The organism is Caproicibacter fermentans (assembly GCF_009746625.1).
GTDB lineage: Bacteria > Bacillota > Clostridia > Oscillospirales > Acutalibacteraceae > Caproicibacter > Caproicibacter fermentans.
The window spans coordinates 1-112,991 of sequence record NZ_VWXL01000095.1; the positions used below are offsets into that span (position 1 = coordinate 1).

At 49.3% G+C, this 112,991-nt stretch carries 104 protein-coding genes, 2 tRNA genes, 2 pseudogenes and 1 riboswitch; of the genes and pseudogenes, 58 read left to right on the plus strand and 50 right to left on the minus strand.

The annotated features are described in order from the left end of the window. Positions 1–267: 267 nt before the first annotated feature. From CAFE_RS15815 to CAFE_RS15825, 3 genes are read right to left on the minus strand one after another with little or no spacing between them, the layout of a single operon-like run. Positions 268–936 (minus strand): P-II family nitrogen regulator, encoded by a 669-nt coding sequence (locus CAFE_RS15815; RefSeq protein ID WP_156991165.1) that lies wholly within the window; start codon positions 934–936, stop codon positions 268–270. A 5-nt stretch (positions 937–941) separates the two neighbouring features. Continuing rightward, complete coding sequence (locus CAFE_RS15820) at positions 942–2,423, minus strand: DUF1538 domain-containing protein (RefSeq protein WP_156991208.1); 1,482 nt, start codon at positions 2,421–2,423, stop codon at positions 942–944. A 44-nt stretch (positions 2,424–2,467) separates the two neighbouring features. Beyond that, the gene (locus CAFE_RS15825) at positions 2,468–3,421 is read right to left on the minus strand and encodes a DUF6076 domain-containing protein (protein ID WP_156991166.1); all 954 of its coding nucleotides are present in this window, start codon (positions 3,419–3,421) and stop codon (positions 2,468–2,470) included. 410 nt (positions 3,422–3,831) lie between these two features. Here CAFE_RS15825 and CAFE_RS15830 point away from each other — a divergent pair, with 410 nt between their 5' ends. From CAFE_RS15830 to CAFE_RS15875, 10 genes are all read left to right on the plus strand, one after another. Beyond that, the gene (locus CAFE_RS15830) at positions 3,832–4,140 is read left to right on the plus strand and encodes a plasmid mobilization protein (protein WP_156991167.1); all 309 of its coding nucleotides are present in this window, start codon (positions 3,832–3,834) and stop codon (positions 4,138–4,140) included. A gap of 4 nt (positions 4,141–4,144) precedes the next feature. Beyond that, complete coding sequence (locus CAFE_RS15835) at positions 4,145–5,524, plus strand: relaxase/mobilization nuclease domain-containing protein (protein WP_156991168.1); 1,380 nt, start codon at positions 4,145–4,147, stop codon at positions 5,522–5,524. Positions 5,525–5,537: 13 nt separating this feature from the next. Beyond that, the gene (locus tag CAFE_RS15840; protein ID WP_156991169.1) at positions 5,538–5,804 is read left to right on the plus strand and encodes a hypothetical protein; all 267 of its coding nucleotides are present in this window, start codon (positions 5,538–5,540) and stop codon (positions 5,802–5,804) included. 93 nt (positions 5,805–5,897) lie between these two features. Beyond that, positions 5,898–7,520 carry a recombinase family protein gene (locus CAFE_RS15845; RefSeq protein ID WP_156991170.1) on the plus strand — a complete coding sequence of 541 codons (1,623 nt, stop codon included), beginning with the start codon at positions 5,898–5,900 and terminating at the stop codon, positions 7,518–7,520. A gap of 8 nt (positions 7,521–7,528) precedes the next feature. Then, positions 7,529–7,620: riboswitch (cyclic di-GMP riboswitch) on the plus strand. A gap of 387 nt (positions 7,621–8,007) precedes the next feature. Then, positions 8,008–8,487, plus strand: a complete 480-nt coding sequence (locus CAFE_RS15850; protein ID WP_066645196.1) for a hypothetical protein — start codon at positions 8,008–8,010, stop codon at positions 8,485–8,487. A gap of 558 nt (positions 8,488–9,045) precedes the next feature. Then, entirely contained in the window at positions 9,046–9,720 is a 675-nt protein-coding gene (locus tag CAFE_RS15855) for a hypothetical protein (protein WP_066645141.1), read from the plus strand. Positions 9,721–9,723: 3 nt separating this feature from the next. Then, positions 9,724–10,218: a hypothetical protein gene (locus CAFE_RS15860; protein ID WP_066645143.1), complete on the plus strand. Its 495-nt coding sequence runs from the start codon at positions 9,724–9,726 to the stop codon at positions 10,216–10,218. Next, complete coding sequence (locus tag CAFE_RS15865) at positions 10,202–10,579, plus strand: type II toxin-antitoxin system PemK/MazF family toxin (RefSeq protein ID WP_066645197.1); 378 nt, start codon at positions 10,202–10,204, stop codon at positions 10,577–10,579. Before CAFE_RS15860 ends, CAFE_RS15865 begins: the two co-directional genes overlap by 17 nt. A gap of 11 nt (positions 10,580–10,590) precedes the next feature. Next, the gene (locus CAFE_RS15870) at positions 10,591–10,848 is read left to right on the plus strand and encodes a helix-turn-helix domain-containing protein (RefSeq protein WP_083210056.1); all 258 of its coding nucleotides are present in this window, start codon (positions 10,591–10,593) and stop codon (positions 10,846–10,848) included. A gap of 78 nt (positions 10,849–10,926) precedes the next feature. Further along, positions 10,927–12,180 carry a tyrosine-type recombinase/integrase gene (locus CAFE_RS15875; protein WP_066645145.1) on the plus strand — a complete coding sequence of 418 codons (1,254 nt, stop codon included), beginning with the start codon at positions 10,927–10,929 and terminating at the stop codon, positions 12,178–12,180. A gap of 26 nt (positions 12,181–12,206) precedes the next feature. Here CAFE_RS15875 and CAFE_RS15880 read toward each other — a convergent pair. From CAFE_RS15880 to CAFE_RS15890, 3 genes are all read right to left on the minus strand, one after another. Continuing rightward, a tRNA-Leu gene (locus tag CAFE_RS15880) sits at positions 12,207–12,293 on the minus strand. 439 nt (positions 12,294–12,732) lie between these two features. Continuing rightward, on the minus strand, positions 12,733–13,728 hold the full coding sequence (locus CAFE_RS15885) for a M23 family metallopeptidase (RefSeq protein WP_066645147.1): 996 nt from the start codon (positions 13,726–13,728) through the stop codon (positions 12,733–12,735). Positions 13,729–13,781: 53 nt separating this feature from the next. Further along, positions 13,782–14,456 carry a sugar transferase gene (locus CAFE_RS15890; RefSeq protein ID WP_066645149.1) on the minus strand — a complete coding sequence of 225 codons (675 nt, stop codon included), beginning with the start codon at positions 14,454–14,456 and terminating at the stop codon, positions 13,782–13,784. Positions 14,457–14,617: 161 nt separating this feature from the next. Between CAFE_RS15890 and CAFE_RS15895 the strand changes: the two genes are divergently transcribed. The 10 genes from CAFE_RS15895 (at position 14,618) to CAFE_RS20720 (ending at position 21,076) form a co-directional block, all read left to right on the plus strand. Then, positions 14,618–15,562, plus strand: coding sequence for an ROK family protein (locus CAFE_RS15895; protein WP_156991171.1), 945 nt, complete (start codon positions 14,618–14,620; stop codon positions 15,560–15,562). A 35-nt stretch (positions 15,563–15,597) separates the two neighbouring features. Further along, positions 15,598–16,647, plus strand: a complete 1,050-nt coding sequence (locus tag CAFE_RS15900; RefSeq protein ID WP_083210057.1) for an aldose epimerase family protein — start codon at positions 15,598–15,600, stop codon at positions 16,645–16,647. 231 nt (positions 16,648–16,878) lie between these two features. Then, the gene (locus CAFE_RS15905) at positions 16,879–17,019 is read left to right on the plus strand and encodes a hypothetical protein (protein ID WP_156991172.1); all 141 of its coding nucleotides are present in this window, start codon (positions 16,879–16,881) and stop codon (positions 17,017–17,019) included. A 5-nt stretch (positions 17,020–17,024) separates the two neighbouring features. Next, positions 17,025–17,384, plus strand: coding sequence for a demethoxyubiquinone hydroxylase family protein (locus CAFE_RS15910; RefSeq protein WP_066645155.1), 360 nt, complete (start codon positions 17,025–17,027; stop codon positions 17,382–17,384). Between the two features lie 24 nt (positions 17,385–17,408). Continuing rightward, positions 17,409–18,224: a family 1 encapsulin nanocompartment shell protein gene (locus CAFE_RS15915; protein ID WP_156991173.1), complete on the plus strand. Its 816-nt coding sequence runs from the start codon at positions 17,409–17,411 to the stop codon at positions 18,222–18,224. A 27-nt stretch (positions 18,225–18,251) separates the two neighbouring features. Beyond that, positions 18,252–18,629 carry a desulfoferrodoxin family protein gene (locus tag CAFE_RS15920; protein WP_407926883.1) on the plus strand — a complete coding sequence of 126 codons (378 nt, stop codon included), beginning with the start codon at positions 18,252–18,254 and terminating at the stop codon, positions 18,627–18,629. Between the two features lie 83 nt (positions 18,630–18,712). Then, positions 18,713–19,267 carry a rubrerythrin family protein gene (locus CAFE_RS15925; protein ID WP_066645161.1) on the plus strand — a complete coding sequence of 185 codons (555 nt, stop codon included), beginning with the start codon at positions 18,713–18,715 and terminating at the stop codon, positions 19,265–19,267. Between the two features lie 484 nt (positions 19,268–19,751). Further along, positions 19,752–20,273 (plus strand): DUF4358 domain-containing protein, encoded by a 522-nt coding sequence (locus CAFE_RS15930; RefSeq protein WP_066645163.1) that lies wholly within the window; start codon positions 19,752–19,754, stop codon positions 20,271–20,273. 34 nt (positions 20,274–20,307) lie between these two features. Further along, positions 20,308–20,382, plus strand: a tRNA-Gly gene (locus tag CAFE_RS15935). A 517-nt stretch (positions 20,383–20,899) separates the two neighbouring features. Continuing rightward, positions 20,900–21,076, plus strand: coding sequence for an IS66 family transposase (locus CAFE_RS20720; protein ID WP_083210059.1), 177 nt, complete (start codon positions 20,900–20,902; stop codon positions 21,074–21,076). 355 nt (positions 21,077–21,431) lie between these two features. On the opposite strand, the gene CAFE_RS15945 is transcribed toward CAFE_RS20720, so the two are convergent. From CAFE_RS15945 to CAFE_RS15965, 5 genes are all read right to left on the minus strand, one after another. Next, positions 21,432–23,243, minus strand: a complete 1,812-nt coding sequence (locus CAFE_RS15945) for an ABC transporter permease (protein WP_156991174.1) — start codon at positions 23,241–23,243, stop codon at positions 21,432–21,434. Continuing rightward, positions 23,240–23,923: an ABC transporter ATP-binding protein gene (locus CAFE_RS15950; protein ID WP_330594059.1), complete on the minus strand. Its 684-nt coding sequence runs from the start codon at positions 23,921–23,923 to the stop codon at positions 23,240–23,242. Before CAFE_RS15950 ends, CAFE_RS15945 begins: the two co-directional genes overlap by 4 nt. Positions 23,924–23,995: 72 nt before the next feature. Further along, a complete protein-coding gene (locus CAFE_RS15955) occupies positions 23,996–25,033 on the minus strand; it encodes a sensor histidine kinase (RefSeq protein ID WP_156991175.1) in 1,038 nt (345 codons plus the stop codon). 8 nt (positions 25,034–25,041) lie between these two features. Beyond that, complete coding sequence (locus tag CAFE_RS15960) at positions 25,042–25,728, minus strand: response regulator transcription factor (RefSeq protein WP_156991176.1); 687 nt, start codon at positions 25,726–25,728, stop codon at positions 25,042–25,044. Positions 25,729–26,138: 410 nt separating this feature from the next. Beyond that, complete coding sequence (locus tag CAFE_RS15965; protein WP_066645167.1) at positions 26,139–26,693, minus strand: TetR/AcrR family transcriptional regulator; 555 nt, start codon at positions 26,691–26,693, stop codon at positions 26,139–26,141. A gap of 136 nt (positions 26,694–26,829) precedes the next feature. On the opposite strand from CAFE_RS15965, the gene CAFE_RS15970 reads away from it, so the two are divergent. After that, a complete protein-coding gene (locus CAFE_RS15970; protein WP_156991177.1) occupies positions 26,830–27,627 on the plus strand; it encodes an EFR1 family ferrodoxin in 798 nt (265 codons plus the stop codon). 379 nt (positions 27,628–28,006) lie between these two features. Next, on the plus strand, positions 28,007–29,491 hold the full coding sequence (locus tag CAFE_RS15975; RefSeq protein ID WP_156991178.1) for a C69 family dipeptidase: 1,485 nt from the start codon (positions 28,007–28,009) through the stop codon (positions 29,489–29,491). A gap of 304 nt (positions 29,492–29,795) precedes the next feature. Here the strand turns inward: CAFE_RS15975 and CAFE_RS15980 are convergent, their stop codons facing one another. From CAFE_RS15980 to CAFE_RS16025, 10 genes are all read right to left on the minus strand, one after another. Then, a complete protein-coding gene (locus CAFE_RS15980) occupies positions 29,796–30,611 on the minus strand; it encodes an alpha/beta fold hydrolase (RefSeq protein ID WP_156991179.1) in 816 nt (271 codons plus the stop codon). A gap of 202 nt (positions 30,612–30,813) precedes the next feature. Then, the gene (locus CAFE_RS15985) at positions 30,814–31,905 is read right to left on the minus strand and encodes a glycerol dehydrogenase (RefSeq protein WP_156991180.1); all 1,092 of its coding nucleotides are present in this window, start codon (positions 31,903–31,905) and stop codon (positions 30,814–30,816) included. A 241-nt stretch (positions 31,906–32,146) separates the two neighbouring features. After that, positions 32,147–32,302 (minus strand): hypothetical protein, encoded by a 156-nt coding sequence (locus CAFE_RS15990; protein WP_156991181.1) that lies wholly within the window; start codon positions 32,300–32,302, stop codon positions 32,147–32,149. Positions 32,303–32,493: 191 nt separating this feature from the next. Next, on the minus strand, positions 32,494–33,132 hold the full coding sequence (gene pgmB / locus CAFE_RS15995) for a beta-phosphoglucomutase (protein ID WP_066645180.1): 639 nt from the start codon (positions 33,130–33,132) through the stop codon (positions 32,494–32,496). After that, a complete protein-coding gene (locus CAFE_RS16000; RefSeq protein WP_066645181.1) occupies positions 33,129–34,022 on the minus strand; it encodes an alpha/beta hydrolase in 894 nt (297 codons plus the stop codon). The genes pgmB and CAFE_RS16000 overlap by 4 nt, the downstream gene beginning before the upstream one ends. Positions 34,023–34,034: 12 nt before the next feature. Continuing rightward, positions 34,035–35,738, minus strand: a complete 1,704-nt coding sequence (locus CAFE_RS16005) for a glycoside hydrolase family 3 protein (RefSeq protein ID WP_156991182.1) — start codon at positions 35,736–35,738, stop codon at positions 34,035–34,037. A gap of 15 nt (positions 35,739–35,753) precedes the next feature. Further along, positions 35,754–36,734, minus strand: a complete 981-nt coding sequence (locus CAFE_RS16010) for an ABC transporter permease (protein ID WP_166525164.1) — start codon at positions 36,732–36,734, stop codon at positions 35,754–35,756. A gap of 100 nt (positions 36,735–36,834) precedes the next feature. Beyond that, positions 36,835–37,980 (minus strand): sugar ABC transporter substrate-binding protein, encoded by a 1,146-nt coding sequence (locus tag CAFE_RS16015; protein WP_156991183.1) that lies wholly within the window; start codon positions 37,978–37,980, stop codon positions 36,835–36,837. A 66-nt stretch (positions 37,981–38,046) separates the two neighbouring features. Further along, positions 38,047–39,048, minus strand: coding sequence for an ABC transporter permease (locus CAFE_RS16020; protein WP_066645186.1), 1,002 nt, complete (start codon positions 39,046–39,048; stop codon positions 38,047–38,049). Positions 39,049–39,059: 11 nt separating this feature from the next. Further along, a complete protein-coding gene (locus tag CAFE_RS16025; protein ID WP_066645187.1) occupies positions 39,060–40,583 on the minus strand; it encodes a sugar ABC transporter ATP-binding protein in 1,524 nt (507 codons plus the stop codon). 447 nt (positions 40,584–41,030) lie between these two features. Here CAFE_RS16025 and CAFE_RS16030 point away from each other — a divergent pair, with 447 nt between their 5' ends. Then, positions 41,031–42,062, plus strand: a complete 1,032-nt coding sequence (locus CAFE_RS16030) for a LacI family DNA-binding transcriptional regulator (RefSeq protein WP_156991184.1) — start codon at positions 41,031–41,033, stop codon at positions 42,060–42,062. A gap of 345 nt (positions 42,063–42,407) precedes the next feature. Here the strand turns inward: CAFE_RS16030 and CAFE_RS16035 are convergent, their stop codons facing one another. Together CAFE_RS16035 and CAFE_RS16040 are read right to left on the minus strand one after the other, a co-directional pair. Continuing rightward, positions 42,408–45,533 carry a CBM35 domain-containing protein gene (locus CAFE_RS16035; protein ID WP_156991185.1) on the minus strand — a complete coding sequence of 1,042 codons (3,126 nt, stop codon included), beginning with the start codon at positions 45,531–45,533 and terminating at the stop codon, positions 42,408–42,410. A 50-nt stretch (positions 45,534–45,583) separates the two neighbouring features. Then, the gene (locus CAFE_RS16040) at positions 45,584–48,343 is read right to left on the minus strand and encodes a glycoside hydrolase family 66 protein (protein ID WP_156991186.1); all 2,760 of its coding nucleotides are present in this window, start codon (positions 48,341–48,343) and stop codon (positions 45,584–45,586) included. Between the two features lie 475 nt (positions 48,344–48,818). Here CAFE_RS16040 and CAFE_RS16045 point away from each other — a divergent pair, with 475 nt between their 5' ends. The 6 genes from CAFE_RS16045 to CAFE_RS16070 all read left to right on the plus strand — a co-directional run bounded on the left by CAFE_RS16045 (position 48,819) and on the right by CAFE_RS16070 (position 53,497). Beyond that, on the plus strand, positions 48,819–49,115 hold the full coding sequence (locus CAFE_RS16045) for an alpha/beta fold hydrolase (protein ID WP_156991187.1): 297 nt from the start codon (positions 48,819–48,821) through the stop codon (positions 49,113–49,115). An 83-nt stretch (positions 49,116–49,198) separates the two neighbouring features. Then, a complete protein-coding gene (locus CAFE_RS16050) occupies positions 49,199–50,065 on the plus strand; it encodes an NAD-dependent epimerase/dehydratase family protein (protein WP_156991188.1) in 867 nt (288 codons plus the stop codon). Between the two features lie 127 nt (positions 50,066–50,192). Next, a complete protein-coding gene (locus CAFE_RS16055; RefSeq protein ID WP_156991189.1) occupies positions 50,193–50,798 on the plus strand; it encodes a helix-turn-helix domain-containing protein in 606 nt (201 codons plus the stop codon). A gap of 115 nt (positions 50,799–50,913) precedes the next feature. Further along, complete coding sequence (locus tag CAFE_RS16060) at positions 50,914–51,696, plus strand: phosphatase PAP2 family protein (protein WP_156991190.1); 783 nt, start codon at positions 50,914–50,916, stop codon at positions 51,694–51,696. A gap of 224 nt (positions 51,697–51,920) precedes the next feature. After that, positions 51,921–52,367 carry a GNAT family N-acetyltransferase gene (locus tag CAFE_RS16065; RefSeq protein ID WP_156991191.1) on the plus strand — a complete coding sequence of 149 codons (447 nt, stop codon included), beginning with the start codon at positions 51,921–51,923 and terminating at the stop codon, positions 52,365–52,367. A 152-nt stretch (positions 52,368–52,519) separates the two neighbouring features. Further along, positions 52,520–53,497: a serine hydrolase domain-containing protein gene (locus CAFE_RS16070; RefSeq protein WP_156991192.1), complete on the plus strand. Its 978-nt coding sequence runs from the start codon at positions 52,520–52,522 to the stop codon at positions 53,495–53,497. Positions 53,498–53,622: 125 nt separating this feature from the next. Here CAFE_RS16070 and CAFE_RS16075 read toward each other — a convergent pair whose 3' ends face one another. After that, positions 53,623–54,267 (minus strand): flavin reductase family protein, encoded by a 645-nt coding sequence (locus CAFE_RS16075; protein ID WP_156991193.1) that lies wholly within the window; start codon positions 54,265–54,267, stop codon positions 53,623–53,625. Positions 54,268–54,543: 276 nt separating this feature from the next. Beyond that, complete coding sequence (locus tag CAFE_RS16080; RefSeq protein WP_066649225.1) at positions 54,544–55,455, minus strand: helix-turn-helix transcriptional regulator; 912 nt, start codon at positions 55,453–55,455, stop codon at positions 54,544–54,546. Between the two features lie 252 nt (positions 55,456–55,707). Between CAFE_RS16080 and CAFE_RS16085 the strand changes: the two genes are divergently transcribed. From CAFE_RS16085 to CAFE_RS16090, 3 genes are read left to right on the plus strand one after another with little or no spacing between them, the layout of a single operon-like run. After that, the gene (locus CAFE_RS16085) at positions 55,708–55,938 is read left to right on the plus strand and encodes a helix-turn-helix transcriptional regulator (RefSeq protein ID WP_066646015.1); all 231 of its coding nucleotides are present in this window, start codon (positions 55,708–55,710) and stop codon (positions 55,936–55,938) included. A gap of 14 nt (positions 55,939–55,952) precedes the next feature. Further along, complete coding sequence (locus CAFE_RS20725) at positions 55,953–56,111, plus strand: hypothetical protein (protein WP_407926821.1); 159 nt, start codon at positions 55,953–55,955, stop codon at positions 56,109–56,111. A gap of 41 nt (positions 56,112–56,152) precedes the next feature. Continuing rightward, positions 56,153–56,659 carry a hypothetical protein gene (locus CAFE_RS16090; RefSeq protein WP_066646016.1) on the plus strand — a complete coding sequence of 169 codons (507 nt, stop codon included), beginning with the start codon at positions 56,153–56,155 and terminating at the stop codon, positions 56,657–56,659. Positions 56,660–56,819: 160 nt separating this feature from the next. Here the strand turns inward: CAFE_RS16090 and CAFE_RS16095 are convergent, their stop codons facing one another. From CAFE_RS16095 to CAFE_RS16105, 3 genes are all read right to left on the minus strand, one after another. After that, positions 56,820–57,644, minus strand: coding sequence for a carbohydrate ABC transporter permease (locus tag CAFE_RS16095; RefSeq protein ID WP_139104085.1), 825 nt, complete (start codon positions 57,642–57,644; stop codon positions 56,820–56,822). A gap of 5 nt (positions 57,645–57,649) precedes the next feature. Further along, positions 57,650–58,516, minus strand: a complete 867-nt coding sequence (locus tag CAFE_RS16100) for a carbohydrate ABC transporter permease (protein ID WP_228725018.1) — start codon at positions 58,514–58,516, stop codon at positions 57,650–57,652. 71 nt (positions 58,517–58,587) lie between these two features. After that, positions 58,588–59,925, minus strand: a complete 1,338-nt coding sequence (locus tag CAFE_RS16105; RefSeq protein WP_156991194.1) for an ABC transporter substrate-binding protein — start codon at positions 59,923–59,925, stop codon at positions 58,588–58,590. A gap of 174 nt (positions 59,926–60,099) precedes the next feature. Between CAFE_RS16105 and CAFE_RS16110 the strand changes: the two genes are divergently transcribed. Continuing rightward, positions 60,100–61,956: a cache domain-containing sensor histidine kinase gene (locus tag CAFE_RS16110; RefSeq protein ID WP_066646018.1), complete on the plus strand. Its 1,857-nt coding sequence runs from the start codon at positions 60,100–60,102 to the stop codon at positions 61,954–61,956. Next, positions 61,934–63,529 (plus strand): response regulator transcription factor, encoded by a 1,596-nt coding sequence (locus CAFE_RS16115; RefSeq protein ID WP_066646020.1) that lies wholly within the window; start codon positions 61,934–61,936, stop codon positions 63,527–63,529. Before CAFE_RS16110 ends, CAFE_RS16115 begins: the two co-directional genes overlap by 23 nt. Before the next feature lie 148 nt (positions 63,530–63,677). Here the strand turns inward: CAFE_RS16115 and CAFE_RS16120 are convergent, their stop codons facing one another. From CAFE_RS16120 to CAFE_RS16150, 7 genes are all read right to left on the minus strand, one after another. Next, positions 63,678–65,360: a glycoside hydrolase family 13 protein gene (locus CAFE_RS16120; protein ID WP_066646026.1), complete on the minus strand. Its 1,683-nt coding sequence runs from the start codon at positions 65,358–65,360 to the stop codon at positions 63,678–63,680. A gap of 53 nt (positions 65,361–65,413) precedes the next feature. Then, complete coding sequence (locus CAFE_RS16125) at positions 65,414–67,084, minus strand: glycoside hydrolase family 66 protein (protein ID WP_139104086.1); 1,671 nt, start codon at positions 67,082–67,084, stop codon at positions 65,414–65,416. Positions 67,085–67,112: 28 nt separating this feature from the next. After that, entirely contained in the window at positions 67,113–67,943 is an 831-nt protein-coding gene (locus CAFE_RS16130) for a carbohydrate ABC transporter permease (protein WP_066646028.1), read from the minus strand. A 9-nt stretch (positions 67,944–67,952) separates the two neighbouring features. Continuing rightward, positions 67,953–68,876, minus strand: coding sequence for a carbohydrate ABC transporter permease (locus CAFE_RS16135; protein WP_156991195.1), 924 nt, complete (start codon positions 68,874–68,876; stop codon positions 67,953–67,955). 48 nt (positions 68,877–68,924) lie between these two features. After that, complete coding sequence (locus CAFE_RS16140; protein ID WP_156991196.1) at positions 68,925–70,742, minus strand: glycoside hydrolase family 66 protein; 1,818 nt, start codon at positions 70,740–70,742, stop codon at positions 68,925–68,927. A 117-nt stretch (positions 70,743–70,859) separates the two neighbouring features. Next, a complete protein-coding gene (locus tag CAFE_RS16145) occupies positions 70,860–72,182 on the minus strand; it encodes an extracellular solute-binding protein (RefSeq protein WP_066646031.1) in 1,323 nt (440 codons plus the stop codon). Between the two features lie 94 nt (positions 72,183–72,276). Beyond that, positions 72,277–73,284 carry a LacI family DNA-binding transcriptional regulator gene (locus CAFE_RS16150; protein WP_066646038.1) on the minus strand — a complete coding sequence of 336 codons (1,008 nt, stop codon included), beginning with the start codon at positions 73,282–73,284 and terminating at the stop codon, positions 72,277–72,279. Positions 73,285–73,643: 359 nt separating this feature from the next. Here CAFE_RS16150 and CAFE_RS16155 point away from each other — a divergent pair, with 359 nt between their 5' ends. The 16 genes and pseudogenes from CAFE_RS16155 to CAFE_RS16230 form a co-directional block, all read left to right on the plus strand. Further along, positions 73,644–74,417 (plus strand): creatininase family protein, encoded by a 774-nt coding sequence (locus CAFE_RS16155; protein ID WP_066646040.1) that lies wholly within the window; start codon positions 73,644–73,646, stop codon positions 74,415–74,417. Between the two features lie 49 nt (positions 74,418–74,466). Then, positions 74,467–75,549 (plus strand): M42 family metallopeptidase, encoded by a 1,083-nt coding sequence (locus tag CAFE_RS16160; protein WP_156991197.1) that lies wholly within the window; start codon positions 74,467–74,469, stop codon positions 75,547–75,549. Between the two features lie 18 nt (positions 75,550–75,567). Beyond that, a complete protein-coding gene (locus tag CAFE_RS16165) occupies positions 75,568–77,148 on the plus strand; it encodes an ABC transporter substrate-binding protein (protein WP_156991198.1) in 1,581 nt (526 codons plus the stop codon). 118 nt (positions 77,149–77,266) lie between these two features. Continuing rightward, positions 77,267–78,205 (plus strand): ABC transporter permease, encoded by a 939-nt coding sequence (locus CAFE_RS16170; protein WP_066646046.1) that lies wholly within the window; start codon positions 77,267–77,269, stop codon positions 78,203–78,205. Positions 78,206–78,220: 15 nt separating this feature from the next. Next, on the plus strand, positions 78,221–79,075 hold the full coding sequence (locus CAFE_RS16175) for an ABC transporter permease (protein WP_066646047.1): 855 nt from the start codon (positions 78,221–78,223) through the stop codon (positions 79,073–79,075). Between the two features lie 5 nt (positions 79,076–79,080). Continuing rightward, the gene (locus tag CAFE_RS16180) at positions 79,081–80,097 is read left to right on the plus strand and encodes an ABC transporter ATP-binding protein (protein WP_066646048.1); all 1,017 of its coding nucleotides are present in this window, start codon (positions 79,081–79,083) and stop codon (positions 80,095–80,097) included. Between the two features lies 1 nt (position 80,098). Further along, on the plus strand, positions 80,099–81,154 hold the full coding sequence (locus CAFE_RS16185; RefSeq protein ID WP_066646049.1) for an ABC transporter ATP-binding protein: 1,056 nt from the start codon (positions 80,099–80,101) through the stop codon (positions 81,152–81,154). Further along, positions 81,141–82,553: an aminopeptidase gene (locus tag CAFE_RS16190; RefSeq protein ID WP_156991199.1), complete on the plus strand. Its 1,413-nt coding sequence runs from the start codon at positions 81,141–81,143 to the stop codon at positions 82,551–82,553. Before CAFE_RS16185 ends, CAFE_RS16190 begins: the two co-directional genes overlap by 14 nt. A 101-nt stretch (positions 82,554–82,654) precedes the next feature. After that, positions 82,655–82,834 (plus strand): annotated as a pseudogene (locus CAFE_RS16195) (IS110 family transposase); the annotation flags it as partial. A 581-nt stretch (positions 82,835–83,415) separates the two neighbouring features. Further along, positions 83,416–85,317, plus strand: a complete 1,902-nt coding sequence (locus CAFE_RS16200) for a sigma 54-interacting transcriptional regulator (protein ID WP_066646055.1) — start codon at positions 83,416–83,418, stop codon at positions 85,315–85,317. Positions 85,318–85,493: 176 nt separating this feature from the next. Beyond that, positions 85,494–86,483: a 2-keto-3-deoxygluconate permease gene (locus CAFE_RS16205; protein ID WP_407926822.1), complete on the plus strand. Its 990-nt coding sequence runs from the start codon at positions 85,494–85,496 to the stop codon at positions 86,481–86,483. After that, positions 86,480–87,706, plus strand: coding sequence for a four-carbon acid sugar kinase family protein (locus CAFE_RS16210; RefSeq protein WP_066646059.1), 1,227 nt, complete (start codon positions 86,480–86,482; stop codon positions 87,704–87,706). Before CAFE_RS16205 ends, CAFE_RS16210 begins: the two co-directional genes overlap by 4 nt. Beyond that, entirely contained in the window at positions 87,703–88,674 is a 972-nt protein-coding gene (gene pdxA, locus CAFE_RS16215; protein WP_066646061.1) for a 4-hydroxythreonine-4-phosphate dehydrogenase PdxA, read from the plus strand. The genes CAFE_RS16210 and pdxA overlap by 4 nt, the downstream gene beginning before the upstream one ends. Before the next feature lie 16 nt (positions 88,675–88,690). Then, complete coding sequence (locus tag CAFE_RS16220; protein WP_066646063.1) at positions 88,691–88,975, plus strand: UxaA family hydrolase; 285 nt, start codon at positions 88,691–88,693, stop codon at positions 88,973–88,975. A 13-nt stretch (positions 88,976–88,988) separates the two neighbouring features. Then, complete coding sequence (locus CAFE_RS16225) at positions 88,989–90,155, plus strand: UxaA family hydrolase (protein ID WP_066646065.1); 1,167 nt, start codon at positions 88,989–88,991, stop codon at positions 90,153–90,155. A gap of 220 nt (positions 90,156–90,375) precedes the next feature. Further along, positions 90,376–90,976, plus strand: a pseudogene (locus tag CAFE_RS16230) (transposase); the annotation flags it as partial. A gap of 143 nt (positions 90,977–91,119) precedes the next feature. Here the strand turns inward: CAFE_RS16230 and CAFE_RS16235 are convergent. Beyond that, the gene (locus tag CAFE_RS16235; RefSeq protein WP_066643241.1) at positions 91,120–91,989 is read right to left on the minus strand and encodes a MurR/RpiR family transcriptional regulator; all 870 of its coding nucleotides are present in this window, start codon (positions 91,987–91,989) and stop codon (positions 91,120–91,122) included. Between the two features lie 278 nt (positions 91,990–92,267). Between CAFE_RS16235 and CAFE_RS16240 the strand changes: the two genes are divergently transcribed. Continuing rightward, the gene (locus CAFE_RS16240; protein ID WP_066643228.1) at positions 92,268–93,338 is read left to right on the plus strand and encodes an HD-GYP domain-containing protein; all 1,071 of its coding nucleotides are present in this window, start codon (positions 92,268–92,270) and stop codon (positions 93,336–93,338) included. 356 nt (positions 93,339–93,694) lie between these two features. Here the strand turns inward: CAFE_RS16240 and CAFE_RS16245 are convergent, their stop codons facing one another. Genes CAFE_RS16245 through CAFE_RS16255 form a run of 3 tightly spaced genes read right to left on the minus strand, consistent with a single transcriptional unit; the run spans position 93,695 to position 97,330 of the window. Beyond that, a complete protein-coding gene (locus tag CAFE_RS16245) occupies positions 93,695–94,165 on the minus strand; it encodes a (2Fe-2S)-binding protein (protein ID WP_156991200.1) in 471 nt (156 codons plus the stop codon). Position 94,166: 1 nt separating this feature from the next. Further along, positions 94,167–95,000, minus strand: coding sequence for an FAD binding domain-containing protein (locus tag CAFE_RS16250; RefSeq protein ID WP_156991201.1), 834 nt, complete (start codon positions 94,998–95,000; stop codon positions 94,167–94,169). Continuing rightward, positions 94,997–97,330: a xanthine dehydrogenase family protein molybdopterin-binding subunit gene (locus CAFE_RS16255; RefSeq protein ID WP_156991202.1), complete on the minus strand. Its 2,334-nt coding sequence runs from the start codon at positions 97,328–97,330 to the stop codon at positions 94,997–94,999. The genes CAFE_RS16250 and CAFE_RS16255 overlap by 4 nt, the downstream gene beginning before the upstream one ends. 78 nt (positions 97,331–97,408) lie before the next feature. Here CAFE_RS16255 and CAFE_RS16260 point away from each other — a divergent pair, with 78 nt between their 5' ends. Together CAFE_RS16260 and CAFE_RS16265 are read left to right on the plus strand one after the other, a co-directional pair. Beyond that, the gene (locus CAFE_RS16260) at positions 97,409–98,308 is read left to right on the plus strand and encodes a YIEGIA domain-containing protein (RefSeq protein WP_066643218.1); all 900 of its coding nucleotides are present in this window, start codon (positions 97,409–97,411) and stop codon (positions 98,306–98,308) included. A 2-nt stretch (positions 98,309–98,310) separates the two neighbouring features. Beyond that, complete coding sequence (locus tag CAFE_RS16265; RefSeq protein WP_066643215.1) at positions 98,311–98,499, plus strand: capping complex subunit for YIEGIA; 189 nt, start codon at positions 98,311–98,313, stop codon at positions 98,497–98,499. A 50-nt stretch (positions 98,500–98,549) separates the two neighbouring features. On the opposite strand, the gene CAFE_RS16270 is transcribed toward CAFE_RS16265, so the two are convergent. The 6 genes from CAFE_RS16270 to CAFE_RS16295 form a co-directional block, all read right to left on the minus strand. Further along, a complete protein-coding gene (locus CAFE_RS16270) occupies positions 98,550–99,260 on the minus strand; it encodes a manganese catalase family protein (RefSeq protein ID WP_066643213.1) in 711 nt (236 codons plus the stop codon). 176 nt (positions 99,261–99,436) lie between these two features. Beyond that, positions 99,437–99,808: a NifB/NifX family molybdenum-iron cluster-binding protein gene (locus CAFE_RS16275; protein WP_066643207.1), complete on the minus strand. Its 372-nt coding sequence runs from the start codon at positions 99,806–99,808 to the stop codon at positions 99,437–99,439. Positions 99,809–99,810: 2 nt separating this feature from the next. After that, positions 99,811–100,707 carry an ATP-binding protein gene (locus CAFE_RS16280; protein WP_066643204.1) on the minus strand — a complete coding sequence of 299 codons (897 nt, stop codon included), beginning with the start codon at positions 100,705–100,707 and terminating at the stop codon, positions 99,811–99,813. Beyond that, positions 100,704–101,579, minus strand: coding sequence for a nucleotide-binding protein (locus CAFE_RS16285; RefSeq protein WP_233452842.1), 876 nt, complete (start codon positions 101,577–101,579; stop codon positions 100,704–100,706). Before CAFE_RS16285 ends, CAFE_RS16280 begins: the two co-directional genes overlap by 4 nt. Then, the gene (locus tag CAFE_RS16290) at positions 101,554–101,916 is read right to left on the minus strand and encodes a NifB/NifX family molybdenum-iron cluster-binding protein (RefSeq protein WP_066643202.1); all 363 of its coding nucleotides are present in this window, start codon (positions 101,914–101,916) and stop codon (positions 101,554–101,556) included. The genes CAFE_RS16285 and CAFE_RS16290 overlap by 26 nt, the downstream gene beginning before the upstream one ends. After that, entirely contained in the window at positions 101,913–102,401 is a 489-nt protein-coding gene (locus CAFE_RS16295) for a C-GCAxxG-C-C family protein (protein WP_156991203.1), read from the minus strand. The genes CAFE_RS16290 and CAFE_RS16295 overlap by 4 nt, the downstream gene beginning before the upstream one ends. 250 nt (positions 102,402–102,651) lie before the next feature. Here CAFE_RS16295 and CAFE_RS16300 point away from each other — a divergent pair, with 250 nt between their 5' ends. Next, entirely contained in the window at positions 102,652–103,467 is an 816-nt protein-coding gene (locus CAFE_RS16300) for an undecaprenyl-diphosphate phosphatase (RefSeq protein WP_156991204.1), read from the plus strand. Between the two features lie 154 nt (positions 103,468–103,621). On the opposite strand, the gene feoB is transcribed toward CAFE_RS16300, so the two are convergent. The 5 genes from feoB to CAFE_RS16325 all read right to left on the minus strand — a co-directional run bounded on the left by feoB (position 103,622) and on the right by CAFE_RS16325 (position 108,999). Then, positions 103,622–105,781, minus strand: a complete 2,160-nt coding sequence (gene feoB / locus CAFE_RS16305) for a ferrous iron transport protein B (RefSeq protein ID WP_066643196.1) — start codon at positions 105,779–105,781, stop codon at positions 103,622–103,624. 122 nt (positions 105,782–105,903) lie between these two features. Continuing rightward, on the minus strand, positions 105,904–106,140 hold the full coding sequence (locus CAFE_RS16310) for a FeoA family protein (protein WP_066643194.1): 237 nt from the start codon (positions 106,138–106,140) through the stop codon (positions 105,904–105,906). A 217-nt stretch (positions 106,141–106,357) separates the two neighbouring features. Next, positions 106,358–106,537, minus strand: a complete 180-nt coding sequence (locus tag CAFE_RS16315) for a hypothetical protein (RefSeq protein ID WP_066643191.1) — start codon at positions 106,535–106,537, stop codon at positions 106,358–106,360. 148 nt (positions 106,538–106,685) lie between these two features. Then, positions 106,686–107,453 carry a sulfite exporter TauE/SafE family protein gene (locus CAFE_RS16320; protein ID WP_156991205.1) on the minus strand — a complete coding sequence of 256 codons (768 nt, stop codon included), beginning with the start codon at positions 107,451–107,453 and terminating at the stop codon, positions 106,686–106,688. A gap of 625 nt (positions 107,454–108,078) precedes the next feature. Continuing rightward, entirely contained in the window at positions 108,079–108,999 is a 921-nt protein-coding gene (locus CAFE_RS16325; RefSeq protein WP_139103999.1) for a LacI family DNA-binding transcriptional regulator, read from the minus strand. Between the two features lie 177 nt (positions 109,000–109,176). Between CAFE_RS16325 and CAFE_RS16330 the strand changes: the two genes are divergently transcribed. From CAFE_RS16330 to CAFE_RS16345, 4 genes are all read left to right on the plus strand, one after another. After that, a complete protein-coding gene (locus CAFE_RS16330; RefSeq protein WP_156991206.1) occupies positions 109,177–110,508 on the plus strand; it encodes a carbohydrate ABC transporter permease in 1,332 nt (443 codons plus the stop codon). A 4-nt stretch (positions 110,509–110,512) separates the two neighbouring features. Continuing rightward, positions 110,513–111,340 carry a sugar ABC transporter permease gene (locus CAFE_RS16335; RefSeq protein ID WP_066643169.1) on the plus strand — a complete coding sequence of 276 codons (828 nt, stop codon included), beginning with the start codon at positions 110,513–110,515 and terminating at the stop codon, positions 111,338–111,340. A 126-nt stretch (positions 111,341–111,466) separates the two neighbouring features. Then, positions 111,467–112,759 carry a sugar ABC transporter substrate-binding protein gene (locus tag CAFE_RS16340; RefSeq protein WP_156991207.1) on the plus strand — a complete coding sequence of 431 codons (1,293 nt, stop codon included), beginning with the start codon at positions 111,467–111,469 and terminating at the stop codon, positions 112,757–112,759. A gap of 93 nt (positions 112,760–112,852) precedes the next feature. Next, on the plus strand, positions 112,853–112,991 hold a 139-nt coding region (locus tag CAFE_RS16345), incomplete at its 3' end, for an alpha amylase N-terminal ig-like domain-containing protein (RefSeq protein WP_156990756.1).

Below are 112,991 nucleotides of genomic sequence, written 5' to 3' on the forward strand. Positions count from 1 at the left end.
TCATGTTCTTTTAGAATCCTGATGATCTGTTCCTCGCTGAACCGTTTCTTCATGTTAATCACTCCATCTGCATTTTATCATATTGTGACTAACTTTTCTATTGGCTCAGTTTTCGGGGCTCAGGTCACCCGTCGAACGAAATATTTTCATAAAGAATGGTAGAACATTTACGGCAAGCCAGGGCAGTATTATTGAATAAAAATAACCGACAGCCATCACTCAGTTGCTGTCGGTTATTTTGTGAATCAAAAAGTTCACTACGCTAATCTATTTATATATTCCATAGACCTTATTGACATTCTGAATGTAAATAATTCCCTTCCCGGGATCGTCTATTTTCAACTGTGTGCGTATAGACGACACAATGGCATCTGTCATATCTGTTTCCGATAAGATAAGAACGATTTCCTTTTCAGGTTCGATATCCATAGAGAACAGCTTGCTGGTTTCATGAATACCGGAACCCCTGCCCCCCATAATGGTTCCTCCTTTTGAACCTGCTTTGGTTGCAGCATCAATAACATCTTCGGCTTTACCCCTTTCCACAATGGTTGTTATCATATGATACATGGTGTTCTCCACTCCTTTTTCATAATCTGAGCTTTCACATGGAAAACTTTTCGCCCCCAAAATCTTAAAAACTGAAGTTGTAAAAGCAATGCCATGATTTGGCTTGTTGAAATCAAACTCTTTATTAAGTCCTTCAAGAGAATGGCACGCTGTTGCCGTATCCGTCAACATAAAGCAAATTTCTTTTCTAATATCAGAGAGTCCAATAAAATTTAGGATTCGACTGCTAACAGTTCCTTTTCCTATAGTCACCGTACCGCCTTTTATCCCATATTGTTTTGCTCGTTTTAGCACCTTACTCCCAAATCCAAAATCAACGATAACACATATCAATTCTATTTCAGTTAACTTAGATTCGTTATTCATAGGATTTACACCTCCCTATACTCCTTTTTTGTCTTAACTTTATAAAACAAACCCAACAATTGCAAGGCGATTAAAGGGGTCATTGCAACCATTGAGATAATTCCAAACCCATCGACTAAAACACTGGCCCCCTCTGTAGCTTCGGCAGCCCCTTGTGCATATGCCAATATAAAAGTAGCTGTCATCGGACCGGAGGCTACTCCGCCTGAGTCAAAAGCAATTCCTACAAAGAGCTTGGGAACGAAATACATCAATGCAATAGAAATAACATATCCCGGAAGCAGATACTGCCATAATTGTAATTCTGGAATCAGTATCCTGACAATAGATAATGCCACTGCGACACCGACCCCGATAGTAAGCGTAATCATAACAGCTTTTCTGCTCACATAGCCGCTTGTGACATTTTCAATCTGATGCGTTAGTACATAGACTGCCGGTTCTGCAAGTATAGTAACAACACCGAGTATAAAACCTATTATAATGACATAAGCCTTGTTATCTAATGAGGCTATATTATAACCAATCGTACTTCCTACGTCCATGAAGCCGGCATTAACCCCGACTAAAAACATAACAAGTCCTAAAAACGTAAACAAAATGCCAAATAGGATTTTACGAACAGCTCTATTAGATAATTTGAATGAAGCCTTTTGAAATATTATAAATATTAATATAATGGGAAACAATGCCAAGCTTACTTCTACAGCCACATTTGAAAATTCGTGAAGAAATGAATAAAGTATTGAGGTTGTCATCGTCTCTTGAGAAAGATTACCTGTTACATTATCTGCCTTTGATAAGATACTCATAACCATTATCGAAATTATAGCACCTGTTGAAGCGATTGACACCAATCCAAAGCTATCTTTTTCAGATGATTTACTATCCTTTTTCAATTTTGAAACGCCTATAGCAAGCGATAAAATAAACGGTACAGTTAAAGCGCCGGTTGTCGCTCCCGAAGCGTCAAAGGATATTGCTAAAAATTCCGGAGTAGTAAATATCGAAAGGGCCAAAATAATACCATAAAAAATGGTTAATAATTTATATAACGGGAAGTTGTAAACGATTTTCATAAGTCCTACTGAAAGCATTATAGAAATACCGGCTGATACAATACCAACAATACTCCACTTTGAAATCAATCCTGATGTGACGGAACTAACCTGTTCCGCCAAAATATGAAGGTCGGGTTCTGCAACGGATATAAAAAAACCAAGAATAATTCCGAAAATAATGACGATCCATATTTTATTGGTTTTTGCGATCGTTGACCCAAGGAGATTTCCAATCGGAGTAATTCCAATGTCTACTCCAATTAGAAAAACTGTTAAGCCAAAAATAATAAGTACCGCACCAATGAGAAACCTTATAAGTAATGCTGTATCAATTGGAGATATAGTAAAATGCAAGATCAATACTATCACAGTAATCGGCAGAACCGAATACAGTACTTCTTTTAGTTTCGAAATAATCACATTCAAATATTCCACTTCCTTTCTTCCTGCTTATGATAATATTTAATTTACTATGAATTTGTGAGCCACCTCACAAATTCCTGCAAGCTGATCTCCCCGGCATTACATTTTGCCTTCTGCTCCCTTGCCTTTTCACTCCAAGCGTAGAATTCCTCCTGCTCAATCTTCCCAGCCCTAATCCAGCCAAAGCGCTTCTTGTATTCCCGGCGATAGACCTTGAAAACATCATCATCCTTGCGCTTTTCTGTCCAAGCCTTGATCGACCCTACACCCCTGCAAGTGCGCCCCTTATCGTCAATGGGACGGCTGCAGTATTCCGCATCCGAACGCCCGGAGAGGGCAAAATACTTCCCGCAATTTTTGCAGATGCGCACAGACTGTTCCCGCTTCACGAACTCCCGCACGAAGTAGTCAATCATATCGTAGATGTTTTTCGGATACAGCACCTCGGTAAAGGTTTTGCGGTCAATGACCTCGAAGCTCATGGGCTGTGGCTGAAACTGAAAGGTGTTTAACTGATCATCTCCACGGTAGTTATAGTAGCGCACCATCTTTTTCTGCACCGGCTCCTTGGGGCTGGTGTCCAAGTCCAGCACATGAGAAAAGAGCGTTTTAATCTGCTCCTGCATGGTGTGGAGATTGGATGAAATATGGGTCAGCTCCTTGCGGGGCAGCAGGCCGGCAATGCTCTCATAGTTCTGCCGTTTGGCCTGTTCCAGCCTGTCCCGCCATTCCAGACGAAGCAGCTCAAAATAAATGTGCTGGGGGACTATCGTGTCCAGTGCTGCCAAAACCTCATCCGCATATCGCTGTTCCTTAGAGGAATACAGTTCCATAATAGCCTTGCCCATACCGTCAAACAAATCGCCATATGCCCAAACATCCAAATAGAGCAGCTCCATCAGACTTGTCCCGAAGGGCAGGTCTTTTTTCTTTTTCTGTTCATTTCCATATTCAAAATACTCTTTGCCATCTGCGACCCAAACCTTGTAAGTGTAACGCATCCTTTGTCACCCCATCCAGCCGACTTAATATTAAAGTTATTATACATTAGTCTTGACAAGATTGCAAGGCTTTGCTAATATATGATAATAGACTAATAATTATATATTTTAATATTTAGTCTATAAAAGGAGGTGATGCCTATGTCTGCCGAATAGCAAAAACCGCCACTCCACGGCAATGGAATGACGGCTCGTGAAACCGAAGCGGTTTCAAAAATTAGTTGCTCTCATTGTAACCCAAGGGGAGCGGAAAAGCAAGGGAGCATTTGCGGGGTTGGGGTACGCTCACTACCCTTCAGGGTAGGCCAGCATATTGTTTGTATTGACAGCGGGATTTCGCCCGCCGCCAATACAAACAGCTGGTCGGGGGCGCTGCCCCCAAGCCCCCGGGACGAAAGGAGCGTGATTACTTGAAAAAAGATAAGATGTTCGCCATGCGAATGAGTACAGCGGATTATGACCGCATTCAAAATAAGGCACAGCTGTCGGGAATGACCATGACGGATTTCCTCACCCTATCAGCACTTGGCAAGGAAATCATTGTGGTGAATGGCTTGGATGCTGTTACCGTACAGCTGAAAGCCATCGGGAAAAATTTGAACCAGCTGACAGTGCTTTGCAATATGGGCAGGATTACCTGCCCCGACCTCACCGAAACAAAACGGAGCTTCGGGGTGGTGTTCGATTCCATCTGCGGATTAATGGACAAAGGGGCGTGAGCCTATGGCAATCATCACCGCCATTAAAGAAAAAACGCAGAGCCGCACCGCCATGAAAAAAGTCATGGATTATGTGGCGCAGGATTATAAAACCCTTTTCCAGAACCAAAACGGCGAACAATGCAGGTTGCTGTCCGGGCAGAACTGCTGCGGAGAAACCGCCTTTCAGGAATTCATGGCAACAAAAAAGCAATACAGAAAAGAAAGTAAGGTGTTCTTTTACCAGTATGTACAGAGCTTCAAGCCGGACTGCGGCGCTACGCCGCAGGAAATTCACCAGATGGGAATTGAGCTGGCCAAACGATTTGAGGGCTACGAAGTCCAGATTGCCACTCACATCGACCGCGATCACTGGCACAATCACCTGATTGTGAATTCCGTCAGCTGTGAAACAGGGTTGAAACTCCAATTTAATGAAAAGGATTTGGAGCAACTGCGTACCCTATCCGATGAAATCTGTTTGGCGCATGGCTTGGAGATTTTGAAGCCCTACCAAAAACCCGCCATGAAGCCCATGGGCGCAGGGGAATACCGCTCGGCTGTGCGGGGTGGCAGCTTCAAATTCCAGCTGATGAACGCCATTGACACGGCACTCTCCAAAAGCCGCACGAAGGCCGAATTTACCACCTGTATGGAGGAAATGGGCTACGGGGTGAAGTGGATACCCCAGCACAAATACATCACCTACACAGCCCCCACAGGCCTGCGGTGCAGGGACAACAAGCTCCACGATGAAAAATATCTGAAAGAAAGGATGGAACAGCACTTTGCCCAACTTGAACGAACTCAAGGCTTTGAACAAGCCGCAGGAGATACCACAGAAGCTGACCACACCCTATCTGCCGCAGGTCAGCGCCATTCCAACCGAGGAATGGGATGCCATGCTGAACAGCCAGACAGTGCTGCTGGAGCGGATGGCGGCGCTGGGGCAGTATATTTCGACCCTGCCGACCACACCGCAAATAGAGAAAGCCATCCGGGATTATTGTCAGGGGATATACGACAATCAGGGAGACATGCTGTGCCGGGTGATAGGCGACCAGCACAGGAGGATTTCACAGACAGTGAACGACAAAATAGACAAGTCACAGGACAGCCTGAAATGGCAGCTGCAGGAGGGTTTTCAGAAACAGACGGAGCTGCTCCGGCACCGGGATATGATGCCGTGGAAGCTCAAAGCCAAGTGGACAGCCGTGGGGCTGCTCTCCTCGACAGTGCTTTATACCTTGCTCAGTCTGTTGAAAATCTTGTAAATCCTTATGACCCGGATGCTGAGCGCCGGAAATACGAACAGGAGCGTATGCGCCGAACATCCGGCAGAAAAAAACGGCAGAAGGACGGTTACAGCTATCAGCACGAGCAGGACATGGAACAGAGCATGTAGGAGGTGCATTCTATTGAAATTTACGTTTCGTGATTTTTGGCGCAGATTCTGGACGCTGGTTCGGGATAAAAGCGCAAGCCTTGATATAGAAAAGCTATCCGAAGATTGGAAAACGGCAAGCTGCAGCGAAAAGCCCGCCGCTTACCGGGAGGTGAGCATCGGCAAGGTGCTGTACCGGCTCACCAGCCTTTTTGAGGGCAGCAAGGATATTGACAAAACCATGGAACGGCTGGCGATCCGGAACGCCATGAGCCAGCCCGAACCGCAGAAAAAGGCATAATTCGCCTGTGTGGTCTGGACTGTCGGCAGTATATACGGTATACTGGCTTTGATAATACTGCCGACAGTTTGGGCTTGCGGAAAGTGAGGAAACATGTTAAAAGTCCAAAAAGACTACAAGGTCGGCATCTACGTCCGTTTGAGCAAGGATGACGAACGGGCGGGAGAATCCGTCAGTATTGAAAACCAGAAATTGATGCTCACTCGATACTGTGAGGAACAGGGCTGGAACGATTATTCTGTGTATTGTGACGATGGGGTCAGCGGCACCACCTTTGACCGCCCCGGCGTATCCAAGCTCATCGAGGATGCAAAAGAGGGGCTTATTAACCTGATTCTGGTCAAGGATTTGAGCCGTTTCGGAAGAAACTACATTCAGGTGGGGCAGTTTACGGATTATCTGTTTCCCATGATCGGCTGCCGCTTTATTGCCATGAATGACGGTGTGGACACCCTCCACAGCGACAATGACATTATGCCGTTCCGGAATCTGTTCAACGAGTTCCAAAGCAAGGACACCAGCAAGAAAATCAAGGCGGTAAAGCAGGCTCATGCCAAAATGGGAAATTACCTTGGTTGGCTTGTACCTTATGGCTATAAGGTGCATCCCGATGACAAGCACAAATTCATCATTGACGAATATGCCGCCGGGGTGGTGCGGAAGATATTTTCCAATCGGCGCAAGGGCTGGGGCTACCGAAAAATTGCCGCAAAGCTGAATGAAGAGCATATCTTGCCGCCCCTCGATTATTACTATCAGCAAAAGGGCAAGGAGGATACGGGTATTCGCCGCAACCACCTCTGGAACGACATGACAGTCAAGAAAATCCTCCGCAACGAGGTCTACCTTGGTCATATGATACAGAATAAGCGGGGTACCCTGTCCTACAAAAACAAAAAGCAGATTGACAAGCCGAAAGAGGACTGGATCAAGGTGGAAAATACCCATGAGCCAATCATCAACATGGATGCTTGGAACGCCTGTCAGGAGATTGCCGCAAGAAACTACAAGCCCCGTCCAACCAAGGATAATGAAATCAGCTTGTTCGGCGGTTTGTTGAAATGTATGGATTGCGGCTTTGCCATGAGGTACACGCAGGAAACCCATAATTACTCCAAGAAAGGCTTTGTCAAATATGTTTCCTACCTGTGCGGTAATTACACACGAAGTGGCGCGGGTGCCTGTTCAGCTCACAGTATCTACTTGAATCCATTGGCGGAGCTGGTGCTGGACGATATTCGCCACCGGGCAAAACGGGTACTTGAGGACGAAGATAGGGTGCGGCAGGAACTGATGGACAGCAAGGCCAAGCAGGGCGCACAGCAGATGAAGGCGGACAAATCCACCCTCAAAGCCACAGAAAAGCGCCTTGTGGAGCTGGAGAAGCTCACACAGGCGCTCTATGAGGACAAGGTGCTGGGGACAGTTCCCGAAGCGGTGTTCAAGAGTCTCATCGTAAAGTACGAAGCGGAGCGGACAGAAAAGCAGTCACTGGTGCAGGAGCTAAAAAAGCGCCTTGCCGACACCGCACAGGATGAGCGTGATATTGAGCAGTACCTCCAGAGCATCAAGAAGTATGTTGCCATCGAACAGCTTGACCGAGAAATGCTGTTGGAGCTCATCAAGTACATCGAAATCGGAGAACGCAAGGTGGTGGATGGGCAGAAATGCCGGGATATCGTCATCCATTACAATCTGGTCGATAAAGCAGGGTAAGCCCCATACCCTGCTTTATGCAAACACCACTAAAGGCGGGGACGCAAAGCCGCAGGGTCTAATGTGCTTTTTAAAGTGCAATGACAGTCTGGCTGCAAAGAAGATATAGGTCCGCCCCTTTTTTCAGGAGCGGACCTTTGCTATGTTCGTAGTCTTTTATTAAACTGTCAATAAGGCTTTTGTTCTGTCTCTGGTGAGAGAGGTATCCTTATGACATCGTTTATCTGTATCCTCCTCAAGAGGTCCCATTAACACAACGTCCACCGCATTTCCACATCCTTAAAAAATCAATGGAAAAAGACCGCATTTTGCTTTCATAGGCAAAGTGCGGTCTTTTTTCGTTTTATATTTCATGCGAGAATACAGCCTGCTTTTTGCGGGCTGTATTTTTTATTATCGCATAAAATCGGGACGAGTTCCCCTCACTGCCGCTCCCCGCCTTTTCAATCTGTTTTTGACTTTTCAAAACAGATTGGAGGAAATGACTTTGAAAAATTATCAGGGCAGCGACTATGCTCTCAACAAATTCAGCGATGGAATTGTTTACCGCTTTGCGGATCGGACCGTGAAAATTTCTTTGGAAGATTATCTCGCGGAGAACCCCGAAAAAACAGAACAAAATTTTGGGGAGTTGAAAGCCCTGTCGGACTCCATCTATCGGGAACAAGACCGTTTGGAGAACGCTCAGACCAATAAAAACATATCGATTCACGGTCTGGAAGAAACGGACAAGCTCTCAACCGCTTCTCTTGAAGACGAATACACCAGACAGCATGAAGAAGAAATCATGGAATACATCATTGAAAAATATCTTACGGAAAAGCAAGCACGCCGTATCCGGTTATGCATTTATCATGGACTGAGCAGCCGCAAAATTGCAAAACTGGAAGGACTTCATTACCGGACAATTCAGGACAGTCTGGTGCTGGCAAAAAAGAAAATCGAGAAATATTTGAAAAACTTTTGAATTTATACCGTGCAGAACCCCCTCAAAAAAGACGTTAGGTGAAAGGACTTTTTATAAATCCCTTCACCGGGACCTTGAAAAGTGAATACGCATTCATCAAACACGTTGCCTTTGCCGTCCGTGAGGAACGGACAAGCCACATCAGCGGCTGCGCCATGATCCGCAAAACAGCTTCTATCCGTTTTGCGGGGAGCGGCAACTCCCGGCTGTAACTATCGGGCGGCTCCCGATAAGGCCAAGACCGGCAAAGGTGATTATGATACTCCTGTCCAGCCACAGACATCGCAATGGGGGCAGCTCGGAGAGAATCTCGGAGGGGTATAGAGCCCGTGTGCCGGTAAGCCACCGGCAGTTTGATGATTTCCCGCATCGGGGGTGCCGGGGACAAATACGATGCAGAAAACAGATTGTAAAGTGAGCGCTGGGAGGACAGCAGGACATGCTTCCGAAAGCAGCGATGCTTTTCCTTGATACGGAATCGGCCTGCCGCCTTTCCCCAGCGCCTTACATACCCGTTTTGAAAGAATGGGAAATCTTTATTCGACAGGAGATGTGAGTATGGCAGCAAACATTTATATTTTATCAGCCTGCGATGCGTGGGCAGAACATAGCAGTATGCGTATTTTAGGTGTCACAACCGATGAAAACATGCTTTACGCTATGCTTGCCGCGAAGATCAAAGCCGGAGATATGGAGTACGACGGCAGCGGTGAGAATGCATGGAGTAAATTCCAAAACGATTTCAAAAATGGGGATATCAATTTCAACAAGCTCAAATACGGTTTTGTGCAGACTTATGAGGATATGCAAATCACCGAGCCGATTTCTCTTGCCCAGTTTCCCGAAGCCGGTGAAGTCTACGAGGAAATCACGGGAGCCAAGGTCAGGGCTGACATGGAGAGGCTGGGCCTTGATCACCGCAGCTTAGTCTATTCCGTTGTGGAAGTTCATACCGACTCCGGCGATACTTCTTTTTATATGCCGGGAATCTGTGACCGCGACAGTCTGGAAGAAAACGATGACTATCTTGATCTTATGGATGGCGCCGACGATACCGAAGTCGATGTCAGCGTATCTTCCTATTCTCTTGGAACCGGTGAAAGCGAGTATCCCGATGAGGAAGAAATTGCAATCATCGAACAGTATACCGACGAACTGGACGAAGAGTATGGCATTGACCCGATTCAGAGCGATTCTTTCAGCTTTGAATATGAGGCGGAACAGGAGTGTTGACCAATGACACAGGCAGACAGATACGCCAAGCTGGCCGCACTGACAGGAAGAGCAGATAACCTTGACTCTTCCTATCACGCGGCCTTTTATCTGCTCTCCTATGACCAGGATGTATATGAGACTGCCAGCCGATATGTCACGCATGACGGCATCAGTTTTACCGGTCTGAAACGAGCGTCCCGCAGCTTTGACGAGCGTACCCGTGAGGTAATTGACATTGCCCACAACCTGTTTTCATGGGACAGCAAATGCAGTGTGACTCCATTTGATATTTCCCGGCTGGGCTATCCTTATCTGGAACTGGCCTGCAACGCTATTTCTATTGCCGCCGATGAGGTGCAGCCCGTCATGCAGCGGGAACCTTCCGGTCAAATGAAAATTGTGCTGGACGATACCCATTATCAGCAGACACAACGTACTTACAGGGAGCTTGAGCAGTTCCAAGATACTCTTGTGAAGGAGATGGAGCAGGATGAAGCCGATGAATTTGAACGGTAGGAATCTAGAAATTACGGAACGGAGCATTGTGCGTGGAGACCTCTATTACGCGGATTTAAGTCCGGTTGTTGGCTCAGAGCAGGGTGGTATTCGCCCCGTCCTTATCGTTCAGAACAATACCGGCAACAAATTCAGCCCTACGCTGATTGTTGCTGCCATTACGAGCAAAGCGGACAGCAAGGCCAATTTGCCGACCCATATTCTCCTTCACGCGGTACACGGTCTGGAACGGGATTCCCTTGTCCTTTTGGAGCAGGTCAGAACGATTGACCGAAGGCGGATTCGGGAATACATCGGTACTATGGATGAAGAAAACATGGAAAGAATCAATCAGGCCCTGACAATCAGTTTCGGTCTGTGAAGGAGTACATCATGGATGAAAAGCTATCAAGAAATGGTACTTATTCTTTGATGTTCCGCGGGTATCCCGATGTGGTCAACGTGAAGCAGCTCTGTGAAATGCTCGGAGGGATCAGCACCAAAACCGCCTGCCGTCTTTTGCAGGAAAATAAAATTGAACATTTCAAAATCGGGCGAATCTATAAAATTCCAAAAATCCATGTGCTGAAGTACTTGAAGGTCGAGGGATATTTTACGGAAAAAGATGATTTTAGCGTGGTAAAGCGTTGAATTATAATTGGGTATCTGCTATAATGAAGCTGTCAATGGCAGGTGCTTCTGGTTGCGAAAAAGGAGGTATTCAGTTTAATGGTTACAGGGCATCTGCGCGATAAGAACGGCATCTATCAGATCATTTTGAATTACAAGGACGCCAAGGGAAAATACCGGACAAAATCCGTCAGTACGGGACTTCCGGTCAGAGGTAACAAAAAACGGGCGGAAGATATGCTGCAGGCGGAGCGCAAAAAATTCGAACAAGAGCCCGCAAACGATAACAAAAACGTGCTGTTTTCAGACTATTTGTTGAGTTGGCTTGACATGATGAAGAACAGCATCGAAATTACAACTTATGGTTCGTATTTCTACATCGTTAAAAACCACATTGTTCCGTATTTCAAGGAGAAAAAACTTCTGCTCCGGGACATAAAGCCGAAACATATTCAGGATTTCTATCAGTACGAACTGAACGACAAAGGAGTTTCCGCGAATACGGTTATCCACTATCATGCCAACATTCGAAAAGCTTTGCAGTATGCGTTTGTGACGGGGATGATTCCATCCAATCCGGCTGATCGCGTGCAGCGCCCTAAGAAACAGCCATTCGAAGGAAGCATCTACAACGAAGAAGAGTTGGAAAAGCTGTTTCAGGTTGTAAAAGGGACACCGATTGAACTGGCGGTTCTTCTGGGTGCGTTCTACGGACTGCGAAGAAGCGAGATTGTTGGGCTGAAATGGGATTCCGTTGATTTTATCCAGAAAACCTTTTCAATTCGGCATACCGTTACAGAAGTCAGCATCGACGGTAAATTTCTGACAGTTGCACGCGACCGTACCAAAACAAAATCCAGTTGCAGGACATTGCCGCTTGTGGCTCCTTTTGAAAAGGTACTGAAAGAACTAAAGCAGAAACAGGAAACGAACCGGGAATTATGCGGCAGCTCCTACTGTAAAAAATATCTTGAGTACATTTATGTAAACGAAATTGGCGAACGGATTAAACCGGCATATCTTACCGATCATTTTCCCCGAGTTTTGGAGAAAAACCATATGCGCAGGATTCGTTTTCATGATCTTCGCCACAGCTGTGCGAGTCTTCTTTATGCTCATGGGGTAAGCCTCAAGGAAATTCAAGAGTGGTTGGGACACAGCAACATCAGCACAACCGCCAATATCTACACGCACCTGAGTTTCGATTCAAAGGTTTCCTCCGCCAACGCAATCCTGAATGTTTTTCCAGGTGGATCCCTTACACATCCCTTACAGAAAAAGGCGGTAAATTCCACAAATTGCGTAAATTCAGCGAAACGCAAAAAAACAAAAAAAGTCTCCAAACCCGCATGAATACTGGGTTTGGAGAGATTCTACACTGGTGCCGCTGACCAGACTTGAACTGGTACGGTATTGCTACCGAGGGATTTTAAGTCCCTTGTGTCTGCCAATTTCACCACAGCGGCAAATCTTTAATTTTAAAATTCCTGAATTTCGCGACTTCGGAAAATTAAGGGATACAAGTAAGGGATGCAAAAGAAACAACGGATTTAGTTCTTAAAAAAATTTAATAGCCACGCGGGTTTGCAGGTTTCAAGCGACAATGGGCTGAACGGATTTTAAGTCCTTTGTGTTTGCCAATTTCACCATGGCGGCAAATTTAATTTTAACTTCCCTGAATTTCATCACTTCGGAAAATTAAGGGATGCAAGTAGGGGATGCGAAGCGAAAAGCTGTTTTGAACCTTAAAAAACTAAATAGCCATGCGGGTTTGCAGATTTCAAGCGACAATGGACTGAACAAATTTTAAGTCCTCTGTGTCCGTCGTTTCCACCACAGCGGCTCAGTTTTTAGCAGGAGTTATTATACCATAGCTCGGCGGCAAAAGCAAATCAAATCTTATATTTATGATTCGATTTCAATATCTTTGACACGGAAGTATTCTTTTGTCTCCGCGACACGGTAAACCTCCGACTGATGCTGCCGGAGCAGTTTTGTCAAGGCGTAAACGTCCACCCAGATCTCATTGTTGCATTCCTTCTGACTTTCGTCGAAAACCAGCTGAAGCCCGAAATGCAGATGGCTGACTTTGATATTATTCACATTTTCCTTGGAACTATATCCCGTACGGCCGACATACCCGATCACATCGCCCGCCTTGACGGTCTGGCCGACGCCAAGACCGGCAGCATACGGGCGGTTTTGTCGAAGATGCGCATAGTAATAGTACCGTTTGGTGTCAAAGGAGCGAATCCCGATTCTCCAGCCGCCGTACTGATTCCATCCAAGCGCTTCCACGATCCCGGATTCTACCGCGATGACCGGTGTTCCGGTCGCCGCCATCATATCGTGACCCAGGTGGGGCCGTGAGTATCCATAGGTGCGCCGCACCCCGAAATCATCACATTCCGAGTAAGGAAATGTCTTCGCAATCGGCGAATAACCGATCAGACCGTATTTTTCCTCACCGTTTTCCCGGTATTTTCCGAGAAGTCCGCCCAGCACCGCCGTATAGGCTTCCAAATAGTAATGATAGTATTTCATATCCTTGGTGATTTCATCAATGCCGGCAGTCTGCAGCTTTTCAACGAAAGCATCCATGTCGGAGCTTTTATAGCGGGTGAAATTCCCGCCGTATTTTGCCCCCAGATAGGCTAGAATCTGAATCCAGCTGAGGCTCCCGCCTTGTTCATGGGATTTAATATCCAGATTCATCGCCTTTTTCAAGGCAAGATACGAAACGTTGAATTCGACATATTTAATGTAATCCGCTTCTTTTTTTTCTTGAATCTGTGTAGGAACCGACTGATGGACATAGCCGGCGGAAGCGGTCAGAAGGACAACCGCCAGAAAAAGGAGTAAAACTGTTTTCAGGGCCTTTCCCGTATGGTAAAACAACATTTCATCCCCCGCTGTTCTACCCAATCATATGTGAATCGCCCTGAAAATATGGCTCAAATTACCGCTGCAACGGTTTGAACCATAATCTTTATGTCACCCCAAACGCTGACTTTGCGAATATATTCCAAATTCAGTTCAGTTTTCGGCGGCAGGATTTGTTCAATATAGATCCGGTCCGGATCGCCGGAAGCAACCAGAAGCCTGTCTTCGTCCTTAAAGGCAATGCTGGAAGGAGCCGTAATCCCGGGACGAACCAGAAGCGTCGCCATCCCTTCGGGGCTGTAGGCGTCCACATAACGCCGGACTTCCGGCCTGGGGCCGACCAGGCTCATGGTTCCGTTTAGAACATTGATCAGTTGCGAAAATTCATCCAGCCTGCATTTGCGGATCAGCTTGCCGATTCGTGTAATGCGCGCGTCTTCACCGGTGGTAACGGCGGGGCCGATTTTGTCCGCGTTTTGTACCATGGTGCGAAATTTATAAATTCTGAAGTCCCGATTGTAGCGGCCGACCCGGACTTGGCGGTAAAAAACAGGGCCGGGCGAGTCAAGCTTGACCGCGATTGCCAAAAGGAGCAAAACAGGCGAAAATATCAAAAGGATGAAAAGAGACGCCAGGATGTCTCCGGTGCGCTTTAAAAACAGCGTAAAGCGTTTCCTTTGCAGCTGATTCCAATATTCCTGGGTAAACTCATTTTTCATGTTTGGCGGAAGAGCTTTCAATGTCATGTCTTTTCACCATTTTCAATTTACTAAGTTTATTGTACCATTATATCACAGCTTTTACGCGAATGATTTTATTTTTTGAATTCGTATCAATCGTATTTACATTGCTCTAAAAGAAATGCTATACTGATAAATATCACGGGGAAAAAGGAAGGATATCTCTTATGCATTATCTTGGGATTGACCTTGGGGGAACAAATATTGCAGCCGGTGTGGTTGATGAAGATTACCGGATTGCGGCAAGGGCAAAAAGAAAGACATCCGTACCCTGCACGCCGCAGGAAATCACCGAACAGCTTGCTTTAACCGCTTTGGAAGCGCTGAAAAACGCGCGGCTGACCTTAAATGATATTCCTTATGTGGGAATCGGAACGCCGGGCACGGTCAATCGGGAAAGCGGAGTGGTTGAATACTCCAATAACCTTTTCTTTGAAAATCTTGAACTCAAAAAGCTTCTGTCCGAACGGCTGAATCGGGATGTGATTCTGGAAAACGACGCCAACGCGGCGGCGTTCGGCGAGTACAGGGCGGGCGCCCTGAAAGGGGCCAATAACGCGCTTGCAATCACGCTCGGCACCGGGGTCGGCAGCGGCATTATCATTGACGGAAAAATCTACGCGGGCAGCAATTTCGCGGGCGGCGAAATCGGACATACCGTGATCGTGGCGAACGGAAGGCCCTGCACCTGCGGACGCAAGGGCTGCTGGGAATCTTATGCTTCCGCCACCGGCCTGATCGCCATGACGAGGGAGGCCATGCGAAAGGATCGGGAATCCCTGCTGTGGAAGCTGGCCGGCACTTTGGAAAATGTGGACGGCAGGACCGCGTTCGAGGGCATGAGGGCCGGTGACCCGACCGGAAAAGAAGTTGTGGATGAATACATATTTTATCTTGCGTGCGGCCTTGCAAACTGCATTAATATCTTCCAGCCGGATATTCTTTGCATCGGCGGAGGAATCAGCAACGAAGGGGAGTCGCTGATGGTTCCCCTTCGCAAAGCGGTCGCCGACGAAAACTACGCGCGAAACGCTCAGCATCAAACCCTCATCTGCCGGGCGCAGCTCGGCAACGACGCGGGAATTCTCGGCGCCGCTTTGCTGGGCGTATAAAAACAGATTCAATGAATCGCGGGAGGAGTACAGTGATGGAAAAGCTGGAAATTGGCAGACTTTCCAACGGACGTCCCGTTGAAAAGGTAAGCTTGAAAAGCAAAAACGGGATGACGGGCGAGTTTTTAAATTATGGGTGCCGCATCGTCCGTCTGACGGTCCCGAACCGTGACGGGGTTTTTGAAAACGTGGTTCTGGGGCACGATTCGCTGGCGGAGTATGAGGCTCCCGGCGATGTGCAGGGCGCCGTCATCGGCCGCTTTGCCAACCGGATCGCGGGCGGGGAGTTCACCGTCGGCGGGAAGTCTTATCATCTTGCCAAAAACGAGGGGAACAACACGCTTCACAGTTCGTCGGCCGGGTTCCAGAACCGCCTGTGGCAGGTAAAGGAGACCACGGACGGCGGCGAGCCGTCTGTAACCTTCTCGCTCCTGAGCCCGGACGGCGACGGAGGATTCCCGGGCAATTTGCGCGCGGAAGTCACCTACACTCTGACAGAGGATCGTTCGCTTCGGATTGACTACCGTGCCGAAACGGACGCTGAGACGCCGCTGAATTTGACAAACCATTCCTATTTTAACATCACGGGGAATGCTGCAAAGGATGTTCTCGGCATGGAGCTGCGGGTGTTTTCGGACGCAATGACGGAAGCGGACGGCGGTCTGATTCCAACGGGAAGGCTTCTTCCGGTCGAAGGGACGCCGTTTGACTTTCGCTCCGCCGTTCCGATCGGTTCTCAGATCGGCGAGCCCGATCCGTTTCTTGTCCTGTGCGGGGGATACGATGTGAATTATGCTCTGAACGGCCCGGAGGGAATTAAAAAAGCCGCGGAGCTTTTTGACCCTCAAAGCGGAAGAGTCATGCTGGTCATGACCGATCTTCCCGGCATTCAGGTATATACGGCGAACAGCTTTGCCCCGGGTACGGTTGGATTCGGAGGAATTAAATATCAGCCGCACCATGCAGTCTGTCTGGAAACACAGTATTTTCCGGATTCGCCTCATCGGCCGGATTTTCCTTACCGGAACCTGGTACCGGGCCAACGTTTCCATTCCGCCACAATTTTTCGCTTTGAATGCAGATAAATATTGAAAAGTCGAAATCCAGCAAAAGGCCGGAACAACAGTACCCAAAGGGTACTGGCTGCTCCGGCTTTTTGCAATGACTTTTTCAGGGTTTGCGAGTCGGTGCTTTACTGATTTTCTTGAAGGAGCATCCTTTGGAAAAGAAATCCGACTACATTTAACCAGCGTGGATGAGATGGTTCTAAAGCTCCTGTGCCGGAGGAATTCAGGGAGTGGTGGGGGATTAAGCGATTGCGCTCTGGAGGAAGAAATACCCCTGCTGTAAAAAATAATAATTTTTATTATTTTTTTGTAAAGGCCTTGCAAATTGGAAGAGGTTATGATAAGATAAATTCAGGAATTAAGAATGATTATTATTTAATTGGAGGTTGATTCAAATGCCGGCATTTGCAAATCCGTTTTCAGGCAATGTTGAACGAAAAATGAGCCAGGAGGAACTGATTCAGGCAATCCGTTTGGATATTGCCGGAGAATTGGAAGCAATCTACCTTTACGATGCACATGTTCAGGCGACGGACAACGAAACGGCCAAGACCGTAATCGCGGATATCAGGGATGAGGAAAAAGCCCATGTCGGAGAACTGATGACGCTTTTGAGAACACTCGATCCGAAGGAAGCGGAGCTGTTTGCCTCCGGGGAATCGGAGGTCAGGGAACTGCTGGAGGACCTTGGAATTTCCGGGGGGGAGACCCGGCACGCGGCGGATCAATCAACCGTTGGAAACCTGTTGGAATAAAAAATCACGAAAGGAGGAATGAGGATGAGTTACCTGTCAAGAGAGAGCTCCGCACTATCTGCGGAGCTGTGGCGAAAAATCGATACGGCGGTGTTGGAGTCCGCCAGAAAGACATTAACCGGTCGGCGTTTTCTTCCTGTCTTTGGACCGCTCGGCGTTGGTGTGGAAAGCATTTCGATCGACAGTGCGGGACAAGTCGGCGAAGTTGCCAATAACGGCTTTATTACGACGAAAGCCAGAAAATACATGGAAATCCCCGCCCTTTATCAGGACTTTACCCTGGCGGCGAGAGACCTCGAAAACAGCGCGCGCCTCGGTTATCAGGCCGATCTGACCGGAGCGGTGCATGCCGCGCAGGCATGCGCCCGGATGGAGGACAAATTCATTTATTTCGGGAACGGCGATTTGGGCTATGAAGGCTTACTGACCGCTTCCGGAATTCAGAAGAGAAAAAGGTCCGAGTGGAAGACCGGCGAGAACGCTTTTACGGACATCGCCGCAGGAATCGAGAGCATGGCGGCAAAAGAGATTTACGGCACCTATGCCTTGTCTCTCAGCCCCGACCTCTATCTCGATCTTCAGCGGATACAGCCGGGAACCGGCCTGCTGGAAATCGACCGAATCAAAAAGATGCTGGACGGAAAGGTGTACCAGTCGGCTGCTCTGGGCAGCGGCAAGGCGGTTCTGGTTTGCTCTGAGCCGGCTAATATGGATCTTGTCATAGGGCAGGACCTTGCGGTCGCTTATCTGGAGCAGAAGGAACTGAATCACTGCTTCCGTGTTCTTGAGACCGTTTTGCCCCGTATCAAAAATAAAAACGCTGTTGTGGCGTTTGAATAAAATTTAAATTAATTTGAAGGAGAGATCATTATGTCAAATGCAGATTTTTATCGTTGCGAAAGATGCGGAAATATTGTTGTTAAGGTGAAAGACGGCGGCGGAACGCTCGTGTGCTGCGGTCAGGATATGACGAAGCTGGTGGCGAACAGTACGGATGCCGCTCAGGAAAAGCATGTGCCGGTTGTGACAAGGGAAAACGGCAGAATCAGGGTTGCCGTGGGATCCACGCTGCATCCGATGTTGCCGGAGCATCACATTGAGTGGATTGCGCTGGTTTCAGGCGAAAGGGTGGAGATTAAATACCTGCAGCCTGGTATGCAGCCGGTTGCCGATTTTGAAGACGCGGAAAGCGGAACGGTTTATGAGTACTGCAACCTGCATGGTCTTTGGAAAGCGGAGTTTTAAAAGGAATTCTAAAACGGCGAATGATTAAAGCAAAAACTTCGAATAATACCGGTACCATTATTATTTCAGGAGGTTATGACAGGATGGCAGTACAGAATGCAATGACTGCGGACTATCTTCGCTCCGCCTATGGCGGAGAAAGCATGGCGCACATGCGCTACCTGATTTGGGGCGATATGGCCGAAAAAGAAGGTTTCCCCAAAATCGCAAAGTTGTTTATGGCGATCGCCTATGCGGAACGGGTTCATGCAGGCAACCATTTTAAGGTGCTCGGCGGTTCGACATCCGATTCCACTGTCGCGGCCGGCGGGGTTTTCGGGACCGGCAGAACGGCGGAGAATCTTCAGGGAGCAATTAACGGCGAACTTCATGAAGTGGAACAGATGTATCCGGTATATCTGAATGCTGCGGAGTTTCAAAACGAACCCGAAGCAAAACGCTCTTTTCATTTTGCACTGGAAGCGGAGAAAGTCCACGCAAAGCTCTTCCAAGACGCCCAGAACGCGGCAAAAGAAGGAAGAGACATGGAATTGAAGGCTGTTTACGTTTGCCCTGTCTGCGGCCACACGGTTCTGGACGGAGCGCCGGACCGGTGCCCGATTTGCGGGGCGAAAAAGGAAATGTACAGGCAATTCTAAAAAACGGCAGAACTGGACTGTTGCAAAATGGGCTCATCCCAAAATTGAGCAAAAAATGCGTCTTAATCAGGCTTTGATAGCCGTTTTAAGGCGCATTTTCTTACTTTTCCGGTTGTTTATTTGTGTATTTTGCTGTCGCAAATTGCTGATGGAACAGCCTCCTTTCCATAATTTTATATTATGTTAACAGAAGCGTAAGTTTTTGTTTCAACCGGTTTTTTTCAACATGTTTGCCCCGATTGTTGAAAGACTGGGGTTTTGCTGCCGCTGTAAGATGGAAATTGTTGAAAACAAGGTGGAAAGTGTTGAATAATCAACATCGAAATTCTACAATATTAAAATAAAAAACAGGTTTATGTAAAGTGCAAGTAACCGATCAGAGGCAATCCTGATTCTATATTTTCTTATATGTAATTATTTAACCTTGAAAATAATGTAAAATACAATGGCGATTATTAGCAAAGGCCGGAAAGGAGGCACCAGGATGGAGAAAGCGGAACAGAGCAGAAAAAAGTGGATTATTTTCACCGTTGTCACTTTGATTTTTACCATTGCGATCCTGACCGGTGCTTTTTTGATGGTTCATCATATTCGGGAGAATTACGCAAGATATTCGCCGGACCAGATTACTCAGAGAATCATGAAAGAATTGGAGCCGGAAGACCTGGTCAAAGTAGAACCCGGACAAATCTCAAAGCATTATGACATACCGGACGGCGTTGTTGAGGCAAGTTCGCTGTATATGAGCAAATCTAGTGAAAGCGCATCGGAACTTGCATGCTTTCTTCTGACTGATACGTCAAAATACGATCAGCTGCAGCAGGCCATTCATGCGCACATCAGTGCAAAGGCCTCGGGATTTAAGAGTCTGAATCCAACCCAGTACAACGCCTTGAAGAATGTTTTAATTTCCCAGAAAGGACGATATGTTCTGGTTTCTGTGGGGAGCGTAACAACGGCGGAGGAAAAACTGTTTTTAGATTTACTAAGTCAAAAAAACACTTGAAAATCCTGATACAATATGATAAAATATTTTGCATGCGGGAGTAGTTCAGTGGTAGAGCGTCAGCTTCCCAAGCTGAATGTCGCGGGTTCGAATCCCGTTTCCCGCTCCAAGACAATTGCCCAATCATAGTTGCATGGCCCATAAAGCCAGTATTTATGCGGGCTGCGGGAGTTTTGAATGAGAAATTCAAGACTCCCGTTTTTCATAGATGCACACCTTCTTTTCTGCGGATTTGAGGGTTCAATCATATATAACTTAAAATACTCAGAATTGTGGTATACTGTTTGTAGAGGTGGTTGTATTCAGATAAGCCGGTTCTGCATAGCATCATTTTTTAGACGACTAAAATAGCTGACTGTCACTTTATAAGTGGTTGTCAGCCATTGTCCTGTATTGATAATACTGCCAGGGGCATACCAGATGCGACAAATGCAGCGGGAAGCTTGTGCCAACGTCACAGACATGACTGAAGCCTCTGTACCGGCAAATAAATAAAGAGCCTTTTGAACAACCGGGCCATTCATGCGGATTGAGACCGTGATGCAGGTGCTGAAAGAAGACGGTAAGCCGGCCGCTTCGAAATCGCGGATGTGGGTTTACGCCAGCAATGACCGCGGCGGCCGCCGATCCGATACTTTGAATATCAGCCGGACCGCAGTGGGAAGCACGCGGCCGCTTTCCTGAAAGACTTTACCGGCTTTCTGGTGACGGACGGCTACGCCGGGTATCACATAGTTGACAATCAAAAACAAACTCAAGTTTTCCATATCAATCATGTTCGTTTGGGACATACAACTTATTAAACTATCTTAAACCTTTCCGGTTTAATGTCGGAAAATATTACCGCAAAAGTTATCATACCCGAACATCTCTTGACATTACCTGGGGCATGAGAGGACAGTGTGATTTGCGTATGAACAACGCCGCCTTTTTTCGTATAGTCGTATATCATCCGTCCCACTCGTCTATAAGCTTTTCGCCGATGCGGTAGGCGGTTGCTGCGACGTCTGCTTTTGCCCAGCACAAAAGAAAGGGCGGCTCTGAAATTCAAAGCCGCCGTTTCTTTGAAAAGAGGAATATATCTGCCGGACGACGCTTTTTTGCAGCCGTCCGGCAGAAAATACAAAGGTCTGTTTCACTATTTACATCAATAGCGCCTTATAGTTCATTAATCGTATCGGTAACTGCCATATTCTGAATTCGTTTTGCCGGAGCATAGACAGCAGCGATAGCGGCGGCAATAACAAACAGAAGAATGATCACGAGAGGAACAGCGGGAATACTCCACACAGCGTAGCTATAATGAGCAGTAATAAGGTAGTCATATAACAGCTTACTGACCAGCAGACCAACGGTACAGCCGACGGCACAACCGGATACAGCATAGGTAAACGCCTCTGCGGCTATCATTTTCGTAACCTGACGTTCATCCATGCCGACCGCACGCATGGCTCCGTACTGTTTGATCTTTGCGGACACGCTCATGGAAATGCTGTTCATAATATTTAATACCGTGACCAAAGTAATAATGGCTAAAAACGCATATACAAACAGTACGAACGCAATGTAGGTATTGGCCGTGCGCTGGTCGCGCAGATCGGAAAGCGTACCGTTTTCGTTTACTACGCCGCGGATGGCGGCCACATTTTTGTTCGTAGCGTCTTTTGACGTTTGGATCAGCACGAGCGAATAATCGGAAATGCCGGTCAGCCGGGTAAACGTTTCGTCGGAAGTAATGAGCGTTATTTTTTCGTCCAAACTGCCGTCGCTGCTAAAGGGGTTGTATTTCAGCGTCCCCGCGATGGTCAGCTTCTGACCGTTTGCTTTTAGAACGTCTCCCGCTTCCAAAGAATCGTTTTTGCCGCAAACAGCAAGCACATACTTGCTGTTCCCGTACACTTTCCCAATATCGCTGCCTTCTTTCAGTAGTTTGTCTTTCGTAAGGCAGTCCAAGTCAAAGTTACTATAGGAAACCAGGTCAATCCTTTCAGACCGGGAATTGTCTTTTCCGACTTCCGCCGGAACATCAGACAGGTTACGGCGGGCAAAAACACGTTTCACGCCATCCATACCCTCAAGCTTATTCAGCAGCGCACTGTCAACGGAATTTGAAGCATCGCTGCCGGAAATTTTGATGTCGGCGGTATTCGACGACTGCGGCATAATGCAGCCTACAAACTCTATCACAACCGTAAAGCTCAAAAAGAGGATAATGCTGAGCGCGAAAGAACCTGTCATAAGAATCAGGTTTTTCTTATTCGACACGGCATGGTGAATACCAAGGGCGGTTTCAATTTTGAAAAAGCGGGTATGCAACGCATGGTTTGCGTGGTTTGCAGCTTCAGAGTTGCCCGATACCGCTGTTACAGGGGATACTTTGGCGGCCCGTTTTGCAGGAGAACCGGCGGCAATGAGAACCGTAATAATACCTACAAGGATTCCGCTGACAATTCCGATCAGGCTGATTCCAAATAACGGTATGTTGGAAAACTCTTCCCCGACAAGATATCGCAGCACGCCACACAGCGCCCATGTGATTCCGATTCCAAGTAAAACGCCGATCGGAATAGCCGTTTCACACCAGTTCAGCGCTTCTAATCTTACAAAACGAATTATTTGCTGCCTGCTCATTCCAATACAGCGCATCATGCCGAAGAATTTTGTCCTCTGAGCGACATTGCTGTTAATGCTGCTTGAAATCATCAGCACTCCTGCAATCAGGATCAGCACAAACAGAGCCGCAGCAAGAAGAAAATAATTCTGTACCGCAGCGCTGCCGATCATATTTTCAAGCGCCTGACTGCCGTGCTTTGCCAGCAATCTTGCGGTCTCCATTCGGACGCTCATGTCCGCCATGGAAAAAACTGCCGTTACCAAAAACACCGCAAAGATGATGCAAAGAAGCGTCATGCGGTTCTGCCGTCTGTGTACCTTTGCGGAAATCGGAATCAGGCTAAGATAGCTTTTCATTCGCGGCACCTTCCGAAATCAGTTAATACACCGTCGGAGACCTGCAGGATCCGGTCTGCGGTCTGTGCGATGCTTCGGTTATGGGTAATCATAACGATGGTTTGTTCATACGTCTTTGCGGCTTCTTTCAGCAAAGCAATTACTTCGCTGCTGTTCTGCGTGTCCAGATTACCTGTCGGCTCGTCCGCAAGGATCAGGGACGGCCGCGTAATCAATGCGCGCCCTATCGCCACACGCTGCTGTTGTCCGCCTGATAACTGACTGGGTAAATGGCTGCGGCGCTCTTTCAAATTGAGCACAGTAAGCAATTCTTCCAGATACTTTTTATTGGGCCTCTGATAGTCGAGCAGTACCGGAAACATAATATTCTGCTCAACATTCAGTTCTGGAATCAGATTAAAGCTCTGAAAAACAAACCCGATGTTTCTGCGGCGGAAGATTGTCAGGCTGCTGCCTTTCATAGCAAAAATATCTTTGCCGTCGATAAATACTTTTCCGGAAGTGGGATTATCAAGCGCGCCCACCATATTCAACAGTGTACTTTTACCGGAACCGGATTCTCCGACGACTGCAACAAATTCACCTTTTGGAACGGAAAAGCTGACATTTTTTAATGCGTGTACGGCTGCTTCCCCGTTGCCGTAGATTTTGGAAACTGATTGAACTTCCAATAAATTCACAGGTTACCTACCTCTTTCTGCCTTGATATGGAAAGAGTATCACATCAAGCCTACTGTCAGATGACGCACATCCTACAATTTTGTAGGGATTAAAAAATTGATTGTAAAAGCAGTGCCGATACCTAATTCGCTGTCAACCTCGATCGTTCCGTTGTGCGCTTCAATCACGGCTTTTGCAAGCGGCAAACCGAGCCCTACACCCTGCGCGTCTTTCAAAAAACGGCTGCGATAGAACCTTTTGAAAATATGGTGCAAATCCTCCGGGTGAATACCGCTTCCATCGTCTTTAATGATGACTTGTATCACAGACGCAAATTGTTTCCACTCAATATCAATTTCATTTCCTTTCTGGGTATGGTCAAAAGCGTTTTTTACAATATTGCCGATTGCTTCAATCAGCCAATTACGGTCGCACATTAGAGAAATATCTTCATCACCGGATAAAACCATTTTCTTTTCTTCTTGCATAGCACGAAATGCAAAGTGCCTCTCAATCCCGCCCATCATTTCGGATACGTTTTCTTCAGCCTTTTCTATCACGATTGTTCCGGCATCGAGTTTTGCGATTTTCAAAAGGTTTTGGACGAGTGTTTCTATCCTTTCCAGTTCTTGTTCCGAAAGACCTGTAAATTTCTGAATCGTTTGTGAATTCCCAGCTTCACCCTGTAAAATGCCATTATACACATTAAGCGCCGCGAGCGGCGTTTTAAGCTGATGCGAAATATCCGCTATCGTATTCTTCAAGAATTCCTTTGCTCTCAGTTCGTTTTCAGCGTGGGCATTCAAAATGGAAACCAAAGAATTTACTTCCTGGAACAGTCTGTATAACTCGCCTTCCTCATCACACTGGATACGGGCGTCTGGATCTCCGGCGATATAATCGGTAATTTGTTCTGCGGCGGTTTCAATAATCACGTGCTGTTCTTTGAAATACGCATAGCAGAAAATCAAGATTGCCACGGCCATGCATAAAGAGGATAGATAAATAGAGACCGCTGTATTTTGAGCTGTTACGTTCATAAAGACTGCTGCAACAACCGCGAACACAAGTATGCACATTAGGATCCTGGAAAAGAGCGCCTTGATTCTTTTGTTTGCCAGTATTTTCATCGTACACCTCAATCCGCCGAATTCCATTTATAGCCCATCCGCCGGACGGTAATTATCCTTCTGGGGCTGCCCGGATCATCTTCAATTTTTTCGCGTAATCTTCGAATGTATACAGAAAGCGTATTGCTGTCCACGTAATTTTCGCTGCAATCCCATAACCTGCTTAAAATCTGTTCCGGTGAAAGTACTATATCCGGATTTTCCATAAAAAGACGCAACAGCTTATATTCGCCTGCCGTTAATTCAAGCGGTTCACCTTTTTTATAGACTTCTCCTTTTAGAAGTTGAATTCTGATACTGTTAGAACACAGTTCGGAATCTTCCTGAATAAAATTATTGCTTCTGCGGAGCAGCGCGTTTACCCTTGACATAAATACTGCCAGTTTAAAGGGCTTTGTAATGTAATCATCGCCGCCAATATCAAGTCCCATGATAATGTCGGTTTCTTCGTCCGCCGAAGTTAAAAATATAATGGGTACCTTTGAAGTCTGCCGGATTTTTTGACAAATATCAAAGCCGGAACCATCGGGCAGAGAAACATCTAAAATCACCAAATCATATTCACCATCCGCCCATATTACACTTGCCTCATAGCTTGTGCGGGCAATCTCTATGTCGTATCCCTGCTTTTTTACTGCGAAGGACAGACCTTGCATTAAGCTTAAATCATCTTCAACCAATAGAATACGCTTCATTTGCTTTCATTCCCCCTTGGTTTGTTGAGTTTATATCGCTTATCAACGGTTTATCTTTTTCGGATTGACCGGATTGCCGCAATCTTTCTAGCTCCCGGAATGAGACCGGCAGTGCAGAAATCGTTTATCCTTCTGGGAGTAACAGCCCGCTTTTCGCTTGCTTCTTTCAAGGTCGTATAATCCATATGGCTTTACATTACCGCCACATTACGCTCTTTCGAACAATACAAGGATAATCATGTGAATTGTAAAGCAATGGTTTTGAATTCAAAACAGTGTTTTAACCTGTATCTAAATTGAGCAAATGAACAGTTAAACAATCCATGTGTCAGGAGTTGAACGTGCACATGGATTTTTTGTCTTGTATCAATTATAAAATCCGCACGAAAACTTAAATTTACAATTCAGCATTACTCCGTACCAGGCAGTTGGAGGGCGACCATTAACAGATTGGCAACTTCTTCAGGAGATTTCCGCATTCCTTCGCTTGCCCATTGCCAGAGGACATTTAAGAGGCCCCCGGCACTGTATGAAAGAGCATATTTCATTGCCTCTGAATTTTTGGCCAGAGGATAATTGCCTTTACGCATCAGATACACTTCCCGAAATATTTGGTTGTACTCCTGCAATAACAGCGACATTAAATTATTACGGTAAAGCAAAAGAGCCAGTTCCCGATGTTCATTCCAAAGCTCCAGATACCAACGAATTGTATGAGAATAGCTGTGATCTTCATCAGTGGCAAGCTTTAGAATTCCCGTGCGCCAGATCGTCTGCAGATGAAAACAGATCACTTCTTCTTTCGAGGAGAAAGAACGGTAAAAAGTTCGGCGGGACAAATCGGCTTTCTCCGCAATTTCTGAAATACTGATTTCCCGAAATGGTTTTCTTTTCATTAACTCTAAAAGCGCATTCGCCAACCACTTCCTGGATCGTAAAGCGATTGGATTTTGTGTATCTTTCATGTGGCCTCCTTCAAGTGTCTCAAAAACGGCCAGATGTAGCACTTGTTCCTGAAATCTTGAATTACTGTTGTAGATTCATTATAATAAAAATAATGAAATGTCACAAGTGAGACATCTGCAATTGTGAGGCGATATTATGAAAAATGTGATCTACTATTTTACAGGGACGGGAAACAGCCTTCGCGCGGCACAGGTTATTGCAGAACGCCTAGGCGATACAGAAATCATCTCCATGCGATGCGACCCAAAGGATGTCCCGTCGGAAAATGCTGAGAGGATTGGTTTTGTTTTTCCAGTACATCACTGGACAATGCCGGCGTACGCGATTCATTTTGCAGAGCAGGTAAAGTTAAATCCGCATGCATACATTTTTGCGGTCTCTACGCCAGGGCTGATCAATGGAGGCTGTCAGGATAGACTGGCGGAACTGCTGCAAGAAAAACACTGCACACTTTCCTACGGAGAGAAAGTTTACAGTGTTGCCAATTATGTGGCTATGTATCCGCCGTTTCCTGATCCTGACAAGCGCGTTCCAAAAACCGAAAAACAGCTTTTATACATTGCCCAAGAAGTTGCTGAAAAGAAGCTTCGCAATTATCCGCACGCCAATGCAATAACGAGATGGCTCGCACCACGGAAGATGCAGAAGTTTATTGAGCATTGCCCGTCAAACGATAAATACTTTTCTGTCTGGGATGACTGCATTTCCTGCGGATTGTGCGCGAAGGTCTGTCCCTGCCATAATATCAGTTTTAAAAATGGCAAACCAACTTTTCTTCACCAGTGCAGCCAATGCATGGCCTGTATTTCATTCTGCCCAAAACAGGCAATCAATTTCCCAAAATTCACACGGAAACGAAAAAAGTATCATAATCCACATGTCACAGCAGCAGATGTCGCTTCAGACAGAAAACAATACCCGCCACAAAACTAATTTGAACGCATCGGAATGCCTATTATTCCTATACCTACAAGGGTAAAAACATCAGATTATTCAGGCTATCGTGAGGACGAAACCGCAGTCGGTTAGCAGAAGGCTATGGGAAAAGCGTTTTGGTTTTCCGGTTAAAGAATCACAACTACGAGTTTTTTAGGCGGAAATGAAAAAAGTACTACCCAAACATTCAAATTGCGGTTAAAATAGAAACAGCAAAGCCGGCCGGCCCTCAGCGCAGACTTTTTTAAAGCTTTGCAGTTCAGCAGGCCTGCGGCGGTGAGGACCAGTTCCCATTAAATCGAAAGCAGCGTTCCGATTTCAAGCCCTTGGAGAGGGGCTCAAAATACTACTACTTTATAACGGTGAGGACATATTTATGGCTTGTACAACGATTCTGGTTGGAAAAAAAGCATCCTATGACGGTTCTACCATGATCGCACGGAACGATGATTCCGGTTCCGGTCATTTTACCGCTAAAAAATTCGTAACGATCCATCCCGGAGACCAATCGGCAGCCTACAAATCAGTGCTTTCCCATGTGGTAATCGAACTGCCCCAAAATCCCATGCGGTTTACGGCGGTACCGAATGCCGCAGAAGGCGATGGCATTTGGGCAGCCAGCGGCGTGAATGAGGCAAATGTAGGCATGACAGCCACGGAAACCATTACTTCCAATCCGAGAGTGCTTGGAGCGGATCCGCTGGTCAAGTATCATCCGGCGCAGGACGGGCAGCCTGAAACAGCCGGCGGCATCGGCGAGGAGGATATCGTTTCTATTGTACTTCCTTACATTCACAGTGCCCGAGAAGGGGTTAAGAGGCTGGGCGGCCTGCTGGAGAAGCACGGTACCTACGAGATGAATGGTATTGCCTTTCAGGATGCCAATGAAATCTGGTGGATGGAGACCATCGGCGGCCATCACTGGATCGCCAGAAAGGTGCCGGATGATGTTTATGTCGTGATGCCGAATCAGCTGGGACTTGACCGGCTTGATTTGGAAGATGCAGTTACCGAAGAGAAAGACTATATGTGTTCGTCAGATATGAAGGAGTTCATTGAAAAGAACCATTTGGATTTATCGCTGAACAGAGACCTTAATCCGAGAGACGCTTTTGGAAGTCACAATGACGCGGATCATGTTTACAACACGCCGCGCGCCTGGTATATGCTGCGGTATTTTAACCCGCACACCAAAGTATGGGACGGTCCGGATGCGAATTTCACGCCGCGTTCCGATGATCTGCCCTGGTGCATGGTGCCGGAGAAGAAGATCACGCCGGAGGATGTAAAATATGCACTGTCCTCTCATTATCAGGGAACGCCGTACGACCCCTATGAAAGATATGGCGATCCAGCGATGAAAGGCGTCTTCCGCCCGATCGGTATTAACAGGAATGACTTTATGGCGTTGATCCAGATTCGCCCGGACGTCCCGGAGGAGTTCCGCTCGGTAGAATGGATCGCTTTTGCGTCCAACACCTTCAATGTACTGGCACCTTTTTACGCCAATGTGTCCGCAACACCGGACTATCTTGCCAATACGACAAAGGAAGTTTCAACCGACAATTTCTATTGGTCCAGCCGCATGATCGCCGCTATGGCGGACGCTTCTTATGGGAAATCCGTGTTTCATATTGAACGATATCAGCTTGCCGTGCAATCCAAAGGGCATGAGCTGATCAACCAATATGATGAAAAGCTCCGGCGGGAAGCAGATCTTGCCAAGCGAACCGCCCTTCGGGAACAGGCCAATCAAAAAGTCGCGGACATGTTGAAAAAAGAAACCGCTGATACACTGGACAAAGTCCTCTTTGAGTTGAGCAGCCAGATGAAGAACGCCTTTTCCAGATCGGACGCTTGATCGGAACACGGGGCTCAGCCTGATTTCACTCTTATAGCGAAAAGCGGAGTAAAAATGACCTTAAAGAAAATATATTCAGACAAAGCTGACGAATATCTCTAATCAGTCTTCGCATTGGTACGATAAAAGCACAAACATTCGCCGGATACTGGTCAAGGCTGTGCTTGTTTCAAAGCCTTTCTTGGCCTTGATTAAGATGTTGTTTATACGTCTATGGATATAAATCCTGTAAATGGTGAGATAAATTAGTATGATTAAGCATTGGGCATCGCAACTGGATTTGAAAACCGGTTTTATCTATGATTTAGCACGTTAATTGTTTAAGCCACTCGCTAACAAGGTGACTGAATACCTCCGGCTGTTCAATTTGCAGATTATGCCCCGCGTTGTTTAAAATAGCCAATGACGCTTTTGGATAATTTTCAATGATTTTAAATAAATCACGATAACCAACACAGGAATCCTGCCGCCCGGCAATCATAAGAGTAGTCCTTTGGAATTTGGCATAGAACGGGTCGTCAACCTCAAAAGAAAATGAATATTTTTTCCGAAGTCTTTTAAGAAAGGGCTCATTTGCAATGCTTAATCCCACTGCAATTTCATTTTGGTATCTGTGAAAAGTGTACTCGTTTTGTATTACACCCATTTCACAAAATTCCTTTGCTTCATCCGGTGAAAGACTGGAAAGAAATTTTTCATCACGATAGGCAACCGTATCTTCTGGACAGTCTCTTTGAGTGTTTTCTGCAATGACAACGGGACAAATCAAAAGGAGTCCATCTACCTGATTCTTCATCTTGTGAATGATTCCCCGGGCAAGATAGCCGCCATAAGACTGGCCCGCAAGCAAAAAATTTTGGTTTGGGATTATGCGTTTGATGCTGGTTATAACTGCTTTCAGCATATCATCTGTACTGATGATCCAAGAGGGAGAATTAGATTTTCCCATGCCGGGCAAATCCAAATAAATGCGTTTATATCCTTCATGCTCCCGAAATATGGGTTCCATACATCCTGTCATCAGCCTATGGTCCGGTGAAAAACCATGAAGCATAACAATAGGTTTTCCATTGCCAATCACTTCATAATAGATATTTGCATTGCCAATATTACAAAACAATCGAATCACCTTAAAATTTTTTTAAATTATATCATTTTTTATCACGGTCAGCAACACAAGAAGGAACCTGCAAAAAGTGTTTGCAATTCTGCTACACCTATGTTTTTACTCTGCAGCTCAATTAGCAAAAGACGCAAGGCAGAAGCCCGGAAAACGGCATGAATGCCAGCTTTCCGGGCTTCTTACTGTACGTTTTCCTTTGTTATTCGCCGATATAATCCTTGCCGAGAGCGTCAGCGGCCAGAACAGCGGCATAAAGCTGTTCCGGAGTAACATCACCCAGCATGTTGTGAATGGATTCCCCCGAAGCGCATGCCTTTTCCGCGGCAATCATTACTCTGGAGGGGTCGGTCACGCCAACCTCCTTCAGCGTAACCGGCAGACCGACGGAAACACAGAAGTCCATCACCTCTTCGATTTCTTCCATGGGAGCGTCTTCCAAAACGAGCTGCACAACCGTTCCGAACGCGACCAGTTCCCCGTGCATTGTTTTTTCGCATTCTTCCAGTGCGGTAAAACCATTGTAGACGGAGTGAGAAGTTGCAAGGCCGCCGTTATCTGCACCTACACCGCTTAAATAGGTGTTGGCTTCAATAATAGCCTCAACTGCCGGAGTGAGGATACCGAGTTCAGCGGATTTTTTCGCCTTGAAACCGTCCTCAAGGAGGGTGTTGTAGCAGAGCTTACAAAGTGCCATGGCGGATTTTGTGATGCCGCCGTTTTCTAAACTGGGAGAATTCGTTTTCTGACACATTCTAGCTTCGAAATAAGTTCCCAATGCATCGCCCATGCCAGAGACGAGAAAACGAACCGGCGCTTTTACAATAATAGAAGAGTCAACAATGACCGCATCCGGATTTTTGGGATAGAAGATATACTTTGCAAAGGACCCATCGTCGTTGTAAATTACGGAAAGGCCGGTGCACGGGGCATCCGTAGCACATACGGTCGGAATAATTACAACCGGAAGTCCTTCGTAATAAGCTGTGGCTTTCGCTGTGTCAATTGCGCTGCCGCCGCCAATCGCGCAGATTACACCAACCTTGTTTTCTTTTGCAATCTTTTGCATTTTAGCGATCTCGCCGACTGAACTGATGCCGCCAAAAATCTCAAATTTTATGGATGCATTTTTGCCTGCGAAGCTCTTTTCAATTTTGGGCCGTGCTGCCTTATAGCCGCTTTTGCTGCATATAAAAAGGATGGATGTGCCCAAATCTTTCACATGATCATACAGTTCGAGTAAAGCATCGGGGCCCTGAACATATTTTGACGGTGCTCTCATTAAAGCCAGCATTTATTATCGCTCCTTCATGTTAATATTTTAACAATATAAGTATAATGAATTTTTAATAGTTTTTTCGCTTCAGTCGAAAATTATTAAAATAAATTTGATCATCCCTCGCAGAACCCATATTTTCAGTAAGAGTGCGATTCCAGTCAAAACCATGTTTTTCCTTGAGTCGTGAGCCATTTTTTTAAGGACGTCTCTGGTTATCAGAAAAGTCATGACAGACGGTTTTCATACGGTAAAAATTTCAGATGAAATTGGGACCAAGCAGGCAGCCGCGCAACTCGGTGCGGCCTACTACACGCTGCCGGAATGGCTCCAGAAGCGCAAGGTTTACGGTGATCACGCTTCGGGCTGCTTTGGCTAAAAGCATCGTGTTCCGGTACATTATGACTTGTTGCAATCGTATTTAAATCCATACCGGCAGTCTGGCTTGTTCATACTCTGCACGATTCTTGACTTTACCGCTCCAAGTAAAAAGCCCGAAAAGCAGCATGTATGCCAGCTTTTCGGGTCTGTTTTTTGCATATTGGTCCAAATGGGGAGTATCCTAGGGGCAAGGGAGGAAAAGTGGCAAACCGAATTTTTATGGCATCATTCCAAATTAAGAATTTCAGCAATCTGCATCATAGTATTGACCCGGTAATCCGCAAGAGAGGAGCTCGCTGCGTCGCCGATTGCGATTGCCGTCATGTTTCCCGCTTTCGCCGCCTCAATTCCTGCAACCGCATCTTCCACGACAACACAGTTCTCTGGTTTTGTTTCGAGTTTTCGGGCAGCGACAAGAAATACCTCGGGGTCCGGTTTGGAATGCTGAATTTCAGTTCCGTCCGCAATCGCGTCAAAAACGGTTTCAAGACCGATTTTTTGAAGAATCTTCCTGGTGTTTTTGCTGCTGCTTCCGATCGCGATTTTTACACCGGCTTTTTTCAGGCGGTTGATCAGTTCCACCACTCCGGGTAAAATATCCGAATGCTTCAGATTATCGAGCAGCTTTACATAGATGTCGTTTTTGTACTGCATCAATTCTTGTTTTTGCTGTTCGCTGTAAGACTTTTCCGACTTTCGCAGGATGATTTCCAGAGATTCGGCGCGGGAAACGCCGCGGAGCAGATTGTTGATCTGCCGGTCAAAGGGAATTCCATTCCGGTCCGCCATGGACTTCCAAGCCTGAAAATGCAGGTCGTCGGTGGATACAATCACGCCGTCCAGATCGAAAATAACGGATTTCAAGATTTCTGCGTCCTTTCTGCCATTCCCTGTTTCAGCCATTTCAGACTAAGAGGGAGCCAGTAGGGGATGCTTAGCCCTTTGATTTCCGCCTCACTTTTCGTGTTTTCATCACAAAGAGACATTCCATGCGGCCCTTTTTCAAACAGATGCAGTTCACAGGGGACACGAACCGAATGGAGCGCGGTGGCAAGCCCTAACAGATCCGTGGGAGGGATCAGGCTGTCTTCATAGGTGCCCCAGACGAATGTGCGAGGCACTTTTTTATGGATTTTAGGAATCAGGTTCAGGGATGCGGCTTCCTCCTGCGTTATATTTTCGTGCCCAATCATGATTTCCTGGATACTTGGGCCGCGAAAATCCGGAATCAGGCCCTGCTCCATCATTTCCAGTACGAATTCAGGAGTTTCCCTGTTTTGGGGAATCAGGGTTATGGCGGGATAACCTAATATAATATGATTCGGGCGGATTTGATCTTCCGTCAGACCCATCTCGTCGGTGAGGAGAGGCTGATTGAAATAGATGCCCAGAGAGAGCGCCAGATTCCCGCCGGCGGAAAACCCGATTACCGCGATATTGTTACTGTCGAGCAGCCAATCCTCCGCGTTTTGGCGGATAATATTCATCGCCCCGGCAAGCTCTTTCAGGGCAGTGGGGAACGGGTGATCAATTTTGACGGAGTATTCGAGTACGAAAGTGTGGTATCCCTTTGCCGCAAATGCCAAGGCAACGGGCTCGCCTTCGTTTTTCGAAATCATAGTATACCCGCCCCCCGGGCACACCACAACAGCCGGGCGACGGATGCCTTTTTTGGCAAATTCCCCGTCATCCAGAATGTTCGCGGTCAGTTTGGCGTCGCTGCTGTCGGACACCGGAAAAACAAAATTTTTCATTTAATATCTCCTTTAAAGCTTTGTGTCCCATTTCCCGCAGAAGGGGTCCACAGGACTTTTCCCGACAAACTCGGAACGCCCCAAAAGCTTATCTACCAGTAGCTCCAGGGTATAGTCGTTCACGCCGTATGTATTGATGTATGTCGGTACACGCGGCACGTCCAGCAGATGATACGGGTTTTCTACCGAAATAAAAACGGTTGGAATGGACTTAAAGTAGATTGGTACGTTCAGGCCCATGGGATTCTGCCATTCAATCCGCACAACGGTTTGATTTGATTTGGTGGCAAGGCTGCAAAGGTAAAGGATCAGATCGTAATCCTCACGCATTTTTGAATAGGATGACTGGTGCCCTTCATAAACGCCGTCAGCGTGGAAGAGGGTTACCGTAAATCCCTCTTTTTCAAGCAGCCCGCGTAATTGGCCTGTCAGGCCCGACTCTCTGGAGTAGCCGATTGCGTTTGCTTCGCCCTCAATGTCATACAGAAGAACGCGTTTCTGCTTTTCGGGAGAAAGAGGAAGCAGCCCCGGCTGTTCCTTCACAAGCGTGATGGAGCGGTCGGCGATCTCACGCGCCGCTTGACGGTGCTCGTTGCAGCCTAGCACACGTTCCGCAGCCTTAGCGTCCGGAATGTTGTCCTTTTTATGAAGACCCAGCGAGGCTTTCAGCGCAAGAATCCTGCGGACGGCTTCCTCCAGCCTTTCCCGGCTTAGAAGCCCGTCTTGAAAGCCCTTTCGCATAAAACCGACGTCTTCCTCCAGATTCTTGGTGAAGAGAAACATGTCGCATCCGTTTTCAATCGCTTTTGGAACCGCCTGATCGCGCGGCATAGCCATGGCGAACCCGGCCATCGTGGTCGCGTCGGTCAAAATCAGTCCGTTAAAACCCATGCTCCCGCGCAGAAGTCCCTTGAGAAGTTCTGGCGAAAGCGAAGCGGGAAGAATATCGGCGTCCGAGAGCGAGGGGTTCAGCTTTTTAGAGTATTGCGGCTGCGCAATGTGACCTACCATCACAGCCTTGGCCCCGTGGTCGACCAAATAGCGGTAATTCCTGCCGTAGGTCGCTTCCCATTCCTCCGGGGAGAGGGAATTGATGGAGGTGACAAGGTGCTGGTCCCGTTCATCGGTTCCGTCACCGGGAAAATGCTTGATGGAAACGCAGACATCCTGCTCCTGGCAGCCCTTCAGATACGCTTCTCCACAGCGGAGCACCATGTCGGGGTCACTGCCGAAGGTGCGCGTGTTGGTGATTGGGTTGCGGAAATTGTAATCAATGTCGATCACAGGGGCAAAGGCGAAATTAGCGCCGACGCTTTTGCCTTCCTCCGCGCAGATTTTTCCAAGCTGATAAGCATAATCGGGGTCGCCTGTCGCGGCTACCGCCATATTGGAGGCGATTCGAGTCCCCTCCTGTACAATGCCTTTCCCGCCGTTTTCCAGGTTTGCTGCAATCAGCATGGGAATGCGGCTGTTTCGCTGCAGAGTTGTTATTGCGGCAATCACGCTGTCCTTATCCATGGGACGGCACATCAATCCGCCCACGCCGAGATCTTTGGAAAGATGGGTCAGAAACTCCTCGTCCTGACGGTATCCTACCATGAAGAACAACTGCCCGATTTTTTCATCGTCCGTCATTGCCTTTAATGTGCTTTCAACCCAATTCACATCGTCATCTGTTAGGAAAAAAGGATTCTGTTTTAAGTTTTCAATATTCATTGCCGTACTCCTTTGCTATGCTGAAACAATGCCGGAACGGTGGAACATCCGCTGAGAAAACGCATGCAGCTTTTCCTGATTGGTGGTGTACCCCATAAAGATCACAATAAAGGCGCCGAGGATAATTGTTTGGACGGAGCCGTCGATTCCAAGAACGACCATCCCGTAAGTCAGCGCGTTCATTCCGATTGCCCCGGAGAAAATCCCCAGCGGCAGATTTGAGAAGCGGGCCAGATAAAGCCCCACAAGAACGGGCCCCATGGAGGAGAACATAATAGAGGTGGAGCCCAGATTTGAGGCAGGGCTAACCGAAACGGTGGAAGCGTTCAGCACGGCCGCCACCCCAAGGGTTGCGCCCACCAGCAAATAGGTCTGGATGATATTTTTCTTTTCATTGACGCCGTTATTTACCGCGAGCTGTGCATTGATGCCGAGGGAACGGGTATCGTAGCCGAATTTTGTGTCGGTAAGGAGAAAATAGTAGACGCCGAGGACAATAGCCAGAATGAGATAGCAGTACGGCGCCTTCGCAAATATAGTGAGCTTGGTATCCATAAACATATTGGCGCCGGAACCATCAAAAACCAGACCGCTGAGCGCTTCATAGATCATCACCACACCGAGCGAAACAATGATGGTAGGAACGCGGAGGAACAGGTACAGAACTCCCTCCAGCATAGCCAGCAGAGTGCCGATGGCTACGGTTAAAAGCAGCATCAGAACCGCATTCAGACCAAGCATGGAGGCAAGGTTGCTGCCCAGAATGCCGGACAGAATGACGATGGTTCCGGCGGCGAAGTCCCACCGCGCTCCAGAAAGCGGAAGCGCGATCGCAAAAGCAATGATGGTAGACACAACACTGCCCCGAATGATAATATCAAATGCGTTGCCGCTCCAATACCCGGTTTTTTGTGCGCCAAGCGAAACCAGCAAAATGACCGCATACATCAGAAAGGGAAAAGAGAATGTTTTCATCAGACGCAGCAGTTGTTTCATAATCTTGTATTTCATGATCTCAATCAGACCTTTCCGGTTTCCCTGAAAAGAGAGCCGCACAGCTCAACCGTTGTGAACCGCGCGGCTTTGCTTTTCTGCGTTATAGCGCTTTTCTTGCCGCCTTGATTTCCGCAAGAGAGCGGTTGGTCAATATATTCAGGTCTTTCCATGTTGCGTTTGAATTGAAAGTTTTCATCACTTTTTTCAGCTCGTCCGCCGTAACGCTTCCTTTGGACTTGTCGGCCGGAATGACGTAGTTCTGGAAATCGGTGACTTCCTGTTCATTGGTGACAATCGGGTAGCTGACCGTGCCGTTCAGGCTCCAATCACTGTAGCTTTTTCCGTTGACGCGGTCATATAGCTGAGCGAACATATTGGCCACGATCTGGCTGTAATTGTTTGTCCCGGCCGCAACGACGCTGCCGCCTTTGATCGCAGCCATTGTAGAATCGTTGTAGCCCAGCGAAAGGATTTTGGTGCTTGGCTTTGTGCTGTCCTTGATGGCGGGGTAAATCATATCCATTCCGGAACCGAGCCCAAGAATCGAGTCGACGTTGCTGTGCTTCGTGAAAACGTTGGTCACAGCCGCTTTGGCAAGGTCAGGGGTGTACATGAAAGTTTCCATATCGTAGACTTCCGCGCTGGGGTCCAGCTGCGACATCTTTTTCTTGAAGCCGTCGGCGATTTTGGTTCCGTCCACAAAGGTGAAAGCCGGGAAGGAAATGACCCCGATGTGCTTCAGGCCCTTTTGATTGGCAATTTCAGCATAGGTTTCTCCAAATTTTTCAGGGTCGCCGTTGAACTGCTTCAGTCCGCCCACAAAGTACTTGCTGTTTCCCTTATAGGAGCTTTGAATATCGCCGAGCGCGACTCCGTAATAGACGCCCCTTTCTTCGCACATCTTGATGCTGTTGTCAAGTGCGGTGTCATAGCCGCTGATCACGGCGTCTACGCCCTTATTCAACAGATTTTCCAGGCCGCTGATGTGCTGGTCTTCGCTTTGGCCCACGGTTGCATACTCAAACTTTACGTTAAAGTTCTGCTCCAGATAGGAGGCGTAGGATTTAATTTCTTTTCCCTGTATGTCTGTATAATTGTAAAGAATTACGCCGATTTTAACTGGTTTTTGAGTGGACGCCGAGCTGTCTGCAGACCCGTTGTTACTGGAGCATCCGGTCATGGAAAACGTCAGAGTAAAAATTGTTATCGCTGCCAGAAGGTAAGCAGTCAGTTTTTTCATTTTCATTTTTATTTCCTTTCCTTACTGGTTTTATTTTATCTGCAGGCGGTGTTTTCCGCCGTGAAAAATAAATTAACGAGGCAGAACCTTTTTAGACTTTGGCTGACGGATGGTGAGGAATACGACAATCAGGAAAATGATGCCCTTAATCAAAGAGACCACCTGCGTGTCTACCCCTGCCATAACCAACCCGTTGTTCAGTAACACATACGTAAAACTGCCGATGATTGCACTGCTGATGCGGGATTTTGCCCCGCCGTTCAAAGCCATTCCGCCAAGAATCAGGGCGACAATCGCGTCCATCTCCAGGCCGGAACCGGTTTTTTCGCTGACGCTTCCGGTTCTGGACAGAGAGAAAACGGCGGCAATCCCCACCATGATGCCGGCCAGGACATAAGCTTCCACCTTAACCTTTTTGACACGGACCCCGCTCTGCATGGCAGAAAGCGGATTATCACCAATGGCACGGTTCTGCTTGCCCAGCTTGGTCAGATTGAAAAGAACCGTCATCACGATGCAAAGAACCGCCATTGTGCCAATCAGGAACGGTGTGTTGGAGCGGAACAGTTCCAGGCCGGCCGTATTGTGCACCTCAATTTTATCAGTGCTCATGGAATTGACGTATGTGACAATTCCGCGGGCGACGAACATCACGGAGAGAGAGGAGATTGTGGACATCAGACCAAACTGATTGGTCACTATGATGTTTAACAGATAACACGTGACGGAAACAGCGATTGACACCAAAATTGCCGGCAAAACCTGGCCTGCCGTCAGGTTCATCACATACGTGGCGCACAGGGAACTCAGTGCGACCACTGCGCCGACGGAGATGTCCATTCCCCCATGGGAATAGATAAATGCCATTCCCAAGGTAATGGTGAGGATCACGACCAGCTGACGGATCAGCGTTTCCAAATTTCGGGCACTGAACAGATCGCCGTCCGTAAGATACAGAAAGACCGCGATGACGAAAATCAGCCCGAAATATTGGATAATATATTGTTTGTAATTCTGAATCCAGTGCAGGATACGGGAACCGAAACCGCTTTTTAATGTATTTTTCTCTTCCACGATCGCACCGCCTAAATCATATATTCAATAATCGAGGATTCCACCAGCTCCGGACTTCGTTGAAACTCCATGGAAACGCATCCATCCTTCATAATAAGGACACGGTCGCTCATTCCAATCAGTTCCGGCAGCTCCTCGCTGATGATCAGGATAGCGCAGCCCTGCTTTTTCAGCTGATAAATCAACTGGTACATGGTGGTTTTAACTCCTACGTCGACGCCGCGTGTCGGGCTGTCCAAAATCAGGATCCTGGACTGATTTCCGATCCACTTTCCGAAGGATACCTTTTGCTTATTCCCCCCCGAAAGCTCGCCGACTGTCTGGTTGACGCCGCTGCACTTGATGTGCAGGCTGCCCACCTGCTTTTGAGAGAATTCTTTTTCGGCGCGCGGAAGGATAAAAAATCCTGTTTTCAGTTTGTCCAGTGCGGAAATCACCAAATTGTCCTTGATGGAAGCGTTCAGCAAGAGAGTTTCCTGATCTCTGTCCTTGGAAACGTAGCCGATGCCGTTTTCCATGGCGGTTTGAATATTTTTTACTCGGACCGGAATTTCCTTCCCGCCGGCTGATTTTGTATCTTGCAAAACCGTGACTTCGCCGCGCAGTGGAGGAAGCATCCCATACAACAGTTTTCCCAATTCATGCATCCCGCTTCCCGAAAGCCCCCCAACGCCCAGAATTTCGCCTTCATGCAGATCAAAGGTGACATCCTTCAGCGGTCCTGCGTCCACATGGCTGACCTGCATCATTCGCTTTTCGCCGTGGCTGGCATCAAAATCGCTGCGGTAAAAGTTATCCTGAATGGAACGCCCAACCATGGTCTGCTTAATCAGGCGCTCGTCAAATTCTTCTTTCCGGAAGGCGGAAATGAGTTTGCCATCACGCAGAACCGTTAAGCGGTCGCAGATTTCCATCAGTTCCGGCAGGTCGTGTGAAATGAAAAGAACCGCCTTGTTCTGTTCCTTTAAATCCCGCATGATTTTGTGAATCAAGGATCTTCCTTCATAGGAAAGGGCCGTTGTGGTTTCGTCCACGATCAGCAGAGTGGGATCGAAATACAGTGCGCGGGCGATTTCAACAAGCTTCCGCGTTTCAAAGCTCAGGGTTTCAATCGGTGCGGTAACATCGAAAGAAAGACCGACTTTTTCCAATGACTTCTCCGCTTCGCGCTGCATTTTTTTCCGGTTGATGGAACCGTGCTGCAGGAACATTGCTTCATCGCCGAGAAACAGATTGTCCGCGACGGAGAGCCCGCTGATGGTGCCTGTTTCCTGGACGATCATGCAAATTCGGTTGTCCCGGGCATCCAACGGACTGCGCGGACGATACGGCTTGCCCCGCAGCAGGATTTCGCCTTTGGTGGCCGTGTGAATTCCGCTGATGATGGAGGAAATGGTTGACTTGCCCGAGCCGTTTTCTCCAATCAGTCCTTGAATCTGGCCGCAGTAAACCTTTAGGCTCACCCCATCCAATGCTTTGATGCCGTCAAAGGCCTTTTCTAAATTTTTCGTTTCCAAAAACAAATCTTTTTCCATGACAAACACCTCTTTAACAGCTTGCAGAGTAAAAGGGAGAACTTACCTAGGTAGTGTTTCCTGACGGAGTTGCAACATTGTATTGGTATAATATGCAAATATTTTCATATAGTATGAATTGCTCTGCAGAACTTGCTGTCGTCTTGCCCTTGGCTTTCTTTCGGTACATATGAAATTATATACGGATTTTTTCCTGAATACAACCGGCAATTTTCTCGATAATTCACACACTAATTTAAAAGAAATGAATATGAAAATTTTCATGTTCATTTTGTACAAGTATTATGCACTTTCTATGGGGTATGGCTATATCAATAATTATAATGCTTTCTTGTAGCTTTTTCCCATTGAAAAAGAGATGGAAAAAGCTATAATGAAATGAGTGAGAAAAACTTATGAAAATGAATTACAAATTTTCACATATTATTTTTTGGAGATTAAAATAAAATGAAAAAAGTAAACATGAATGACGTTGCAAAGCAAGCAGAAGTTTCACTGACAACCGTTTCTCGTGTGATTAACAATTCCGGTTATGTCGCCGAAGAAAAAAGGAAACGTGTCGAAAATGCGATTCGTGAAACCGGCTACCTTTTGCCGATTCAGCCGGAGAAGCCGGCACACATGGAAAATCTGATCGGGTTGATTCTTCGCAAGATTTCCGTCAACATTTTTTATGATCAGCTTAGCTCCGCCCTCCTGCAAGAGGCAGATAAGGTGGGTTACAGCATGGTGGCAATGTACAGCAACGGCGACCTTTGCAACGACAATCTGCGCGGCTATGTGGAAAAGCTTTTGAAATATAAGGTCAGCGGTATCGTCATCTGTGGTTTCGGAGACGAATATCTCTCCGAAAGCCTGAGGGAATTGCTGCAGGAATGCGGGATTCCAATTGTTTTTGTGGAACGCACAGCAGGCTGCTACGGTTTTAACCGCGTTTTGGTGGACAACTCCCTTGGAACCTATTACGCAACAAGATATCTGATCCAAAAGAAGCACGGCCGGCTGCTTTATATTGGTTTTGATAAGAAAGGCAGCGTTGAAAAGTCGCGGACCAAAGGGTTCCTGCATGCGGTGCAGGAGGCGGGCTATGCCGACTCGCAGTATTCAATTTACTCCTGCCCGGACAGCTCGGTCGCCTCGGGATATGCCGCAATGAAGTGGGCGCTTGAGAAGCAGGCCGATATCACGGGTGTGGTAGCTTATTTCGACGGTTATGCGGCCGGGGCGATGCAGTATCTTTACGAAATTGGGCGTAAGGTCCCGAATGACATCGAGATCATCGGTCACGACGATACTTATGCGCCGAATCTGGCTCCGCCGATCAGCAGCGTTCGCATGCCGTTTGAAGAAATGGGTTCTGCCGCGGTAAATATGATTCTTGAAAATCAGGGAAACACCATGGATTTTTTTGCAAAAACCGTCTCCCTGGAACCGAAACTCATTCTACGCGGCGGAAATGCACAGGCGGTATTTCTATAAGCGCTGCAGTTTGAAATAGTGGTAGTAAAGCATATAAACCCCAAAAGAAATAGTCATGCCCGATTAATTTCACGTTTTGAGTAACAAGTTATCCGAAGCAGAGCAAAGAAAGCAAACCTAAAGCAAAGCTTAGGTGCGCAGATTTGGATAACTGTTATTGAACGAAACACGGCCGGTTGCAGAAGACTATGGGGAAAGCGTCCTGAGTTTTCGTATGCCCCGCAGCCGCGCTGAGTACTGTTTCAATCAAAAGCTAGAGCCGGGCATCTTTACAATGCCGGCTCTAGATGGATCTGAATTAAATTTACTTTTGAACTTGCTTATGGATTTACAAGTGCTGTGTTTTTATTCAAAGTTTCCGTAAAGCCAGGACTCACTGCTGCCGGTCAGCCGGTAATTGAGCCGGGCCGTGTCCTGATCGAGATAAGAACCGTTCTGATATTTTTCCAGTACGACCGTAATGTGTCCCCATGCATCGTTGGACGGAGAGCCGATTTCAGACCGTGGAATTACCATTTCGATTCCGCCGGTTGCGGTGTCCCACTGCGGTGCAATGACGGAAGAGATAGTTTTGTTCAGTGACCAGTTACCGCCGGATACGGTGTATTTGTTGTAAGCAGAATCCGTGTTGCTCCGGGTAAAGAGGAACGCCATATTTCTTTCCAATGAGGAATCATGAATGGTTTTGGTCGATGTACTTGCGCTGTTGCTGAAATCCTCCGTATAAACGCTGACTTTAAAATTATTCTGTGAGGAGCCGGGGAGAGTCCCTGCTTCGTTGTTGATGCGAAGGTAGAGGTTATTCGCATCGTTGCTGATGTAAACCTTTTTAATATCCGTTTGGCTGTCCGAAACAGCGGTATCGCCGGGAGCATCCGCATAATAGGGGACGTATTGATACTGGCTCCAGTCTCCGCTTGCGCCGCTGGTTACGCTGATGGATTTGTAGCAGCCGGAATTGTTTTCAGAGGCGTAAACCCGCATATCGTAGTTGTTCGCATAGGCCAGACTTGCCAGAACAAACGAGGCGGCCGTAACCGGCTCGCTGGCCGTGCTGACACAGGGGGCCTCCGTCACGTTGCTTGCGGACTCTCCGGTTACCATCCATCCGGTGGCGGTTCTGTGCTTGAACCATTCCAGCATGTTATATGCTTTGTCCGGATTCCCGGAATAGATTTGGTAAACCGCGTCCCACATCGTCATCTGGGGCCACGACGGAGAAGCTTCCAGCGCCTCGTTGCCGCCCGGGCTCCACTGAGAGGTGTAATAGAAGGTGTCGCCGGAATATCTGGGCAGCCCGTATACGTCGTGAGCGAGGTCGGTTTCCAGCTTGGAAATGTGACGCGACGCCCTTGAGGAGTTCACGTCAATCGCGCCCAGCGCGAACAGAATATTGGTGGACGAGTCTTCCAGGGTGTTGTTGGAGAGGTCGGAGTTTACGCATCTGTTATAGTATCCTTTGGAAACATTCCAAAGGCCCTGACTGCTGTCATCGCGGTTGATCGCCGTCAGGATGGAACTGCCCGCGCCGTTGTAGCTGTCCGTTAAGGCGGCGTTGCCCATAGCTGCAGAAATCAGCGCCGCGCTTTTCAGACCCATGGCATAGGCTGCCTGTGTATAGGTGTAGTATTCGGAAGTGTCGCCCTCTTCCCAGATACTCTTGTCCGCAGGCCCAAATCCGGTGCTCTGGTTGATATTGTTCATAATATAATTCGCTGACTTTTGCACTGTGGAATAAAGAGCGGAGAGGAACGACTGGTCTCCTGTCAATTTATAATGCTGATAAACGCCGATTAGAAACATGCCGATGGAATCGTTTTCAGGTTCTACGAAATTCTGATTGGTGTTGTCCCATAATCCATAGCATGTGTGGAAGGTGCCATCCGAATTCTGGCGTGCCGCAAGCCACTTCCAGTAGGTTTCGGCCTCGTCGGTAAATCCGGCGGCGTCTAGTGCCATTGCCGTCACGGCGGAATCTCTGGCCCAGATTTTATAGCCGTAATTAACAGGATTTGTCGTTGCCGGCATGGCTCCGTCACCGGTAGAGCTTCCGGGGCGGATCGAATTTTTAATCATAACCAGATTCCTTTTGTAGAGAGCAGTCAGGTCGGAGTCTGAGAGGGAAGGAACGGTTTTTCCGCTGAACCAGTTCTGGTAATCGCTTGCCGTTTCTTCAAACCAATCGCTGCCGCTCCGGGAGTTCGCGGTATTGCACAAAGCCTGAATCTCATTCAGGGAGGCGCCGAGCCCCAAGTAGAAATATACGTATTGCGTGCCGCCGGCGGGAATTGTCACCGTTTGCTCAAATGCGGCGGAAACGTCCTGCGCAGAGACACTGGAGTTATTTTTGAGCGTGCCGCTGCCGTCAAAGGTATACCAGGGGGAGCAGGTTTGGCTGGAGGTGCTGCTGTCGGTATCGTTTGCCGCCTGATAGTAGCTTGGGGCCGCAAACGCTCCCAAAGCCAGATAGGGCTGGGAAGAGGCGCTCCTATTTACAATGATAGCTTTCCTGGAAGAATCGTAGCTTGCTGAAATTGTGTTGGAAGTGCTGTTGTTGGGGTGGAGCATATCAAGAACGCTGTAGGTTGCGCTGGAGGATCCGCTGTTTTTCAGCGCATAGCGCGTTACGATCAGGTTCTGATTCGGAATGGTCGCATAGTCTCTTGAAATCTCGATGGAAGGCTGGCTGCCGTCGTATTTCAGATAATTGGTATGTAAAATACCGTCCTCGTCAAAATAGCCTTCCGAGTCGAAATTATGGGTCTGGTCATATTTGACATTGTTGATTTCATCCCGGAAAAAGCCTGCGTAATCCTGAATCTGATTTTGGGACCAGTTGCCCGAATATCTCAGTTCGGAAAGGCGGGGGCCTTTTCCGCTGGAGGTGTCGGTGTCGTACAGCTTGCTGGCCTGCCAGATCGACATCATATTGTTCCAGTTCGAGGTGTACAGACTGCGCACGGAAACATGCTTAGGGGTCACAACAAGATTGTCAAGATTGATGTATCCGTCCGAGCTGTTTTCCACCGCAACTTTTACCGTGTGTGTACCGGAGGAAAGCGCGGTTCCAACATCCGTGGTGTTCCATATGTCCCAGCTTCCGGTGTCGGCGAAGTACGCGTTGCTGATAAAATTGCCGTCCACGTAGATTTCACGGACGTTGGTTGCTCCGGTATAATTCGTATAACGGAATCGAAGAGTAGTGTCTTCAGCGGTTGAAATGTTTATGGTAAATTGGACGGAATCGCCGGTATCGCCGAACCCGTCGACAAAGCCGGAGCCGGTATAACCGTTATGGTTCGTATTGGTGGTCACGTTGTTTAGCGATGCGGTTTCGGCTTCGTACTGGTTTTCCGTGTAAATTTTTGCTTCTGCGGCCGATTTCGGCAGCCATCCGAATCCGGCGAGCAGGCTGAACGCGAGCATGGCTGCGGTTACGGACTTTAACCTTCTCTTGTTTGCCAGTTTCATTTTCTTTTCCTCCTTGTTTTTTGATTTATCATGAATTCGCCGGTTGGATTTCAGGAGCTGATTTCAATATGATCCAGGTTAATGTATCCCTCGTATCCGCTTGAAACCAGCAGCACCAATCGGTGCATTCCCGCCCTCATAGAAACCTGTTTTTCAGATTCCTGCCAGGTGTTCCAGTCTGCGGTTACCGGAAAATCCACTTCTCCTTCGGAAGCATTGTCCATAATCAGAAGGCGTTTGCATTCCGCCGCGGTTGCGTTTGAATATCTGAACTTTAAGTTGTAGTACCCGGTGGTCGGGACATCAAGATCAAATGTTACGGAAGAATACATGGTTCCATACGAATCCACAAATCCGGTTCCCGTGTATCCGGGGTGGTCTGTGTTGGTTGACACGCCGGAAAGGATGGAGCTCTCCGCTTCAATGATGGACGGGCAGGACTCCGAACCCCATTTCAGGTAGATCATATCCCAGTATTCCAGGGATGGAACCGTAAACGTAACGTATTTTCCGTTTGAATCTGTTGAGACCGTATAGTTGAGGGCCGTGGATATCCCTTCGTCCGTATCCGGAGAAGCAACACTGACGCCGGCAACGGATTTGTAGGTCGGAATGTAATATTTTACGGTCAAATTTGTCTTTTCGTCAGGCGCCGCGGCTGCATTCCTCCAGTTTGTATCGGTTTCGGCAGTCATGTTGATGAGATGCAGAATCCCGTAATCGTCGCCTTTGTTTTTCGGGATAAACCAGATCTTGCCTGCTTCGCCGCTTCCGGACACGGCTTCGCCGCTGATACTGATGTTCTGAAGTCCGCCGTCCGACGGGATAATATCCGGGTCATACAGCAGATTCTCGTATGCCGTGATGAAATTGTACTGATTTTTCATCGCCGTTCTCAGGTTGTCCCTCATGGACTTATACGCTTTGGGGTAATAGGGATGCCCCAGCATGACGGCGTCGCTGTAGCCGGAGGAACCATTGGCCATGGAGAGACCGGAACCCATTTCAATATGCATGGCGCCGGAAGCGGCCAGCACCGCGTCCGTCAGGCGGACGGAATTTGAATCGAAGGTTCCCAGCGTGATGCTGTCAAGACGGATATCTCCACCCGCATTGTCGCTGTCCTGCTGAATCCGGATCGTGTGCGTTCCCTGCGTCAGGTACAGCGTCTTTGGCGTTGTGAACGACGATTCGGCGGAATACTGATACCAGCTTGGGTCGGCGGGGATCAGCCCGGTTCTTGTGCTGTCAAAGTTTGCAACCATTGTTTTGGTTCCATCGACATAAATGCTTTTTTGGGCTCTGGTATCGGTTCCGTTGGAGGCAAGGAACACAAGAGAATAGGTCCCTGTTTCAGGAGCCTGAACGGTATAGGAGGAGTAATCGCCTGTTTCGTCGAATCCGGTGACATAGGTTACGTTGTTTTCCGTCCCGGAATGGACGCCGCTGAGAGTGCCGCTCTCGGCCTGATAAGTAGTCCCGAGATTATCGTACTGGTTCATATACGCGGCGCAGACCATCGTCTTGCCGCCGTCGTTTTTTCTTTGCCAGTCGATGTAGTTCTTCAGATCGTTATAATTGCTGCAGTTTTCCCAGATTTCGCTGAACGGGAAATCTGTATTCGCGTTTTTGATAATATCGTTGGAAGAAAAATCATCGTTGGGAGACGCGGCTCCATTGACCGCGTTCATGGTGATATAATTTTTACTGCTGTTGTTTGCCGTTAAATTTTGCTTGATTTCATTCACATAGGAAGAAAAGGAATTTGCCAAATCGACGGAGTTTCCCGAGTAGTCGTAGTAATTGACATTGCCCCAGAAATCACCCATCTGATCGAGTTGAATCCCATCGAACCCAAATGTGTTAACGGCCCCCGTGTACTGACTGGACATGAAATTTCTCCAGGACTCATTAAAGGGATTGAATACAAAAAGAATCGGGAACGGCTTTCCCTCCAAAGGAAATATAAATTGGTCGATACGATTCAGAGAAGATGGATTGTTGGTTTCGTAGCTGATATTATGATTGAGATTTTTGTACAGTCCCCATTCCTTGCTGACACCGTAATTTTCATATCCTTCCCGTGCCATATAAACCATTTGATAGGCCATTGCCTTTTGATTCAGATTATGTCCGGCGTTAATCCTCTGCAAAATGCTGGCTTTTGAAATGGTGTTCCCGAACATGTCCTCCCAGGTGACCGCCGTGTCCGATGGAATATCCTTTTCATGGCGCCACATCCAGTCGTAATACTGAACAAGGTTGATATGGTAATCCCTTGCCAGTTCCTGCATCAGGGAAGTGCTTTCCGTTTCGGATTCTCCTACCGGAAAATCGACGCTGTACCCATAACGTGGATATCGGGAAACATCGGAAGAAACGTCGATTGCCGTTACTTTGGTGCTTCCATTCCCCAGCGACACCCGTACCAGATATCCGGTGTAGTCGGCAGAATCGCATTGCCATGAGAGATTGTGTCCGACTGTTCCGCCGGCTGCTACGGTTACATTTTCACTGCTTTCCCAGACCTGTTGGTTCAGATGGTAGATCTTTGTAGTGACGGTCTGTTCGATACCGCTTCCGGTGCTGTTTTTGATTTTTGCAGTGAGAATGGCGGTGTCTCCCGGCTGATAACAGGCTTTATCCGTGTAAAGATCAATGATTTCACCGTAAGCCGATGGGGTTGAGCTGAGGGTAGTCTGTTGCTGAGATACGGAGGCTGCCGACTCAGCCGCGTAGACGGTGCCGCCGTTTGAAACGATTACGGCACAGGCCAGAGTCAATGACAAGCAAGCTAGAAACCTTTTCAATCAAATCCTCCTCCTTTTTTACACTCCTCTTTTCTGATAAAAAAGCACGCGTAACACTTCCTTCCATAATTTACATTTATTTCCATATTCATTATAACGCAAATATATTTTGGTTTAAATTCCTATTTTTTTAGATTTCAGTTCAATTTTTTTATATAAAAATTAAAATTTTGCAATTTATTCTTGTGATCAGTAAAGGATAAAGCTGGATGAAGAAAAGAAATGTCCGCTTCCTATAAATTGCACCATTTAACGCGAATCGGCTCTGCTTTGATCTCCCTTTCTAAACTTCATGATTGTATTTATTTCCGCTGAGAGATATAATGTGGAAGAAAAAAATTCTGATTATTTATAGCATGGGATAGGTTCTTCCAACAGAAAGACTGCGTTGAATCGGATTGTCATGGCCGTAATAGATTTACAGGCTCCATACCGTGTATTTCATATTTTGGGGCAATAAAATGAACAAAAGGCCTTGGATAAGCAGACATTCGTTGAGGTAATGCTGAATATGGCCGGAAGCTGTCTACATGAGGATACGGCATATCGGTTCCGCCAGCCGGTGCTGCTGCTTTGCGGTGTCGATGACAAATTGGGAAACATTAGGAAGGCTGCGGAGCCTTGGGCAAAAGAAGACAGAAATTGTTATTTGCATATGATTGAACATGCAAATCATAACTCCAATCAGGACAACCCTACTCAAGTTAACCGGTTGATCGCGGGTTTTTTGGATCTGAATCAAACTTTTTTTCGCGAGCAGGAAGAGTTGTGAAGGAGATTTGAGATCAGTCGATTGCACTGTTTCTTTCGCTCCGAAAACATGAGAAAGCCACCGCACCGGAAAAGGGGAACAGAATGAATGTATTAGTATTGGGCGGCACAAGATACTTTGGTGTACATATGGTTGAAGCCCTTCTTCAAAAAGGGCATCAGATCACGATTGCCACCAGGGGGTTGAAAAAAGACAATTTCGGCAACAGGGTTCGGCGGGTTGTTGTTGAGCGCACATCACCCCGAAGCATGGCGGAAGCATTCTGCGGCAGATTTTTTGACGTAGTGTGCGACAGCCTTGCTTACTGCTCCAACGATGTGAAATATGCGTTGGATTCCATAAGCTGCAAACGCTATGTGATGACATCCTCGGCGTCTGTGTACGATCTGCATGTCGATACAAAGGAAGGCGACTTTAATCCTCTTGTAAAACCGTTGAAATGGTGTAACAGAGCGGATTACCCGTATGATGAAGTCAGACGACTCGCAGAGTGCGCCGCGTTTCAGGCATACCCCTCGCAAAACACAATAGCCGTCAGATTCCCATTTGTGATAGGACCCGACGACTATACCAATCGACTGTATTTTTATGTCGAGCATATTGTAAAGGGGATACCCATGTTGATTGACGATATCGATGCGCAGATGGGATTTGTCAGTTCAAACGAAGCGGGCCGTTTTTTGGCTTTCTTAGCAGAGCAGGAGTACACAGGCGTCATGAACGGAAGCAACAGCGGAACAATATCATTACAGGAGATCATTCAGCATGTGGAAGAAAAGACAGGCAAACAAGCAATTCTATCAAATCATGGGGATAATGCTCCCTATAACGGCGGAGTGGATTATAGTTTAAATACCAAACTTGCGTCAGATTTAGGTTTTTGTTTTTCTCCAATCAGACCATTTATCTATGATCTGATTGACAGGTACCTAGAACTCGCCGGAAAGTAAAATACGATTTCCCAAGAAGTTTAATGAATAGACTTTAGGGAAATCCAGTGATTTGCACGCTTTTTAAAAACCGCAAATTGCTTGTGCGAAAAAAACTCAGTACACATCGGAAGCGAGGCGCAGCTCAATGGAATTCAATGAAAAATTGCAGCAATTACGAAAACAGAAAAATTTGACACAAGAGGAACTTGCCGACTCGCTCTATGTATCCCGCACGGCGGTTTCCAAATGGGAATCCGGGCGTGGATATCCCAACATCGATTCCCTCAAAGCGATTTCAAAACTCTTTTCCGTATCCGTTGACGAGCTGCTTTCCGGCGAAGAATTGATAACGCTGGCGGAAACGGAAAGCAAAGAAAATGCAAAAAGCTTTTCCGATATGGTTTTCGGAATACTCGACTGCACAATGGCCCTGCTGCTTTTTCTGCCGTTCTTTGGGCAGCAAGGAGACGGTATGATATACACCGTTTCGCTCATTGCTCTCACGGATGAACCAAACTATATTCTCGTTCCGTATTTTGTGCTTGTGTCGCTGACGGTTGTGTTTGGAATTGCGATCCTTGCTTTTCAAAGCTTTCATAATCGTATATGGGTAAAAAGCAAACTGACGGTTTCGCTCATGCTCAGTATTCTGAGCGTGCTTATCTTTGTCAGCACCCGCCAACCTTATGCAAGTGTATTTGTGTTTTGCTTGCTTATAATCAAAGGCGTTTTGCTCGTAAAACAGCGGTGACACGAATCGTGTCACGACTGTGACGCCGCGATACTTACAATTTTCTGAACCTTCATGATAGGCTGATATCGGACTTGAAGTCTGGATAACACCAATTAGGAATGGAGATCAGAAAATGAAAAAAAGCAATCGAATCAATTTTGCAGTAACAGGAGCCTTGTTTTCCCTTTTCGTGATACTCACAATCATGCTCATGTATGTGGATGTGAAGCCTGTAGGGCCGAAGGGTTCTTATGTAGGGTTGGCAACTCTGAACAAATGGATGTCTGAACGGCTGGGAGTCAATATGCTCCTGTACCACATTACCGACTGGCTTGGCGTTGTGCCTGTTTTGTTTGCCTTGGGCTTTGCGATCCTGGGGCTGACTCAGCTTATTAATAGAAAGAGTCTGAAGCGTGTGGATTACAGCATTCTCGTACTGGGAGCGTTTTATCTGCTTGTGATCGGGGCTTATTTGTTTTTTGAGTTCAATATCGTAAATTACAGACCGGTTCTTATTCAGAACGTTTTAGAAGCGTCGTATCCTTCTTCCACCACACTGCTTGTCCTATGCGTTATGTCCACGGCGATCATGCAGTTCAACCGTCTGATAAAGGGCAGATCGGCAAGAATTGCCATTAACGCGGTTTGTGCCGTCTTTGTTGTCATCGCTGTAGTCGGGCGGCTGCTGTCAGGAGTTCACTGGCTTACCGATATTCTTGGCGGTGCGCTGCTGAGTTCCGCGCTTGTTATGCTGTATGATTCGGTTAATACATTTATTGAAATTAAAAAAAAACCGCTGAGGCAGGCCCGGCCCCATAAAGAGCGTGCGCGGTCCGGAAAAGCAAGGATTGCGCATAACGACAGACAATTTCATGGAGTGAAGGCACCGTCTGTGGAAAAAGTGCAATTTGTGTGAGGGACAATTCGGAATATTGGTACCGTCATTTAAATGCCGACCACTTGGCTACAGCATTTCCAATTTAGATTGCAAATATGGACATATCCTTCCTCCGCCGAAGGAGGGGGAGGGATATAAGTAAATTCTACAATTCAACTGGAATTGCTGTAATATGATTTGCCTGTCATGCACCGTAATTCTTAAGGCTTTATGTTTGGAATAATAAGTTCTGGAGGATGAAAATGATTTACAGAAAGATGGAAGAAGCTGATATTCAAAAAGTTATTCCGCTGTACATAGAATACTACAATTATAAGGATAACAGCTGCTGGACGAAGGAAACCACCTATAAACGCATTCATCAGGTTTGGAGCAGAGAGGATTCTCATTGCTTGGCTCTTGAAAATAATGAAGTCATAATCGGCTTTGCGATGGGTTATTTTGAGCAGTATGACGATCTGGTCGCTTACGATTTGATTGAGATTGTGATTGCACTTGCCTATCAAAATAAGGGATTTGGCACTGCTTTGATGTTGGAGCTTGAGCGGCAGGTAAAAAGCATGGGCGCGTCGATGATTCAGCTGCAGGCCGTAAACGATGAGAAACATAACCGGTTTTACGGCAGGTTACAGTATAAAGACGTCGGCAATCTGATTTTAAAAGCAAAATGGCTGTCAGGAGCGGATTAAAAATATGGGCGTCTCCGGTTGTTGGAAAGGTCATGACGGACGATTTTCAAGTTTTTTAGTTTATTTTAAAATGCCTCTTGCAATCTTTTTTAAATGGACTTACTCTTTATTTCAAGGATATCCTTCATCAATGAAAGGAGAAAACTGATTGCATGAAGCAGGAAAAAATTGAAGAGCTTGAAAAGGTGATTTGCGCCGAGTATGGCAATATCGCGGGCATTCTTGTGCAAAAAAGCGGAATGAAATTATACGAAAATTACTGGAACGGATACACGGCCGGTCATGCTGTCCACGTGGCATCGGTGACCAAAAGTGTTGTTTCCGCGTTGATTGGCATCGCTATCGAGCAGGGTTATATTGAAAACGAGGATCGGAAGGTGTTGGACTTTTTCCCGGATTACACGGTGAAAGCGGGCGAAAGAACAATACAGAACATTACTATCAGAAATTTACTTACCATGACGGCCCCGTATCGATATCAGACGGAGCCCTACGAAAAGTTCTTTACAAGCCGGAACCCGATTCGGGACGCCCTCGATTTGTTAGGCGGAGACGGTGCCATCGGAGAATTCAATTATTCCGCCATCGGCGGAACTCATATTTTGTCGGGAATCCTTGTAAAGGCGACAGGGCGGTCCGTGCTTGATTTTGCTGTTGAAAATTTATTCGCGCCACTGGAAATGAAAGTGCCGCGCAATGTGGTGCTGCGTAATAAGGAAGAACATATCGCTGTGATGAACGATAAAAACACCAGCGGCTGGGCCGTTGACGCGCAGGGAATCAACACGGCGGGCTGGGGCCTTTTCCTGACGGCTGAGGATATGGCGAAAATAGGCCGGTTGTACCTGAACGGCGGAGTATGGGACGGCAAACAAATTGTTTCGGCTGGGTGGATTGCTGAGAGCACACGGGAACATAGCCGATGCGCCGAATGGGGAAATCTGGCCTACGGCTATCTTTGGTGGATCCTTGACGGCGACAGCTATGCGGCTCTGGGTGACGGAGGCAATGTAATCTATGTGAATACAAAGAAAAAAATGGTGATTTCCATTGCTTCGCTTCTTATACCGGATGCTAAGGATCGAATCGAACTGATTCAAAAATATATCGAACCGATTTTTCAGGATTAAAAAACGGTAATCCGTTTCCGGATTGCCAAAACCGACGGGCCGCGAAACAATTTCGTTGTCTCGCGGCCCTGCTATTTGGTTTTGATTGGATTTCATCGGACCGATGCCGGCGGACGGAAGATGAATCAGTCCGTCCGTTTCACAATTTGCAAATGTGCAACGGCTGAACCGCTGCCCTGACCTGTCACGGGATGTTTTGGCGAATGAATATTGAACATAAAACCATTTGAACTGCAGATTGTTTCAACGTCATGGCTTTCTTCCACGACCGCGTGTCTGACCCTGCCGACAATCATCGCGTTAATGCCTTTTCCCGAAAGGTCGGACGCGGTTTCAAGCGTGCATTCGTAGCACAAGAAGGCCTCTCGGATTCGGGGCGGTTTTATTGTCGTTGCCGGCTCGGCGGTAAAGCCCCCAACAGCCAATTCGTCCGTATCGTCATCATTCTGCTCGATGGTTTTCAAGCAGCGGTCGTAATAATCCGGATTGAGGAAATTGATGCAGAATTCCTTGTCGCGGAGAATATTACGGTAAGTATGCGTACTTTGCATCAGGCCGGACATGACGGCAAAAAAGCCGCCGCCGTCGCCGGAAAATGTGCTCCACGCGTGCAGGCAGGCGTTTGGCTTTCCGTTTTCTTTTCGTGTCGTAATCAAAAACAGGGCGGAGGGGACGCCGCACGCAAACTCAAGATGGGAAAACACGTCATACTGACCTTGCCATTCTTCCGCAAAGGTTGCGGGCCGATTTTCGTCAACTTCAAATCTCATTCTTTTGACTGCTCCTTCCATTTGACATAAAAAAGTTTGAGCGGTCTGAAAGGGGACCTACAGCAATTCCAGTTGAATTGTAGAATTTTCTTATGTCCCTCCCCCGCCGAAGGCGGGGGAGGGACATGTCCGTATTTGCAATCTAAATTGGAAATGCTGTAAGGAGCGCCCTGATGGACACTCCGGTTCCCGGCTTCGGTCTTTTTACTGGATCTTAGCTGACCGCTTCTTACTGATACAGAATACCACATCAATCCTGACAACTGTATGTCAGCTTCACTCGTACTGCTTTAAAATTATTTTCGCTTCTTTCCGAACAGCGTCGGCAAGGCTTTTGGGGGATAGAACTTTCGCGCCTTTCCCCAGCCCTAAAATGGTTTTTACCATTTCGTGTTCATTCACATAATCCCATTTGGCAAGAATGCGATGATCAATAATTTCGTAGGAATCCGGGCCGTATTCATCCACCGCCACGTATTCGAGACTGCGGTCCAGCAGAAGGGTCGCGTATCGTTTTGTTTCAGGATCGGACAGAAACGCATCAAGGTTCAAACTTTCTTCGGGAACGTCCCGAAACTGAAAGGAATCGTCGGTCATTTCCAGATGTAGCAGACGGCTGAGCTTAAACAGCCTGAAATCATCGCGCAGACGGCAATAGCCGAACACATACCACGCGGACCATTTGAACGTAATCAAATACGGTTCCAATTCCCGCTTGGTTCTGCCGGTTTTACTGTAATATTCAAACCGCACCGCTTTTCTCGTCAGGATTGCGTCTCGAAGCAGAGCAATCTTGGGCGCGAGATCATTTTTATAAAAAGAGGCCAGATCGATGATGATTTCATCCTTGAGTGAAATAAAACGATCGGGTTCAGGGGAAAGCTTCGCGATCAGGGAACGGATGGACGGGTTTGACATCACGCTTGAAAGACTTTTCAGTCCAAGTAAAATACTCTGCATTTCCTCCCGTGTGAGCGCGCTTTTATCCAGCGTGAAGCCTTTCTCAATTCCGATTCCGCCGTCTCCTCCCGGGTAGGTGATAATTGGGATTCCGGCTTTCCCGATATCCTCAATATCCCTGTAAATGGTACGCAGCGACACTTCGAACCGTTCGGCAAGATCTTTTGCTTTCACTTTATTCTTTTGTGTAAGGATCGTCAGGATTCCGAGTAAACGGTCGACCTTCATGACACCACTTCCATTTCTACCGGTATCATAGCAAAGCTGTCATGAGAATGTCAACTTAATTGCCTCCCCGCAGATCCGTTTTTCGGTTCAAAAGGCATGATGCGAAATCCAATTCTCTATTCTAAAAGAAAGAGATGTATGGTATAATTTTCTAAAACACCGGTCCGTTTTTCCTTTCCATGCTTGAATATTTTACGGTTCGGAGATCGAAAAGCAGGGTAGGGTTTTGGATGCGGAGCAAGGAGTAACAGCGTGAAAACAGATCGGCTTCTGGAGATTATTATTTATCTTCTGAATCACGAGAAGGTCACGGCGAAACAGCTGGCAAACAAATTCGACGTTTCTGTCCGAACAATCCAGAGAGACGTTGACAGTATTTCTTTAACCGGAGTTCCGATTTTGGCCGCGACGGGCCTTCATGCAGGGAGGACTCAATCGCGGAGCTTGAGGAGTATTTCCCCGGGGAAAGAAAAGAACGGCTGAATGACGGAAATTATTTGCTGCATCTGCATGTACCGCCGCAGGAAAAACTGTGGCAGGCTCTGCTTCTCAGTATGGGACGCAAAGTCAGAATTTTAAGCCCGGAATCTTATCGGGACAGGCTGGTTCGTACCGCGGCCGGATTTTTATCAAACCATGACATGCTTATGTCATAAATGTTGTGCTATGATGAGGAAAACCTGAAGGAGTGATTTTTATGAATTCATTTGGCACGGCGCTGATCGCCTCTCAAAAAAGCGCGGTGATTCCGGAAGAACAAAACCTGTTCGGACAGTTTGTCGGCGATTGGGATTTTGACTGGTATGACAGGATCGGAGCGCATGCGGGAAGGCATGTCAAGGGGGAATGGATTTTTGCGTGGGTGCTGGAGGGCACCGCCGTTCAGGATTTGTTTATCTGCCCCTCGAGAGAGGAACGGCTGGTCAACAGCCAGCCTGATAACGAGTATGGCACGACAATCCGAATCTACAATCCCAAAACCTGCGCATGGGATATTTTCTATGGCTGCACTGGGGAAGCCACCCGGCTGGAGGCTCGGAAAGAAGACGATAAAATCGTACTGACGGAAATCGGCGACAAGAAAATGAAGTGGATTTTTTCAGAGATTACAAAAGATTCTTTTCGCTGGCAATGCGATGATACGGAAGACGGCTTGACCTGGAAGACTTACCGGGAGCTTTTTGCGGTGAGGAAAAAAAGATAAGAACCATTTCTTAACGGTTCATATCCAATCAAATAGAAAAGAGAAAGCTCGGCATCAAGTGGGAAACTTGAAGCCGAGCCTTTTCTATTCACAGTTGAAACGGCTGCCGATCATTTTCGGAAAATCCAGGCTTTGCCAACCTGCGACAGGTACGGAAGCGTCATCCTTTTACAGCCCCGGCGGTCAGGCCTTTCATCAGGCTTTTCTGAAAGATCAGAAAAGCGACGATCACAGGAATCACGGCAATCACGGCCGTCGCGGCCATCAGATTCCAATGCGCGCCGGCAAACTGCTGGAAATAAACCGACAGCGCCTGGGGAATGTTATGCTTTTTCGTATCCTGCAGGAAGAATACCGCTTGGGCGTAGTTGTTCCAGATGCCGAATCCGTTCAAAATTATAACGGCGGCGACGGATGGCTTGAGCAGAGGGAACGTGATTTTCCAGAAAACCCGGAACCAGGAGCATCCGTCGATAATCGCGGCCTCTTCAATTTCCCTTGGCAACGACTTTACAAATCCCGTAAAGATGAAGACGGAGGAGGGAAGAGCGATTGTGGCGCAGACCAAGCTCATTCCCCAAAGCGTGTTGATTGCGTTCAGACGGATCATCAGAGCGTAGAGAGGGACGGTGTTAATGATTCCCGGAATCATCATGCAGCTCATGAAAAGCCAGAACACAAACTTGTTGAATTTATAGTCGAACCGGGCGATAGTGAAGGCGGCCATTGCTCCGAAAATGAGAATGATCGCCAGCGATTCCACAGTGATGACAGCGGAATTGACAATCGCCGTTCCAATGTGGGATTTCTGCCAGGCATCAATAAAGTTCTGAAAATAAAAATCCGGTACGAACAGATTTCCCTGATAAAAGATCCGCTGAGGCTTGTTGAGAGACAGAATCAGAAGAATATAAAACGGAATCAGACAAACGGCGCAGATCAGAATAATTGCCAGATGTTTCATGAAATTGACTGCAGAATTCAAACCGTTCACTCCTTTTCCCGCGTCAGCCGCATCGAAATCATGACGGGAATCAAAATGATAAAGAACATGATGATCGCCACGGCGGTGGAATACCCGGTTTTGCTTCCGTAGCACATACGCATGATATAAATGCTGAGGGTTTCGGTGGCGTACCCCGGGCCGCCGTCGGTCAGAGCCATGACGATATCGAAGACGGCAAGGGAACCGATAATGTTTGTAACGACGTTGATCCGAATAGACGGCAGCAGCATCGGCATGGTGACATAGCGAAAGCTGTCCCAGAAACCGGCTCCGTCGATTTTCGCGGATTCGTACAGCTCATCGGGAATGCTCTGCAGTCCCGCCAGGTAGATTACCATGGTCATACCGGCGTACTGCCATACGTTTACAAGAACAAGCACAACCATACACGCGGTGTAATCCCCAAGCCAGTTCCCGAGAAGCGAGGATTTTCCGATCAGATCCAACGCGTGAAAAACAAATCCACGGTCCGGCTGCAGCAGCATGTACCAGATGTACCCCATAATCAGAGGGCTGATAATGGCGGGCAGATAGATCATCACGCGGGCAATGCCTTTTCCCTTGAATTTTCCATTCATTAAAAGCGCGTACCCAAGACCTACCAGATTTAGCAGCGGCGCGCTTCCCAACGCAAAGATCAGCGTGTTTTTAATATCCGCAATGGCCCTGCTGTCTTTAAAAAAATCAAAGAAATTCCGCAGGCCGATAAAATTAGCTCTGCTGATGCCGTCCCAGTCCGTCAGGCTCATCCAGATTCCCTGCGAAAGCGGATAAAGAAAAAACACCGCGAACAAAAGAAAAGCGGGAACGGCCATAAAAGTGTGCAATCCAATTTTTTTTGTTTTCATCATACCGGCAGATAACCCCTTTTAAAAAACGGGGGGGTATCTTTTAAGACACCCCCCGCGCAAAATGTCTTCGCTTATTTCATGCCGTCGTTCCAAGCTTTTTCGTACGCTGTGGCAAAGGTTTCCGGCGTGTATTTTCCGCCGAGCAGGTCCTGCACCATACGGCCCGCGTCGTCACCGGAGAATCCGGCCGGCTTTTCATTGGTGAAATCGATGTTGGCGGCGGATTTCAGGGCGGTGGTGACCTCATTTGCCAGAAGCGCCGGCGCCCAGTCGGCCTGAACATCCGTGAAGGCGGAGGGAGCTCCCGCGGCTTCGCTGTATTTTTTCTGGTTTTCCGGTTTAAACAGATAATTTAAAAATTCGATGGCCTCCGCTTTGTGCTTGGTCGTGGCGGAGATGGAATAACCGGAATCCTCCGCGCTTAAAATGACCGATTTGGATTTCGGCATATAGGATGGATAAGGAGCAAAGCCGATTTTGCTCACGATATTGGGATCGGCGTCCGTCAGGCTGGAGAGGACCCACATCCCGTTGCTGAACATGGCGGCTTTTCCGGTGACGAAATCCTGCACGCAGTTGTCGCTGGTCGCGGTCAGCACGTCGGAGTTGATCAGGCCTTTGTCCTTTAGGTCCAGCAGGTCTTTTGCGAACACGGCCATGGGGCCGTCGGCGGCGCCGAAGTTCAGCTTTTCCTTGTCGTTGTCGAGCATCGCTTTTCTCGCGCCGACCGTTCCGAGCGTCTGCTTTATGTACCCGTGCGGAATGAATTCAATCAGGTGGCCCAGATGCCACGCTTCTTTTCCGAAGATAAACCACGGGGTCACGCCGGGTTTCTTTTGCTTGATGGTTTCCAGATTCTTTTCGAATTCTTCCCAGGTGGTTGCCTGCTTTAAACCCAGCTCGCTGAAAATATCTTTGTTGTAAAAGAATCCGGCCATTGTCATGTTGGTGCAGACACGGTACTGCTTTCCGGTTTTCACATCGGTGCAGTCGGCCTTCATCGCGGCGGAAAGCCGGCTCCACCAGTCCGTCTGGTCGGACAGGTCAAGGTATTTGCCCTCATCGACGTAACCCTGCTCGTAGGTCGTCATGATGTCGGGTACCTCGCCGGAAGCAAACTTGATCTTGATGATGTTACTGGCGTCCTTCTGGTATTCCTGCTCCACCGTGATCTTGTCCTGGGACGAATTGAAATCATTGATGATTTCATTCATGACATCGATGGTTTCGATTTTGCCCGTGAATAGTTTCAGGGTTACTTTTCCCCCGGAATCCGACTGCGAGCCTGCTTCGGAAGACGCGGCTCCCTGAGGCTGGGACGACGCGGAGGGGCTGACCGACGTAGCGCATCCGGAAAATGTTCCGCCAAGAAGCGCCGCACTCAGCAGTACGGCTAAAAGTTTTTTCAATGAAAATTCCTCCTTTAAAATTCAACTGCCTCCTTTTTAAGAGTAACATGTTTGCAAAGAAAAGAAAATTCCCGCTTTATTAGATAATAGTTTGAGTTTTTTGGATTGATTATTGGTTTAATTGCTTAACGCCCGGATTGTTGGTATAATGTTAATAAGGGGGAGGCGGCGTTGATGAAAAGACGATTTTTTCACCCCTATCGCAGTTGGAGCATCCGGCGAAAGCTGCTGGTGATCATATCTCTGCTGATCGTCCTGTCCGTGACGCTGGTATCCGTATTAAGCTATAACCGTTATACGAATTACTTTACGGAGCAGACCAAAGAACAGACCCAGCAGATCATCGATCAGATCAGCATGAATGTGGATACCTACCTGAAAGAGCTTTTTCGGCTCAGCCTGACGCCCTATTACAATAACAGTGTCATGGAGGAACTGGAAAGTCAACCCCAAAACGATATGGAGAAGCTGGAAAAGCAGCGAAAAATCGAAAATTATCTGGGCTCCGTCATGATCTTGCCCCGCGACGATATTTTGCGCGTTTATATTCTGACGAACAGCGATGTTTACTCCAATGTAAAAACGCCCTATAACATGGCGGATTACCTTGATTACACGAAATCCTCGTGGTATCGGCAGGCCATTTCCACCCAGGAACAGATTTTTCTTCCCGTCCATTCGGAAAAGGTCTTCGGAAACGACAAAACGCAGATTTTTTCCTTTGTTCAGAGCCTTCGAAGCAAAGAGGATAATTCCAGGGTTCTCGGCGTGATCAAGGTTGACGCGAATTACGCGGGAATTAAAACCATTTGCGATAAAGTTCAGTTGGAGGACGGCAGCGCGCTTTTTATTATCGACCAGGATAAAAACATTATCTACCAGAACAGCAGATTTACGGTCGGAAAGCTGGATGACCCAATTTATCAGGCTGCTCTGGAGACGGACGGAAGCACGATTTCTTTAATTGACGGGACAAAATATGTCATCAACACTTCCACCCTGAGTACGACAAGCTGGAAGATCGCAAAAATCAGTTCTTACAACCAGTTAAACCGGTATTTTTTGGAAACCAGGAACGCCGCGATTATCGCTGCGCTGGTCTGCGCGGCCGCTGCCGTTTTTGTACTGGTCCTGTTTGCAAACAGCTTTTTAAATCCTATTTTTACGATCGTCAGGCGGATGCGGGAGGTGCAGGACGGCGACCTGTCGGTGCAGGTTCCGGTGAAAAACCATGATGAAATCGGGTATCTGACCGAATCTTTCAACACGATGGTAAACAGGCTCCGGCAAACGGTGCGCAAAAACACCCGGCTCGTCAAGGAGGTCTATCAGTCGCGCTATCTGCAGAAGGAGGCGCAGTACAACGTGCTGTGCAGTCAGATTAAGCCGCATTTTTTGTATAACACGCTCAATACGATCAGCTTATTGATCAAGTGCGGGGAGCAGGACGAGGCAATCCGCAGCATAGAGGATTTTTCGTTTTTTCTCCGGGGAGTCATGAACACAGACAAGGACATTCCGCTGTCTGCGGAGCTAAAGCTGGTGGATGCTTATCTGAGTCTGCAAAAGACCCGGTATGAAGACCGCTTTTTGTACCGGATTGAGATTCCGGAGCAGTTTATGAAGTATGAAATTCCTGCTTTGACGCTGCAGCCGATTGTGGAAAACGCCATTATTCACGGCTGTGAGCTGAAACGGGGAAATTCCGTCATTCAAATCGGCTGTAAAGAGGAGAAAAACAGCTTCGTGATTTTCATTGAGGATAACGGGAGAGGAATGGAACAGCCGCAGGTGGAAGAGATGAACCGCATGTTTCGGGTTCCTCCTTCTCAAGTTTCTGACCGGGGAGAGGACGTTCTGAACGAAAGCATTGGGCTGATGAATGTGAATTCCAGACTGCAGCTGAAATTCGGGGCGGAATATGGGATCAGCGTTGCATCAAAGACCAATGAGGGAACTTGTGTATCTTTGCGTATGCCGATCAACGGCAGGAAAGGAGAGCGGACCGATGTATTCCTTAATGATTGTTGACGACGAACCGTTGATGGTGAAGTATTTTAAAAACAGTATTGAAAGGATTGCTCCGGAGTGGCAGGTTTCCGGCATTGCGCTGGATGGCCTGCAGGCAGTTGAATTGCTGCAGCGGCAGAGCTTTGAGCTTGTGGTCACGGACATTCGGATGCCGGAAATGGATGGCCTGGAGCTGGCAAAATTTATCAGCGAAATCTATCCTCAGACCAGAGTCGTGATTATTTCCGGTTTTGATGATTTTGATTATGCGCAGAGGGCCATTCGCTGCGGCGTTTCGGACTATCTTTTAAAACCGATCAGCGATCAGAGCATCGCCGATACGCTGAAGAAAATTTCCGAGCAGATCCGCTCGGCTCAGTCAAAACTCTTTTCGGAGGATTTCCTTTTCAAAGAGGAGAGGCTGACGGATCCGGAGCTTCGGTCCCGGTTTTTGAGTTCAGTGATTCATCAGGAAAGCCCCAACATGAAATCGATTTATTCCGTCATGGCAGGCAAAAAGATGGAGCTGCTTCAGCAGGCTTATTCTTGTGTGGGGATAATCGGAGTCGATTCGGCTGCTTTAATGACCGAGGGAAAAAGCTACCAGGAAACGGAGTCGTATCAAATGCGCTTGAATCAGACCTGCATGGAAAACTGCAAAGACGACCCCAACTCCGCGGTATGCTACTGCGACGGAGACAACACGGCCGTTTTAATCTGTTCCCGGGAAAAAGAAGAGATGCTCGAAAAGGCTCGGCGGTTTTACAAAGAGGTGCGTTCCCAAATGGAACGCGACTATTCTGTTCCGACACTAAACGCGATTGGTACGGTGGAACATGATATTCTGTGCCTGCGGAATTCCTATGAAGCCGCGTCGCAGAATTTCATCCTGGCTTTTTTGCAGCAGCCGGGGCTCTCTTCGGGGGAGGACGGACGGAATCCCGCCGACGGCTTTGCGGGGCTCGCGTCTTCGGTTTATTCCGACTATATATCTGGCAATGATTCCGGGATTTACGCCGGTCTCAAGGATTTTTTTCAAGGTTTGCCGGACGATGCCGACCCTCTGGTTTCCGCGCGTTTTGGCCTTTCCCTTCTGCAGCAGATCTGTAAGAAGGGCAAAGTCAAAAGAAATCGTTTGGAAAGAGGTTTTCAGCAGCTTGCGCTGTCATGGCAGAAAACGCGCGGCAAGGCGGCGGGAGATGGAATGGCGGACGCGGTTTATCAGGCGATCCTTGCGCTGAATCAGGATGAAAAGCTTCAGCTTGCCGATGACGGCAATCATTTGGCGGAACGGGCCAAAGAATATATTGCCGCCCATTACAGCGAACCGATCAGCCTTACGCTGATCGCTGAAAAATTAGGGGTTTCGTCCAGCTATTTAAGCGATCTGTTTCACAGGGAAGTGGGGGAGCCTTACTCCAAATTTGTTACCCGGGTCAGAATGGAACAGGCAATTATGAGAATGAAGGCGGACCCAAACAAGAAAATCTATACATTAGCCGCGGAGGTTGGGTTTATCAATTCCAAGCATTTTAATTCGGTCTTTAAGAAATTCTACCATGTTACTCCTACGGAATACTTTAAAACCCTGTGACACCTTTACAAAATAATTGCAAAAAATGCGCCTTGAGCGGGCGTTAAAACCCGCTTTCAGGCGCATTTTCATGTTGTTGGACCCTGCTGCTTCGCGTAGTTTGCTGTCACAAATTCATTTTAAAGCACTTTGTTTCGAGCGTTTCGGTTCAGCTTAACAGATAGACGCGGCTTTCGAAAGGAGGAAGATCCATCGTTTTCGAGAGAATTTGGTTTTCGCATGCCGGATCATTTGAAATGAGCAGAGATCCGGATGGGCCGACGGAATCCGGAAGCCTGACCTGCGCGGCTTCTTTGCTGAAATTCAGAACAATAAGCAGAGTCTTTTCATGATACTCTCTCTCAAAACAGATGACCTGTTCGTGGTTTTCCAGCAATGGGCGGTAGGAACCGTAAATCAGCGCCGGGAATTTCCGGCGCAGCCGGATCATTTTCTGGTAATAATGAAAAACGGAGTCCGGGTCGGAAAGGTTTTGGCTGACATTGATCCGGCGATAGTTTGGATTGACCGGGATCCACGGCTCGGCCTGGGAAAAGCCCGCGTTGGGAGTATCGTCCCACTGCATGGGGGTTCGCGCGTTGTCGCGGCTTTTAGCGCGGATGTACCGCATGACCCGAGCCTCTTCGCCCGGATACCGGTCGTTCAGCTCACGGTAGGCGTTCAGCGTTTCAATATCGCGGAACTGCGCGATGTTCTGAAAGGGGACGTTGGTCATTCCGATTTCCTCCCCCTGATAGATAAAAGGCGTTCCCTGCAGGGTCAGCAAAAGGGTCGCAAGCAGCTTTGCGGATTTTTCCCGGAATTCTCCGTCGCTGCCGAACCGTGAAACGGAGCGCGGCTGGTCGTGGTTGCCAAAGTACAGACTGTTCCACGCTTTTCCGTCCAGCTCCGTTTGCCAGCGGGTGATGATTTCTTTCAGGTCGCGCAGCGCAACCGGCCGGTCGTTCCATTTTCCGTTTTCGTTGCCGCCGAGGTCCACATGCTCAAACTGAAAAACCATATTCAGCTCATGCCGGTCAAAACCGGCATATTTTTGCGCGTCCGCCGTTGTGATTCCGCCGGTTTCTCCAACCGTCATCACATCGTATTTGCTCAGAACCTCCCGGTACATTTCCTGCAAAAACTCATGGACGCGCGGCCCGTTGGTGGTGTGTTTCCATCCGTCTCCGTACTTTTGTCCGGGCGGAACCTCTCCGTCGGGAAAACGCTGATCTTTGGAAATGGCGTTGATCACGTCCATCCGGAACCCGTCGACGCCCTTCTCCAGCCACCAGGTCATCATATCGTAGACATTTTTTCTCACCTCAGGATTTTCCCAGTTTAAATCCGGCTGCTTTTCGGCAAACAGATGCATGTAATATTGTTTTGCGGATTCGTCGAATTTCCATACGGAGCCGCCGAAGACAGCGCCCCAGTTGTTGGGCTCCCTGCCGTCTTTTCCGTCTTTCCAGATATAATAGCCGCGGTACTGATTCGCGGGTGACTGCCTGCTCTTTTGGAACCATTCATGCTCGTCGGAGGTGTGGTTTACCACAAGGTCCATCACGATTTTCAGGCCCTTTTGATGGGCCTGTGCGAGCAGCTCCTCAAAATCCCGCATGGTACCGAATTCCTTCATGATTTTGCGGTAGTCCCGAATATCATAGCCGTTGTCCGCGTTCGGCGAATCGTAGATCGGGCAGAGCCAGATCACGTTTGCGCCTAAATCCCGGATGTAGTCGAGCTTTTGGATGATTCCCCGCAAGTCGCCGACGCCGTCCCCGCTGCTGTCCAGAAAGCTTCGCGGATAGACTTGATAAACGACGGCTTCTTTCCACCATTTCTTTTCCACTGACTTAACCTCGCTGTCGTCATAATTTTTTGCCTATGATCCCTGCATTGACGTTAGGGTAATTTTACCTTGATCGCAATGACGTCCCAGATTTTCAATTCCGGAACTGAAAATTGAACCGCGCGGCACCCGTTCTCGCGTATACTGCGGGTGAAATTCAGCGCTTGACTCTCTCCGTGATTCAAATCGGGCGACATCAGGCGCACCTCCTCCACGTCCTCCGCGACCAGCGCGTCAACGTGGATTCCTTTCACAAAATCGGGCGATTTTTCCTGGGCACGGTTCCAATCCATGTGGTCGATCCCGGTAAAATTGACCAGGTGGATCACCCGGTAAGCCGCCGTGTGTTTGATTTGGGTCCAAACGCAGCCGGCCTTTGGAGTCGTTGAAAATTCGGCCCCGGCAAACAGATAATCTTCGTTGATTCCGCCGGTATGCGTTCTGGTGTCGTCGACAAGAGAAAGGTCGAAAAGGAGCTCTTCGTATGCGGTGATAAAATCGTAATAGTCAAGCATTCGCGAGACAAATTCCCCGCTTTGCAACCGGCAGTAATCAGAATAATATGCCTGTGTCAGCAAACCGTTTTCTTCCCCGAGCAGAAGATGGAAGCCTCCGCTTGAAAAGATTGTCGCCATCGCAAGAAAGGCGGTCCACATGATGTTTTGAGGATCGTCACAGCCCGCGAAGGGAAGCAGATATGCGGCCAGAATCACCTGTTTGTCCGGCGCCGCCTTCTTTGCGTCGGCGATTAATCGGGTTAAGTCGAAATAGGTGTCGTTGGGGGACCAGACTTCGATATAAACACAGTCCTGATCCGTATCCGCAACGGCGTCGGCCGGCCAGTTGTTAACCGCGTTAAAAATGGCCCCGCAGCCCGGCAGGGCCGCCTTTGTGTCGTTGATCAGCGCGGGAAAATCTTCCCGCAGCTTTCGGAGCCTCCATTTTCCGTTCTTTTTGGCGTACGCCTCCTTGGGAAAGCCGTACTGATCCATATGAATGCCGTCAAAGCCGAATTCAACCGCTTTTTTATATTCGCCGAGAATATGGTCGTGCCATTCGCTGCCCCTGCTGATATCCATAAAATAGATGCGGTCGATAAATTTCATCGGCTCGCCGTGCCCGTCATAAAGAGAGCATTCCGGGTGCTCCTGACGGTACTTTTCGGCTCCGTAAACGGCGCCGTAAGCGAAGGCTTTCATGCCGTGGCGGTGTGCAAGCCCGATTTTATTTTTGACCGCGTCCATGGAAGAGGCTTTCCCCATAATATCCGTAAAATCGCTTTTCGGAGGGAAAAAATCGTCATGCCGGTACATCCAGTCGTAAAACTGGATGACATTCAGATGATAACGGTTCATCTGGAGAATGTCCCTGTCGTCCGTGAGATTTTCTTTCTCAAAATCGGATAAAAAGCCGTATCTCGGAGCGTACCTCCAGTTTACCGCCCTGTCGCACGCGGTGGTTTGCCGCGAGACAACCGTCTCACCCCGTTTTTGGATGGCCTGCACCCAATATCCCTCCATGCTTCCCCGGCTGTTTGGAGGAGCGTATTGAAACAACAGGGTTTTCTGAACGGCTTTCTCTTCTTCAAAGCAAAGCCGGCCCAAATGAAACAGCCGGATTTTCACTGTGTCGTCGGAAGAAAATCCCTCCTCGACATGGACTTCGAAAGCGAGGGGTTCGTTCATGGAAAACTGAGCTTTTAGTGGTGTGATGTCTCGAATCATATGGTTTGCCTCCCGTCTTGGTTTCACCTCAGCCCTTCACGGCGCCTTCGCCGCCCGCGGACTGAACAAGATTTTTTTGTACGATAATAAACATAATCAGCTCCGGAATAAACAGGAGGACGGAAGCTGCCATCACCGTTCCCCATTCGGTTGCGTGTTCCCCGCGCAGCAGCTGCAGGGCCACGGGCAGGGTCCATTTGTCGCTGTCTTTTATAAAGGTCAGAACGGTGAAAAAATCACTCCATATTCCTGAAAACACCATAATGCCGAGGGTTCCGAGAGAGGGTTTGGAAAGCGGGAGAATAATGTGCCAAAAAACGCACCAGCGTCCGCCGCCGTCTATGATCACCGATTCTTCAAGCTCATGGGGGATGTTTTCAAAGAAGCCCCGCAAAAAGAAGGTGTTGCCGGCAATGCCTCCGCCGACCATCAGCAGAAGAATCCCCGTGTAGGTGTTGACCAGATGCATTCCGCTGATGACGGAATACTGGGCAATCAGGTTTAACACTCCCGGAACCATCATGGTAAACAAATAAAGGTTGAAAATTAATTTTTTAAACGGGAAATCGAACCTTGCAAATCCGTATGCGGACATGGAAGAGATGAGAAGAACGCACGCTGTTACAACCGTTGCCAAAAACACGCTGTTAACAAAGTACCGTAAAAAATTGTCCTCTTCTATGACCTTAACGTAGTTCGAAAAATTGACGGAATCCGGCAGTATTTTCGGCGGGTAGGGCAGCTCGTACATCGCCTGACTGAAGGATGTGCTGATCATTGATAAAAACGGAATGAGCGAGATGATGACAAAAAGCCATAGAAATAGGTATTTTGCACTTTGACCAAGTCTGTGTTTCATCCAAGCCACCTAGTTCCTTTCATATTTAAAGAACTTATCTCTAAATATCGTCAGCAGCAGAATCGAAAGCCCTGTGATGACGCTGATCGCGCAGGCATAGCCGAAGTTCATGTATTTGAAGGCCTGATTGTACATGTAGTTCTGCAAGACATCGGTAGTTCCGATGGGGCCGCCGCTAGTCAGCATATAGACGGCAAAGAACACGTTGAAGGAACCGATAATCAGATTGATCAGAACGAAATACGTTGTGGGCCGGATTAAGGGAATGGTGATTTTTAAAAATTTCTGCGTTTTGGTCGCGCCGTCTATTTCGGCGGCTTCATAAATATCCTTTGAAATTCCCTGCAGGCCCGCCAGATAAATAATCATCACCCACCCGATGCTTTTCCAGATACCGAAAATCCAGATGACCGCGTTCGCGGTCCAGGTGCTTGAGAACCAGGCGATCGGCTGCTGTAAAATATTCAGCTTCATTAAGTAGTAGTTGACAAGGCCCGCTTTTCCGTCGGAAAACAGATAGAGAAAGATGATACTGACGACGATCCAGTCGATGAGAACCGGAAGGTACAGAATCGCGCGGAAAAACGTATTGAACTTTTTAACGCCGTTGATCAGAACAGCCAGGATGAGTCCGATCAGCATCCCGGGTGGAATGGTGAATACGCCGTACAGGATTACGTTGCGAAAGGCAATCCAGAACTTATCTTTTTCATCGCCGACAAAGGCCTTGGCGTAATTTTGGATTCCCACAAAGACGCTGTTCGACGGCTGCATGATGTTATATTCCGTTAAGCTCATCCAGACGTTTTTAATCTGCGGATAGATGACAAAAATGCAGACGAAAACAAATCCGATGAGGATAAACGGAGCAACCGCGATCAGCTGGCGCGCGCCTTTGCGGAAAGACGTTTTTTCAATCGAGTTTTTATCCATAGACACACCTCCTGATAAGACAACCGAGTAATTGCTTGAGCCGGACGATTATGCCTGCGTCTGCACGACAAGCATATCCCAGTATTGCAGGGAAGGAATGTTTACACTTAGTTTTCCATTTTTTACGGAAAAGTCAAGAGGAAACATGCTTCCGCCCTTGATATCCGGCGACGCCAGGAAAACGCTTTTGACTTTGCCGGAAAAATCGTCCAACTTCAAAGTAAAGGCGCCGAGCGCTTTGGGGTTTTCACAGCTTGCCGTATCGTCGCGCCATTGCTCGTCGGACCTCGACAATAGATTGATCAGATGAATGGTTTCGCACGCTCCGTTTTTGGAACCGAAAACCCAAACGCTGCCCGTGTCGGCCGAATCACTGACGGGATAACCGTCAATCTCCGCGGTGAGATCCGACCAGCTTTTCTGGCCATGCAGAATATTTTCATAGGCGGTCAGAAAATCGTAGTAGCTTCTTAAATCATTTTTCAGGTGGTCCGATAAAATCATTTTTTGATTCGGGAAATACTCGCTTGAAAGCATCCCGGTATCTCCCAGTTCAAGGTGGGACCCGCCCGCGGCGAAAATAACGGCGTCTGTCAGTTTGACCGCGTTTTCGTTGAACTCCCGGCCGGACGCTTTGTAATTCATATAAGCGGCGATTACAGACGATTTCTTTCCCCCGGAAAGCCGTGTGTTATCATCCACTGCGTCTTTCAGGCGGCTGTAGGTCGGGTAGGTGTCGGGCCAGACTTCGGTGTACAGAAAGTCCGTGTCCGCTTTGGCGGCTTCGCCTGCTCCGTACCCGTTTACCGCGTTCATTACGATCCTTTTTTTCAGAGCCTTTTTTGCCTGGTTTAAAAAACCGGTGTACTGTTCGTCCAGTGAAATCCTGTTTCCATCGTAATCATACCGAATTCCCCGGTTGCCCAGCGTATCGACATGGAAGACGTCGAAATTGTAAACTTCAAAAGCATCTTTCTCCCGTGAAAGGAGGTCGTTTTGCCAACCCGGGCTGCCGGGATTCATCAGATTCAAATTGCTGGCCCAGCTGGCCGGAAGCTCGTGCGTGTCCTGCAAATCATGCTCGGGGTCCTTATAGAGCCCCCATTCTTTTTGAATGCCGCGCTTTTCGTAATCGTTGTACGCCGCGAACATCAGATTGTAGTTGCAGGCCATCATGTTTCGGCTGTGGCAGGCCTGAATATAGTTCTTCACGGTTGATGCGAAAGTGTCGCGGTTGGCGATATCTTTCCATTCTTCCGCCGGATTTTGTAGGGTGCCGGCAAGCGGCTGGTCGTGGGAGTTCTGCCAATCATAAAATTGCAGCCCGTTAATGTGATATTTGCACAGCCAATCCACCGTGTCCTGAGTCTGTTCCTTCGTCATTTCACCGTAATTGCACAGGTAACCGTAACGGGGGAATTTTTCCCATGTGGACGATACGTCGACCGCGGTGTTTTTCTGGTCTTCTATTTGATTGCCCGATACGGCCAGAACCTCTACCAGATAGCCCGTGTAATCCTCCGACGGCGGAAGCCATGCGGCTGAAACGGACTTTTCCTCGCCCTTTTTCAGCCCGACTTTAATCTCCTGTGTTTTTACCGTCTGATCCAGATGTTTAAAATTCAGATGGAGCGTTCCTTCGAAGTCGCTGCCCGTCTGATTGTTTAAAGAAAGGGTGAAGTGGACGGTTTCCTTCGGACGGTACGCCGATTTGTCCGTGAACACATCATGGATCAGTTTGCTCTGGGCCGCGTAAGAATCCGTCGGCTGAATCTTGACCTGATTGCTTTGGGAACAGCCGAAGACGAGAGTGAATAATAGGAAGCCCGACAAGAGAATCCAGATCATTCTGCTGCTTTTTTTCATAAGAACCTTCCCCGTCAAAAAATATAGTAAAATCCAGCCTGCCGCCCCGCCGCTGCGGAGCGGCAGGCTGATTTGATTCAGGATGGCGCGGCTTGTTCGGCCGTAATGGAAAAAGCTTTATGAATTCTTCGCGAACAGGTCGTCGAGCTGCTTTGCCAGCGCGTCCAGATTTTCTTTTACGGTGCCTTTGTGGCGGAATGCCTTTTCAAAAGCAAGGCTGATGTCGTTATCCATTTCCTCAATCGACGGATTCGGAATCCTTGCCCAGGAGGTTTCAAGCTGCTGCATATAAATTTTGAAAATCGGGTTGGAGGTCAGCTCGGAGTCCTGAGCCACTTTTTTGTTGACGGGATACTGGTTTACCTCAAGCGCCATGGTCTTCTGGGCATAATCGGAGAACATGAATTTCATGAACAGCCAGGCTGCTTCCTGATTTTTGCAGTTCTGGAACATGACCATGTCTTCGCCCCCGACCACCGAAATGCTTTGGGAAGTGTCGGCGGGCATTTGCGCATAGGTATCGTTGTCGGTTGTCTTTTTATCCTGCAGGGTATAGAACCACGGCCCGTCGTTCACCATCATGTAGCCGTCGTTTGCTTTCAGGCCGTCCCATGTTCCGGGCTGACCGTTGAGCATGCACTTGCCGATCAGGCCCTTGTCGTTCCATGAAACCAGCTTTGTCAGCGCCGCGATACTCTCATCGCTGTTGACATATCCGGTTGCCTTTGTGTAGCCGTCGTCACAATATTTTCCGCCGAGCGACAGAAAATACGGTGCCATGCTCCACATACCGGTTCCGGATATACCGATCAGCCCGTTTGGATGCCGGCCTTTGATTTTTTCAGCCGCTTCGGCTAATTCATCCATCGTTTTCGGCGCCGCGCTCAAGCCCGCGTCCTGTAGATCGGCATTATTATAGATTGCGATCGTCGTATTGGTATCGAGAGGAATACCGTAATATTTCTCTTTCCATTTACACGTGTTCAAAGTAGCCTCATAGCTGTTGGACTTGATGTCGCTGAATCCGTCCATGCCGTCGACCGCAACGAGAGCATTTAAATTTGCAAACTGCGGAACCCAGGTAATATCCATCCGCATAACGTCCGGCGCGGAACCGCTCGCCGCCGCCTGTAAAACCTGCTGCTTAAAGTTATCGGTCGGCATGGTGACCGATTTGATTTTGATATTCGGATACTCCTGATTGAATGCCGGGATAATTTTTTCGTTCAGCACCTTCGCTTCTGAATTTGCGCTGTAGGTATGCCAGAACGTCACCGTAGCCTTTATGTCTTTTGTTGATGTCGCCGACGCCGTACCGCCCGACGCCCCCGGAGCCGCGGAAGCAGCGCCGGAAGAACCGGACGAGCATCCTGCCATCGACGCTGCCATGACGGACAGCGAAAGGAATAGTGCCGCCAAACGACTTGCTTTGTTTTTCATAACAGCAACCCCCTGAAAATAATAGAATAAAACTTTGAAAAGTGCCTGACAAAGGAATAAAGGTAATCGTTTACGTAACCGGACCAAAAAAGAATCAGACCTTTTTGACCGAATCGCGTTCAACGATTTCATAGGGAAGGATTTGATTCTCCGCTTTTTTTCCCTGCTCCATTTCGTTTTGCAGCATATGAAAGGCCTGCTCCCCCATGGGGTAGAGAGGCTGTGAAACCGTGGTGAGGGGCGGAACCGCCATTTCTGCGGTTCTGGTGTTATCGTAGCCGATCACAGAGAAAGCATCGGGCACTTTTAACCCGGCTTCATACGCAGCGGAAATTGCGCCGACGGCGACCTCGTCGCAGCAGGCCACAACACCGGTGAAGCTTTCGCCGCTGTTCAGCAGATCCTTTGCGGCCTGCAGTCCTGTTTCATAGCTGAAGCGGGTATACTGGACCAGCTTCGGGCTGTAGGGAATCCGGTTGTCTTCCAGTGCTTTTCGGTAGCCCTTCAGTCGCAGCACGCCTGCGACAACGTCATCCTGAGAGCCCGCAAGCATCGCGATGTTCTTATGACCTTTGCTAATCAAATATGTAGTTGCGGCGTAAGAGGCCTTGAAATCGTCCACCCTGATATAGGGAATGGAATAGCGGGAGGACAGAGTGGAAACCAGCACGCAGGGAATTTCACATTCTGCCATCAGCGTGTCGATCTTCTCATCCGGAGGGAGGCTGCAGCCAATGATACCGTCCACCTGGCGCTCCGCCAGCATTTTAATATATTCCTGCGTTCTGTTCCCGGAAATCCCCACATGGCAGACCATGACGCTGTAACCGCAATTTTGCGCCGCGTCCTCGATTCCGTTTAGAATTTTGACGTAAAATGTGGTTTCCACCTGAGGAATCAGAACGGCGATAATATTTGTCTTTTTCAGTTTCAGATTTCTGGCCACAGCGTTAAACTGGTAACCCAGCTCGGCGATTGCGTTGCGTACCCGTACTTCCGTTTCGGCGGAGAAGCCCGTAAGACCGTTCAATACACGGGAAACGGTAGCGACCGAAACATTTGCTTTTTCAGCAACGTCTTTTATAGTAGGATTATTTAACATTTTACCTATAATCTCCATTACGTAATCGTTTACCGACTATTAAAATATCACTAATACTTTCGAATGTCAAGAAGAAATTTTAGGAGGAATTGAAAGAGAAGTCCGCCGGAAGGCTTGCGGCTTTTTTACCGGCGCCTGATTGATTTTTCCGTTTACCTGCTATTTTGAATTAATGACGATGAAAAATTGCAGAATGTATTGACATCAGGACCAAACAATTATATAATAGTAATCACTTTATAAATATAAAAATAATAATGTTTTTACTATCTTATTAAAAAGAAAGCAACGGTGCTTTCCCAAAAGCGAGGGGAGACCGCTGCTTTTTTTAATAATTCAGAAAAGGAAGGAAATTACAGATGAGATTGGCACATATCTCCTGGGTGAAAGCAGAAGAGTACTTCCGCAATAACGATATGATCGTCATAGCGGTCGGCAGCAACGAATGTCATGGAAAACATATTGCGCTTGGTACGGATACGCTGATCCCCGATAAAATTCTGGATTTGATCGAAGAAAAGTCGGATGTTATGATCGCGCCGACTTTGCCCTACGGCGCGTGCGACGATCTTTCCATGTTCCCCGGCACCATAACTCTCGGCACCGACGTGCTGTACAGCGTTCTGAAAAAAATCGCGGATGGCTTTTTCAGGTTCGGGGTTCGCCGGTTTGTATTTTTGAACGGCCACGGCGGGAATATTCAGGTGCTGGACCGCATCTGCTCCGAGCTGCATCAAAGGGGCGCGCTCGCGGCGGAGCTGAACTGGTGGCTGATGGCGTGGGAATTGAATCCTGCATGGAAAGGCGGACACGGCGGCGCGGAAGAAACGGCGGCCGTCATGGCGGTGAACGAGTCTTTTGTGGACAAGAGCATGATCGGCCCGATGGAGCTGAAAAACGATATCGGCGAAAATATGATCACCACCGGATTCCGCTCCGTACAGTATAAGGGCGTAACGGTCCAGTTCCCGCGTTATGTGAAAGAATACGCCGGCAACGGATGGATCGGCCCGGACCATCCGGAAAAGGCGACTCCCGAATGGGGCCGCGAAATGCTGCAGGCTACTGCGGACTATATTGTTGATTTTATGGGAGAAATGAAGAAGCTGAAACTGCCTCAGCCGATCGATTGAAAAAGGTTTTGATCAGATAACATAAATATAGAAACTGGAGAATGAATGCATGCAGCCAAAGGAGCAAAATTTTTTAAAACTTGCTGAAGATTTATCCAATGCAAAAGGAGCTTCCGGATTCGAGGACGAGGTCCTCGCGGTAGCCAGAAAATACGCCCGGGATATTGCCGAAATTCAGGAGGACAGTGTCAGAAACTTATACCTCAGGCATGCAGGAAGCACGGGGAATAAGCCGGTTGTAATGCTGGACGCTCATACGGATGAAGTATCGTTTATGGTCCAGGCGATCAAACCGAACGGAACGCTGCGTTTTATTCCGCTGGGCGGCTGGCCCGTGAATTCCATTGCGGCCCACAGGGTTTTAGTCCGAAACGCCGAGGGAAACTACATACCGGGCATTACCGTCAGTAAACCGCCCCATTTTATGACGGAAGCGGAAAAGAAAATGGAAAACGATATTTCCAATATGGCGATCGATATCGGGGCCATGTCGAAAGAAGACGCGGAACAGAGATTTCACATCCGCATGGGCGAGCCGGTTGTCCCCGACGTAACTTTTGAATACAATGAGGAAACAAACCTGATGTTCGGCAAGGCGTTTGACTGCCGGCTGGGCGTCGCTTCCGTGATCGGAACGATGAAGACTCTGGTCGGGGAGAATCTGGACGTCGATGTAGTCGGCGCTCTTGCCTCCCAGGAGGAAGTGGGGACACGCGGTGCAAAGGTAACGTCCCGCACGGTTAAGCCGGATATTGCGATTGTATTTGAGGGTTGCCCCGCGGACGACACGTTTACGGAAGATTACATGATTCAGACTGCGGTAAACAAAGGCCCCATGCTCCGTTTCATCGACCGCGCGATGATTACGAATCCGAGGTTCCAGCGTTTCGCGCTCGATCTGGCGGAACAGCTCGGTATTCCGGTGCAGACCGCGGTGCGTACCGGCGGCTCGACCAACGGGTCGCAGATCCATTTGTCCAACAGGGGAGTCCCCGTGATTGTAGTCGGCGTTCCGGTTCGCTACGCGCATACGCATTATGGCATTTCGTCCTTGTCGGACTGCATGAACGCGATTCGGCTGGCAACCGAAATTATCAAAAGACTCAATCAGGATCTCATAAAAAGTTTTTAGTATTAGAGGTGGCGTATTATGAAAAAGAAGATCACAGGGAAAATCGCGCTGATTCTTGCGGCCTGCAGCATTGTCGGCTTATCCGGCTGCTCGGGGCAATCCGCTTCGTCCGGCGCGGCGGCGGGCAGTTCGTCCGCGGCAACGGAGTATGAGGACACCGTCAACATCGGCCTCGCCGGCGACCCGGCGTATCTTGACCCGGACCAGTCGTCCATCGGCCCCACGGAAGCAACCGTGATGCAGCAGATTTACCAGGGGCTGGTTACGACCAGCGCGGACAGCACATCGATTGAACCGGATCTGGCGACAGACTGGAAAATCAGCGACGACGGCCTGACTTACACCTTCAACCTGAAGCCGGGCACCAAATTTTCGGACGGAACGCCCGTAAAGCCGGAGGACTGGGTCTGGTCGCTGACCAGAGCGCGCGACTGCGACACCTCCGAATACCGTTTTATCGCGGAAGAAATTAAAGATGTGAAGGCGGATGAAAAGACCGTTACCATTACCCTGAAGTACCAGTGGGCTCCTTTCCTGGCGGACCTGTGCAACTTCAACATGGTGGTGGGCTGCAAAGCCTATTACGACAAAGTCGGCGGGACTGAGTACGCGCAGAAACCCCTGGGCACCGGCCCGTATATGCTGAAGGAATGGGTCAAGGGCAGTTCGCTGACTCTGGTCAAAAATCCAAACTACGCTGAGTTCGGCTACCCCAAAACATCAACCCTAAAATTCACGGTGATTCCGGACGACAACACCCGGCTCATGCAGCTTCAGTCCGGACAGCTCGACGTTGTGGGAGACGTACCGTATTCTCAGGTCGACACCATTCAGAAGGATCAGAATCTGAAGGTACAGACTTTCAAATCCACGCAGATCCGCTACTTGATTCTGAACACGACAAAAAAACCGCTCGATAATCTGAAAGTGAGACAGGCAATCCTTTATGCGACCAACAAACAGGAAATCGCCAACCTGGTTGCGACAAAGTACGGCCAGCCGGTTGCCTCCGTCCTTTCCGAGTCCCAGGGCAAGTGGTTTAATTCCGACCTGAAGGTGATAAATTACGACCCCGAAAAAGCAAAAGAGCTGCTGAAAGAGGCCGGGTTCCCGAACGGCGTGACACTGACCATCAGCGTCAGCTCCGGGTCACAGGTTTACCAGCAGATTGCGACTCTGCTCAAATCCGAATGGGAAAAAGCCGGCATTACCGTCAATATTGAGCTGCTGGAAAAGGCGGCGCTGAGCAATAAGTTCCAAAGTCTTCAGCATCAGGCCACGGTATTGCAGTGGGTGGACGACATTATGGACCCGTCCGAGGTTTCCGGCTGGATTGCGGATTATGACCAGAGTCATGCGTGGTACACGGGGCTGAAGGATCAGGCGCTGGACGACCTGAACGCGCAGGCCAGCAAAGAGATGGACGAAACCAAGCGGGTTACAATGTACAAAGAGATTCAGCAGAAGATTTCCGACAACTCAAATGTAATTCCGCTGTTCCGGAACGATTTTGTTTACGCAACATCCAATAAGATTCAGAATCTTGAAGTAAGTCCGTTCAGCGTCATGAGGCTCAAAGACATCCAGAAAACGAAATAGTTCAGTGCTGTGAAGCCAATTTGGAAGGCGAAAAGCGAAATAAGTTTGTGAAAAGAATTTGTGAAGGACCGGGAAGCGCCTAAGACTTCCCGGTCCTTTATAAAAAGGTGCCATACATATGAATCGATTAAATTATATCATCAAGCGCATTCTGCAGATTATTCCCGTTCTGCTTGTGGTCTCCATTCTCATCTTTCTCATGCTGCGCTTTATTCCTGGCGACCCGGCCCGTCTGGTGCTGGGCGAGAAGGCAACAAACGCGGAAGTGGCGGCCATGCACGAAAAGCTTGGTTTGAACAAATCGCTGCTGGAGCAGTACTGGATTTATCTCAAGGGAATTCTCACATTGAATCTTGGGGATTCGCTGAAATATCAACGGCCGGTGATCGACCTGCTGAGGGAGCGTACCGGCGTGACACTGTTGCTGACGCTGGTATCCACGCTTTTTTCACTCATTGTCAGTTTTCCGCTCGGCTATTTTGCGGGGATGCACAAAGACAGGCTGGGCGACCACGTGATACGTACGACCGCGCTTGCGGCGATCGCGATGCCGTCGTTTTGGGTCGGGCTTTTGCTGATGATTGTTTTCGGACTTTGGTTCCGCGTGCTGCCCGTCGGCGGCTGGGGCGCCACGCTGCCCGATCAGCTGAAATGCTTGATTCTGCCGGGAATCACACAGTCATTAATGACTTCCGCCCTTCTGATTCGAAATATCCGCAACTCCGTGGTTGAAATCAATCTTCTGGACTATGTGGATTTTGCCCGAAGCAAGGGGATTCCGGAAGGCGAAGTGAAGAACAATCACATTCTGCGCAACGCCATGATTTCGACTGTGACCCTGCTGTCCATGCGGATGGCTTATATGCTTGGCGGCAGCGTCATTATCGAGACTGTCTTTTCCCTGCCCGGAATCGGCGCGCTCACGACGGAAGCGATTTTCTCGCGCGACTACTCGCTGGTTCAGACATTGGTTTTCCTTTTTGCTCTTCTTGTACTGATCATCAATCTGCTGACCGACATCCTGTATTCATTTCTTGACCCGCGGGTGGAATTTTAAAAGGAGGACCGCAAGATGTTTAAATCCAAGATCAAAGAACGGCGTCTCACAAAGCGGCCCGCCTGGCTGAGAAATCTGTCCTTCCTCACCGGAGCGGTCATCGTGCTGTTCGCGGTGGTCGTCGCTCTTTTTCCTCAGCTTTTTACTTCCCACGACCCTCTTGAGGTGAACGCCCTTGCCGTTTTGCAGGGTCCTTCCGGCGCGCATCTGTTTGGCACCGACAATTACGGACGCGATGTTTTTTCGCGGGTTGTATGGGGAACGCGGATCGACCTGCTGCTCGGCGTGCTCGGCACGGTCATTCCCTTTGTCGTCGGCTGCATTCTCGGCCTTCTTTCCGGCTATTTCAGCGGGGTTCTGGACAATATCCTGATGCGCGTCATCGATATTCTGATGGCGTTTCCGTTTATCGTGCTTGTCATCGCGATTATGACCGTGCTCGGTCAGGGAATGATCAATGTTTACATCGCTCTCTGGGTCGTCGGCTGGATTTCTTATGCAAAGCTGGTTCGCGGCGATGTTCTCGTGCTGAAAAATGCGGAATACATTCAGGCGGTTAAAATCGCGGGTTTCAAAAACAGCAGAATCCTCCTGCGCCACCTGCTGCCGAACGTGATTAACGCGGCGGTTGTTTTCGCAACTTCCGACATCGTGCTGAACATGCTGACCGGCGCGAGCCTGAGTTTTATCGGCCTTGGCATTCAGCCCCCGACTCCGGAATGGGGCGCCATCATGAACGAGGGCCGCGGGTATATCAATATCGCCTGGTGGATTACTCTTTTCCCGGGACTTGTCATGGCGGTCACCGGAATCGGATTCAGCCTCTTAGGGGACGGCCTGGCCGATTTCCTGCGGACAAAAGGAAGGTGACGGCGATGGAGAATTTACTGGAAGTCAGAGATTTAAAGACTTATTTTTATACGCAGGACGGCGTGGTAAAGTCGGTTGACGGGGTCAGCTTTTCCGTGCGCAGGGGCGAGACGTTCGGGCTTGTGGGGGAATCCGGCTGCGGAAAAAGCCAGACCTGCCGGTCCGTGCTGCGGCTGATTAAAAAACCCGGCAAGATTGTCGGCGGCCAGGTTTTGTACCGCGGGCGGGATCTTGTCAAAATGAAAGCGCGTGAACTGCGGAAAATCAGGGGAAAAGAGATCAGCATCATTTTTCAGGAGCCGATGACTTCTTTAAACCCGGTCCTGAAAATCCGGAAGCAGATTTACGAGTCCTTCGAGGGGCTGAACCTTTCCAAGCAGGAAAAGAACGACCGCGCCGTGGAATTGCTGAAACTGGTCGGAATTCCGATGCCGGAGACGCGCCTGGACGAGTACATTCATCAGTTCAGCGGCGGAATGCGCCAGCGGGCGATGATTGCCATTGCACTCGGTTCCAACCCGAAGCTGCTGATTGCTGACGAGCCGACCACGGCGCTCGACGTTACCATTCAGGACCAGATTATGAAGCTGCTGAACCGGTTAAAACAGGAGCTGGATATGAGCGTGATTCTGGTTACGCATGATCTGGGCGTTGTCGCGCAGATGTGCGACCGTGTGGCCGTCATGTATGCCGGTATGGTGATGGAGATGACCGATACGGTCACACTGTTTGCAAAGCCGCGTCACCCCTACACCTACGCGCTGATGTCGTCGCTCCCGGACCAGAGCAAACGGGGAAGCCGCTTGGAACCGATTCTCGGTTCTCCCCCTGATCTGGGGAATCTTCCGCAGGGCTGCCCTTTTGCCCCGCGCTGCAAATTTTGCCGTGACATCTGTAAAAAGGAATTGCCCCCGCTGGTGGAGGTCGAGCCGGGTCACATGAGCCGCTGCCACCTGAAAAAGGACGAAACAAATTTCAGCGGGATTATTTCCGTCCCGGACGCAAGGGGGAGAAAATACTGAAATGACACGGAAATTGAATGATCAAACGGCCCAAAAGGTGCTTGAAACCCGGAACCTGAGCAAATGGTTTGCCCGGAAATACGGAATCGCGGACCGCATTTCCGGGAAACCGCAAAAGTATGTAAAGGCGGTCAGCGACGTTTCCATCCAGATTTACCGCGGCGAAAATCTGGGCCTTGTGGGAGAGTCCGGCTGCGGAAAAAGTACCCTGGCAAGAACGATCCTTCGTCTGTACGAGCCGACGAAGGGGAAGATTCTGCTCAATGGAACCGACATTACCGGTCTGCGGGGGGAAGAATTGAGAAAAATTCGTCCGGCCATGCAGATGGTCTTTCAGGACCCCTATTCTTCCCTGAATCCCAGAATGACGGTCTCTGAAATATTGTCCGAAATGCTTTCCGTTCACCATGTTGTTACGAAACAGCAGATTCCGGAACGGGTGAAAGAGCTGCTTGACATGTGCGGGCTTGGCTCGGAGGCCGCGAATCGTTTTCCGGGAGAATTTTCAGGCGGCCAGCGGCAGAGAGTCGGAATCGCGCGGGCGCTGTCTCTGAATCCGGAATTTATGATTGCGGATGAACCGGTTTCCGCGCTGGACGTTTCCATTCAGGCGCAGATCATCAACCTTCTGGGCGAACTTCAGCGCTCGCTGAACCTGACGATTCTGTTTATTTCCCACGACCTTCATGTGGTTCGCTATATTACCCACAGAATCGTCGTGATGTATTTGGGGTCGGTTGTGGAGCAGGGCGGGACGGAACAGATTTTTCAACAGCCCCTTCATCCTTACACGGATGTTCTGATCAAGGCGACGCCCGGATTAAATCCGTTAATGAAAACAAGGGAATACGCGATTACCGGCGAGCCGCCGAGTCCGGTCGATATTCCGTCGGGGTGTGTTTTTCACCCCAGATGCACACGCTGCAAACAGAAGTGCAAAACGGAGGTTCCTGCGCTCAGGGAGGTTTTGCCGGGGCGTTTTGTCGCCTGCCATTATCCCTTGACGGAAGAGCAATCCTGTGCGGAGAAAGGAGCGTCGTCAGATGCGAAAAAGTAATGACGCGGCGGATGTCAAAAAACTGTCTGAAAAACTTCTGAGGAGCGGCAAAAGCCCGCGGATTTCGGAAGAGCTTTGGAACGAGGCGTATGAGTACGCCGAAGGTTATAAGGCATTTATGAACGCCGTGAAGACAGAGCGGGAGGCGGTCGTTTATGCTGTCGATTTGGCCAGGAAAGCCGGATTTTCCGCTTTTCAACCCGATAAAAAATATGCGCCCGGTGACCGTGTGTATCTGAATAACCGCGGAAAAGCGCTGCTTATGGCAGTCATCGGCCGGGACGGCTGCCAAAACGGCGTGCGCATTACGGCGGCTCATATCGATTCGCCCCGCCTTGACCTGAAACCCCATCCGTTGTTTGAAAAAGATGGGCTGTCTTTTTTTAAGACGCACTATTACGGCGGGATTAAAAAGTACCAGTGGACGGCGATTCCGCTTTCTATGCACGGCCGTATTGTCCGCAAAGACGGGACGGCCGTTGATATCAAGGTCGGGGAAGAGGACGGAGAGCCCCGCTTCTGCGTCACGGACCTGTTGCCTCATCTTGCCGATGAACAGATGACGAAAACCATGGAGAAGGGGATCGAAGGGGAGAAACTGAATCTGATCAACGGCAGCCGTCCTGTTTTCCCGGAAGAGCCCTCTCTGGAGGGAAACCGGGTTCGGCTGAACGTGATGAAACTCCTGAACGAAAGGTATGGGATCACGGAAGAGGACTTTGTTTCCGCGGACCTTGAGTTTGTCCCCGCGTTCCCTGCGGTGGATATCGGCTTTGACCGCAGCATGGTCGGCGCGTACGCGCAGGATGACCGCGTCTGCGCTTATCCGGTGCTGATGGCAACTTTAAATACCAAAACTCCGAAAAAGACGGTCGTTGCGGTCTTGGCGGACCGGGAAGAAATCGGAAGCGTGGGGAATACGGGGCTGAATTCTCATTTTCTGACGGACTTTATCGAGGATTTGGCACAGGCAGAGGGACTTTCCGCACGCCGTGTCCTGGCTGGATCCCAATGCCTTTCCGCCGATGTGGCAGCGGCTTACGATCCGAATTTTTCGGAGGTATTCGAGCCGAGTAATTCCTGTTATCTGAACGGCGGGGTCGGAATCGAGAAATATACCGGCGGAAGAGGAAAGAGTAAAACAAGCGAGGCCTCCGCCGAATATGTCGCCCAACTGCGAGGCATGTTTGAACAAAACCATGTGCTGTGGCAGATGGGGGAAAACGGGAAAGTCGACGCGGGCGGCAGCGGAACTGTTGCAAAATTTATCGCGGCGCTCAACGTAGACGTCATCGATCTCGGCGTGCCGGTTCTTTCCATGCATGCTCCGTTCGAGGTAGTCTCTAAACTTGACCTCCTGATGACCGACCGTGCGGTGCGGGCATTTTACCAGGAATAGAGCGTTTTTGAATCTGAAATCAAAAAGCCGTAAATCGATATTTTATCGGTTTGCGGCTTTTTGTTGTAATACGAAAACTCCCGGCTGCGCGGGAGTTCAAAGCTGTCGAGATACGCGAGTCTGCTAGAACTCCGATTGGCTCCATGATGCCGGCAAAGTCGCTGGAGTTGCGGCATACCATCCACCTTATCCGGGAACTGGACGAAGAGATTAAAGAAATTGAAGCGGAGATTCAGCAGATCATGGATGATCTGCACTCTCCCATTACGACGATTCCCGGAAAACATATCAAGGAGAGCAACCGAAATGATTTACAGATTATCATGATCTTTATTTTTTGCCCATTTGGATAGATAATGCGGGCAGTCCATCACGGCAGCCCGGTAACTCTGTTTACAGCCTTTAACGCATTTTCGGCACAAGGCAAGTCCCAAACTGTGCACGTCCTAAGAGTTCTGACACGTTTTCGGTTTCAGGGCAGTGAGCTGCTGGTAAACCGGCTTGTTATCTGCATACTTCTGCCACATGGAGAGACGCTTTTCCAAGTCATCGATCTGGCGGGCGATGGCGGCAATTTCACCGCGCAATCCGCAATATTTTCGATCGGATTCTTTTCTTGGACCCGATTGGTCAGGGCGGAAAGCCGTACCCCGGTGGGGGCATAAAATGCTGTTTTAGTACATTGAATTTTGACTCGTGAGATGATAAACTGGAATAAATTAGCCCCTGCGGTCTGCCGCCGTTTCCTGAAATCGGGCGGGAGCGCCGCTTTCGTTCTCCGGTCCGTCGGTCCGGAGTTCGCGTCCGGTTGCGGAGAGGCAAAAGGGATTCCGGAAAACGTCCGGAGGAGAGGAGAAGGAAGATGAAGGAGATCGCCGTCATCGCGCCAATACAGGACCTGTACGACAAAGCCGTCGGGCTGGTTGTTGAGCGGGGGTACGACAACGTCGACGTCGTCCCGGGCAGCATGAGCGAGGGCGTGAAGGCAGCCCATCTTGCGATTGAGGGGGGGGCGAAGTATCTTGTGTCCCGGGGTGGGACCTACCGGATGCTCAAGGCCGAATTCCCCAGGGTCCCCATCGTGGAGATCAAGGTGAGTGCGTTCGACATCCTCAAAAGCTTTGAAAAGGTCAAGGATTCCGGCGGGACAATCGGGGTGGTGGGCTACAGTAACGTCGTCTACGGGATGGATGTCCTGCACAGGATTTTGAACTGCAATTTCATCGAGGTCCAGCTGAAACGGGAATCCGACATCTATCAGGTCATTCAGGAACACAAGAACCGCGGGATCGAAACGTACATCGGCGACGCCAACATCATCCCGATCGTCCGTAAATTGAACTGCAACGGCATCCTGATCACCTCTCAGAAGGACTCCATCCTGTCCGCCGTTCAGGAGGCGCGGAGAATCTGCATGGCGACCCGGGAGGAAAAGGAGCGCGTGCAGGAGATCACCACCATCACCGATTTCGTGCACGACGCCATCGTCGCCGTCAACGAGGAGGAGCGCATCACAGTCTATAACAAAAAGGCCGAGAGCATCTTCGGCATCCCTCGGGAGACCGCCCTTGGCAAGAAGGTAAAGGAGATCATCCCCAACACAAGGCTGCCGGAGGTCCTGCACACCGGCGAGGCCCAGCTTGGGGAGCTGCAGAATATTGGCAAGATCAAGCTGGCCACCAACCGGGTTCCGGTCGTTGTGGAAGGGAACGTGATCGGCGTTGTTGCGACGTTCCAAGCAGTTTCCGAAGTGCAGAGCATGGAGCAAAAGATCCGCCGGACCCTGTACGAGAAGGGCTTTATCGCAAGATATCATTTTTCGGACATCATCCACTCAAGCGAAAAGATTCAGGACTGCATCGAAACGGCGGAAAAATACGCCAAGTACGACACGCCGGTCCACCTGTTCGGCGAATCCGGCGTGGGCAAGGAGCTCTTCTGCCAGAGCATGCACAACAGCAGCCCGCGCCGCGGCGGGCCGTTCGTCGCAGTGAACTGTGCGGCGATCCCTCCGGCGCTGATCGAAAGCGAATTCTTCGGGTATGAGGAGGGTTCCTTCACCGGGGCGAGGCGCAACGGCAAGCCGGGTGTTTTCGAGCTCGCGCACGGTGGAACACTCTTTCTCGACGAGATCAGCGAAATCCCCATCGAGCTCCAGGGGCGCCTGCTCCGCGTGATCCAGGAAAAGCAGGTCATGCGGGTCGGCGGGAACAAGATCATCCCGGTTGACGTCAAGATCATCACCGCCTCCAACAAAAACATCTATCAGGAGATGCAGAAGGGCAGATTCCGCAAGGACCTGTTCTTCCGCATCAACGTCCTGACGCTGGATATCCCTCCGCTCTCCGAACGGAGGGAGGACATTCTGGTCCTCGCAAACTATTTTATCAAAAAATATTCCACTAAATATCAGAAACCGGAGCTGAAAATGACGCAGAAAGTTCAGGACTATCTGGAAAACCGCACCTACGAGGGGAACATCAGGGAACTGGAGGGCTTGATGGAGCGCTGCGTCATCGTCTCTTCCTTCGACGGGCTGTTCCGCGAAAGGCTGCCTTCCAGCGCGAACCTGTCGGGCGGGGAGGACCCGTTCGACAAATTCTGCGGGAGGAAAATGGATCTGCGGGCGCTGGAGGAGGCCTATATCCGGAGCGTTCTGGAAGAAACCGGAGGGGACATCAAAAAGACCTGCCAGATTCTGAAGATCAGCCGCTCCACCCTCTGGCGGAAATGCCGGGATATGGAGCAATACGTTTCATCTTGAACAAACTTGTTTCAAAATGAAAGAGAACTTGTACGGATTCACCCATAAAAATTCTTTTTAGCAAATATACTGGGCGAAAAATAGCCGATCAGGGCGTTTTTTCACCTGGCATGTTTTTTGCTGTTACCTACTCTATGTAGGCTCGTCTGCACCGAGCCAAAAAATTTGAGGAGGTTTTGCACTTGAAAATTTTGAAAACAGTCCAGAAGGTGCCCGGCGGTCTCATGATCGTCCCGATGCTGCTGGGGGTGCTGGTCAACACATTTGTACCGGGATTCCTGACCATCGGCAGCTTTACCACTGATCTGTGGAAAAACGGGGCGATGCCGATCCTCGCGGTGTTCCTCTTCTGCAACGGCGCGCAAATCGACTTGAAGCAGGCCGGGCAGCCGCTGGCCAAAGGAATGATCCTGACCGTGGTCAAAGTTGGCCTCGGCGCGGTGATCGGCGTGTTGGTCAACAGGCTGTGCGGTCCCGCCGGCGTCATCGGAATCGTTCCGCTCGCGGTCGTTTCCTCGCTGGCCAATTCGAACGGCGGCCTTTATGCGGCCCTTGCGGGCGAGTTCGGCGACGCGGGAGACGTAGGCGCGGTTTCTATCCTTTCCCTGAACGACGGCCCGTTCTTCACGATGGTCGCTTTCGGGCTGACCGGTCTGGCACAGATCCCGATCATGGTGCTGGTCGGCGCGGTTCTGCCGATCGTCGTCGGCCTCATCCTGGGCAACCTGGACCCGGAGCTCCGTAAATGGTTGGCGCCGGCTACGACGGTCACGATCCCGTTCTTCGCCTTCCCACTCGGCGCCGCCCTGAACCTGGGACAGCTTGTCCAGGCGGGGCTGCCCGGCATCGTCCTCGGTGTCGCCTGCACCGCGATCACGGGCTTCGGAGGCTATCTGGCGATGAAGCTGATCAAGTCGAAGCATCCGCAGGTCGGGGCCGCCATCGGGACCTCCGCCGGGAATTCTGTCGCGACGCCCGCGGCACTGGCGGCGACGGATGCGACCCTGAAAACGGCGGCCGCCATGGCTACCGTACAGGTCGCAGCAGCAGTCATCGTGACCGCGATCCTCTGTCCGCTGCTGGTGAGCTGGCTGGATAAGGTCGAAAAGAGAAAGCAATCGCCGGATTCGTTCCCAAAATCTGCTGCAAACGAGGGATCGGTGTGAAACGCTGCTTCATCCTGGCGGATGATTTCACGGGTGCCAACGATACCGGTGTCCAGTTCCGGAGCCGCGGGATCCCCACGGTCGTGCTGTTCGACGGCTCCCGAATTCCGGAGGAAGGCACCGTCATCGTCGATACGGAGTCGAGGGCCCTTTCCGCATCGGAAGCCGGCGCGGCGGTGCAGCGGTCCCTTGCGGGGATCGGCCCATCCGTGTTCGGGCTTTTCATGAAAAAGGTGGATTCCACGCTCCGGGGGAACATCGCCGCGGAGGTCCGAGCTGCCGACTGCCGGATGCATTTCGACCAGATCCTGTTTGCGCCTGCCCTTCCCGATCTGGGCCGCACAACAAAGGACGGGATTCACCGCCTCGACGGTATCCCGATTCTGGAGACGGAGCTAGCCCGGGACCCAAAGACCCCCGTGCGCGAAGACAACATCGCCCGCCTTCTGCAGGCGGAGTTCGACGAGCCCGTCGTTCGGATACCGCTCGATCAGGTTTCCGAAGACCGGATCCGGCTCGAAGGAGGGCGCATCTTCGCCTTTGACGCGGTCACAAACGCGGACCTTGGAAACATCGTCCGCGCGGGGCTTGCGGAAAAGGGCCGGGTTCTGTGGGTCGGAGCGGCGGCGATGGCGGAACAGCTGATCGGGGCCCAGAGCAAGGTGCCGCCGGCCGTCGCCGTCGTGGGCAGCGTCAGCTCCGTGACGCGCCGTCAGGTTAGGTATGCGGAACAGGAGGGGACGGTCCTTGTCAGGATTCCGATCTACGGCCTGCTGGACGGCACGGCCGATCCGATGGAATACGCCGTGCGCGCGGCCGCGCTCCTGAGGGAAAACAGGGACGCCGTCGTTCTGCCGACTTCCTCCTGCGATGCGGAGGAAATGGCCCGCACCGACCGGGCGGGTGCGGAGCGGGGCATGACCCCGAAGGAGATGTGCGATTACATCCGGGAGGTCCTCAGTCAAATATCGCGCCGGATTCTGGAGGCCGCGCCGGTTAGCGGCGCATTCCTGACGGGAGGGGACACCGCCATCGGCTTTATTCGGGCGGCGGAGGCCTCCGGCTCCTCCATCCTTATGGAGATCGCGGCCGGGATCCCGATGATGCGCCTCATCGGCGGGCCTTACGCGGGGCTGAAAATCATTACGAAAGCGGGCGCGTTCGGCGGCGATGACGCCATCGTAACCGCGATGAAAAAACTGAAGGAGGTGATTCCGCTGTGAATCGGTTTGGAATCACGTTGGGCGACCCATGCGGGATCGGCCCGGAGATCACGCTGAAAGCCCTGCGCGCGCACCCGGAGTACCTGGACCGCTGCGTCGTCTTCGGCAGCGCGGAGCTTCTGTGCCACTACGGCCGGCTGCTCGGGTGCGGCTTCCCGATCCGCACCGTGGAGCGCCCTTTCGACTGCGGAGATGGCTGTCTGAACGTCGTCGACCCGAACCCCGTTTCCCTTGAGGAGATCCCGGTCGGCAGGGTCAGCCCCGTCGGCGGCAGATGCGCGTTCCTCGCGGTCAGGGCCGCGATCGACGCTGCGCTGAAAAAGGAGATCTCGCTGATCGTAACGGCGCCACTGAACAAGGAGGCGCTCCATCTTGCGGGGTACCCGTACGCCGGGCACACGGAGATCTTCGGGGAATTCGCCCACGGGGACAGCTACGCCATGCTGCTTTGGAGCGAGAAACTCAAGGTGATCCACGTGAGCACCCATGTTTCCCTCCGCAAGGCGTGCGACGCCTGCCGGAAGGAGAGGGAGACGGAGGTGATTCGCCTTGCGGACCGCACGCTGAAAAAGGCCGGCTATGAAAAGCCGCGCATAGCGGTCGCGGGACTTAACCCCCACGCGGGGGAGAACGGGATCTTCGGGGACGAGGAGATTGTGGAGATCGCGCCCGCGGTTGAGCTCTGCCGGGCGGATGGCGTCGACGTCGTGGGGCCCCTGCCGCCGGATACGGTTTTCCTGCGCGCCCTGAACTGCGAATACGACGTCGTCGTTGCCCAGTACCACGACCAGGGGCATATTCCGCTCAAGCTGCTTGATTTCGACGGCGGCGTCAACATCACGGTCGGTCTGGACGTGCTGCGCACCTCTGTGGACCACGGAACGGCGTTCGATATCGCCGGCAAGCTGGTCGCAAGAGAGGACAGCATGCTCAAAGCGATCGAAATCGGCGAAAAACTGCATCACTGAAAGGAAGGCAACAAGCATGAACGCAGTCATTCATATCAACGAGAAAGACAATCTGGTCACCTGCCTGCGGCCGATCGCCAAAGGAGAGACCATTGAATTTGAGGGTAAGCACTACACGGCGAGCGCCGACATCCCCAAATTTCATAAGATGGCGGTAGCCGAAATTAAAAAGGGCGAGCACTGCTACAAGTACGGCGAAGTGATCGGGGCTGCCACGACGGACCTGCATCCGGGGGATTATGTCCATGTGCACAATCTGGAAAGCACCCGCGGGCGCGGCGACAAACATACGAAGGAATAAGGAGAATCAAATCATGACGAAACTGATGGGTTATAAGAGGGAAAACGGGACGTACGGCGTTCGGAACCATCTGCTCATCCTGCCAACGTCCGTCTGTGCCGCCGATACGGCGGAAAAGATCGCCGCACAGATCCCCGGGGCAATCAGTGTGCCGAACCAGCACGGCTGCTGCCAGATCGGTTCCGACCTGTCGCTAACACAGGAGACGCTGGTCGGATTCGGGAAGAACCCGAACGTCGGTGCGGTTGTGGTCGTCGGGCTCGGCTGCGACGGTGTTCAAGCCCGCTCCGTCGCGGACGAGATCCGCGAGACCGGCAAGCCGGTGGAATCCGTCGTCATTCAAGAAGTCGGCGGCACACTGAAGGCGATCGCGGTCGGAGCGGAATTCGCGGCCAAGATGGCGCGCGATCTTTCACTGCAGACCCGCGTGGAATTCGATATAAGCAAGATCGTCCTGGCACTGGAATGCGGCGGTTCGGACCCCACCAGCGGCCTTGCCTCCAACCCGACGATCGGCTACGCCTCCAACAAGCTGGTCGGCGAAGGCGGCAGCAGCATCCTCAGCGAGACGACCGAGGTAATCGGAGCGGAGCACCTGCTTGCGGCGCGCTTTGAAGACGCCGCTCAGCGTGAAAAATTCCTGCGGATGGTCAAAAATGTGGAAGACCGCGCGATCATGATGGGAGAGGACCTCCGCAGCGGGCAGCCCACCCCTGGAAACAAGGAAGGCGGACTTTCCACCATCGAGGAAAAATCTCTGGGGTGCATGTACAAGGCGGGAACCCGCCCGTTCGTGGGCGCTCTGAATTATGCGGAGCCCGTGTCGGCCGCGAAGAAGGGCCTTTACTTTATGGATACGCCCGGCCAAGACATCGACTCCATTACCGGCATGGTCGCCGGTGGAGCGCAGATCGTGGTGTTTTCGACCGGGCGCGGAACGCCGACGGGCAGCCCGATCGCGCCCGTGATCAAAATCACGGGAAACACCGACACGTTCAAAAAGATGCCGGACAACATCGACATCAACGCCGGAACAATCATTTCGGGCGAAGCCAAGCTGAACGAAGTCGGCGAGGAGCTTTTCCGCGAGATTGTCGAGGTCTGCAACGGCAGGCAGACGAAGGCGGAAAGCCTGGGGCACCGCGAATTCGGCATCTATAAGCTCACCGGCACATTTTAAAACCAGCCGGGAACTTTGGGCGCGAAAGCTGCCCGGAAAGCGGACAAAAATCAGACGAACGGTCCTCCCGAAGATCGACGGAAAACGACCGGAGAATGCATTATACCAAAAGGAGCAGGCAGAGCCTGCTCCCCAGTCTGAAGACAAAGTATCGAAATCAGGTACTTTGTCTTTTTTTAGTGCTTGAGAAATGGTAAAATATAAACAGGTGATAAAAATGTTGAACGAAAAAAGTAATGACGGTCGGAAACAAGTCGGCTTTTACCGCATGGAGGATCTGGTACCGAAAGAGCATGTGAGGGAAATAGATAAAGCGATTGATTTCAGCTTCATATATGATTTGGTAAAGGACAAGTACAGCGAAGACACAGGCCGTCCCAGCTTTGATCCGGTGGTGCTGTTCAAGATTGTATTCATCCAATATCTGTTTGGGATTCGGAGCATGAGACAGACCATTAAAGAAATCGAAGTTAACGCGGCGTATCGGTGGTTTCTGGGATATGACTGGAACGACCCGATCCCGCATTTCACAACCTTCGGAAAGAACTATTCCCGACGATTCGAGGGAACTGATATTTTCGAGCAGATATTTACCCATATTTTGCTGGAAGCTGTAAAGCTGAAATATGTAGACCCGAAAGCGGTATTCATTGATTCAACGCATATTAAGGCCAGCGCCAACCGGAACAAGAAAATGAAGATGCAGGTTCAGATGGAGGCACAGCACTACCACAAAGAGTTGATGGAAGAAATCAAACAAAGATCGGGAAGCACATGGGAAAAAGAAGTGGAAATCAAAAGACTCGAGGTTCAAACCAAAATCCGGCTTTTCATTCATTTTGTTCTCAGCCAGAAATCAACTGTTAAAGTGCCGCTTGGGCTTAAATCCCGAACGGCCTTTTGCCTACAATCTGAGGAGCAGACAGATCCTGCTCCTTTTGTTTCGTTGGACTGCTTTGGAAAGCTATTCTGATTTATTTTCTTCTAAAAAATTCACGACATTATATGCTTTTGTGACCAGATCATCGTATTTTCCCCCCATTTCTATTACGATGCAGGAGGCGATCAAATTAATCAGCGCGACCGGCAAAGACAAAGAGTTGTAGAAGAGCTTGGTCGAGGTGTTGCAGAAGAAATTCAGGCTTCTTTTTGTGATGATGGGCGATGTGGGGCTGTCGGTAATCGTAATAAGATCGGCGCCGCTTTGCTCGGCGTATTTTGTGATGCTTTGAATCAAGGGGTAATATTTTGGAAAAGCGATTGCGATTAACAGATCGCCGCGCTTCATACGGACAAGATTTGCCTGCACGTTGTCCATGTCTTCCGGATGAATATAAGAGCACCCGATGCTCAGGTGCGAGAGATGCAGATAAAAATAATCCGCAAGTATTTTGGAAACGCCGTGAAAGCAGATAAAAATATTCCGTGCTTTCAGAATCCGATCCGCGGCCGCAAAAATATCCTTATCGCTGATCGCATGATAGAAGCCGAGACTCTTCTCACAGTCATTGTCACGGATTTGATGGAACAGGCCTTCCTTTTCGTTTTCCTTGCAAACTGGCATGTCCAAAACAAAAAAATTGGAGCTGGAAGAATTTTTGACCAGCTTTTGGGTGTGCACGCGAAAGGCATTTTTCAGCGCAATATAATTTTGAAACCCGAGCTTTTTGCACATGCGAAGGATGGTCAATTCCGATACCGAGAGGTGTTCGCTTAAGTTTTTGAGCGAGATATAGCAAATATCTTCCGGATGGGAAAGCATATAATCGGCAATTTCCTTTTGCTTGGAAGTCAAATCGGAGTAGTATTTTTCAATATTCTGATATAAGTCCATGGTACACCCACTCTAATATGTCGTTTTATGGCAATATTATAGCACAATGCAAAATAAAATAGCAATTCCGTATTTCATGCAAACAGATCATTCCGGCTCGTTTGTGTTCTGGCGGATGCTGTTTTCACTTTACAGGGGTTTTCTGAAAGCGGGTTCCCCGACTCTGAATAAAAATTGTTATTCTGGCATTTTTTGGCCTAATTTGCGTTACACGGTTGAAAGAAGACCGAAAGAAAATTATAATTAGATAACAATACTTGTCATCGGAGGCAGAACTGATGAGATATGTCCCGACACTTTGCCTGCGCGAAGGCATGGTGCTTGCGAAAAGTTTATATGCTTACGATGGCGGTCTTTTGCTGCAGAAGGGACAGCCGCTGAAGCAATCATACATTTTGCACATTGCCCAAAACGGCTTTCAGGGCGTTTATATTGTCGATCAGCTTTCGGAAGAGATCGAAATCAAAGCCGTGATCGACGATGAACTGAGAAATTCGGCCGCGAAGGCGGTCAGGGATATTTATGTTCAAAGCATGAATACCGGGATCAGCCGGGCCATGGCGGAAGATGTGAAAGCGATTGTTCACAGCATTGTGGAAGAGATTATTGAAAACAGGAACATCATCGTTAACATGATCGATTTAAAATCATACGACGATTATACCTACTATCATTCCGTCAATGTCGGGGTGCTTTCCATTGTGATGGGGACAGCGCTCAACATGAATTCCACAAGTCTTTTCAAACTCGGTTTGGGGGCGTTGCTGCATGACATCGGCAAGGTGTTCATCGACAAGGATATCATTGATAAACGGTCTTCGCTGACTCCGGACGAGTACGAGGAGGTCAAAAAGCATCCCGCTTTGGGGTACGAGTATCTTGTCAACACCAATCTGGATTTGCCCGTATCCGGCTTGATCGGGATTTTGCAGCATCACGAGCGAAACGACGGGAGCGGTTATCCGTCGGGTCTTGCCGGGGAAGAGATCAATCAATTCAGCCGTATTATTTCGATTGCTGACGTCTTTGACGCCATGACCTCGGACCGCCCTTACAGACCGGCCATGATGCCGTCGGAAGTGATGGAATTTTTAATGGGCGGCGCGGGCACGCTGTTCGATCCGGAGCTTGTTTCCCTGTTCACCAGGAAAGTCGCGGCGTATCCTCTCGGCACCTGTCTTCTGCTGAGCGACGGCCGGACCGCGATTGTTGTTCAGAATTTTGAGGACTGCTGCCTGCGGCCCAAGGTCAGGGTTGTGGACGAAAACGCTTCTGTTCCGGTTTATCTGGATTTGAAAAACGACAGAAGCCTTGCGAATATAACAATTACGGATATCGTCAGAATGTAGTGCGAACGCGTTTAAATATGCCGCAGGCAAAGCTCCCGCCGTATTTCGGCTCAGGCGGGAGCTTTTTGGACTGGAATAGAACAGAACCACCGCGCCCTGGTCGTTGGGCTTCAAAAGATATATCAGCTGTTCCAACTGACCGATGTGTCCTTTTTCTTCTTCGGCGATGCCGGAAAGAACTTTTTTTACCCTTTCGTCCGTGGTCGCTTCATATCCGATAATTGCCTCGTACTCGTTGATCATATCTTCCCTCAGGGATTGGATCACCTCTTCCGCGTTCATGGTTTTCGGAACGTTTGCTGTAAACGGGTTGCTGATTCATGCCATGTTAATTCTCATTTGGGTATTTGATCGGGTTATTGTTTTTGAGACAGAACCACACGAATCGCTTCGCCGATTTCTTCATAGCTGGTACAGCGGCAGATGTTGCTTTGCAGCCATTCGTCGATGACGTAGTCCGGCGGGTTCGGATGCTTCTGTGCCAGCGCATGGCAGGCCATTAAGAATCCGGACGTACAGTATCCGCACTGAAATGCGAATTTTTCGATGAACGCCTTTTGGACCGGCGCGTTTTTCAGCCCCTCCACCGTCGTGATTTTTTTTCCGACGGCCTCTGCCGTCAGCATCAAACAGGATTTGATCGGCCATCCGTCCACAATGACCGTGCAGGCCCCGCAGTCGCCGTTCTCGCAGCCGGGTTTTGCTCCGGTCAGGGCAAGCTGATTGCGCAGCGTGTCGAGAAGGATATCGGAGGGACGTGCGACGACTTCACGGTCTTCTCCGTTCACATTCAGGTGAAGGATGCTTTTTTCTTTGATGCGGAACATGTTACACCCCCTTTAACGTCTGAAGTACTTTGATCAGCGTGTTGTTTAAGACGAATTTGCGAAATTCGGCAGAGCCGTCCAGATTGTTCAGAAGATGCGGAGCTGCCAGAGCGGAAATCTGCTCGGCCCGTTCGGGAAAGCTCAGGCTTTTGTCATTCATCAGGTTTTCCCACTGCAGATCGCGGAACGGGTAGGGCAGCAGACCGCTGAACGCCATCCGGATTTTATCGTCCGCTTTCAGGCAGGCAACCGTCAGCAAAGGATAGTCGACCTTTTCATTCTTTGTCTTTTTTACGTGAATATAGGGCGCGGACAGCCAGCGCTTTTCAATCGAGGCCCTCACAATAAATTCTCCGCGGGGAAGCTGAAGACGTTCGCGGAAGATCTGTGTGATTTTATAATCCCGCAGGCCGCCCTGCGTCGCCACGGTGACAACGGCGTCGGCCAGCAGAAGTGGGAGAACGGTTTCTCGGTAAATGATTGTGGAAGCAAGGTTTCCGCCGAATGTGATCTTGCACTGCATGGTATGGTCCGCAACGCGCCCTGCCGTATGGTCCAGCAGGGGGAAGCGCTTCGCCTCCACAAGATCGGAGAGGGTCAGCGCGGAGCCGATGAGAAGACGGTCCTTGTCGTATTCGAACACACGGCATTCCGGAATCGCTTTCAGGTCGACGACGGCCCCGGTTTTTACGTTTCCCATGCGCGCCATGCTGATGATTTCTGTTCCGCCGCCGAAAAACATCGGGTTTTTCTGTTCTGCATCCAGCTGTCTGAAAACCGTCAGGGCCTCGCCGACGGTGCCGGGTCGGTCGTATTCAAAGTCGAAAGGGATCATGCCCTGCCTCCCGTCTTGATTCTCCAGATGGTTTCCGGTACCAGAGGCAGTTCGTCCAATTCAACGCCGGAGGCAACGGAGAGCGCGTTGGCAAGCGCCGCCGGGATTCCGATGATTCCGTGTTCGGCCAGTCCGCGTGCGCCGTAGGGAGAATTTTCAAGAGGCGTCTCCACAAAATCAACCAGATACTGCGGCGTCTCGCCGAAATGCATCACCTTGTAGGTGCGCAGACTGGTATCCAGTACCTCGCCCTTGCCGCTGTAGGAGAAATTTTCGCGCGTTCCAAGGCCCAGGCCCATGCACATGCCGCCTTTTACCAGAGCCTCGCACATCTTCGGATTCAGGACCTTTCCGGCGTCGATTACGGTTGCAGCTTTGATGAGACGGTAGGTGTATTCCTCGGTGTCGTATTCCACTTCCACGCCCTGGGCGCCCACGGTCCACCAGGGTCCGGCTTTCCCTTTCCCCGTTTCCTTGTCCAGCAGGTTCAGGTCCCCCATGATGAAGCTCCCCCGGCCGATGATCTGTCCCTCCACCGCGTTGCCGTTCTGGTACTGGTATCCATGGACCAGGTCCTTGAAGTGAATGAAATTGGACGGTTCATGGCGGACGTAGACCCGTTCGCCTCCCACTTCCAGATCTTCCGGAGGGCATCGAAGCACGACTGCGGCAAGGCTGACCAGCTGGCGGCAGACGTCCTCCGCGGCGCGCATGGCGGCTCGCCCCTGCATAAAGGTCGTCATGCTCGCAACGGTTTTCCAGTGCGTCGGGCTGCACTTTGTGTTGACGTCCATATTGACATGAACGCGGCTGATGTCCATTTTCAGCTTTTCGGATAAAAGCTGCGCGACCGTGGTCTTCATGCTCGGCCCGCATTCCACGCACCCGCAGTTCACGTTCAGACTGCCGTCGTTGTTAAATGTCAGGATAATACCGGAGACAGCGTCCGGGGACGAATCGGAGGTTTTCCAGAAGCAGCTGATTCCCTTGGCTCGGATTTTATGGTTGCCCAGCTCAATCCTTTCGCCTTCCTCCCAGTTGATCAGCGGCTTGAGCTTTTCGATGCACGGGCCCAGGCTGCCCAGGCTGCTGGCGGTTAGCGGAACCTGCGTGGGGGTCAGGTTTCCCGGGGCAAGTCCGTTCTTCTTTCGCAGTTCCAGCGGGTCCATTTGCAGCTTTTTTGCCAGCTTGTCAAGAGTTCGCTCCACGCAGAAGGTGTAAGAGGCGTGTCCGAAGCCGCGAAATGAGGTGGCGTAAGGGTGATTGGTGTAAACGCAGACCGCGTCGCAGGAGACGTTTTCAATGTTGTACGGCCCCGTGCAGTCGACCGCCATTGCCTTGCTGAGCCTCGGCCCCATGTCGGCGTAAGCGCCGGCGTCCACCAGATAGGTCATCTGCGCTGCTTTAATCATTCCGTCTTTGGTCGCGCCCAGCTTCAGCGTCGCGTCCAGACCCAGCTTGCAGGGGGAGGACGTAATGTCCTGTTCTCTTGAGTTTCGAATGCCGACCTCGCGGCCGCACACCGCTTTCGAGGCCATGTAGGCTAGAAGTTCCAGTTGGGTTGCCGCTTTTCCTCCGAACCCGCCGCCTACAAACGGGACCTCTACAACAACTTTTCCCTGCTCCAGGTTAAAAACGGAGCTGAGCTCCTTCTTAATTCCGAACGGCGCCTGGGAAGCGGATTTGACAAAAACGGTTCCGTCGGGTGAGATTCTTGCGCGGGCGGCCCGGGTTTCCATGGCGATATGGTCCGACTGGGGAAGGCTGTAATGCGCTTCGACGATCGAATCACAATTTGAGAAGGCTTGATTGACGTCTCCTTTTCGGATCTTTTTGATGTCGCAGATATTGGTTCCCGGCTGCGGATAAAGATCTTTGGAGATATGTTTATAGGTTTCCTGATGCTCATGAACTAAAGGGGCTCCGCTTGCAAGAGCCTGCGACAGGGAATTGATGACCGGCAGCGGTTCATATTCCACCTTTACGAAGGTGACGGCATTTGCGGCGTCGAATTCCGAATCGGCAACCACAAGAGCGACCGGCTCGCCGTAATAACGGACTTTCCCGTTTGCCAAAGGCGGTCGGTCCGCCACCAGCCCTCCGCTTAAAACCGGATAATCCTCTCCGGTGATCACGGCTTTCACGCCTTTTTGCAGCAGCGCTTGCGAGTAATCTATTTTTTTAATTTTTGCGTGAGCGAAGGTGCTGGTAACCATCCGGGCGGTCAGAACCCCCGCAGGATTCTCATCGGCGGTATATTTTGCGTTACCGGTGACTTTATCCCATGCTTCTTTTCGAATGACGGTTGTTCCGATTCCGGCTTTAGGCATGACAATCCCTCTTTTCTTCGTGTCTTTTGTATTATCCGTTTTCATTTGTTAAAAATACGGAGTGAAGGGAGAGATTCTATGGAAAAGGCGTTGAAAGAGCCTGATATCTATATGATCGTGATTGGAATCATCATGGGGGCTTCCGCCCGCATTGCCACGCTGAAGGTGGATTACAGGCAGATTCCAACTTACCCGTGCGCTTATTTCAACAGTATCGTCATGGGATTTATTGCTTCCAGCCTGGGGGCGATCGCCATTCCGGCGATCCTGTCCGGCGACTTTGTTTCCATTACTTTTCTGACGGTCGCCGTTCAGCAGTTCCGTGAAACCCGCAAGGCGGAGGGCGAAAGCCTGAGCCGATTGGAGCATACCGAATACACGAAGCGCGGGGACGCTTATATCGATGGAATATCAAAAACGTTCGAGTCCAGAAACTATATCGCCATGGTTACCGCTTTGCTTTCGGTGTTGGCAATGAAACTCAGCGATTCCAAAGCCCCGGCGGTTTTGATCCCCTGCGGGGTCATTACGGGAGCAGTTGTCCTTATTCTGCTCTATCGGTTTACAAAGGGCAAAACCATCGGGGATATCTGCAATATCCGCGACGGGGAGATCGAGATCAAAGGCTCGGAGCTTTTCGTCGACGGAATTTTTGTGACCAATACGCTCGGCGCCGACAAAAGCAGAGAGCTTTTTGCCAAAGACGGCCTTGCCGTCGTAATCGAACCCAAAAGGCCGGCCAGCCGGCTGACCCTGGAAAATTACGGGCAGAGGCAGGCAATTCTTTTTGAAGCGGTCAAGGCGCTTGGAGTCAGAAGATACAAATATACCAGAAGGAATTTTTCAAGCGATACCGGCATGATCATCATCGCGTTTGTACCCATGATCCACGACAAGAATTTACTGCACTATGCGGTCGCACATACTCCCGTTCTTGAGAACAGCAGAAAAATCGGCCGAATCGTCAAAGGGGGTTAACCGTGAAACAGCAAATTGAAATACTGGCCTATATCACTGCCGACGAAAACAGGGTTCTCGGCGGCGATCCCCTGACGCTCCTGGTAAAGGATCCGGAGAAGCAGAAAGAACTTGTCAGGGATCTGGGCCTTGCGCTGCGCGCGAACGTGGTGCAGCTTAAGAACGGAGATTATATCCTGATTACGAATTGACAAAGGCACGTTCCGGACGCATTGCCCGGGACGTGCCCTTTGTAGATGCTTTAGTGTACCATACCCTGACCCTGCTGATTTGTCTGGTTCGGGACGTTGAATTTCGGGGGCTTGGGGTTCTGCAAGTTCTTGGTGTCGAAATATTTTCCGGGGGTCGACAGGTCGAAATATTTTTTGGAGTCCGAAGTTACGCCCCAATCGGCCAGCGAACCGGTTTCCTCCAATTTGTTGAAAGCCTCGCGGAACAGGGTGTTGTGCGCCTCTTCCCGGTTCAGCAGAAAATCGATGGCTTCCCTTACGCCGGTATCCGTGATCTGACGGTACAGATATTCGTAGACGACCTTTGCTCTTTGCTCAGAAGCAATGTCGGACAAAATGTCCGCGGCAAGGTCCCCGGTTTCGTTAATCCACGCGGCGTTGAACGGGTAGCCGGAAGCGTTTGTCAGCATTGGAGTAAGGCCGGTTAAGGTCGAAGCTTCCACCGATCCAACGGTTGTGTTCTGCGCGTCCAGATTATGGCCGTTGAGCAGATTGACCAGAGTGCCGACCATTTCCATATGCCCCAGCTCTTCCGAACCGATATCCAAGAAAAGATCCTTGATGGCGGGGTCTTTGATGCGAAAACTCTGAGAAATATACTGCAGTGCAGCCTTCAGTTCACCCTGCGGGCCGCCAAGCTGCTCTTGCATCATGTTGGCGTAATTCGGGTTGGGTCCGTCAACGCGGACCTCCTTCAGCAGTTGCTTTTCGTGTTTAAACATTATTATTTCCTCCTGCGGCGCCTGAAATCAAACGCCACAGTTAGTATGGCAGAAAAAACGGCGGATAAACATATCCGCCGTTCCAGACCGTCGAGGAAGCCGCGCAAAATCGTTTTTAAAAATTATCCGGTCGTTCGCCCGAATCCACAGATTCCCGCGCATACGGAAGCCGCCGGTCAATGCTGGTGATGCTCCCCGCAGGTGCTTTCAAATTCGTGCTCATGGCAAACGCTGCCGGCGGATTCCAGCTCTCCCTTCAGGTATTTTTCCACCGCTTCTGCCGCTTCTCCCGCGGCGCCGGAAATCACTTCGATATTTTTTTCGTTAAAAATATCGATTGCTCCGCCTCCAATGCCGCCCGTAATAATGGTGGAGACTCCCAGATCGCTGAGGTAATTGGGCAGGAATCCCGGCTTGTGGCCCGGGTTCTGGCTGAATTTACGTTCGGTGATCTTGCCGCCTTCCACGGTAAACAGTGTAAATCCCTCGCAGTGCCCAAAATGGGCGGAAACATTTTTGCCGTCGCATGCAACCGCAATTTTCATCATAATCATACTCCTTTTTCAATATTTTCATCCATTAACATGGGATAAACTTGTTCCCAAATTTGCCGAATCGCTTTCCCTGCCTCGCTGCCGGCATTGTCAACCACGGTTTTTCCGGAATTGACGGCTTCTGCGACGGCCGGATCAAATGGGATTTTCCCCACCAGAGGGATTTGCTCCCGCAGGCAAAACGATTCGATTTTTTGTGAAATTTCAGTGCAGACATCGTATTTGTTGATGCACGCGGCCGCTTTGGCGCCGAACCGCCGCGCGGTTTCAAGAACCCTTTTCATATCGTGAAAGCCGGACAGGGAGGGCTCCGCAACAATCAGAACCAGATCGGTTCCGGTAATGGACGCAACCACGGGGCAGCCGATGCCCGGGGAGCCGTCCAGAATGGCCAGCGGCTCTTTGGACGCGGCTCCGTAAAGATTTGCGCGCACTTCCGAAACCAGGCGCCCCGATGCACCGCTTCCGATTTGAAGCTGTGCCGTTGAAAACAGTCCGGCCTCCGTGTGGAACAGCATGGTTTTTCCGGACGTCCGGTCTTCCAGCCGGATCGCGGGCCGTCCGTCGCCGTCGCGGGCGGGGCAGACCGCCTCGCACACGCCGCAGCCCTCGCATTCATAGGGGTTGACGGAACCGTTTGTAATGGCGCCGAACCGGCAGGAATCCTCGCACCGGCCGCAGCCGGTGCAGGCTTTCGTGTTCAGCACGGCTTTTTTCAACCCAAAATACGGTTTTTCCTCCGGCTGTTCCTTTCCTGCAAAAATCTGATGCAGATTCGGGGCTTCCACGTCGCAGTCCGCGTAGACCTTGCTGCCGCACAGCCGAATCAGGGAAGATGCGACCGTCGTTTTACCGGTTCCGCCTTTCCCGCTCAGTACAACAAGCTGCTTCATGCTTCCTTTTCCTCCGATCCTTTTAGTGTTTCCAAAAGATTCAGAAAGATCGGGCGGAAGGTTTCTCGGCCGGCGGCAAGATTTCCCTGTGCCGACGCCCGGGCAAGTTCCGCGTCATAGGGAATGCGCGCGAAAATGGGAATCTGAAACTCACGCGCCGCCGCTTCCATCATTTTTGTGGAATCCGTAGCTTTATTTACGACGATCGCGCAGGGCTTATGAAATGTCCGCGCAAGCTGTAAGACGAGTTTCAGGTTTTCAAGGCCGAACAGCGTCGGCTCCGTTACCAGAAGACAGAAATCGGCGCCCTTGATACTCTCCATTACGGAGCAGGAGCTGCCGGGCGGGCAGTCGATGACGGTGACCGGAGCTGCGGGAATTTCACGAATCATCTGCCGGATAATAGGTACGCCGGTCGCTTCGCCGCTGTTGAGGGTTCCGGAAAGAAAGGAGACTCCGCCGGCTCTTCCGTGTTCAATCACACCGACCGCGCGTTTTCGTTCCCGAATTGCCTCTTTGGGGCAGAGCAGAGAACATCCGCCGCAGGAATGGCAGAGCTCCGGAAAAACGCGGGGCTTTCCCTTGAGAAAGGCAAGCGCGTTGAAACGGCAGAATCTGACGCAGCTCCGGCAGCCGTCGCAAGCGCTTTCGTCGATTTCCGGCACGGCGACTTCAACGGATTCCTCTTTTTCGATTTCAGGCTTTAGAAACAAAAAGCCGTTGGGTTCTTCCACGTCGCAATCGACGTAAGCGGCGTCTTTTGCCGCCGCGGCGAGGTTGACGGAAAGAAATGTTTTTCCGGTTCCGCCCTTGCCGCTTAACACCGCAATCCGCATTTCTCCGCCCTCAACCATGACCGTGGTATCCGGCATGAATTTCACTTAACTCTGCCAAGGTTCCGTTTTTCCATGCGTCCGCCATATCGGCGACCGTCCCGGGAACCGCTTTCCAAAGCCGGATTCCGGCGGCGTTTAAAACCTCCGCGGCGTTTTCCCCGCAGTGAAACGTCACCACCGCTCCGGCGCCGCTGTCAACGATCGCCTGGGCCGCTTTGATGCCGGCGCCGCCCTGGGCCGCCGCGGCTTCGTTGTCAATCACCTTGAAGTCTCCGGTTTCCGTATCCGCAACTATAAAACAGGGGGTTCTGCCGAACGAACGGTTAACGGGGCTGTCCATTTGTTTCCCTTCCGATGGAACCGCAATTTTCATTTGTGCTCTCCTTTCACGCTACCATGATTCGTCTCCGTCGGTTCCGACGCAAACATTTCATCCAGTATTTGGGCCGCTATGCCGACCAGCTCGGAACAGGGCCGCTTCATATAGTATTGTTCTGTTCGGGCTTCCGGCGTTGGACTGTCGTGCTTCACGCTCAGCCCCAGCAGATCCCGGCAGATAATTGATCCGTTTTTCTCTTCAAAACGCTTTGCCAGGGCCTGTATTCGTTCATAGTGCTTCGCTTTTGCGGCCGGGTCCGACGGATCCGTGTAGCCTTCTTTTAATCCGGCGGCCAGAAACATTCCAGTAACGGCGCCGCAGACCTCTCGAAGGCGTCCCATGCCGCCCCCGAAAGAAGAGGAGAGCTTTAATGCGCTGGGAAGGTCCAGCCCGAGTTCTTCGCAGTAAGCGGCAAAAACGGACTGCGAACAGTTGTAGCCCTGATGAAACAGCTCGACCGCGCGTTCCCGATGATCCATAGTCTCACCTCTGATCTTTTATTATGGTCATATGACCATTATCGTATTCATTATAGTCTTGTAAAAAACAGTTGTCAATTAATTTCCTGAAATAATGGAAGAATGTTATTGGATCAAAGCCGGAACCTGTTGCAAATTGACTGCGGACAAACTATAATAAGGCTCTGGGCTGCCGGGGCCTTGAGAGCATTCTCCCGGGAAAATCATTTTACCGTATGAATAAAAATATCAATTAAAGTAGGAGAAGAAAATGGATCTTATCAGAGCGATTCTGTTCGGTATTATCGAGGGCTTGACCGAATGGCTGCCGATCAGCAGCACCGGGCATATGATTCTGGCCGAAGAGTGGATTAAAATGGATTTGTCCGCTAAATTCATGGAAATGTTCCTTGTCGTCATTCAGTTCGGAGCAATTCTGGCTGTCATTGTTTTATATTTTCATAAGCTGAATCCCTTTTCCGGGCGGAAATCGACCGTTCAGAAAAGGGAAACCGTCTCTCTGTGGATGAAAGTTCTGTGCGCCTGTGTTCCGGCCGGCATCATCGGTGTATTATTTGACGACCCGATCAACGCGCTCTTCTACAATTATAAAACCGTAGCCATTACATTGATTTTGTACGGAGTGTTTTTTATTCTGGTGGAAAACCGGAACCGCGGAAGGATCCCTTCCATCCGGAACTTTTCGTCCCTGAGCTACCGCACTGCTTTTATCATCGGCATTTTTCAGGTTCTGGCGCTGATACCCGGCACGTCCCGGTCCGGCGCGACAATCCTGGGCGCCATCTTAATCGGAACTTCACGGGAAATCGCTGCGGAGTTTACGTTCTTTCTGGCGATCCCCATTATGTTCGGGGCAAGTTTGCTGAAGATGGTAAAATTTGGATTCGCCTATACCCCGATGGAGGCCTGGGTATTGCTTCTTGGCATGGCTACGGCTTTTCTGGTATCCGTTTTTGCAATCCGCTTCCTGGTGGGATACATTAAAAAGCACGATTTTAAACCGTTCGGCTACTACCGAATCATTTTGGGAATCGTTGTTCTGCTGTACTTCGGGCTTGTACATTAAACGGTTGGATTTTCCGGCGCATAAAACGGTCCCCGAACAGATTGTCCGGGGACCGTTTTGGGCTGCATTCTGATGATTCCCTTCCCGTTGCAGTCTGGCCGACTCTTTCGCAAGGCGCTCCGGAGTAATGACATTTTCCTGGAAATCGAAGTCTTTAAGCCAGCCCAAGCAATCGGACCGAGTTCGCAACCAGAAAACAGACGGCAATCCCTGTGACAGTAGGAATTGCGAAAGAAAGCAAAGTCCATTTCATGCTTTGAGTTTCTTTATGGATGGTGAGGCACGTCGTTCCGCAGGGCCAGTGCATCAGGGAAAAGAGCATGACGCAGACGGCCGTCAGCCAGGTCCAACCGTGGCTGACAAATAATGTATGCAGCTGAGCCAGACTTTCGTAGTCCGTCAGGGCCCCTGTGGCCATATAGCTCATAATGATGATGGGCACGACGATTTCATTTGCAGGGAAGCCGAGAATAAACGCCATCAGAATATATCCGTCCATCCCGATCAGACGGCCGAATGGGTCAAGAAAGTCTGCGCAATGAGCCAGAAGGCTGATGCCGCCGACATGAATGTTGGCCAGAAGCCAAATGACAAGGCCGGCTGGAGCCGCCACAACGACTGCGCGTTGCAATACAAACAGTGTCCGGTCGAAAATGGAACGCACGATCACACGGCCAATCTGCGGACGACGGTAAGGAGGAAGCTCCAGATTAAAGGAGGACGGCATCCCTTTTAGAATCGTTTTGGAAAGAATTTTGGAGATTATCATGGTCATGAAGACTCCAAAAACAATAACGGCGGTTAAAGTCAGAGCGGAAACGGCGGACTGGAACGGACCGGACACCGCCGCCGCAAAAAACATGGTGATAACGGCGATCAGTGTGGGAAACCTGCCGTTGCACGGAACGAAGTTGTTGGTCAGAATGGCAATCAGCCGTTCGCGCGGGGAGTCGATGATCCGGCAGCCGATGACGCCGCACGCGTTACAACCAAATCCCATGCACATGGTTAACGCCTGTTTGCCGTGCGCGTGCGCTTTTCTGAAAAAGTCATCCAGATTGAAGGCGACGCGCGGAAGATAGCCGAGATCCTCCAACAGAGTGAATAGAGGAAAGAAAATGGCCATCGGCGGCAGCATGACGGATACCACCCATGCCAGCGTGCGGTATATTCCGTCTATCAGGATACCCCGGATCCAGGCCGGAGCCGAAATCAGGATGAAAAATTCCGTCAGCCGGTCTTCCACCCAAAAAAGTCCGGCCGCGATCAGCTCGGACGGGTAGTTTGCCCCCGTAATCGTCAGCCAGAAGATCAGCAGAAGCAAAAGCAGCATGATGGGGATACCGGTTGCCCGGGAGGTTAAAATCCGGTCGATCTTCCGGTCGCGCTCCGCGTATTTTTCCTTATCGCACACGATTACGCCGCGGCAGATGTCCTCGCAGTTTTGTATGATCCTGGTCACGACCCGGTCGCGGAACAGATCCCCGGTGATCGAGTTTTCGGCCAGAAGGGAACGGGCGCGCTCCAGACTTTCCACGATATCTTGAAAAGAGAGAAGATCATAGCCAAGATATTTTTTGAGCGACTTTAACAGGCTTTCATCTCCGTCCAAAAGCTTGAGGGAAACCCAGCGGCTGTTCAGCTTTCCGCTGAGCACGTGATCGACGGCGGGCCGGAGAAGTTCAATAGCTTTCTCAACCGCTTCGTCATAGGTGATTGGAAAAGGGGTCGCTTTTTGGTCCGATCGGGTCAGCCGCATGACGGTTTCCATCAAATCGTTCAGCCCTTTCCCGCTTCGGGCGCTTGTTCCCACTACGGGGATTCCGAGCTTCTGCGAAAGCAGCTTCAAATCAATGCGGATTTTTTTCTTTCTTGCTTCATCCAGAAGATTAACGCATAGAATCACATGTCCGGAAATCTCCATTGTCTGAAGAACCAGATTTAGATTCCGCTCCAGACAGGTTGCGTCCGCTACAACCACGGTTGCGTCCGGATTGCCAAAGCAGATGAAATCGCGGGCAATTTCCTCCTCTTCGGAGTTGGCCATCAGGGAATAGGTTCCCGGAATATCCACCAAAATGAAATTTCTGCCCTGATACCGGTAGGTTCCCTGTGCGTTCGCTACTGTTTTGCCGGGCCAGTTTCCCGTATGTTGGTTCATTCCTGTCAGATTGTTAAAAACCGTGCTTTTCCCAACGTTTGGATTTCCCGCGAGTGCAACGACCTGATCCAGCTCGGTTTCCTTTTCTATTCGCAGCAAGCCGTCGCAGCAGTTTAACACTCCCGCTCCGGTAGACGCTCCGGATAAGCCCATAGGATTTCCCTCCTGCTTCAATATATGGATTTTAACCTGAAAACAGGGCAAATCCGAGGGAGCCGGCAAGAAAGGAAATCCGATCCCCAATCTGCCTGATTCCGGCGGATTTACCCTGTCTGTCAGGCGTTCACCATGATTTTAGCGGAAACGTCCGACCTTAATGCGATTACGGCGCCGCGAATCAAATACGCGACCGGATTCCCCGAAGGGCTTTGATAGAGCGATTCTATCTGTGTGCCGTCAATGACGCCAAGGTCCAGCATCCGGCGCCTTGTGGTGCCGTCTGAAAGAAGCGAAGTCACGCTGGCCTTTGCTCCGACCGGCAGCTGGTTCAACGGAATCTCTTTTTGGTTCATTGTGGATGTACCTCCCATATATTTTCATAGATAGCGGTCGTTGAAATTGTTTCACTAGGCTAATCTATGGTTCTTCAGCCGAAAGTGTTACGGTTTTCAATTATCCGGCGTAAAAAAAACGGCCTGTCAGTACCATTCGGTAATGACAGACCTGTTTTGGCTTGTGCCGGACGGGCAGAAAACGGTTATGCGAAATCACGGACATCCTGGCATCAAGCTATTCCGAAGGCCCCATATCCTGGTCAATCAGGTAGTTCATATAGGCGTTCAAGCTCATTCCAAGAGAATCCGCGTGAGCTTTGATTTCCGCCTTACGGCCTTTTTTTACGCGGAATATGATATCGTCCAATTTTTTCAGATATTTTTTCGTCGCTTTTTCCCGGGCCCTGCTTATCATGTCAAAACACCTCAAACATATATCGACTTTATAAATAAATACTTGATAGTAAAAATGTATTTTATGGGTATTTTATAAGTCAATAAAAGCAGCCTCCCGCAACGGCATCAGCCGCCGGGAAGGCTGCAACATTTTTTTGGCTAACGATTCACGCAAACATGTCGAATACGAGTTTGGAGAAGAGAAGAATCAAGACCAGTACCATGACCGGACGAATGAATTTGGCCCCCTTTTTAATCGCAAGCCCGGAGCCGATCCAGTGCCCTGCAATGGAACAGGCGGCCGCCGGAACCGCCAGATTGTATTGAATGGTGCCGGCCGCAATGAATGTGGCGAGCGCCGCCAGATTGGAGGCCAGGTTGACAACCTTGGTATTGCCGCACGCGGTTTTCATGTCGAAGCCTAGAATTGTCGTAAAGGCAAGAATCAGAAACGTACCTGTTCCCGGCCCGAAAAAACCGTCGTATGCGCCGATGACCAGACCGATCACAGCGGAAAGCAGAATGGCGCGGCGGCGCGGGATTTGGTCAAACGTACTGCTGTCCGATTTTTTTCGGCCGCGCCAAAAAATAAACACGGCCGCCGCGGGCAGCAGAATCAGCATGGCGATACGAAGCGCGCGGTCGTCGAGAAACAGGGTCAACCTGGCTCCGAGAAAGGATCCGCCCAAAGCGGCCGCCGCGGCGACGGCCGCGGTTCTGAAATGGAAATTTCCGCTGCGAAGGAATCTGCCCGTGGAAAAAAGGGTTCCCGTGCAGGACGAAAATTTGTTGGAACCAAGGCAAAAATGGGCCGGAATCCCCGTAAGGTAATAGGCGGGAAGCGAGATGAGCCCGCCGCCCCCGGCGATGGAGTCGACAAGGCTTGCCAAAAAAACGAGCGGGCAAACAATAGCAATCTGCTGTAAAAATGTCATGGAATCCCCCTGTGGTGAATTGTTCCTGAACGATCAATCCTACACATTGTGACAAATTTTCAGGCGTTTTGCAAGTACTGCGGGCAAAAAACCGGTTTAATCGAGACAAGGAAATTTCATGCCCCGAAAGTATTTGAAAATTCTGTACGGGGTTCTTATAGGATTCAAATGGAGGCAAAGGACCAAAAGAAAGCCGAATTTTAAAAATCATTAATTATTTAAGACAGCTTAAATTTTTTATGATGAGGTGAAAAATTTGCGGAAAATAGCAGGTTCCCGAGATTCTCATTTCACTTAACAAAAATAATGTTAAGTGAAAATATAATACAAATTGCACAATAAAATGCAATAAATGAGTAAATTTATTGACATATATTAATAATTGTGTTACTATGATCGCGTACACAGAAGTGGAAGGCTAACTTTCAACAGAACTCCTTTTCCTGGTTGGGTGAAAATTACATGGAACCGACAGGACTATTTTTTGCCTGCTTTTCCTCAATTGAAATTTTTCCCTGTTACTGGAACTGTAAAACAGAAAACCGGTACCAATGGGGGGTTATTCTTGTGAAAGCCGAAAAAAACCGGAAATGTTCAACGACATTCCGGTGGTTTCGTTTGCAAGCTAGTAAGTTTTAACCTCGCATGGAACTAATATCCGGTTGTCTTCATCCGCTTTCCCGTAGTCCAGAGCAAGCATTTTTTGCAGTGTTCCAATGGCGGTATCGGCAATTTTTCGGTTGGGAATAAAAATAGTTTTTGTGTCGGGAAGCAATATGTTGGAATCATCAAAATTCGACACGACGACAAGATCGTGCCGATTGATATATAGTTCCGTTTCAAGCCCGAGGATATCTCCCAATACAATTCCTTTTCCCTGGCGATGCGTTTGGAGAAACAAGTTCAAATCCGAATCTGAAGAATTGATAAAAACGTCGTTGGGAGGAAATTCTCCGATGATTTGATCCCTTAAATCCTCATTGCAGATGTCTTCCATCACGAGAAACGGTGAATTTGTATTTAGCATGGTTTTTGCCTTTCGGATCGCGTTCTTATAATCCGGATAGATTTTACAGAATAAGCTGTCATTCGTGTCGCAGTTTAAAAAAATTGCGGGTACGTAGTAGTGTTTTGTAATTTTATCAGCGATTTTGCTGTCTATATCAATAAAGAATGCCCCGTTGAAATGACTGCTTGAAATCGTATCAACGTCTTTTACAGGATCTTCCGTTTCAAGTACGATCGTTTCAAAGCCGAGCGTTTTCATTCGAGCGCTCATTTTTGATGCAAGATCATAATAAGTCATTCTTTTTCCAAGGGTATCGTGACCTTTGCAGCTGATCATGATCCCTACCAGATTGCTTTTCTGTTTTTTGACGGCATTTCGGGGCTTGTAATGTAAACGGGTTACGGCTTCCACAATCTTCAAACAGGTGTCATGCCCGATTTTTTCATTTTCAGAGTGATTCAGGACATATGAAACAGTGGCCACCGAAACATTGCATTCTTTGGCAATGTCCCGCATGGATACTTTATGCTTTGACACATAAAACGCCCCTTTGAGTTTCTTTTCAGTTCAATTTTATCATGGCTTGGCAATTTACGCAAGAATGACGCCGCAAGTATAAATTTTATAATCAAGTTTCATAAAAACTTGGGTTCAGACGATCTTGACAGTTTTTATTTGCTGTTTCAATCATTCGGAATAGGGGAGGCAAATGCAATGACGAAAAAATTCAGTTCTACCATTTTATCCTGTCTTTTCTGGGGGAGCGGACAGTTTTTTATCGGCAGGCAAAAGGCAAAGGGAATCCTGCTTTTTGCCGCCCAGGTTTTGCTTTTCGGAATAGAGTCGGTCTCCGGCTATTGGTTTAATTTCTTCGCCGGACAGATTCCGGATTTTCAAGTGCGATTATACGGCGGCTATTTTTCACGGGGAATTTGGGGCCTGTTTACTTTAGGCGCCGTACCCGGCGAGGACCATTCGACCTATTTAATGGTCAATGGAATTATGGCCCTGATGATTCTGATGATTTTTTTAGGTGTTTATATCTGGAATATCGTTGATGCTTATCGCACGGGAAAAGCGGTTGAAGACACACACGCTTACATAAGCTCACGCGCATTCGGCAAGAAATTATATCAGAAAATGTTCCCTTATTTTGTGCTGGCACCGATTCTTTTTCTTGTTTTGTATGTCGTAGTCATGCCGATCATTTTTTCGGTTCTTACGGCTTTTACGAATTACAATGCGGATCATCTTCCTCCCGCCCATTTGGTAAAATGGGTCGGCCTGGATAATTTTTTAAGATTGATCAGCATACCGATCTGGTCTCAAACGTTCCTTATCGTTTTGGCCTGGACCGTAATATGGGCTTTTCTTGCGACCTTTTCCACTTATTTTATGGGCCTTTTTCAGGCACTGCTGATCAACAGCGATTGTGTGAAGCACAAATCGTTTTTTCGCTCCATTTACATATTGCCGTGGGCGATTCCGGGAATGATTTCGCTTTTAATGTTCCGGAATTTATTTAACGGACAATTCGGTCCCTTAAACCAGATGTTATTAGACTGCGGACTGATTCACAGCAGAATCCCGTTTCTGTCCGATGCTTTTACCGCGAAAGTTACGATCATCGTGGTGAATTTGTGGATTGGTTTTCCGATGTTTATGGTTATGCTGCTCGGGGTATTGGCAAATCAGGATCCGGCCCTATATGAGGCTGCTCAAATTGACGGGGCGAGCAAGCTTCAGATTTTTCGACGGATTAAATTGCCTTTGCTGATGAAAGCGACCGCGCCTTTGGTATTAATGAATTTGGTCGGCAATTTCAATGGATTTGGGTTTATCTATTTCCTAACCAACGGCGGACCCAATAATTCCTCGCTGCAATTCGCGGGCGACACTGATATTTTGATTTCATGGATTTATAAACTGACCCTGAATCAGAACATGTATAATCTGGCTGCTGTTTTAAATATTCTGATTTTCATATTAGTTGGTGTGGTTTCTTACTGGAATTTAAAGGGTACGACCGCTATTAAGGAGATGTAAACAAATGAAGAAAAAAATAAACTCCTTTTTCGTGCATTTAGAGTTGATTATGGTAGCGCTTTTTGTTTTGATTCCGATTCTATGGATTGTTTTGTCGTCCTTTAATCCCGGGGACAGCCTGGCTTCCTCTTCGCTTATCCCGAAAAAACTTACGCTTTATAATTACGCAAGGCTTTTTAAAGAAACCAATTATCCGGTTTGGTTTAAGAATTCCTTCCTGATTTCTACCATGAACGCGGCAGTCTCCGTCGTCCTTATTATGATAACCGCGTGGATTGTTTCACGGTTTCATTTTAAAGGCAGAAGATCGGGTTTAATTGGATTGCTGCTTCTTTCCATGTTCCCTAACTTTTTATCCATGACAGCGCTTTACACGCTGTATTTGACGCTGGGCCTTTTAAACCATCCGCTCGCACTGGTCATTATTTATTCCGCCGGCGCAATACCGTATAATGTATGGCTTGTGAAGGGCTATTTGGACGGCATTTCGAAAGAAATCGATGAGGCGGCCTATATTGACGGATGTTCCTATTTTTCCACTTTCTTAAAAATTATTTTGCCAATGTCGAAACCGATTATTACCTATTGCGCGGTGTCCCAGTTTATGCTGCCGTGGATGGACTTCATTATGCCCAGCCTGCTTTTGTCAACGGATAATGACAACACGACAGTGGCGATCGGCCTTTACAATATGATCTCCGGCAAGGAAAACGATAAATTCACCATGTTCGCGGCGGGGGCTATTCTGATCGCGGTCCCGATCACAATTTTATTTATCTTGTTTCAAAAATACCTGGTTCAGGGCGTTGCCGCCGGTGCGAACAAGGGCTGAATGGTGAATTCCGCCTTTATCGCGGCGATAAGCTCAATCCCGGTTGTTGTTAACAGATACACGTTTTAACGATGTCCCTGATCACAAATAATTTGTGCCTTGCGCACAATGAAAGGATGAGCAAGTATGAAGTTGAAAAAAATTTTAGCAGTTACCTTATGCCTGTCGGTGGCATTCCCTTTGGCAGCCTGCAAATCCAACGTGCCGGCCGATACGTCCAGATCGGAGGCGTCCGGCGGCACAGCCTCCGAAAGCGGGGAGGCGCCTGCGCCGGAAAAGGGCGCGACATTAACATTTCGCACCGGCGGCGTAGACAGCGATTTGGCGTGGGGCAAAGCGGTTGCCGAAAAGTTTAAGGAAAAGTACGGGGTTTCGGTAACCGTACAAAAAGGAACCGAGGATAATCTGAAAAAAGCGAAGCTGGAAGCTGTGGCAAAGTCGGGAGCGGACGTGTTTATGCTTGCGCATGACCTGTCCTATCAGGCGATTGTACAGGGGATACTCTTGCCTTTCGACAACAGCATAGTCCAGGGGATGAAAGATGCTGTCAGCCCCGTGGCGCTGAAAACAGTGACGAAGGACGGCAAAGTTTACGGCGCGCCGGTTTCTGTTGAAACGTCGGTACTGTTTTACAATAAGAAACTGGTGAAAACCCCCGCGACAACCTTTGAAGAGATTTTTCAGAAAGCGAAGACCTATAATGATGCAAAGCAGAATAAATTCTGGTTCCTGTTTAACGCGAATGAGGGATCACCTCTTTATCCGTTGCTCAGCACCTACGGTTATAATTTGTTCGGAGCCGACGGCACTGATGAAAATAAACCTAACTTCGATACTCCGGAATTTTTGAAAGGACTGCAGGTGATTCAAAAATTCCATGAATTGATGCCGATGAAAGCGGTAGACTCCAGCAACACGGATTTTCTCAATAAGCAATTCACCAGCGGCAAAGCGGGTTATATCATGAGCGGTCCCTGGGATGTAAAAACCTATGAAAAAGCGAACGTCGATTTCGGAGTAATTCCGATTCCAACCTATGACGGAAAACAGCCGAAGGTATTTTCCTACATTCAAAACGCGCATGTGGCGTCTTACACCAAATATCCCAAAGCCGCGCAGCTTTTTGCGCAATTCCTTGTTTCCAATGAAAGCGCGGAACTGCTTTATTCCAAAGCGGCCAAAATCACGGCCAGAAAAGATGTTTCCAAGGTCAGCGGGCTTTCAACGGATCCCATCTCCGGCGCTATTCTGGAGGCGTTCCAAAAATCCGCTCCCATGCCAAGCGTCAAGCGAATTTCTTATTTCTGGACGGTCATCGGCGAAATCGGCCCGGAAGTATTCGATGAGAAACTGTCGCCTGAAGACGCACAGAAAAAGGCCGTGTCGGAATGGAACAGCCTTATACAGACGGAATCGTAAGGCTCATTACAGCATTTCCAATTTTAGATTGAAAATATGGACATGTCCCTCCCCCGTCTTCGGCGGGGGGAGGGACATGTCAGGAGGTAAAACTTGAACTTACAAGCACTTTATCATAACCCAAAAAGCAACTATGCTTTTGCTTATAACGATCATGAATTACATATCCGCCTGCGCACGGCAAAGGACGACTGCAAATCCGCAGTGTTAGTAATTGCAAAAAAACACGCAT

Excerpts from the sequence above, each read along its gene's own strand:
- CAFE_RS16200 (WP_066646055.1), top strand. The coding sequence starts at position 83,416 with ATGAAGGAGATCGCCGTCATCGCGCCAATACAGGACCTGTACGACAAA.
- CAFE_RS16140 (WP_156991196.1), bottom strand. The coding sequence starts at position 70,742 with ATGAAAAAAAGCAGCAGAATGATCTGGATTCTCTTGTCGGGCTTCCTA.
- CAFE_RS16055 (WP_156991189.1), top strand. The coding sequence starts at position 50,193 with ATGGAATTCAATGAAAAATTGCAGCAATTACGAAAACAGAAAAATTTG.
- CAFE_RS15865 (WP_066645197.1), top strand. The coding sequence starts at position 10,202 with ATGAATTTGAACGGTAGGAATCTAGAAATTACGGAACGGAGCATTGTG.
- CAFE_RS16005 (WP_156991182.1), bottom strand. The coding sequence starts at position 35,738 with ATGAATATTGAAAACTTAAAACAGAATCCTTTTTTCCTAACAGATGAC.
- CAFE_RS16130 (WP_066646028.1), bottom strand. The coding sequence starts at position 67,943 with ATGAAACACAGACTTGGTCAAAGTGCAAAATACCTATTTCTATGGCTT.
- CAFE_RS15895 (WP_156991171.1), top strand. The coding sequence starts at position 14,618 with ATGCATTATCTTGGGATTGACCTTGGGGGAACAAATATTGCAGCCGGT.
- CAFE_RS15855 (WP_066645141.1), top strand. The coding sequence starts at position 9,046 with ATGGCAGCAAACATTTATATTTTATCAGCCTGCGATGCGTGGGCAGAA.
- CAFE_RS16275 (WP_066643207.1), bottom strand. The coding sequence starts at position 99,808 with ATGATGAAAATTGCGGTTGCATGCGACGGCAAAAATGTTTCCGCCCAT.
- CAFE_RS16025 (WP_066645187.1), bottom strand. The coding sequence starts at position 40,583 with ATGGAAAAAGATTTGTTTTTGGAAACGAAAAATTTAGAAAAGGCCTTT.
- CAFE_RS15875 (WP_066645145.1), top strand. The coding sequence starts at position 10,927 with ATGGTTACAGGGCATCTGCGCGATAAGAACGGCATCTATCAGATCATT.
- CAFE_RS16070 (WP_156991192.1), top strand. The coding sequence starts at position 52,520 with ATGAAGCAGGAAAAAATTGAAGAGCTTGAAAAGGTGATTTGCGCCGAG.
- CAFE_RS15885 (WP_066645147.1), bottom strand. The coding sequence starts at position 13,728 with ATGTTGTTTTACCATACGGGAAAGGCCCTGAAAACAGTTTTACTCCTT.
- CAFE_RS15870 (WP_083210056.1), top strand. The coding sequence starts at position 10,591 with ATGGATGAAAAGCTATCAAGAAATGGTACTTATTCTTTGATGTTCCGC.
- CAFE_RS16100 (WP_228725018.1), bottom strand. The coding sequence starts at position 58,516 with ATGATGAAAACAAAAAAAATTGGATTGCACACTTTTATGGCCGTTCCC.
- CAFE_RS16220 (WP_066646063.1), top strand. The coding sequence starts at position 88,691 with ATGAACGCAGTCATTCATATCAACGAGAAAGACAATCTGGTCACCTGC.
- CAFE_RS16075 (WP_156991193.1), bottom strand. The coding sequence starts at position 54,267 with ATGAGATTTGAAGTTGACGAAAATCGGCCCGCAACCTTTGCGGAAGAA.
- CAFE_RS16015 (WP_156991183.1), bottom strand. The coding sequence starts at position 37,980 with ATGAAAATGAAAAAACTGACTGCTTACCTTCTGGCAGCGATAACAATT.
- CAFE_RS16035 (WP_156991185.1), bottom strand. The coding sequence starts at position 45,533 with ATGAAACTGGCAAACAAGAGAAGGTTAAAGTCCGTAACCGCAGCCATG.
- CAFE_RS16300 (WP_156991204.1), top strand. The coding sequence starts at position 102,652 with ATGGATCTTATCAGAGCGATTCTGTTCGGTATTATCGAGGGCTTGACC.
- CAFE_RS16135 (WP_156991195.1), bottom strand. The coding sequence starts at position 68,876 with ATGGATAAAAACTCGATTGAAAAAACGTCTTTCCGCAAAGGCGCGCGC.
- CAFE_RS16340 (WP_156991207.1), top strand. The coding sequence starts at position 111,467 with ATGAAGTTGAAAAAAATTTTAGCAGTTACCTTATGCCTGTCGGTGGCA.
- CAFE_RS16115 (WP_066646020.1), top strand. The coding sequence starts at position 61,934 with ATGTATTCCTTAATGATTGTTGACGACGAACCGTTGATGGTGAAGTAT.
- CAFE_RS16000 (WP_066645181.1), bottom strand. The coding sequence starts at position 34,022 with ATGAAAAATTTTGTTTTTCCGGTGTCCGACAGCAGCGACGCCAAACTG.
- CAFE_RS16065 (WP_156991191.1), top strand. The coding sequence starts at position 51,921 with ATGATTTACAGAAAGATGGAAGAAGCTGATATTCAAAAAGTTATTCCG.
- CAFE_RS16185 (WP_066646049.1), top strand. The coding sequence starts at position 80,099 with ATGACACGGAAATTGAATGATCAAACGGCCCAAAAGGTGCTTGAAACC.
- CAFE_RS16240 (WP_066643228.1), top strand. The coding sequence starts at position 92,268 with ATGAGATATGTCCCGACACTTTGCCTGCGCGAAGGCATGGTGCTTGCG.
- CAFE_RS16280 (WP_066643204.1), bottom strand. The coding sequence starts at position 100,707 with ATGAAGCAGCTTGTTGTACTGAGCGGGAAAGGCGGAACCGGTAAAACG.
- CAFE_RS16010 (WP_166525164.1), bottom strand. The coding sequence starts at position 36,734 with ATGAAACAACTGCTGCGTCTGATGAAAACATTCTCTTTTCCCTTTCTG.
- CAFE_RS16080 (WP_066649225.1), bottom strand. The coding sequence starts at position 55,455 with ATGAAGGTCGACCGTTTACTCGGAATCCTGACGATCCTTACACAAAAG.
- CAFE_RS15915 (WP_156991173.1), top strand. The coding sequence starts at position 17,409 with ATGAGTTACCTGTCAAGAGAGAGCTCCGCACTATCTGCGGAGCTGTGG.
- CAFE_RS16310 (WP_066643194.1), bottom strand. The coding sequence starts at position 106,140 with ATGAACCAAAAAGAGATTCCGTTGAACCAGCTGCCGGTCGGAGCAAAG.
- CAFE_RS16060 (WP_156991190.1), top strand. The coding sequence starts at position 50,914 with ATGAAAAAAAGCAATCGAATCAATTTTGCAGTAACAGGAGCCTTGTTT.
- CAFE_RS15890 (WP_066645149.1), bottom strand. The coding sequence starts at position 14,456 with ATGACATTGAAAGCTCTTCCGCCAAACATGAAAAATGAGTTTACCCAG.
- CAFE_RS15970 (WP_156991177.1), top strand. The coding sequence starts at position 26,830 with ATGAAAAATGTGATCTACTATTTTACAGGGACGGGAAACAGCCTTCGC.
- CAFE_RS16180 (WP_066646048.1), top strand. The coding sequence starts at position 79,081 with ATGGAGAATTTACTGGAAGTCAGAGATTTAAAGACTTATTTTTATACG.
- CAFE_RS15985 (WP_156991180.1), bottom strand. The coding sequence starts at position 31,905 with ATGCTGGCTTTAATGAGAGCACCGTCAAAATATGTTCAGGGCCCCGAT.
- CAFE_RS16270 (WP_066643213.1), bottom strand. The coding sequence starts at position 99,260 with ATGTTTAAACACGAAAAGCAACTGCTGAAGGAGGTCCGCGTTGACGGA.
- CAFE_RS16110 (WP_066646018.1), top strand. The coding sequence starts at position 60,100 with ATGAAAAGACGATTTTTTCACCCCTATCGCAGTTGGAGCATCCGGCGA.
- CAFE_RS16090 (WP_066646016.1), top strand. The coding sequence starts at position 56,153 with ATGAATTCATTTGGCACGGCGCTGATCGCCTCTCAAAAAAGCGCGGTG.
- CAFE_RS16260 (WP_066643218.1), top strand. The coding sequence starts at position 97,409 with ATGGAAAAGGCGTTGAAAGAGCCTGATATCTATATGATCGTGATTGGA.
- CAFE_RS15960 (WP_156991176.1), bottom strand. The coding sequence starts at position 25,728 with ATGAAGCGTATTCTATTGGTTGAAGATGATTTAAGCTTAATGCAAGGT.
- CAFE_RS15900 (WP_083210057.1), top strand. The coding sequence starts at position 15,598 with ATGGAAAAGCTGGAAATTGGCAGACTTTCCAACGGACGTCCCGTTGAA.
- feoB (WP_066643196.1), bottom strand. The coding sequence starts at position 105,781 with ATGGGCTTATCCGGAGCGTCTACCGGAGCGGGAGTGTTAAACTGCTGC.
- CAFE_RS15965 (WP_066645167.1), bottom strand. The coding sequence starts at position 26,693 with ATGAAAGATACACAAAATCCAATCGCTTTACGATCCAGGAAGTGGTTG.
- CAFE_RS16160 (WP_156991197.1), top strand. The coding sequence starts at position 74,467 with ATGCAGCCAAAGGAGCAAAATTTTTTAAAACTTGCTGAAGATTTATCC.
- CAFE_RS16150 (WP_066646038.1), bottom strand. The coding sequence starts at position 73,284 with ATGTTAAATAATCCTACTATAAAAGACGTTGCTGAAAAAGCAAATGTT.
- CAFE_RS16255 (WP_156991202.1), bottom strand. The coding sequence starts at position 97,330 with ATGCCTAAAGCCGGAATCGGAACAACCGTCATTCGAAAAGAAGCATGG.
- CAFE_RS16145 (WP_066646031.1), bottom strand. The coding sequence starts at position 72,182 with ATGAAAAACAAAGCAAGTCGTTTGGCGGCACTATTCCTTTCGCTGTCC.
- CAFE_RS15930 (WP_066645163.1), top strand. The coding sequence starts at position 19,752 with ATGGAGAAAGCGGAACAGAGCAGAAAAAAGTGGATTATTTTCACCGTT.
- CAFE_RS15860 (WP_066645143.1), top strand. The coding sequence starts at position 9,724 with ATGACACAGGCAGACAGATACGCCAAGCTGGCCGCACTGACAGGAAGA.
- CAFE_RS16330 (WP_156991206.1), top strand. The coding sequence starts at position 109,177 with ATGACGAAAAAATTCAGTTCTACCATTTTATCCTGTCTTTTCTGGGGG.
- CAFE_RS15925 (WP_066645161.1), top strand. The coding sequence starts at position 18,713 with ATGGCAGTACAGAATGCAATGACTGCGGACTATCTTCGCTCCGCCTAT.
- CAFE_RS16030 (WP_156991184.1), top strand. The coding sequence starts at position 41,031 with ATGAAAAAAGTAAACATGAATGACGTTGCAAAGCAAGCAGAAGTTTCA.
- CAFE_RS15825 (WP_156991166.1), bottom strand. The coding sequence starts at position 3,421 with ATGCGTTACACTTACAAGGTTTGGGTCGCAGATGGCAAAGAGTATTTT.
- CAFE_RS16295 (WP_156991203.1), bottom strand. The coding sequence starts at position 102,401 with ATGGATCATCGGGAACGCGCGGTCGAGCTGTTTCATCAGGGCTACAAC.
- CAFE_RS15955 (WP_156991175.1), bottom strand. The coding sequence starts at position 25,033 with ATGAAAATACTGGCAAACAAAAGAATCAAGGCGCTCTTTTCCAGGATC.
- CAFE_RS16320 (WP_156991205.1), bottom strand. The coding sequence starts at position 107,453 with ATGACATTTTTACAGCAGATTGCTATTGTTTGCCCGCTCGTTTTTTTG.
- CAFE_RS15835 (WP_156991168.1), top strand. The coding sequence starts at position 4,145 with ATGGCAATCATCACCGCCATTAAAGAAAAAACGCAGAGCCGCACCGCC.
- CAFE_RS16170 (WP_066646046.1), top strand. The coding sequence starts at position 77,267 with ATGAATCGATTAAATTATATCATCAAGCGCATTCTGCAGATTATTCCC.
- CAFE_RS16125 (WP_139104086.1), bottom strand. The coding sequence starts at position 67,084 with ATGATTCGAGACATCACACCACTAAAAGCTCAGTTTTCCATGAACGAA.
- CAFE_RS15845 (WP_156991170.1), top strand. The coding sequence starts at position 5,898 with ATGTTAAAAGTCCAAAAAGACTACAAGGTCGGCATCTACGTCCGTTTG.
- CAFE_RS16175 (WP_066646047.1), top strand. The coding sequence starts at position 78,221 with ATGTTTAAATCCAAGATCAAAGAACGGCGTCTCACAAAGCGGCCCGCC.
- CAFE_RS15975 (WP_156991178.1), top strand. The coding sequence starts at position 28,007 with ATGGCTTGTACAACGATTCTGGTTGGAAAAAAAGCATCCTATGACGGT.
- CAFE_RS16290 (WP_066643202.1), bottom strand. The coding sequence starts at position 101,916 with ATGAAAATTGCGGTTCCATCGGAAGGGAAACAAATGGACAGCCCCGTT.
- CAFE_RS16250 (WP_156991201.1), bottom strand. The coding sequence starts at position 95,000 with ATGATCCCTTTCGACTTTGAATACGACCGACCCGGCACCGTCGGCGAG.
- CAFE_RS16190 (WP_156991199.1), top strand. The coding sequence starts at position 81,141 with ATGCGAAAAAGTAATGACGCGGCGGATGTCAAAAAACTGTCTGAAAAA.
- CAFE_RS16315 (WP_066643191.1), bottom strand. The coding sequence starts at position 106,537 with ATGATAAGCAGGGCCCGGGAAAAAGCGACGAAAAAATATCTGAAAAAA.
- CAFE_RS15945 (WP_156991174.1), bottom strand. The coding sequence starts at position 23,243 with ATGAAAAGCTATCTTAGCCTGATTCCGATTTCCGCAAAGGTACACAGA.
- CAFE_RS16155 (WP_066646040.1), top strand. The coding sequence starts at position 73,644 with ATGAGATTGGCACATATCTCCTGGGTGAAAGCAGAAGAGTACTTCCGC.
- CAFE_RS16335 (WP_066643169.1), top strand. The coding sequence starts at position 110,513 with ATGAAGAAAAAAATAAACTCCTTTTTCGTGCATTTAGAGTTGATTATG.
- CAFE_RS15910 (WP_066645155.1), top strand. The coding sequence starts at position 17,025 with ATGCCGGCATTTGCAAATCCGTTTTCAGGCAATGTTGAACGAAAAATG.
- CAFE_RS16235 (WP_066643241.1), bottom strand. The coding sequence starts at position 91,989 with ATGGACTTATATCAGAATATTGAAAAATACTACTCCGATTTGACTTCC.
- CAFE_RS16245 (WP_156991200.1), bottom strand. The coding sequence starts at position 94,165 with ATGTTCCGCATCAAAGAAAAAAGCATCCTTCACCTGAATGTGAACGGA.
- CAFE_RS16225 (WP_066646065.1), top strand. The coding sequence starts at position 88,989 with ATGACGAAACTGATGGGTTATAAGAGGGAAAACGGGACGTACGGCGTT.
- CAFE_RS16165 (WP_156991198.1), top strand. The coding sequence starts at position 75,568 with ATGAAAAAGAAGATCACAGGGAAAATCGCGCTGATTCTTGCGGCCTGC.
- CAFE_RS16050 (WP_156991188.1), top strand. The coding sequence starts at position 49,199 with ATGAATGTATTAGTATTGGGCGGCACAAGATACTTTGGTGTACATATG.
- CAFE_RS16285 (WP_233452842.1), bottom strand. The coding sequence starts at position 101,579 with ATGCCGGATACCACGGTCATGGTTGAGGGCGGAGAAATGCGGATTGCG.
- CAFE_RS15815 (WP_156991165.1), bottom strand. The coding sequence starts at position 936 with ATGAATAACGAATCTAAGTTAACTGAAATAGAATTGATATGTGTTATC.